Here is a 112081-nt window from a genome sequence, read left to right as displayed (position 1 = left end):
CGCGCGCGCACGGGCGACACCGGGCTTCATTGATTATCAACCGCGGCAGTTGAATACAACCTCTCGCCGTCAGCTTGTACACCCGCTCGCCCCGAGCTCGTACAGCCGTTCGCCCCCAGCTCGTGCAGCCGTTCGCCTTGAGCCTGTACAACCGTTCGCCCTGAGCTTGTCGAAGGGCACGCCAGGGCTTCGCCGAGCTCGGCCCGAACGGTATTCGGTTGCCGGGTTAAATATGGAGGTCACATTTCTCGCCTAGGGTGACGACACCGAGACTTCCTGCCCGACCGCCATGCTCCATCACGTCCCCGCAAAACTTGCGCCCCCCGCCCCGCGCTTCCATGTGACGCGCGACGATGGCCTGTACCAGCCCATTCCCTTCGCGTTCGTCACCGATCGGATGCGTCAATGCATCGAGCATGAACGACAGGTCCTGCTCGATGCCCTTTCGCCCAAAGCGCGCGCCCGGCAGGAGGAAGTCTTCCACTGCTACGACCCGCATGCGAGCCACCGTACCTACCAGAACATCCTGAGGCGCTTTCGCCTGGCGGAGAAGCAGGAGCGTGCCCCGTGGGCGAGAGACTGAATCAGCGCCGAACCAGTCGATCATTCCGTGCCTGATACCCCATACCGACCAGCCCGCGGCGGCGCGTCCACGGCGAGCTGCAGTCACAAATCGGGCAAAGAGCGGTGGGCCTCACAGAGCCATCAGCGATCACGTGCCGGATTCGTCCCTGCTCGCCCCGCTGTCCTCGGCGGACCCGCTGCCCCATCAGTCCGGCGTCGGTTCGCTTCACCTCGCTCCTAGAGACCGCACGATGACGCACCTCCTGCACCCTGCGATCTGGCTTTCCGCCCGATTCAATTTCCGCTGGAAACTGTTCGGCACCTTTCTGCTCTTCGCCATTCTGCTGAGCGCAGCGACGGCGCTTTTGGTGCTGGAGGCAAGGCATTCGATCGCTCGCATCGACCGGCAGCGCGAGGGGCTTGCGCTGCAGTTGCCGCTACTCGGCCTCGTGCGCAGCGTCCAGGATCACTACGCGGCATCGCTGGCGACGGTTCACGGCGAGGCGTCGATGGGCTCGCGCATGGCGGCGACGAGGATCGAGTTCGAGCGTGGCGCACCGCCGGTGCTCGAGCATCCGCTGGCTGGCGACCAAGGGGCGCGGATCGCCCGGCAATGGCAGGCGCTCGCCGCGACACCGCCCACGGATGCCGACGCGAGCCGGAATGCCCATGAGGCGCTCCTCGGCGATCTGTTGCGGCTGCGCGAGACCTTCGTCGATCGGAGCGGATTGAGCCTCAACGACGACGTGGGAGTTCAGGTCCTGACCGATCTTCTCAACACGCAGTTGGTGCCGCTGATCCAGAACCTCGGACAGGCACGCGACGCCGGCGTCGGCATCATCGCCCGCGGGCGGATCAGCATGTCGCAGCGCGAGGCAATGAGCATCGTTCGCGGCAGTTTCGACACCCTGCTCACGTGGATGGACCGCAGCGTGGAGAAAACTGGAGTCATCCGCCCGGAACTCAAGGGCGCACTCGCCCAGCCGTTCGCCGTGCTGAACAGCGCCACGCTGGGGGTCCAGGAATACCTGACGACGAAGCTGATCAACACTAGTGATTTCGACATTGCCCCCGCTTCCTACCACGCCAAGGGCAGCGCAGCACTCGAAGCGGGAATGGCCTTCGCCGCGCGCTTGATACCCGCGATCGACCAGTTGATGGCCGCCCGCGAGCAGGAAACCCGCAGCACGTTCCAGTCCGCACTGCTCGCATTCGCGATCGCCGTCGCATTGATCGGCTATCTGTTCGCCGGCGCCTATACGTCGATCCTGCGTTCGATCCGCGAACTTGAAGAGGCCGCTCGGGCGATGGCAGCGGGCGACCTGCGGGCCCGCGTCGTGGTACGCACGCACGACGAGATTGGTCACGTCGGCAACGGATTCAATGCGATGGCAGAGAGTTTTTCGGCGCTGATCACCAAGGTCGCCGGGGCGGCCGGCAATACCCGGTCGGCTGCGAGCGATCTCACCGACCAGGTCGCGCAGGTGACTGTGGCGTCAGCTCGCCAGAGCGAATCGGCCGCGCACTCGTCGAGTTCGGTCCAGGCGCTCGCAGTCAGCGTGCAGCAAGTCGCCATGCACGCCGAAGACACGAGCCGGATTGCCCGGCACGCGGCAGAACTTTCTGCCGACGGCCGGGCCGTCGCCGATCAGGCCGCTGCCAGCATGCAGTGCATCGTCGACGACATCGCCGCCGCCGTCGCCGCGGTGCTGGCGCTCGAGGAGCGTTCGCGCACGATCGATCGAGTGGTCCATGTGATCGCGGAGATCGCCGGACAGACAAACCTGCTCGCGCTGAACGCGGCGATCGAGGCCGCGCGGGCCGGCGAGGTCGGGCGCGGGTTCGCGGTAGTCGCCGACGAAGTGCGCAAGCTCGCGGACCGCACCGGCAGCTCGACACGCGAGATCGCCGCGACGATCCGCGAGATGCGCAACGGAATCCAGGACGTTGTCGCCGGCATCCGGCAGGGCAGCGCGCGGGTCGGCGAGAGTTCGGTGCTATTCGCGAAGGTGCTGAGCGCGCTCGACGCGATCCACGACGAAGTCACGCGCTCGGCGATGCTCGTCAGCGATATCGTTTCCGTCACCCGGGCACAGACCGACGCCAGCCACGACATCGCGTCCAGCATCGAGACCATGGCGGTGATGGCCGACGAAAATCACAGCACGGCGCGCCGAACGGCAACCGCGATCAGCGACCTGCTGCAGCTGTCGGACAGCCTGCGCATCGCGGTCGCCGGATTGCGGGTTTGAGGACTGCGGTGCGCGAGGCTCCTCGTCGCCTTCATCGCTTACAGCGATAGGGGAGCGATGTCCCATGGGGTGAGCACGATGTCCGATGCGGGTCGTGGCAGCTCGGGGGCGAGAGCCCTCCCCTGTTTGCCGCGGCGCGGCTCGATCGCCCGAAAGATCTTTATCGAGGTACATCATGCTTTCGAAATCCGACTTTCTCGTCCTGTTCGACGCGCTCCTCGAGACTCATGCGCTCGAATACGAATTCCAGCCGATTGCCGACATCGGCCGGGCGTCGGTGCTGGGCTACGAGGCGCTGATGCGCGGGCCGGTCGGTTCCGCGTTGCGCTCGCCCGACGACCTGCTGCGTGTCGCAAAAAGCGCCGGGCGCATGGCGGACCTCGAGCGCGAGGCCTGCCTCGGCGCAATCGGCGCGTTCGGGCGAGCGGGCGTGCCCGGCAAGCTGTTCCTGAACCTGTCGGGATCGATGATCGAGCACTTTGCGCGAGACCACGGACGCCAGATGCTGGACTGCGCTCAGCAGGCCGGCCTCTCTCCGGGCCGGCTCGTGCTCGAACTGACCGAGCACGAGCGCGTCGAGGATGTCGAAGGGCTGCAGGCGGCGATGAAGACGCTCGCCGCGCTCGGCGTGACGCTCGCGCTCGACGATTTCGGCGATGGCCGCTCGAGCCTGCGCTTGTGGGTGCAACTGAAGCCGCAGATCGTCAAACTCGACAAGTATTTCGTGCGGGGCCTGCAAGGTGACAGCCGCAAGATCGAGGTGATCCGCAGCCTGCTGCGGCTGGCCGAAGTACTCGCGACGCCGCTCGTTGCCGAAGGCATCGAGGATGCGGCCGAACTCGCGGTGCTGCGCGACCTTGGGTGTCATTACGCTCAGGGTTACTGCATCGGCCGGCCAAGCGCGGCGCCGGCTGCCGCATTGCCGGACGCGGTGGTGAAGGTGATGCAGTTCATGAATGCGAGTCCGATCTGCGCAGAACGCCTGGCGAAGGTGATCGCGCTGCGCGAAGCGACCGCGTAGCGCAGTTCAGGCCAAGCTTCTTCCCGCACGGAGTGGCGTTGCCGTCGCGCACCGCGCATTGAAATTCTGCCCGTCCGATGACGACGCGGTGCCGGCGCTTGAACTCGCACGGGCCATGCCTCGTCCAACGGAAGCATTTTCCTTCGCGCGGAGCCGGTCGTCGGTCGTCGGTCGTCGGTCGTCGGTCAGGCGCAGCCGGCACGAGCATCAAGAGGCGGTCCACCATGTCCGAGCCCTTCGTGTACATCGACACCCCCGAAGTTCGTGCCGGCGTTCCGTCCGCGCTCCGGTGGTGGTTCGAATCGCTTGACGAGATGCGAAGGCACGCCGGCCGAGCGCTCGACCGCATCAACCTCGGTCGGCAGGAAACCGGGTTCGAAGTTGTTTTTTCGCGACCGGCGGTGCGTTTGCGCGGCTATGGAAAGTCGCGGAACGGGAAAAGGTCGCCCGTCCTGCTGATCGTGCCGGCGCCGATCAAGCGTGCGTATATCTGGGATTTGTCGCCGGAACGAAGCGTCGTGCGCAAGGCGCTCGACCGCGGCTTCGACGTCTATCTGGTCGAATGGACCGAAACGCAGGACGACGAGGCCCGCTTCGGCCTCGAGGAATATGCGCTGGTCGCAATCGAGGAGTGCATCGAGGCGATCCGGGCCCGGTCGCAGTGCGGGCCGCTCTTCGTTGCGGGGCATTCGCTCGGCGGCACTTTCGCCGGCCTCTACAGCGCCTGTCATCCCGACCACGTCAGGGGCCTCGTGCTGATCGAGGCACCGCTTCATTTCGCCGAGGCTTCGGGGCCGTTCAAACGCATGCTCGACGCCGGGGGCCCTGCGCAGGCCGTGCTTCAGTCGTCGCGCCCCGTCCCGGGTTCGCTGATCAACCTGATGAGCCTGTGCGCATCGCCGAAGACGTTTCAGCACGAGCGCTATCTCGACTTCGTCGCGAGCCTCGGCTCGCGTGCGAACCTCGAAACCCACGTGCGCGTCGAACGCTGGACGCTGGACGAACTTCCGATGCCGCGCCGGCTGTTCGACGAAGTCCTCGAGCAGCTCTATCGCAACAACCGGTTCATGCGCGGCGAACTCAGACTCGGAAACAGGCGCCTTCACCCTCGCGACGTGAGCTCGCCGGTGTTTGTGGTTTTCGATCCGAACAGCCACATCATTCCGCCCGCGTCGCTCCTCGCGTTCTACGAGCAGGTCGGCAGCCAGAACAAGGAAGCGCTGCCCTACCCCGGAGACATCGGCGTCGCGTTGCAGCACGTCGGCGCGCTGGTCGGCGAAAACGCGCACCGCGTAATCTGGCCGCGGATTTTCGACTGGCTCGGGCGGCTCGCCGCCGAATGATCGCCGACTTCCCTCGCACCTTGTGCGCGCCGCCACCGACAACCGAGACCGACATGCAGCCCTACAGGAATCTGAGCGGCAAATCGGGAGTCGCCGCGTTCGAGATCGGCGACGATTTCGTGAAGGTGCTGTTCCGCGACAATCCCCGCGTCTACGTCTATTCGACTCCCCCGATCGCAGCCGCAAAGATCGAGCAGATGAAAGGGCTCGCGCTTGTCGGGCGCGGCCTTGCGACCTTCATCAGCCAGAACTCCGACGTCCGAGCCGGGTTTTCGTGAGGCGTCTCACCCTCTTTTTCTTCGGGCAAGGTGTTTTTGCGGCTGCGCCAAGTCGCCGATGTTGTCCGGCTCCGTCGGCACTCGGACCGCCGACCAGGATGGAGATTCCACCGGCCGCCACGCTGCCGGCCGGCGTCGTTCCTTATGGCAGTATCCGGACCGACGGTTCGCGGCTCCACTGGCGTGTTTTCGCGGCGGTGATGAAGCCGTTCATGTCCGAGACCGCGAAAATCCCGCTGTCGGCGGGGATGTTCGCTTTCTGCAGCAGCGCGCGTCCCCCGTCGTCTACCGCGATCGCTTTCAGGTGACCGAACGCGTCGTGCACGAAATCGATCGCGGACGATTCTCCGCACAGCATCTGCGCACCCGCATCGGACAGGACCACTGCGATCGCATCGAACATCACTGAAGGCATCCCGCCAAGCTGGCCGTCGGCGCTGAGCCGCGCACCGTCGGCGAGCTTCGCGCCTCCTATTTTCGGCGCGACGATCTTGACCATCGCCCCGGCGGCGAGTGCCGCTTTGCGCACCGCCTCGATCCGTGCGCCATCCGAGCCGTCCGCGACCAGTACGCCCACGACGCGACCTTCGAGCGTGTCCTTCATCTTGCCGATGATCTGCAATGGCGGCGACGGTGGCAGGTCCTGAACCGGGACGGCCGGCTGTGGCGCATCCGGCAGCTGTTCGAGCGCGAGGCCGTCGGCGACGCGACGGGCGAGATCTTCATCGATGTTGCGCAGGTGGGCGACGACCGCCTGGCGGACGTGCAGATGCTCGACCTTCGCGAGCTCGAACACCAGCGTATAGGCGATGTGAGCCTGTTCGACGGGAGTCTGGCTGCGGTAGAACTGCCGCGCCTGGCTGTAATGGTCGGCGAAGCTCTCCGCCCGGATACGCCCCTTTTCGCCGCTTTCGCTTACACGAGCATGGCGAAAGCCGAGGCTCGGCGTTTCGCGGGGCGAATCTTCGGCGAGCGAATTCGGCTCGTAATTGACGCGGCCTTTCGGCTGCATCATCTGCATCTTGGCGTCGCGCTGGTTGTTCGCGAACGGACATTTCGGCGCGTTTATCGGGATCTGATGGAAATTCGGCGACCCGAGACGCAGCAGCTGCGTATCGAGATAGGAAAAAAGCCGGCCCTGCAGCAGCGGGTCGTTCGAAAAGTCGATGCCCGGAACGACATTGGCCGGACAAAAAGCCACCTGTTCGGTCTCGGCGAAGAAATTATCCGGCCAGCGGTCGAGCACCATCCGCCCGACGACGCGCAGCGGCACGAGTTCTTCGGGAATCAGTTTCGTCGCGTCCAGGTGATCGAACGGGAATTTTTCGGCCTCGGCTTCGGTGAACAGCTGCACCGCGAATTCCCATTCGGGGAAATTGCCTTCGCGGATCGACTCGTACATGTCGCGGCGGTGAAAGTCGGGATCGGCCCCCGCGATCTTGACCGCTTCGTCCCACACCGTGGATTGCAGTCCGAGCTTCGGCCGCCAGTGAAACTTGACGAAAGTCGATTCGCCGGCTTCATTCACGAGCCGGAAACTGTGCACACCGAAGCCTTCGATCATGCGCAGCGAGCGCGGTATCGTGCGGTCCGACATGATCCACATGATCATGTGCATCGACTCCGGAGTCAGCGAAACGAAATCCCAGAAATTGTCGTGGGCAGTCGAGGCCTGCGGAAAACCGCGGTCCGGCTCCATCTTGAACGAGTGGACCACATCGGGAAACTTGATCGCGTCCTGAATGAAGAACACCGGAACATTGTTGCCCACCAGATCCCAGTTGCCTTCCTTCGTGTAGAACTTGACGGCGAAACCGCGGACGTCGCGAGGCGTGTCCACCGAGCCGGCCCCGCCGGCAACCGTCGAGAGGCGGGTGAACACCGGCGTCTTTTCCCCGACCTCGGTGAGGATTTTTGCGGTCGTGTATTGCGACAGGGACTCCGTCAGTTCGAAATATCCGTGCACTGCAGTGCCACGCGCGTGCACGACGCGCTCCGGAATCCGCTCGTGATCGAAATGCGTAATCTTTTCCCGCAGGATGAAATCTTCGAGCAGCGTCGGACCGCGCGGATTGCTCCGCAGCGAGTTCTGGTTGTCCGGAATCGGTATGCCCTGGTTTGTCGTGAGCTCGGGATGGGTCCCGCCCGCAAGCTGATGCATTTCACCCGCATTGCCCGGTTCGGCATCGCTACCGGCCGCTGCCGGTGCGGATTGCGGTTTGCCCGTTGCGCCAGCCGGCTCGTTGTTCTTCATCGTCACTCTCCTTGATGATCGGGGTCGAAGGCACGTGGAGGCTTGCATTACCTCGAGCCGGCCTTCGCGAATGGGAGCGGGCACACGGCATGCAAATCCTTTTGCAGGCCGGCCACGCCGAGCAGGACATAGCAAACGGCATTCCCCAAGGCGAGATGCACATCTCGCGAGGCGATGACGGCGCGCGACGAGAGAAAACGGCGCCCCTGCCCCGTCCGCAAGCACGGATGGATACATCGGCACGCATCCGAACGCGCGAATGAACGACGAGGCAGCGATTCTTGCTACCATCTGCGCGAGCTGGTGCGCGCGCAAGCGGCGCTGCGGATGCGCCATCCCGATCGCGACCCTGGACGGGAAAGCACATCCAAACCGATGATCCGGCAGGGTTTTCCTCGAGTCCCGAGCAACGCGGCCGGCGCCGCCTCGAACTTCTATTTATTTGTAAACAAATCTATTTGAAGGCCAACAGATCAATGCCGAACATTCAACCGTTCCTGGTGCCCGAACGGATCGAATCTGCGCGCCTCGTGCTGCGCACGTTTCATCCCGACGACTGGCCGTTCCTGCACGAACACTACTCGGACGCCGAAAGCACGCGCTTCACCTTCCGGCGCGCGCTTTCCGAAAGCGACAGCTGGTACGCGATGGCGAACATGGTCGGGCACTGGCACCTCCGAGGTTACGGCCCCTACGCGGTCGAGGAGAAAGCGACCGGCAAGGTGCTCGGAGCGGTCGGGCTGTGGTACCCGAAGGACTGGCCGGAACCCGAAATCAAATGGGCGCTGACGCGACGGTACTGGGGCAAGGGCTACGCCAGCGAGGCGGCCCGCGCCGTGCAGGCGATGGCCAGAGAGCACCTTCCGGACGTCTCGCTGATCAGCTTCATCCACGCCGAGAACGCGGCATCGATCGCGCTGGCTTTGGCCGTCGGCGCGACGTTCGAAAAGGAAATGCCGTTTCGCGGCGCGACCTGGCACATCTACCGCCACCCGCGCTGAAAGGGCGTGAGGCTGCCGGCAGCGCGGTCGACGGACGGGATCTCCTGCATCGAGGAGCGTTCGCGCCGGAGCGCCGCTCCGGCTCGGATACCGATCGGAATCAGAACAGGAAGGGCTGCTTTGGCGCGGGCACAGCAGCCGCGGCAAACACTTTCGCCTGCCGCGGTTTGAACCACACCGTGCGGCCGGGCGACAGTTCGAGATTCGCGGCGCGTTCGCGCGTCAGTTCGACTTCGATCGTCTCCGCCTCGTGCTCGAGCTCGACGCGCACGAGCGGTCCGATGCGGTGCACGTGGCTGACGACGGCTTTCATGCCGCCCGAAATCGGAGCGGCGTCGAGGTCGATGTCGTGCGGGCGCACGAACGCGATCGAGCCGGCGGCGGGCGCCTCCCCTTCCCGCTCGACTTCCGCCCAGCCGCCGTGGACGCGGTGGTGGAAAACGTTCACGTTGCCGAGGAACTGGTAGACGAACGGCGACGCCGGGCTCGAATACACTTCGTCCGGCGAGCCGATCTGCTCGATGTGGCCGCGGTTCATGACGACGACGCGGTCGGCGACTTCCAGCGCCTCTTCCTGGTCGTGCGTGACGAACACCGACGAGATGTGCATCTCGTCATGCAGCCGCCGCAGCCAGCGGCGCAGCTCCTTCCTCACTTTCGTGTCGAGCGCGCCGAAGGGCTCGTCGAGCAGCAGCACTTTCGGTTCGACTGCGAGCGCGCGCGCGAGCGCGATCCGCTGCCGCTGCCCGCCCGAGAGCTGGGACGGGTAGCGGTTCGCGAGCCAGTCGAGCTGCACGAGCTTCAGCAGGTTCATCACCCGCTCGCGGATCTCGGCTTCGGACGGGCGCGATTTGCGCGGGCGCACGCGCAGCCCGAACGCGACGTTCTCGAACACCGACATGTGGCGGAACAGCGCGTAATGCTGGAACACGAAGCCGACCTGGCGTTCGCGTGCATGCACGTGCGTCGCCTCCTCGCCGCCGAACAGTACGTTGCCGCCGTCCGGAGATTCCATGCCGGCGATGATGCGCAAGAGCGTCGTCTTGCCGCAGCCCGAGGGCCCGAGCAGTGCGACCAGCTCACCGGTCGGGATGTCGAGCGACAGGTTGTCGAGCGCGACGAAGTTGCCGAAGCGCTTGCTGATGTTGCGGATTTCGATGCTCATGGGCGTTCCGTGGCGACAGACGGGGGCAGTTCGGTTTTCTCGGGTGGCAGTTCGGCAGTCAGCATCTCGGTTTCGCGGCGCATGCGCCATTCGACGATGGTCTTCGCGACCAGCGTGACGAGGCCGAGGAAGGCGAGCACCGTCGCCGCGGCGAACGCGCCGATCTGGTTGTATTCGTTGTAGAGGATCTCGACGTGCAGCGGCAGCGTGTTGGTCTCGCCGCGGATGTGGCCGGAGACGACGCTGACCGCGCCGAACTCGCCCATCGCGCGCGCATTGGCGAGGATCACGCCGTACATCAGGCCCCACTTGATGTTCGGCAGCGTCACGCGCCAGAACATCTGCCAGCCGGAGGCGCCGAGCGACACCGCGGCCTCCTCCTCGTCGCGGCCCTGCGCCTGCATCAGCGGGATCAGCTCGCGCGCGACGAACGGGAAAGTCACGAACAGCGTCGCGAGGATCATGCCCGGCAGCGCGAAGATGATTTTGATGTCGTGTGCGGCGAGCCACGGGCCGAAGAAGCCTTGCGCGCCGAACAGGATGATGAAAATCAGGCCGGCGACGACCGGCGAGACCGCGAACGGCAGGTCGACCAGCGTCGTCAGCAGGCTCTTGCCGCGAAACTCGAATTTCGCGATCGCCCACGCGGCGGCGACGCCGAACGCGATGTTGAACGGCAGCACGAGCGCCGCGATCGTCAGCGTCAGCAGCATCGCCGAGCGCGCCTCGCCTTCCTGCAGCGCGTCCCAGTACACCTGCGCCCCTTGCGCGAACGCTTCCCAGAACACCGCGATCAGCGGCAGCACGAGGAACAGGAACAGGAAGCCGAGCGCGACCGCGGTCAGCAGCAGGCGAACCCAGCGCGGCTCGGCGGTGGCCCGCCGCGTCGTCGTCATGGCTGCCCCCCGGCGATCGCGAGTGCGCCCGAAGCATCGGCCGGGGCATCTCCGTCCCGGTTCTTCGCGTGGCGGTTCGCCGCCCACCACTGCAGCAGGTTGATCACCAGCAGCATGACGAACGAGATCACGAGCATGACGACCGCGAGCGCGGTTGCGCCGAGGATGTCGTACTGTTCGAGCTTCGAGATGATCAGGAGCGGCGTGATCTCCGAGATCAGCGGCATGTTGCCGGCGATGAAGATCACCGAACCGAATTCCCCGATCGCACGCGAGAACGCGAGCGTGAAGCCGGTCAGCCACGCGGGAAAGATTCCCGGCAGCAGCACGCGCGTGAACGTCTGCCAGCGGGTCGCACCGAGCGTCGCGGCCGCTTCCTCGACTTCCGCCTCGATATCCTCGATGACCGGCTGCAGCGTGCGTACGACGAACGGCAACGTGACGAAGATCAACGCAACGACGATGCCCAGCGGCGTGAACGCGATCTGGATGCCGAGCTTCGCGAGATGCTGGCCGATCCAGCCGTTTTCCGCGTACAGCGTCGCGAGCGTGATGCCGGCGACCGCAGTCGGCAGCGCGAACGGCAGATCGACGAGCGCGTCGATGAAGCGCTTGCCCGGGAACGGATAACGCACCAGCACCCATGCGACGATCAGGCCGAACAGCGCGTTGATCGCGGCGGCCCCGAGCGACGCCCCGAAAGTCACGCGGTAGGACGCAAGCGCGCGCTGGCTGCTCGCGGTCGTCCAGAAATCGCTCCACGACATCTGCCCGGTGAACAAGATCATGCCGGCAAGCGGGATCAGCACCAGCAGGGTCAGATACGTGAGCGTGTAACCCAGTCCGAGACGGAAACCGGGCAGGACTCCGTCGCGTTTGCTTGCGGCAGGAAACATAGGGGGCGGCGGCAGAGATGGACGGTTGAAAGCGACGCGGCCCGCGTACGCGGGCCGTCGGGCGCTCGAAACGGCGGATTCTACTTCTGAACGTAGATCTGGTCGAAGGTGCCGCCATCCTTGAAGTGGGTCGCGGCCGCCTTGCTCCAGCCGCCGAACACTTCATCGACGGTAAAAGTCTTGATCGGCGGGAACGCCGCAGCGTATTTCTTCATCACTTCCGGGTCGCGCGGGCGCAGGTAGTTCTTCGCGGCGTTCTCCTGGCCTTCCTTCGACCACAGGTATTCGAGGTAGGCGCGGGCGAGCTCGCGCGTGCCTTTCTTGTCGACGACTTTCTCGACGACCGCGACCGGGAATTCGGCGAGGATCGACAGGCTCGGATACACCACCTCGAACTCGCCGCGGCCGAACTCCTTTGCGATCAGCTCGGCTTCGGATTCGAACGTCACGAGCACGTCGCCGATCCGGCGCTGCATGAACGTCGTCGTCGCGTCGCGCCCGCCGGAGCCGAACAGCGGCGCATTCTTCAGCCAGTTGCCGACGAATTCCTGCGCAGTCTTGTCGTTGCCGCCCGGCTGCTTCAGCGCGTAGCCCCACGCGGCGAGATACGAATAACGGCCGTTGCCCGTGTTCTTGGGGTGCGGGATGATCAGCTGCATGGCACCCGGCTTCGCGATGTCGTTCCAGTCCTTGATCCCTTTCGGATTGCCCTTGCGCACGATGAACACCATCGTCGAGGTGTAGGGCGACGCGTTGTCCGGGAAGCGCTTCGCGTAGTCGGTCGCGACGAGCCCCTTCTCGGCGAGGAAGTCGACGTCGGTGGCCTGGTTCATCGTCACGACATCGGCCTCGAGGCCGTCGGCGACCGCACGCGCCTGCTTCGACGAGCCGGCATGCGATTGGCGGATTTCGACGGTCTCGCCGGTTTTCTCCTTCCAGTGCTTCTGGAAGAGCGGGTTGTAATCCTTATAGACATCGCGCGCGACGTCGTACGAAACGTTGAGGAGATTCGACTGGGCGTGCGCGCCCGTCGCGAGCGCGAGCCCGGCCGCGAGCAGCAGAGCGGAAAATTTGTTCATGAAAACTCCAGGTGCGGAACGGGAACGGCAAGGTCAGCGGCATGAACGATAGTCGAAGCAGGCCAAGGATGTCATGCACGAAATTCCCTTTCCTTATTACGAATGGAACTATAGGAAGCACGCGTCGGTGCGGCCCGTCCAGCGAATATTCCCGTCGCCGCAGTTACTCTCTGTTACAAGGAGTTTTCGATTACGAAGCGCCCGGGCAGCGGGAATCCTGGAGACGAGTAACGCATAATTTGCTCAAATGGAAAAATGACAATCCGGGCAACTGCTGAACGCCTTTTCGAGGTTGGGAAGTCACGATGTCACTTCATGCCACTGTTACCTGTCCGAGTTGCGGAAGCGCCGATTGTCGCAAGTCGAAATGGCAGTCCGAAGGCGAAAAGCAGGTGCACACGGGCACGCGTCCGTATCGGTGCCGCGCCTGCACGCATCGCTTCCATGCGCCCGAGCGCAAGCGGTCCCGCTGGCGGGACGGCGCATCGTTCGCAGTGCCGGTGTTGCTGACGGTGGCGGCGATCGCCACGGTGATCGTCGTCGGCGCCAGAACCGGTGACGAAATGCCGGCCGAGAACCTTCCGGGCGTGCCGATTCCGATCGATCCCTACACGCTGCGCGCGGCCAAGGAAGGGGATGCGGCCGCACAGCTGCGAATTGCGAAAACGCTGCTGCTCGACGCCACGAGCGACCGCTCGCAGTCGCTGGAGGCCGTTCGCTGGCTGCGGGCGGCAGCGGACAGCGAACATCCGGGAGCGATGGTGGAACTCGGAAAACTCTATCGCAGCGGCTTCGGCGTGTTGCAGGACTACGACCAGGCGGCCCGATGGATCCGCACCGCGGCAGCGCGCGGCAACGCCGACGGCATGCTCGAGCTGGGCCGGCTGTATCGCGACGGCATCGGTTTTCCGCGCGACCCGGTGCGCGCTTACGTGTGGTTCAACCGCGCCGCCGCGGCTCTCAACATAGAGGCCGTGCGCGACCGCGACGAGATCGCGCGCAGCCTCGACGCGGATGAGCTGAAGCAGGCGCAGGCGCAGTCGTCGAAAGTGGAATCCGGCGAGGTCGAAGCGATCCCCGTCAAGGAACGCAATCGTTAGCGGGCTGGCCTAGGCCTCCGGCCCGACCGTCTCATCGGCCCGAGACGCACCGGATGTTGCTGCCGACAGCATCTGCCGACGGCTTTCGGGCGTTTCCAGACTGATTCGTCCCAGCACGCCGCTGCGGTAATCGTTGAGGAAGATCTGCGAAGCTTTTTCGAGATCCGGCGCGCCACCTTTGAGCCGGCAGCCGCGCCGTGCCGCGATCGTCTCGATGAGGCCGACGCCGTCGAGCGCCTCGAGGCGTTCGGGCGCGATGCCGTAGCGCGCCGCGAGCAGCGCCGGGTAACGCTCGAGCAGCAGGTCGCCGAGGAACGTCGCGACCTCCTCGTCGATGACGGCGTTGCGTCCGATTGCGTGACTCGCGGCGAGCATGAACCCGTCGGAGTCGTGCGCGATCTTCGGCCACATCAGGCCGGGCGTGTCGGTAATCGTCATGTGCGAACCGAGGTCGAACGTCTGCTGCGACTTCGTCACCGCCGGCTCGTCGCCGACTTTCGCGACGCGGCGCTTCAAGAGCGCGTTCATCAGCGTCGATTTGCCGACGTTCGGGATGCCCATGATCATGATGCGCAGCAGCTTCGTGCCGTCGTTGCGGTGCGGCGCGAGCGCCTGGCACAGACCGGGCACGCGTGCGACGTCTCCCGGCTTTTTGCACGACAGCGCGACCGCCTTGACCCCTTCCTGGCTGTTGAAGAAATCCAGCCACGCGCGCGTAGCGAGAGGATCGGCGAGGTCGGCCTTGTTGAGCACCTTGAGGCACACGCGCTGACGGTGCCGGCGCAACTCGTGGATCATCGGATTGCTGCTCGCTTCGGGGATGCGGGCATCGAGCACCTCGATGACGACGTCGGTCAGCGCCATCGTTTCGGCCGCTTTCTTGCGCGCCGAAGTCATGTGACCGGGAAACCACTGGATCGACATCTGGAATCAAAGCCTTGGAGAAGGGCCGCATTATCGCCTCCTTCGTCGGCGGCTTGGGGCAAAATGGCGAACTTTCGAGGGAATGCGGATGAATCGTGACAAGGTGCTCGCGGCGACGCGGCAGTGGCTGGAGAAAGTGGTGATCGGACTCAACCTGTGTCCGTTCGCGAAGTCGGTGTATGTGAAGAACCAGGTGCGCATCGTCGTCAGCGACGCGCGCCACGTCGACGCGTTCCTCGAAGAGCTCGACCGCGAACTCGATTTCCTCGCCGCCGCCGATCCTGAAGAAGTCGATACGACGCTGCTCGTGCATCCGACGCTGTTCCCCGATTTCCTGGATTTCAACGAGATCGTCGGCATCGCCGAGGAAGCCGTTGCCGAGCACGAGCTCGAAGGCGTCCTGCAGGTCGCGAGCTTCCATCCGCGCTTCCGCTTCGAAGGCACGGGCGAGGACGACATCGAGAACTACACGAACCGTTCGCCGTACCCGACGTTGCATCTGCTGCGCGAGGACAGCATCGAGCGCGCGGTCGCCGCGTACCCGGATGCCGAGACGATCCCCGAGCGCAACATCGAGACGATGCACCGCCTCGGCCACGAAGGCTGGAAAGCGCTCGGCATTGCCGACGGCAGCGAGGACGACGCACCGTGAGCGAGGCACACGCAAAGGGCCGGCGTCCGGCAAGTCGCGGGCGCACGGGAAAACGGCAGCCCTCCCCGGCTCCGAGCGCCGCGCCTCCATCGCCTTCCGCGCAGCTGCCCGATATCCGGCCCGGCCAGTCGATCGAACTGCTGAAGGAACTCCACATCCTGACGCGCGACGGCAAGCTCAACCAGGACAGCCGGCGCAAGCTCAAGCAGGTCTATCACCTGTACAACTTCATCGAGCCGCTGCTCGAAGAAGTGATGAGCGCGCGCGGCGAGCTGACCCTCGCCGACCACGGCGCCGGCAAGTCGTATCTCGGCTTCATCCTCTATGACCTGTTCCTGAAAACGCGCGAAGGTGGCCAGACCGGCGGTCACATCTACGGCATCGAGACACGCGACGAACTGGTCGCGAAGTCGCGCGAACTCGCGGCGCGGCTCGACTTCGGGCGCATGAGTTTCCTGAACCTGTCGGTCGAGGACTCGATCGAGTCGCCCGAACTGCCCGAACAGATCGACATCGTCACCGCGCTGCACGCGTGCAACACCGCGACCGACGACGCGATCCGCTTCGCGCTGCAAAAGCGTGCCCGCTTCATCGTGCTCGTGCCGTGCTGCCAGGCCGAAGTCGCGGCCGCGCTGCGCCGGCACAAGAACGAGTCGTTCGGCAAGACGCCACTGTCCGAGCTCTGGCGCCACCCGATTCACACGCGCGAATTCGGCAGCCAGCTGACGAACGTGCTGCGCTGCCTGCTGCTCGAATCCCACGGCTATCAGCTCACGGTGACCGAGCTCGTCGGCTGGGAGCATTCGATGAAGAACGAGCTGATCATCGCGCGGGCGACGGGCCAGCCGCGGGGCAACGCGCAGCAGCGACTGGCGCAGATCCTCGCCGAACTGAACCTCGACGAGCTTCGCGGCCGTTTTGCGTATTGAAAAGAGAAGCGCCGAAGTGCGGCAGCAAGGCCGCCCGGCGTGCGCAATTGCTCCGGCGCGCTTGATCTCGGCAAAGTACCGCAGCCCCGCAATGGGTTAAGCTGCAGTTCCCTCACCGGTCGCCCCACATGTCCAGCTTTCCGTATCCAATCCTCGTCGCCGCGATTTTCCTGTTCGGCTGCCTTGCGGTCCTGCATATCCACCGGCGCCAGCAGGACGCCCAGCGCGACTTGCCGCAGCGCGACGAGTACCTTGCCGCGCACCGCCAGCGCACCCCCGCGTGCCTGCGCTGCGCGTCCACCGACACGCGCGAATTCGGGCTTCACGAAGGCGAGGACGCGCAGCGCATCGTCGCCTGCAAGAAATGCGACCAGCTGATGTACCGCTACCGGCGCACAGCGGCTGCGTAGAATCCCGAACGGATAGAACATTCCGCTCGGCCGGGCGTCCACTCCACGTATCCAGCGTGGAGGCATCGGCCATGGACGTCACCCCCTTGCTCGCGCGACTCGGCGTCGCGACGGACGAGCTCGAATGCGGCGAGCTGCCGGTACGCAGCCCGATCGATGCACAAATCATCGCGCGGCTTGCACCGCATACGCCTGCGCACGCCGGCGTCGCGCTCGATCGCGCGCAGCAGGCTTTTTTCGCTTGGCGCGACGTACCGCCACCGCGGCGCGGCGAAGTGGTGCGGCAGTATGGCAACCTGTTGCGCCGGCACAAGGCCGATCTCGGCGAGCTCGTGTCGATCGAAGCCGGCAAGATCCGCCAGGAAGGCCTCGGCGAAGTGCAGGAGATGATCGACATCTGCGACTTCGCCGGCGGCCTGTCCCGACAACTCCACGGCTTGACGATCGCGAGCGAGCGCCCCGGCCACCGCATGATCGAGCAGTGGCACCCGGCAGGGGTCGTCGGCGTCGTCTCGGCATTCAACTTCCCCGCCGCGGTGTGGGCGTGGAACGCGGCGCTGGCGTGGGTGTGCGGCGACAGCGTGGTGTGGAAACCGTCACCGCGAACGCCGCTCACGGCCCTCGCGTGTGCAGCGCTGTTCGATTCGCTGCGCGCGGAATTCGACGAGCTGCCGCAAGGCCTGCTCGAAGTGCTGGTCGGCGGCAACGAGCTCGCGACCCTGCTCGCCGACGACCGGCGCATCGCGGTCCTCTCGGCGACCGGTTCGACCGAGATGGGCAAGGCGCTCGCGCCGCGCGTCGCAGCCCGGCTCGGCCGCTCGATCCTCGAACTGGGCGGCAACAACGCTGCGATCGTCTGCCCGAGCGCCGACCTGACGCTTGCCGAACGCGCGATCCTGTTCGCTGCCGCCGGCACCGCCGGCCAGCGCTGCACGAGCCTGCGCCGGCTGATCGTGCATGAATCGATCGCCGATGCGCTGCGCGAGCGCCTGCGCACCGCGTGGGGACGGATCACGGTCGGCAATCCGCTCGATCCGGCGACGCTCGTCGGGCCGCTGATCGATGCCGCAGCGGGTGCAAAAATGGACCGGGCGCTTGGCCAGGCGCGAGCCGCGGGCGGCACGGTGTGCGGCGGCGAGGCGGTCAGCGTGCCGGGATGCGAGGACGCGTGCTATCGCCGCCCCGCGCTCGTCGAAATGCCGGAGCAGACTGCGCTCGTGAAAGCCGAGACTTTCGCGCCGATCCTGTATGTCCTGCGCTATCGCACGCTGGGCGAGGCGATCGCGCTGCACAACGACGTGCCGCAAGGGCTCGCGTCATCGATCTTCACGCGGGACCTGACCGAATCCGAGCGCTTCCTGTCCGCGACCGGCAGCGACTGCGGCATCGCGAACGTGAACATCGGGCCGTCGGGCGCCGAGATCGGCGGCGCGTTCGGCGGTGAAAAAGACACCGGCGGCGGCCGGGAATCCGGCTCGGATGCGTGGAAAGCCTACATGCGGCGCGCGACCTGCACGATCAACTACTCCGGCGCGCTGCCGCTGGCCCAGGGGATCCGCTTCGAGCTCGACGACTGACTATTAAACCGGCAATCGAATACATCCGTTCGCCCTGAACCCGTCGAAGGGCGGTGGCAGGGCTTCGACAAGCTCAGCCCGAACGGTATTTGGTTGCCACGTAATAACGACGCCGCGCTCCGTCACTCCTTCGCCGCCGGCGCGCGCGTGACCAGCAGCTGGTCGATGCGGTAATTGTCGATGTCGACGACCTCGAACTTGTAGTCGCGATAGCTCACCGAATCGGTCCGCTTCGGCACTTTGCGCAGCATGTACATCATGAAGCCGGCGATCGTCTCGTAATTCTCGTGGCCGACGAATTCAGTGATGCCGAGTGCCTGCATCACGTCTTCGATCGGCGTGATGCCGTCGATCAGCCACGAGCCTTCGTCACGCTTGACGATCAGCTCCTCCTGAAACGCGCTGCCGAGCTCGCCCATGACGGTATTCATGATGTCCTGCAGCGTCAGCAGGCCGACGATCAGCGCATATTCGTTGACGATCATCGCGAAGTCCTCGCGCGCGGCGCGAAAACGCTCCAGCGCCTCGAACAGCGTCAGCGTGTCGGGGATCACCAGCGCGTTGCGCACGACCGGATCGGCGCGCAGCGACAGCTTCTGCCCGGACAGGATGCGCGCGAAAATGTCCTTCGAGTCGACGTAGCCGACGACCGTGTCGATCGTGCTCTCGCACACCGGAAATTTCGCATGCGTCTGCGCGACGAGCTTGCCGCGGATGCTGTCCTCGGTCTCGTTCAGCGTGAAATAGACGATGCTCTCACGGTTCGTCATCGCCGACGGCACGGTGCGCGAATCGAGCTCGAAGACGTTCACGATCAGCTGGCGCTCCTGCTTGAGCAGCGCGCCGGTCTGCGCCCCGACGTCGACCATCGCGACGATCTCGGCGGAGGTGATGTTCTCGGTACGCACGTTCGGCAGCTTGAACAAGCGAAACAGCACATTCGCGAGGCCATCGAAGAACCACACCAGCGGCGCGAACGCGAGCACGCAGAAACGCATCGGCGCGACGACCGCGGTCGCGACACGTTCGGGCGAAGTCATGCCGAGGCGCTTGGGCACGAGATCGGAGAACAGCACGAAAAGCGAAGTGACGATGACGAACGACAAAACAAAGCTCACCGATTCGAGCATCGGCCCGTCGTAGACCACGCCGATCAGTTGCGCGACCGCCGGTGACAGCGTCGATTCGCCGACGATGCCGCCGAGGATCGCCACCGCATTCTGCCCGATCTGCACGACCGTGAAAAAATGACCCGGATTCTCCTGCAGCGCGAGCACGCGCTCGGCGACCGCATTGCCCTGCTGGGCCATCAGGCGCAACTTGATCTTGCGCGAAGCGGCGAGCGAAATTTCCGCGATCGAAAAGAACGCGCTGATCCCGATCAGCAGCGCAATGACAAGAATCTGATTCGTGACACTCACGTACTGCCCCCTCGAAGCCGCGCCGTCGCCGACCCCGTTCCCCGGCGCCGCTACGCCCCCCTTCCGGCCCGCAAAAGCGTCGCGAAAATGTCGCTTTTCCCGAAAACGCCGAGCCGTCGCGAGTTCTCGTGCCCCGTCGCGGGGCCGGAACGGCTAAGCCATTTTCCCGCGGCGATCAGAACAGCGCTTCGACCATCAGTCCTGCCGCCCAGCTGCGCCTGCGTTCCGGATCGTCGTCGTGCTGCGGCCAGAAGTGGCCGGCGCTCAGCTCGATGAACGTCCAGTCGCGGTAGATCGGTTGCCGCCAGGTCGCGCGGATGCCGTATTCCCCGACCCCCACCCGCCGGTCCGTCTCGCCGTTGACGAGCACTTCCAGTGCAGACTCGCGCAGATTCGGGTAGGCCTTGAACATCCCGAAGCTGTTCCCCCACCGCAGCCCGGAGGTCTCCTCGGAGATCGTTCCGGCCGCCTGCCAGCGGAAAGACCACGATGGCGAATAGGTATGGTCGTAATTGAGCGCGAGCGTCGAGCCAAAGCCGTCGTCCGATCGCCAGAAGATCGTCTCGCGCAGACCGAACACGTCCCGCTCGGAGAAACGCCACAACTTCTTGTAGCGCGCCTGCGCATACACGTCATCGACGCCACCGCGAAAGCCGGCGCGGAATTCGAGGAACTCGCGCAGCGCATAGCCGACGCCGGCAAAGAAGGACTGGTCGTCGCGACGGCTTTCGCTCAGCAGCTGGTGTTGACGCCTGAACGTTTCCGGCTGGTCGCTGACTTCCTCCTGCTCGTTGTCCTGGCCGATGAACAAATAGCCCAGGCGCTTGACGTTCGGCAGGTCGACGCGCACGCGAAAGCGAAAATTGTTCTCCAGGCCTTCGTCCTGTCGTGCGAGAAAGTCGAAGCGCATGCTGCCGGACACCTTGCCGCCCTCCTCGAACGGGATGTCGCCGAACCAGCCATCGACGGTGCGCGCGACCCCTTCGGTGAGCGCGCGCACACGTCGCCGTCCCTGCTCCATCACGCTCTCGTCATCCCCCGGCATTGCGGCCGGCGGGGCATGCGGGTCCTGCGTATCGACAGCCAGGGGCGGCGGCGCAGCGGGAGAATGGGCAGGATCGCCGGGCTCGGCGGCCGGCACCAGGGCGGCATATCCAATGAGCGGGAGCAGCAGGAAGCAGGGCCTCATGACGATTCTCCTTCGCATGCATTCAAAATACCACGAAGGAGCGTCGAAAGTGGAGTCCCGGTGAGAAAGTGGAGTCCCGGTGAGAAAGTGGAGTCCCGGTGAATCGGCGCGGCCGGCGGAAACCTTCCGGTTCAGCCGGACAGCGGCCGTCGCGCTCCCGGCACGGCGGCGATCCTTACGCGCCCATCCTGCGTTCCGGCTCGACGAGCACCGTCTGCCGGCCGTCGGTGATCCACACCTGGCCGTCCTGCCGGGTGCATTGCAACCGCATGCTGCGCGCGGTCAGCGCGGCGAGCGCGGGCGCCACGTCGGGAGGAAGATTCCATACCGTCAGGTTCGACTGCCGCGCGAGCTTGTCGCGAACGCCGTTCCACCAGATGTCCGCCGCCCGGCCGTAGCTGACGACGACGGTTTCGCGGGCCCGACCGCAGGCTTTGCGGATCCATTTTTCGTCGGGCTGGCCGACGTCGATCCAGCGCTCGATCGCGCCGGTCAGATCCCGCTGCCACACGTCCGGCTCGTCCTCGACGCACAGCCCCTTGCCGAATGCGAGCGCCGGATCGGCATACAGCGCGAACGCGAGGATGCGCACCATCATCCGCTCGTCGGTTTCGGACGGATGGCGCGCGATCGTGAAACCGTGATCGGCGTAGTAGTTGCGGTCCATGTCCGCAATCGTCAATTCGACTTTGAAAATCGTTGCCTTCAGCGCCATCGCCCGGACCCCGGTCAGTGCACGGGCCCGGCGGGCGGAGTGCGCCGCGCCTGTTGCCACGCGAGCACGGCCTGCGCCGAGTGGGCCATGATGCGGTCGTGCTGCGGCGCCGGCAGTGCGGCGGCAAGCGCGGCGAACAGTGCCTCGTTCATTTCCCGCGCCAGCCCGTCCGCGGCGAGGCCTTCGGCGACGCAGCGGATCTGGATATGGGCGAGCGCGTCCGCAACGAGGCGCCAGCCGAGCTCCGGCATCGCCCGGATCAACGCGAACATCATGCCTGCGAGGTGCGCGAGGATCGCTTTCGCCTGTTCGCGCTCGTCGCCGGCGATCATCGCGTGCCACAGCGCGAGGTGAATGCCGCGGCGCAATTCGATCTTGAAGTCGATCGCGTTGCCTTCGGCCGCATCGATCGCGGCGAACTGCTGGTGAAACCGCGCCTCCTGCTGCGGATCGAGGCCGGTGCGCACTGCACCGACGAGTTCGGACAGGCCGGGGATCGCCGCCAGGCCGAAAGCCTGGCTGTACGCGACGCCCCACTGGTCGAGACCGGCGACGACCAGCGCGAGGCGCAGGCTGCATGGGGCGGCGCTCTCGCCCGCGGCGCCCCAGTTGCGCAGCGCCGACGCGAGCGCTTCGACGCCCCGCACGCGCCCCTCGTCATCTTCATCGAGCGTCAGCCGGAAAGCCTGCGCGAACCCGTCCTGCGCCATTCGCGCAGCCAGTTTTTGCACTTCCGGCCGCGCGAGCGCCGCGAGCGCGTCGGCCGGAATGGGCGAGGGAGAAGCCGATGGATCGGAAGTCATGCGCATGGTCCGGGAAAAGGGCGCCATTGTGAAGCCCGCAGCTGCGTCCGGCAAATGCGCCGGGACAAGGATCGCCCGCGGACGGACACCGGGAAACGCCTTCGCCCTTGTGCGCTGCCCGATTCCTGCGAAAATGGACGGCCGCCCCTCGCCCGAAGGCCTGCCGACTCATGGCCACACCGCCGTTCGAAAGTCTCACTCCGGACCGGATCCTCGACGCGCTCGACAGCGTCGGGCTGATGCCTGACGGGCGTCTGCTCACGCTCAACAGCTACGAGAATCGCGTCTATCAGGCCGGCATCGAAGACGGCCCGATGGTGGTCGTCAAGTTCTACCGGCCGGGGCGCTGGCCGGACGAGGCGATCGGCGAGGAACACCGCTTCGTCGCCGAACTGGCCGAGCGCGAGATCCCGGTCGTCGCCCCCCTCGCGCTGCGCAACGCGACGCTGCATCATCACGCGGACCTGCGCTTCGCCGTGTTTCCGCGGGTCGGCGGGCGCGCGCCGGAGCTGTCCGATGCGGCAACGCTCGAATGGATGGGGCGCTTCCTCGGCCGCATCCACGCCGTCGGCGCGTTGGCGCCCTACCATGCGCGACCGACGCTCGACATCGCGAGTTTCGGCGAAGAACCGCGCGACTGGCTGCTCGCCCACGGTTTCATTCCCGACGACCTGCTGCCGGCGTGGCGCAGCACCGTCGAGCAGGCACTCGACGGCGTGCGACGCTGCTTCGACCGCGCAGGGGCGTTCTCCCCGATCCGGCTGCACGGCGACTGCCATGGGGGCAATGTGCTGTGGAGCGAGTCGCCGCCGACACCCGGCCCGCAGTTCGTCGACTTCGACGACAGCCGCATGGGTCCGGCGGTGCAGGACCTGTGGATGCTGCTGTCGGGCACGCGCGCGGACATGAGCCGCCAGCTCGGCGACGTGCTCGCCGGCTACGAAGACTTTCACGATTTTTCGCTGCGCGAGCTGCATCTGATCGAGGCGCTGCGCACGCTGCGCCTGATCCACTATTCGGCGTGGATCGCCCGTCGCTGGGACGATCCCGCGTTTCCCGCGGCCTTCCCGTGGTTCAACACGCAGCGCTACTGGCAGGATCGCATCCTGGAACTGCGCGAGCAGATCCCGCTGATGGACGAGCCGCCGCTCTGGTCGACATGAGAGCGACCTGAACGCACCTGCGGAGCCGCATGAAGCTCAGGCGCGGCGCAAGAACGAAGACGGCCGAGGTGCCGGAAGCGAGCGGCCCGCGCGAAAGCCGTCGAGCTTGCGGCGCAGCGCGACGGCATCCTCTGCGGTGAATCCGCTCTTGAAGTCGGTCAGCAACAGCCGCGAGCGCGTCAGCCAGTTGCCGGGTGCGTCGTCCAGCGCGCACCACGCCGTCCGCGCCACGTCCACGACATGTTGCGCCAGCCACGCCATCGCTTCGCGCTCGCGCAATCCATGCAGTTCGGCGCCGTGTTTCGGAATCATCTGCGGCGTCGCGCCGACAACACGCGGGCGGATGTCCTCAGCGAAGCGGCCGACGAGTTTCGACAGTGAAAACAGCATGCGCCAGTCCGAAGCGATGACCACGCGCGCCTCGTCATAATCACGCAGCACGGCTTCGATCAGCGGCAGGCAGCGGAAATCCTCGACTTCGCCCCAGGGATGGGTCACGCCGTCGAAGTCGAGGAAAATGTAGGATGTCTCGGTCATTGTTGTCCGATCTCGGAGGTGCCTGCGGTGGTAGCATGCTGCGTTGCGGCATTTATCGCAAGCCTCTGAATAGAAACACGCAAGAACCCGTCCGAAATCATTCGCGGTTGTCTTGCCGCAGTACACCAACTTGCTTCAATACGGAGTTTTCATGAAATCACTGGTCAATCTCGGGGGCAAGGTCGGCCTGATCACCGGCATCGCCAACGAGAAATCCATCTCCACAGGAGTGGCCGAAGCATGCGTCGAGGCGGGGGCCAAGCTGGTCGTCACGTATCAGAACGACAAGACCCGCGCATTCATCGAGCCGGTCCTCCACCGCCTCGGGATCACCGACGCGTACCTCATGGACGTCACGCATCCGGAAACCCTCGGCGAGGTGTACGAGCGCATCGACGCGACCCACGGCAGGCTCGATTTCGCCATTCACAGCATGGCTTTCGCGAAACGTGACGATCTGCACGGGCGCGTCGTCGATGCGTCGGCCGACGGTTTCGCGATGGCAATGGACGTATCGACCCATTCGTTCATCCGCCTTGCGAAAATGGTCGAACCGCTGCTGGAAAAATCCGGCGGCGGCTCGCTCGTGACGATGACCTATCTGGGCAGCGAAAAGGTCATCGCCAACTACGGCGTCATGGGACTGTGCAAGGCGGCGCTCGAGGCGGCGACGCGGTACATGGCGTACGAACTCGGGCCGAAAAGCATCCGCGTCAACGCGATCTCGCCCGGCCCGCTGATGACACGCGCGGCCTCCGGCATCGCCGGTTTCGACGGCCTGATGGCCACAGCCGTCGAGCGCTCGCCGCTGCATCGCCTCGTCACGCCGGAGGACATCGGTGCCTTGACCGCGTTTCTCGTCTCCGACGCCGCCCGACTCATCACCGGCGGCGTGCATTTCGTTGACGCCGGCTACAACATCGTCGCCTGAGGCCGGCGGCGAGGCATGATCGCTCCCGCGCGACCGCCGCTCACGCTGCCCGATCCGGTGCCGCAGCATCCACTGCTTGCCGGCAGGGCCGAAATCGGCCGCGGCGAATACAGCATCGTGCTCGATCACGAGGACGGCAAACGTGTGTACAAGATCGCCAGCTCGCCTGCGGACGTCTTCCTGCTCACCGCCGTCGACCGGCCGCGCGGCATTCATTTTCCGCTCGTCTTCGCCGACCACGGCGTGATCGGCCGCGCCGGCTCGGGTTTTCCGCTGCACCTGTTCGAAATGGAGCGCCTTTATCCATTGCGCGGCGACACGCCTGCCGCATCCCTCGCCGCACGGCTGACCGCACTCTACCGCGCCGCGTGCGCCCAACGAAGCGAGCTCGGCGCGGACATGGGCCGGCTCGCGCTCTATCATCTGGCAGTCGAAGAACCGGCGCTCGGCGCCAGCCTGGCCGGCGCGCTGAAAGCCCTGTCGGATTTCGTCGAAGCTTACGGGGTGCTGCCGGATCTTCTCAGTGACGACAACCTGATGATGCGCGACGACGGGACACTCGTGTTCTCCGACCCGGTGTTCATCGCGTGACGCGGCGGCTTGGCGCTCCGATCGGTGTCGGGCGTATCATGTGGAGCCCAGCCGCCGCGGAATTCCCACATGTCGGACTTTCACGACCAGCATCCTCCGCCGCCCGCCCGAACCGGGATCGGCATCCCGCGTACCGGAAGCTTCGATCCGGCCGCGTTCGAACGGGCCGTCAATGACCTGCTGCGCGCATGCGGCGTCGCGCCGGATGCCGTGCATACTGGAAAAACCGCGAGCCGCGTACGCGAACTCTGGCAGCGCCGGCTGCTCGGCGGCTACGACATGGACCCGGCCGAGGCGCTCGGCGACGGTTTCGACGACGATCGGACCGACATGGTGGTGATACGCGGCATCGCCGTGCACGGCGTGTGCCCGCACCATCTCGTGCCGTTTCGCGGCGTCGCGCACGTCGCCTACCTGCCCGGCGGTCGGCTGCACGGTTTCGGACGTATTGCCCGCCTCGTCGACGCGATCGGACATCGCTTCACGTACCAGGAATGGATGACGCGGGACATCGCCGATGCGCTGCTGCGGCACGGCCATGCGCGAGGCGCGGCGTGCATCGTCGAGGCCGAGCAGCTGTGCCTGCTGCTCGGCGAAGACCGCCGCGGCGACGAACGGGTCGTGACACAGGCGTTCGCCGGTGAATTCGAGACGCGCGAGCACCTGCGCGGCGAATTCCTGCACGCGATCTCGGGCCGCACCTCCGGCCGCTGAAGCGGCGAGGCGTTGCCCGGGCGGATCAGTGCAGGGGAAGCTCCGAGGCGCGTCGGGGGCCGATATCGAGCATCGTGACTTCGTTGCCGAGCAGCATCACTGAACCGCGTTGCCGGTCGTCGCCGGAGGCCGAAAACTCGAAGTCATAGACGCGCCGCAGGCGCAGCCGACCATCCCCATCGCGGGCGAGCCGGAGCGCGCTGATCGACACCGTTTCGTCGAGGAACTGCACCCCTTCGCGCCGGCACGCGCTGCGCGCCGCCTGTATGCCCAGTTCGCGCACCTTGATGCTGTCGAGCCAAAACCAGCCGAGCAGGCACAGCAGGATCAGCGCGGCGAGTTCGAAGGAGGACATGGCGGGATAGAGGCGACGGCAGCGACGCGGCGCGACGCTCAGTCGAGCATCATGCCGCGCATCATGAAGAACAGCAGCGCCGCCATCACCGCCGACGCGGGAACGGTGATCACCCAGGCAGCGGCGATGCGCATCAGCTGCGAGCGCTTCACCAGTTCCTTGCGATACACCTTGCGCAGACCCTTGCGCTCCGTCTTCGAGAAGTGGGCCGGATCGAGCTGCTGCTTGGCCTTGGCTTTCAGTTCACGCAGCATCTGGCCCTTCTCGTCGATCGGCGCGACTTCGAATCTGGCGAGGAACGCATCGATCGCGGCCTGGTCGCCTTCCGGGTGATGCGCCTTGATGTCTGCGACCATGCGCGCGTAGTTGCTCTTCAGGTACTCGCGCAGGAATCCGACGCCGAACACGCCACCGACCGCAATATGCGTCGAACTTACCGGCAGCCCGAGCTGACTCGCGATGATGACGGTGATCGTCGCCGACATCGCGATGCAGTACGCGCGCATCTGGTCGAGCTCGGTGATCTCCGAGCCCACGGTCTTGATGACTTTCGGACCGAACAGCGCGAGGCCGACCGAGATCCCGAGCGCGCCAAGCAGCATCACCCACAGCGGAATCGGCGCCGAGCGGGAAATCTCAGTCGCACCGGCGGAGAGGACGTCGACGATCGCCGCGAGCGGGCCGACCGCGTTCGCCACGTCGTTCGAGCCATGGGCGAAGCTCAACAGCGCAGCGGCAAAGATCAGCGGCGCAGTGAAAAGCCGGTTCACACTCTGCTTCGAGTTCGCAATCGACTGCGCGCGGCGGGCGACCATCGGCCGGACCAGGAACAGCACTGCAACAGCAAAGCCGAAGCCGATCAGCACGGCGGTCAGGAAATCCACCTCCCAGACCTGCTTCAATCCTTTCAGCAGCAAATAGGTGCCGAACGTCCACGCCATCAACGCGACCAGGTACGGCACCATGCGGGTGGCAGCCGTGACCATGTCGTGCTGGTACGTGATGCTGCGCTTGATCAGGTAGAGGAACGCCGCCGCGACGATTCCGCCCATCAGCGGCGAGACCACCCAGCTGACGACGATCCGGCCCACCTCGTCCCAGTTGGCAATCCCCATCCCGCTCGCCGCGATGCCGGCGCCGAGCACCGCGCCGACGATCGAGTGTGTCGTCGACACCGGCGCGCCGACTGCGGTCGCGATGTTGAGCCACAACGCGCCGGCGAGCAGCGCCGACATCATCACCCAGACGAAAGTGTCCGGATCCGGAATCCTGGCCGGGTCGATGATTCCGCTGCGTATCGTATTGACCACTTCGCCGCCGGCGATCAGCGCGCCCGCCGCCTCGAAGATCGCCGCGATCACGAGCGCGCCGCCAAGCGTCAGCGCCTTCGATCCGACTGCCGGCCCGACGTTGTTCGCGACGTCGTTGGCGCCGATGTTCATCGCCATGTAGCAGCCGACTGCGGCTGCCGCAGCGAGCATGACGCCGCCCTCGCCCTGTCCGATCATCGCCGCGTACAACATCCCCGCGACGATGAAAATCAGGCCCGTGCCGAGACGAAACAGCTCGGCCCGGCCTTTCCGGGTCGCCCGCTCGATCTCGCTGATGTGCTGAAGCTCCACGTGCTGAATTCCGTAATCAAAAAGACGGCTATTGTTTCAGAAATGCTTCCCTGCCCCAATTGCGACGCGCAGGATTTGCATCGCAAAGGTCACAGTCTGTCGTATTTATCCGAACGTCCGCGCGCCTTGTCGGCAGGATAGCGCACCGCGTTGAGCGCGAGCTTGCGCTGTGCCGCCTCGCCGAGGTCGATGTCGAGGACGTCCGCGAGCCGAACGAGATACAGCAGCACGTCCGCCAGCTCGAGCGCCACTTCGGCGCGCCGCTCTTCGGGCAGATTCGCCGACTCGTCGGCGCTGAGCCACTGGAAATGCTCGATCACCTCCCCGGCTTCCCCGGCCAGCGCCATCGCGAGGTTTTTCGGCGTATGGAAGCGCTGCCAGTCGCGCTCGGCCGCAAAAGCCCGTAGCGCGTCGCGCAGCGCAAGCAGCTGGTCGTGTTCGCTCATTCGATGTGATGCTCCAGATCGAATCCGCCTTCGCCGTCCTCTCCCAGCGCGTCCGCGAGCCACGGCATCACCGCCTCCAGCATCTGTGGCAGCACCCACGGGGGATTGATGACGTACAGTCCGCTGCCGAACATGCCGAAGCCGTCGCGCGGGGGCTTTTTCACCGCGAGGCGCACGTCGAGCCAGTTTTCGGCGCCGAGGTCGGCGAGGCGTTCGGGCAACTGGCGTGCCTCGGTACGCGCGAGCAGCGGATACCAGACCGCGTAGGTCCCGGCGGGAAAGCGCTTGATCGCATCGGCCACGGTGTCGACGACGCGGCGGTAATCCTCCTTGACTTCGTAAGGCGGGTCGATCAACACGACGACGCGGCGTGACGGCGGCGGCAGCAGGCCGCGCAATGCCGAAAAACCGTCCGCCTTGCGCACCTGGACGCGCTCGACATCGCGCGCGAACGTCTGCCCGAGCAGCGCGACATCGGCCGGATGCAGTTCGAACAGCCGCATGCGGTCCTGTTCGCGCAGCTGCGTCATCGCCAGCGCCGGCGATCCGGGATAGAAGGTCAGCCGGCGGTGCGGGTTGAACTGGGCCAGCGCGTCGAGATACGGACGCATGGCGTCCGGCAGATCGTCCCGTTGCCACAGCCGGCCGACTCCGCCGGCGAACTCGGCGTTCTTCCCTGCCTGCTCGCTGTCGAGCGCATAGCAGCCGGCGCCGGCATGCGTATCGACGTACCACCACGGTTTTTCCTTACGGTTGAAGTAGCGCAGGAGTTCGATCAGCACGAAGTGCTTGAGGACGTCGGCGTGATTGCCGGCATGAAAGGCGTGGCGGTAGCTGAGCATGAAAACGGCGCGATCTGACTGAGCGGCGAATGCTAACACCACCTGTTATCATTGCGCGCTGCCGGCCCTTGGACGACCGGCTCCGATGGAGAGTGAAGAATGGCGATATACGCCCTCGGCGAACGCGTTCCCGATTTTGGCGAAGGCTGCTGGGTTGCCGACAACGCAACGGTAATCGGCCAGGTGCATGCCGGCCGCAATGTGAGCATCTGGTACAACGTCGTGATCCGCGGCGACAACGACCCGATCGTGATCGGCGACAACACGAACATCCAGGACGGCTCGATCCTGCACAACGACGACGGCGTGCCGCTGACGATCGGCTCGAACGTGACGGTCGGCCACATGGCGATGCTGCACGGCTGCACGGTCGGCGACGGCTCGCTGATCGGCATCAACGCGGTGGTGCTCAACCATGCGGTGATCGGCAAGAACTGCATCGTCGGCGCGAATGCACTGATTCCGGAAGGCAAAGTGATTCCCGACCGCTCGCTCGTCGTCGGCTCGCCGGGGCGCATCATCCGCGAACTGTCGGACGAGGATATCGCCGGGCTGCATACGAATGCAGCAAACTACGTTGCCAATGCGCAGATGTATGCGGCCGAATCGCGCCACATCAATCCGCTGAAATCGGCGAAATAACTTCCTCATTACTACACCCGTCGCGTGCGTCGGTCTGCCGAACCCGCACGCGAGTTGCCCTCGGCGCGGGCGCCAGCAGGGCCGCCGGCGCGAAAGAACACCCTGTCCTCCCCTATAGCGAGGATACTTACAAGGGATTACACGTCGGCTCGGCAAGGGTGGAGATTGGTCTATACACTGCGCGCCTGAGCGCTTCCGCCGCTGCGCGAAATCGATGTCACTTCCATTCCATCCGATTGCGGCTACATCCATGGCACATCGCGCCACCCGACACTTTCTCGCCCTGCCACTCGCGCTCGTCGTGTTCGCCGCTTCACCTTCCGTCCACGCCGAACGAGTCCTCCCGACGGTTGACCTGTCGGCCGACGCGAGCCGGGCGGCGCTGAACGACCTGGCGATTGCGAGCCTGTATTTCGAAGCGGACGGCGCGGATCCTGCACCGCTTGCGACGCAGGTCAATGCGGTGATCGCCTCGGCTCTCGAACAGGTGCGCCTTTACTCCGCCGTCAAGGCCAGGAGTTCGGGCACGAGCACTTTTCCGGTCTATGGCAAGGAAGGCCGGAAGATCGAAGGCTGGAGGATGCGCTCCGAAATCCAGCTCGAGAGCCGCGACCTGCCGGCGCTGTCCGAGTTGCTCGGCAAGCTCCAGGGAAAGCTCGCGCTGTCCGGCCTCGCGATGCAGCCGGCGCCCGAAACACGCAGGAGCGTCGCGGACCTGGCCGCAGGCGACGCGATCCGGGCTTTCCAGGCGCGGGCCGACGCGGTCGCGGCGACGCTCGGCAAGCCGTATCGCATCCGCCACCTGTCGATCGGTTATGGCGGCGAGTCCCCGCCGGTCCGGCCGATGATGAAAACCGCCGCGTTCGCCGCAGAGGCCGCTCCCGTCGCGATCGAAGCGGGCGAAAGCGAAATTTCCGTGACGGTCAGCGGCACGATCGAACTGAGCGAGTAAGTTGAATTCCATGACGAACATCCCCCGGCGCGGCGCAGCAAACCTGAAGATCCGCGTCGCGTTGCTGATCGCATTGAGCGGTGCTACCGGCTTGCTCGCGAGCACCGCCTACACTCGCGACGCCTCGCGCGTCGTCGGCTACGCGTGTCCCGGCGGCGAGCGCTTCACCGTCGAATACCTGCGCGACCACATCCGTTTGCGCACCGGAGCGGGAATTTTCGCACTGGCCGCTGAACCGGCAGGGTCGGGCGAAAAATATTCCGACGGCCACACGGTATTTCGCCTGCAGGGAGCGGAGGCGCAGCTCGAACGCCCGGGGTGGGGAACCAGCGTCGATTGCAGGGCTCAGGATCAGCGCCTCTGAGCGCCTCCGGGGAACGGCTGAGACCGAAAATCGCGCTTTTCGGTAGACGCTCAGGCGACGCGTCGAATATCTTTCGCCAAACCGATCAGGAATTTCCGTCGTGCCCGCTCGCCCCCCGGTTCCGGCCGGCTTCCTCGCTGTCCTCGCGACCGCACTGCTCGCCGCGTGCAGCAGCCTCCCACCGGACGGACCCGGCGTGCCGCCCGGTGCAGCATCCGGGCGCGGCGACGGCAGCTATTTCTCGCTCGACGATCCGCTCCATTCGCAGGAGATGGTGATCTTCGCCCTCGGGCTGCTGGACACCGGTTACCGCTTCGGCGGGCGCAACCCGGAAGCCGGGCTCGATTGCAGCGGCATGGTGAGCTACATCGTCGAGCAGATCAGCGGCCGCCGTCTGCCGCACAACGCGGCGCAGATCGCGCAACTGACCCGCCCGATCTCCGTTTCCGCGCTGCAGGCCGGAGACCTCGTATTCTTCAACACCCGCAACCAGCGCCATTCGCACATGGGAATTTATCTCGGCGACGGCCGATTCGTTCATGCCCCGTCGAGCCGCGGACGGGTGCGCGTCGAACTGCTGGACAACCCGTATTTCAGAAGCCGCATCGACGGCGCGCGCAGGCTCGTCGCGGCAAATTGACGGGAAATCCCGGGACGCGACTGCCGGGCGTCACTCACGGCGGAGGGCGAACCCCGGAACGGAACGCGAGGAATCGGGGCGGGAAGCCTGGGCCCGGATCGATCACGGCTTGCGCGGCGTGTGCACGAAGATCTCGTCCGGTTTCGTCAGGCCGAGCTCGAAGCGCGCACGCTCCTCGATCGCTTCGTTGCCGGACTTCAGGTCGCGCACTTCCGCCTCGAGTCCTGCGTTGCGCTGCTCGAGGCGCTGGTTGGTTTCACGCTGCGCCTGCAACTGGCGGTCGACGTCCCACACGCGCAGCCAACCGCCTTTACCCAGCCAAAGCGGATACTGCAGGACGATCACCAGCACGGCGAGAACGATCACGGGCCAACGCATATTCGAAGCTCTTGCCGAAAAGCCCGCCCACGGATCCGTGCAGGCAGAGCAGCGTTATTCATCGGAGTGGAAAAAACGGGGCCGGCGGATAAGCGCCGGCCCCGGTCATGTCGATGCTGCAGCGGCCGCCGAAATGCCGGCCGCCCCGGCTTGCGCTCAGCGCACCCGCAAATTGTAGAACGCGCGGCGGCCGGGATAGCTGACGGTATCGCCGAGATCTTCCTCGATGCGCAGCAGCTGGTTGTACTTCGAGATGCGGTCCGAGCGCGACAGCGAACCGGTCTTGATCTGCATCGCGTTCAGGCCGACCGCGATGTCGGCGATCGTCGAATCCTCGGTTTCGCCCGAGCGGTGCGAGATCACTGCAGTATAGCCGGCACGCTTGGCCATCTCGACGGCGGCGAAAGTCTCGGACAGCGTGCCGATCTGGTTGATCTTGATGAGGATCGAGTTCGCGACGCCCTGGTCGATGCCCTGCTCGAGGATCTTCGTGTTCGTCACGAAAAGATCGTCGCCGACGAGCTGCAGGCGGCGGCCGAGCTTGTCGGTCAGCGTCTTCCAGCCGGTCCAGTCGTTCTCGGCCATGCCGTCCTCGATCGAGACGATCGGGAAGCGGTCGGCAAGCGTCGCGAGGTAGTCGGCGAAGCCTTCGGACGAGAGCGTCAGCCCTTCGCCGGCAAGCACGTACTGACCGTCCTTGTAGAACTCGGACGCGGCGCAGTCGAGCGCGAGCAGCACGTCGCGGCCCGGCTCGTAGCCGGCGGCGGCGATCGCGTCCTGGATCATGTTCAGCGCCTCCTCGGTGCCGCCGACGTTCGGCGCGAAGCCGCCTTCGTCGCCGACCGTCGTCGGATAGCCTTTCTTGTCGGTGAGCTTCTTCAGGTGATGGAAGATCTCGGCACCACAGCGCAGCGCTTCGCGGAAGCTCGTCATCGACACCGGCATGATCATGCATTCCTGGATGTCGAGGCTGTTGTTCGCGTGCGCGCCGCCGTTGATGACGTTCATCATCGGCACCGGCATCGCCATCGGGCCGGAACCGCCGAAATAGCGGTACAGTGGCAGACCGGCCTCTTCCGCGGCGGCCTTCGCGATCGCCATCGACACGGCGAGCGTCGCGTTCGCGCCGAGGCGCGACTTGTTCTCGGTGCCGTCGAGCTCGATCAGCGTGCGGTCGATGAAAGCCTGCTCTTCGGCGTCGAGGCCGATCAGCGTTTCGGAAATCTCGGTATTGACGTTCTCGACCGCCTGCAATACGCCTTTGCCGAGATAGCGCGCGGCATCGCCGTCGCGCAGCTCGATCGCCTCGCGCGATCCGGTCGAGGCGCCCGACGGCACCGCCGCCCGGCCCATGACGCCCGATTCGAGCAGGACATCGGCTTCCACCGTGGGGTTGCCGCGGGAATCAAGAATTTCGCGGGCAATGATATCGACAATTGCACTCATGGTTTTTCCTCTCGTTCTTGGGGAATCGAAAACTTGGGCACCGCGGGCTGCGGTGCGCGGCGAAGCTCAGCCGGCCATCTCCAGGAAACCGTGCGCTTTCACCAGCGCGTCGATTTCCTTGAGCGTCGCGAGCAGCGCTTTCATCTTCGGCAGCGGCCACGCGTTCGGGCCGTCCGACAGCGCTTTCGCCGGATCGGGGTGGCTTTCCATGAACAGGCCGGCGATGCCGACGGCGACCGCGGCGCGCGCCAGCACCGGCACGAATTCGCGCTGGCCGCCGGACGCCGTGCCCTGCCCGCCGGGCAATTGCACCGAATGCGTCGCGTCGAACACGACCGGGCAGCCGGTCTCGCGCATGATCGCGAGGCTGCGCATGTCGGACACGAGGTTGTTGTAGCCGAACGACGCACCGCGCTCGCACACCATGATCGTGTCGGCGCCGCCGTTGGCTTCGCGCGCCTTGTCGACGACGTTCTTCATGTCGCCGGGCGCGAGGAACTGCCCTTTCTTGATGTTCACCGGGCGACCGGAAGCTGCGACCGCGTGAATGAAGTCGGTCTGGCGGCACAGGAACGCCGGCGTCTGCAGCACGTCGACGGCCGCCGCGACCGCCGCGATCTCGTCGACCGCGTGCACGTCGGTGAGCACCGGGACGCCGAGCTGCTTCTTCACGTCGGCGAGAATCTCCAGGCCTTTTTCCATCCCGGTGCCGCGGTATGACTTGCCGGAGCTGCGGTTGGCCTTGTCGTACGACGACTTGTAGATGAACGGGATGCCGAGCTCGGCGCAGATTTCCTTCAGCGCGCCGGCAGTCTCGAAAGCCATGTCGCGCGATTCGATGACGCACGGCCCGGCGATCAGGAAAAACGGCTTGTCGAGGCCGACCTCGAATCCGCAAAGTTTCATTGCCACTCCTTCAGGCCGACGTCGCGGCCGCCTTGCGCGCGAGCGCCGCCTTCACGTAAGCCGTGAACAGCGGGTGCCCCTTGCGCGGGTTCGACGTGAATTCCGGATGGAACTGGCAACCGACGAACCACGGATGGTCCGGCAGCTCGATCATTTCGCACAGGTCGGTGCCCGGCGCGCGCCCCGATACGCGCAGGCCTTTCTCTTCGAGCCGGGCGAGCAGCGTGTTGTTGACTTCGTAGCGGTGGCGATGGCGTTCGACGATATCGGCAGCGCCATACACTTCGCGGGCGAGCGAGCCGTCGACGAGATGGCAGACCTGCGCGCCGAGGCGCATCGTGCCGCCGAGGTCCGACGCTTCGCTGCGTTTTTCGACCTTGCCGCTGCGATCCTGCCATTCGGTGATCAGGCCGATGACCGGGTACGGCGTGTCGCGCTCGAATTCGGTCGAATGCGCGCCGGCCATGCCGACGACGTCGCGGGCGAATTCGATCACCGCGAGCTGCATGCCGAGGCAGATGCCCAGATACGGCACCTTGTTCTCGCGTGCGAAGCGGATCGCCGCGATCTTGCCTTCGGTGCCGCGCTTGCCGAAGCCGCCCGGCACGAGGACCGCATCCATCTTCTCGAGCACCGCGCAGCCGTCGCGCTCGATGTCCTCGGAGTCGATGTAGTGGATCCTGACCTTGCTCTCGGTGTGCATGCCGGCGTGGGACACGGCTTCGATCAGCGACTTGTACGACTCGGTAAGATCGACGTATTTGCCGACGAACGCGATGTCGACGGTGTGCTTCGGGTTCTCGAGCGCGCGAAGGAGGTTTTCCCACACCGAAAGGTCGGCGGCGCGCGCGAGGATGTTCAGCTTGTGACAGACGATCTCGTCGAGCATCTGGTCGTGCAGTTGGCCCGGGATCTTGTAGATCGAGTTCGCGTCGAGGCACTCGATGACGGCTTCTGGCATGACGTTGCAGAACAGCGCGATCTTGCGCCGTTCGTCGGCAGGCACCGGGCGATCGGCGCGGCACAGCAGGATGTCGGGCTGGATGCCGATCTCGCGCAGCTCCTTGACCGAGTGCTGCGTCGGCTTGGTCTTCAGCTCGCCGGCAGTCGGGATGTACGGAATCAGCGTCAGGTGGATGAAACAGGTGCTGTTGCGGCCTTCCTCGATGCCCATCTGGCGGATCGCTTCGAGGAACGGCAGCGATTCGATGTCGCCGACCGTGCCGCCGATCTCGACGATCGCGACCTCCGCGCCTTCGGCGCCGCGCTTGATGTACTGCTTGATCTCGTCGGTGATGTGCGGGATTACCTGCACCGTCTTGCCGAGATACTCGCCGCGGCGTTCCTTCTTGATCACCGCCTCGTAGATCTGGCCAGTCGTGAAGTTGTTGCGCTTGCCCATCCGCGCGCTCGTGAAGCGCTCGTAGTGGCCCAGATCGAGGTCGGTTTCAGCCCCGTCTTCAGTGACGAAAACTTCGCCGTGCTGAAACGGGCTCATCGTGCCCGGATCGACGTTGATGTACGGATCGAGCTTGAGGTGGGTAACCTTGATGCTGCGGGATTCGAGAATGGCCCCGAGCGAGGCCGCTGCGATGCCTTTGCCCAGTGAGGACACGACACCGCCGGTTACGAAGACGTATTTGGTCATGGGAACGCTGCTGCGGGAAAGCGCGATGATAACCGAAGAGGCCGCCGCTCCGAAAGCGGGCCTGACCGGGCGCATCCGGTCTGGCCGACCGCCACTGCGTCCCGCTGTCGCGTCGTGGTCAGCGGATGAAGTCCCGGTTGATCTCGCGAAACAATGCTGTGCCGCCGCGCTGCAGCCACTCGAACGCGACCATCTCGCGCGACACGATCTCGAGGCCGTGGGCACGCATTCGCGCAAAAGCGAGGTCGCGGTCCGCGGGATTGCGCGAACCGCACGCGTCCGCGACGACGAACACCTGCTTGCCCGCCCAGCGCAGCTCGAGCGCCGTCTGCTGCACGCACACGTGCGCCTCGGTGCCGCAAACGATGACCTGCCGCCGCGCGTCCACCGCGGTCCTGCCGAGGCAGCCGTCCGCTTGCGCGGAGAAGCATTCCTTGATGACGAACTCGGCACCGCTCGCGGCCGCGGCCACCGCCGGCAGCGTGGCGCCGATTTTTGCCGGGAAATGCTCGGTCACGACGACCGGCACGCCGACGCGCGCCGCGACGCCGGCAAGCCACGCGCAGTTGCGTATCACGTGCTCCCCGTCGTGAATCGCCGGAGCGAGGCGCTCCTGGACGTCGATGACGAGAAGCGCGGAAGTGGCGGGATTCATCAGCATACGCGGTTCCTCAACTGAAATCGTACGGGCGCACGACAGGCCTGTGACGTGCGCCAGCCGGAAAACATCGCCTCACAGCCCCTCACGCAGCTTCGCCGGCAGCGGCAGGGATTTGCCGGTACGGTTGTCGACCCACACGAGCTTCGCGGAACCGGTCGCGAAAAGGCGCTCGTCGCCTTCGACGTACAGTTCATACCAGTTCATCACGCTGCTGCGTCCCGGCTCACCGGCGAAGACCTTGACGATCGCCGTCGCCGGATAATTCACCGGGATCAGGAACGTGCAGTCCGCATGAACAATGACCACGCCTTCGACTTCGGCCGGATCGACGCGGAAGTCCTTCTGCTCGATCCATTCGATCCGCGCCTGCTCGAAATAGCGGAAATACAGCGTGTTGTTCAGGTGACCGTACCGGTCGAGGTCGCCCCAGCGTACCGGGATCTTCGTCGTCAGCTGAAGCTTGCGGGTATCTTCCATGAAAACAGCGTCCTGTTGGTGGGAACCGGCAGCTAATGTAACATACGGCTCCGTATGTTTTCGACGGCTGCGAAGCGGTCCCGCGTCTGCGTCGTGTCCCGGGCGTGTATTACACTGCCGTTCGCTCGACTACAGACAACAATCGCGGACACAAATGGAGAATAGGATGGAACGCGAATCAATGGAATTCGATGTCCTGATCGTAGGCGGTGGCCCGGCAGGGCTGGCGGCGGCGATCCGGATGAAGCAGCTCGCCAGCGAGAAAGGCACGGAGCTGGCGGTATGCCTCATCGAGAAGGCTTCCGAGATCGGCGCCCACATCCTGTCGGGCGCGGTGATGGATCCGCGCGCGCTCACCGAACTGATCCCCGACTGGAAAGCGCAGGGCGCGCCGGTCACGACCCAGGTGTCTGAAGACCGCGTGATCTTCCTCAGCGAGACCGGCGGGCGCAAGGTGCCGAACAACCTGCTGCCGGCCTGTTTCCTGAACCAGGGCAACTACATTGTGCGGCTGGGCAACGTCGTCAAGTGGCTCGGCGAACAGGCCGAGGCGATGGGCGTCGAAGTCTATCCGGGCTTTGCCGGCGCGGAAATTCTTTACGACGAGCGCGGCGCGGTCAAGGGGGTGGCGACCGGCGACATGGGCGTCACGCGCGACGGCCAGCCGGGCCCGGCCTACCAGCCCGGCATGGAGCTGCACGCCAAATACACGCTGTTCGCCGAAGGCTGTCGCGGCCACCTGGGCAAGCAGCTCGAGGAAAAGTACCGCCTGCGCGACGGCGTCGATCCGCAGACCTACGGCATCGGCCTCAAGGAGCTGTGGGAAGTGCCGGCCGAGCGCCACGTGCCGGGGCTCGTCGTCCACACCGCCGGCTGGCCGATGGACAGCGCCACTTACGGCGGCGGCTTCGCCTATCACCTCGAAGACAACCTTGTTGCCGTCGGCTATGTCGTGGGCCTGAACTACACGAACCCGCATCTGGCGCCGTTCGAGGAGTTCCAGCGCTACAAGACGCACCCCGAGATCCGCAAGTTCCTCGAAGGCGGCAAGCGTCTCGCGTACGGTGCGCGCGCGCTCGCCGCGGGCGGCCTGCAGAGCCAGCCGAAGCTGGTGTTCCCGGGCGGCGCGCTCGTCGGCGACGACGCGGGTTTCCTCAACGCCGCACGCATCAAGGGCAGCCACGCCGCGATCAAGAGCGGCGCGCTCGCCGCCGAAGCGGCCTTCGGCGCGCTCGCGGCCGGGCGCAGCCGCGACGAACTGACCGCGTTCCCCGAAGCGTTCCGCGCGAGCTGGCTGTACGAGGAACTGCACCAGACGCGCAACTTCAAGCCGTACATGAAAAAAGGCCTGTGGATGGGGTCCTTGCTGTTTGGCATCGACCAGCAGCTGTTCCGTGGGCGCGCGCCGTGGACGCTGCACAACACGGCCGACCATACTGCGCTCAAGCCCGCGTCGGAATGCTACAAGATCGCCTATCCGAAGCCCGATGGCGTGCTGACTTTCGACAAGCTGTCGTCGGTGTTCCTGTCGAACACGAACCACGAGGAAGACCAGCCCTGCCACCTGCAGCTGAAGGACCCGTCGATCCCGATCGCGGTGAACCTCGCCAAGTACGACGCGCCCGAACAGCGCTACTGCCCGGCCGGCGTCTACGAGATCGTGCGCGACCCCGACGGCACCCACCCGCGCCTGCAGATCAACGCTCAGAACTGCGTGCACTGCAAGACCTGCGACATCAAGGATCCAACGCAGAACATCAACTGGGTCGTGCCGCAGGGCGGTGAAGGGCCGATCTATCAAGGGATGTGATCGAGCGGGCTTCCGTCACGATGATCAGTGACGGACGGAAGCCCTGCAATACGTCGTTCCCGGCGTGCCGCGCAGCGGGCACAGGACTTTCCGCCCTGTGCGCCGCGCATCGCACAGTTTCCGCCTCGCGGCTGGCGCTGCTATTTCTGCAAGCCGAGCGCGCGAAGCACGACGGCCTCGGCGACGACGCCCGACACCGCTTCCCGGGCGCCGCGTCCGTCGAAGAAAAGCGTTCGCGGCAGCTCGCCGCGCCATTTCGTGTCGAGCGCATACGCGAGCGCTTCCGGCGCCTCGTCTCCGTACGCAAAACGCTTCCCCGTGACGCCGGCGCGGTCGAGCGGCGCGGCGAGCCCGTCGCCAGGGGGCTCGGCCGCGACCGTGATCAGCTGCAGGCGCGGATGCGCTTTCGCGATCTGCGCGAACAGCTTGAGGTTTTTCTTGCAGTGCACACAGTCGGACGACCACAGCGCGACAATCGTCGGCCGGGCGTGGCTGGCCGGATCGGCGATCGCCGTCGCAGCGGCCCGGTCGAGCGGCACGAAGTCGTTCGCCGAACACGCCGCGGCGCTCATCCAGACGATTGCCGCCAGCAGGTTTTTCAGTCGTTTCATCGCAGCCAGTATCCTTTCGTGCCTTCGTTCCGCGTGCGCCAGAACGCGAACAGCTCGGCGCCGCGCCGGATCACCCGCGGCTGGTCGGACGCGCCGTCGGTCGCGGCGAGCGACAGGCGGCGGAACTGCCCGCCGTGGTCCTCGGACACTTCCGCGCGCAGCTGCGTCCGTTCGCCATCGAACTCCTTCCACACGATCGCGACGCGCTCGCCGCTGACATCGATATCGGCGTGAGCAGCGCGCTCCCCCCCGACGGTGCGCTGGCCCTCGACGCGCCCGTCTTTCAGGCGGCCGTAGAACACCCGCCCTTCGCCGTCCTTCTCGTTGAACCACACTGCGTGGCGCGTGCCGTCATGCGATACCGCGAGCGACGGACCGTGGTGCGGGCAGGCGTCGACACGCCAGCGGTCGAATGTCGCGCGCGCCACCGGTCCGGGCGAGCCGTCGCGGCCAAGCTTCGCCAGCGCATGGTCGCGCTCGTTCGGCTCGAACACGTGTCGCCACAGCAGCAGCGGCAAGCCGTCGATATCGGTCGCGATCGCGATGCGGCAGCACTCGCAGGAATGGTCGGCGACTTTCACTTCGCGCCGGAACGTCCGCCCGCCGTCGTCGGACACCGCCGCGTAGATCGCCGCACCGCGGTAATTGCGCTTCGAGCGCTGCGTCGCTTCCAGATCCCGCTTGTCGATCCACGCAAGCATGACCTGCCCGCTCGCGGTGACGGTCATCGTCTCGAAGCGGTGGGTGATCTCCTGCCGGTCGCGGTGAACGGTGATCGGAGCGCCGAAACTCTGACCGGCATCCGCGCGCGCAAAACGGATCTCGCCGGTGAAAGGCTTCGCCAGCGGGCGCGTCCACGACACCAGCACGCTGCCGTCCGGCGCGAACGCGATCTTCGGCCGGTTCTCGCCGTCGGCGGAAACCGCTTCCGGTTCGGCATTGACAGCTACCGGCGCATCCCAGCTCGCCCCGCCGTCGGCACTGCGCTGGAGGACGACGTGCTGCCCGTCCTTCGAAACTGCGTACAGCCTGCCGTCCGGGGCGAACGCCGCGCTCGTGCCGAGCTCCGCCTTCGCCGGCCGGGCTGCAGCGGTTTTCCGTGCCGCGTGATCGGCGTGCTGCGCGAAAGCGCCCGCTGCGCATCCCAGCGCGAGCAGTATCGCGGCGGCAAACCGGCCCACGCTGCCTTTTCGCTTCATCGTCATTCCCGAGCCCTCCTCGCCTCCGGCGCCCGCGAGCGCATGCTCTGGCGCGGTTACCGTCACCATCATCGTCACCATTTCGCCTCGACTCCCGCGATCACGGTGCGCGGCAAGCCCGGCGAGTAGGCCGGCTTGCTGCCCGTCGATAGCTGCGCGCTGTCCGCGTAGCGCCGGTCGGTGAGGTTGCTCACGCTGCCGAACAGCGAAACGGCCGGCGTCAGGGCCAGGTTGCCGCGCAGGTTGAAAAGATCGTGTCCGCCGTACTTCGCGGTATTGCTGTCGTCGAGCCAGTACGAGCCGATCCGCGTCCACTCGAGCTGCGCACGGAACGCGTCGGTCGGCGTCCAGGTCAGCCGCGCATTCGACATCAGCCGTGGCGCGCTTTGCTGTTCCTTGCCGCCGAAGTCTCCTTGCGCAGTCACCCAGTCGACGAACTCGTGCCGCGCGTACGACAGCGCGACATCCAGCCGCACGTGCCGCACGAGCGGGGCGCCGAGCCCGAGCTCGACGCCGCGGTGGCGCGTCTCGCCGGCGTTCGTCGTGATCGTCTGCGTCGTGAGCGGGTCGCGTTGGCTGACGATGTCGTCGCGCTTGGTCAGCTCGTAGAGGACGAGGTCGTACGACAGGCTCGCCACGACGCCGCGCACGCCGAGCTCGTACTGCTCGGCCTTGATCGCGTCGAGCCCGAGCGCCGACTGCGTCAACACCCGGGCAGCGTCGAGGCTGCCGGCACGCGACGGGCGGAAGAGCTGCGATTCGGACGGGGCGCGGAAAGCCTGGTTGTACGACGCGAAAAGATGCGTGTTCTCGCCGAGCGCGTACGTCGCGCCGAGTTTCGGCGTCGCTCGGCGATAGCGGACGCGGGTGTTCGCCGCCTGGCCGTAGAAGCTGCTCCCGACCTGCACGACCTCACCGGCGCCGAGCTGGTTGTCGCCGAGCTTGTTGTCAAACTCGTAGCGCATGTCGTCGTAGCGCAGGCCGGCGGTCAGCCGCAGCTGGTCGGTCGGGGAGATTTCGCCATGGACGTACGGCGAAACGCCGCGATATTCGACGTCGTAGTCGTAGATGCGCGGCCCGACCGTGTAGGCGATGAACTCGCGGCTCGCGCCGCTGCCGCGCGTCGTCGCGTCGATGCGGTTCTCGCGCCGCTCCCCCGGGCTCAGATCGAAATCGACGCCGACGATGATGCGCGCGCGCAGCGGTGCGAAGTCGCGGCGCCACTTCGCCATCAGCCCGTACGAACGGTTGCCGGTTTCAGCGATCGTCGGGTCGAAGCGCAGCGCGAAGCTCGCGAGCAGATCCATGCTGTTGTCGCGCACGTACGGCGTGATCGACAGCAGCGAGTCGGCCGTTTCGTGTTCGTAGTTCGTCGACAGGCGCAGCGCGCTGACTTTGCGGAACGCGATCGGCAGGTAATTCTTCGTCGGATCGTGCCGGTAGTCGGAACGCACGAGCGGCGAGTTCGCGCCGGTTTCCTGGTCGATCTCGGAGAAACCCAGCACGGTCTTCAGCGACGTGCTGTCGCCGATGAAGTGATCCCAGCGCAGCGTGCCGCTGTCGCGGTCGTAGCCGGTGTCCTCGCGCCAGCCGTCCGTGCGGGTCAGGTTCAGGTCCGCCCGCCAGCCGCCGTCGGCATGGCCGCTGCCGCCACCGACGAGCATCCGCCGCCAACCGTGCTCGCCCGCTTCGATCGAGCCATTCGCTTCGGTCTTCGTCGGCGGCGTGCGCGTCAGCACGTTGACGACGCCGCCGATCGCGTCCGACCCGTACAGCGCCGACGACGGCCCGCGATTGACTTCGATGCCGCCGGCTTGCGGAATGTTGATCTCGTACAGGCCGTTGTGGTTGAAGAAGCCGGTCGAGCGCGACGGAATGCCGTCTTCGAGGAACAGATACACCGGGCTCGTCGTGAACGGCTGGCGGATCGCCGTCGTGTGGCCTTCGCCGTTCGTTACGGCGACCGCGACGCCCGGCGTTTGGCTCATCACCTGTGCCGGGTGGGGGGGCTTGTCGAGCGCGATGTCCTCCCCTTCGACGACGCCGACCGAGGCTGGCGTTTCGACGAGCCGCGCCTCTTCACGCGTCGCGGTGACCGTCACCTGTTCGAGAACTGTGGCGGCGTCATCGGACGCAGCGGCGCCGCTCGCCGCGCCGATGCACGCCCCCACCAGGGCGCTGCGCCAGGTATCAATGCCCATGATCCCCCCGGCCCGCCGGGTTCAACGGCCGCACGGGCACCGCCACCTCGACCGACTCGCGCTTGCCGCTGCGGCTCTCGACGACCAGCGTCAGCGGCACCGTGTCGCCCACGCGGACGGCTTGCTTCAGGTCGAACAGCATCACGTGGTGGCCGCCGGGCTTGAGCTCGACCGCCTTGCCGGCCGGCAGCTCGACCGCGGTGACGGGACGCATCTTCATGACGTCCTTGTCCATCACCATCTCGTGTATCTCGACTTTTCCCGCCACGGGCGAGTCCGCCGAGACGAGCCGCGCATCCTGGGCCGCGGTGAGGCGCATGAACGCGCCGGTGACTTTCTGCTGCGCGACCGTCGCCCGCACCCACGGGTCATCGACCTGCACCTGGGCGAGCGCGGGGCCCGCTAGCACGGCAGAAACCAGGCTGACTGCAAGGATCTTCTTCATGATGTTCACTCCATCGATTCGCAAATCGGCCCGCAAGCCGGCATGGCACGTTCCCGCGATCGATGCGATCGGGTCGAGCGAATGCCTTGATACCGGAAGCGATTGTGTTTCGGCAGGAACGCGTCGTCCGGCTGTGCCCCGCCTCCTGCAAGCGGCGAGGAGACGGGGGCACGGCCGGGACGGCACTCACGCGCGCAGGAGCGGCGGAGCGCGGGGCTGCGCCGCTGCCCAGGCGAAGAGCGGGCGCGGCGAGTGGAGGTAAAGCGGGGGAAGGTGGTCGGAACGGCCTTTAAGCGCGAACGGCGCGGACGGCATCGCGGGAAGCACCGGCACGTCGCAGTGCGTCGCGCAGAAAGCACAACGTTCGGCGGGAAACACGTGGGCGTCGCCCTCGTCGCGCGCATCATCGACCGCGACCATTTTCATGCCGGCAACCGTGCACACCTGGATCAGGCGCTTGTCACCGTCCGCGCGCGGCACCGCGTGGCTCAGTGCCGGCGCGAGCGCACCCAGCAGGACCGCGAACAACGCGATCCAGGCAGTGAAACTGCGAGCGCTACGCTTGAAATGCATCGGCGAAAACCGGAGCGACCCGGAATGACCAAAACGGTGCGGCGATTCTAACAGCTGCAACGCACGCGCGATTGACTGCAGTCAAGCCCGGCAGCCGGCCGCAACCTACCGCCGGGGCGGGTTCACCCCAGCCAGCGCCGCGCGTTGCGGAACATCCGCAGCCACGGCGAATCCTCGCCGAGTCCCGCCGGGTACCAGCTCATCTGCACCGTCCGCGCGGTGCGTTCCGGGTGCGGCATCATGATCGTGAAGCGGCCGTCCGCGGTCGTGAAACCGGTCGATCCTTGCGGCGAACCGTTCGGGTTGAACGGATAGGTCGCGGCCGGCGCACCGTGATTGTCGATATGGCGCAGCGCCGTCACGACGCGTTCGGAGTCGGCCGCGTCGCGGAACACTGCGCGCCCTTCGCCGTGGCTGACGACGATCGGCATGCGGCTGCCGGCCATCCCTGCGAACAGGATCGACGGGCTGTCGAGCACTTCGGCCATCACGAAACGCGCCTCGAACTGCTCGCTGCGATTGCGGTGGAAAGTCGGCCAGTGCTCGGCGCCCGGGATGATCGGCGCGAGGTGCGCCATCATCTGGCAGCCGTTGCACACGCCCAGCGCGAACGTTTCGGGACGGGTGAAGAACGCTTCGAATTGCGCACGCAGCGCCGGGTTGAACAGGATCGACTTCGCCCACCCCTGCCCGGCGCCGAGCACGTCGCCGTACGAGAAACCGCCGCACGCGGCGAAGCCATGGAAGTCACTCAGCTGGTGGCGGCCGGCCTGCAGATCCGACATATGCACGTCGTACGGCGCGAAACCGGCGCGCTCGAACGCCGCCGCCATCTCGGCCTGCGAATTGACGCCCTGCTCGCGCAGGATCGCGATCTTCGGCCGAGCGCCGGTCGCGATCAGCGGCGCGGCGACGTCGTCAGCCGGATCGAAGGTCAGCGACACACTCAGCCCCGGGTTCGACGCGTCGGCGAGCGCGTCGAATTCCTCGCGCGCGCAATCCGCATCGTCGCGCAGGCGGGCGATGCGATAACTGGTTTCGGACCATGCCTGCAGCAGTTGGGCGCGCGGCGCGTTGAACACGAGTTTCGCGTTGCGCCAGAAGCGGATCTCGTCCTTGTCGTTCGGCTCGCCGAGGAAATGGTAGGCGATGCCGGCATCACGCAACGGAGCGGTGACACGCGCACGGTCGTCGCGCCGGATCTGCACCACCGCGCCGAGCTCCTCGGCGAACAGGCCGGCGAAAAGGCGGTCGTTGAGCCGGCCCTTGATCGTGTCAGGCTTCTTGTCGAGGCCGTCGACGTCGTTCATGTACGGGTCGTAGCAGACTGTGTCGAGCACGAGCGACAGCCCGCATCGGGACGCGAACGCCATCTCGCACAGCGTCGCGAAGAGGCCTCCGTCGCTGCGGTCGTGGTATGCGAGCAGGAGATCGTCGCGGCGGAACTGCCGGATCAGGCTGAAGAACCTTGTGAGCTGCGCGGCATCGACGTCAGGCGCATGCTCGGCGACCGAGCCGAACACCTGCGCGAGCGCCGAACCGCCGAGGCGATTGCGGTCGTTGCCGAGGTCGATCAGCAGCAGCTCGGTGTCGACGCCTTCGGGGAACTGGAGCTGGGGCGTGAGCGTGCGGCGGATGTCTGCGACCGGCGCGAACGCCGTGACGACGAGCGACAGCGGCGAGACGACCTGGCGGCTCGCGCCATCGTCATGCCATGAGGTCTTCATCGACAGCGAATCCTTGCCGACCGGGATCGCGAGGCCGGCCTGCTGGCAGAACAGGGACACCGCACTGACCGTGTCGAACAGCTTCGCGTCCTCGCCGCGATGCCCGGCTGCGGCCATCCAGTTCGCCGACAGCTTGACCTGGCCGATGTCGGCGATGTCCGCGGCGGCGATGTTCGTCACCGCCTCGCCGATTGCCATGCGCCCGGAAGCGGGCGCATCGAGGCACGCGACCGTCGTGCGCTCGCCCATCGCGAACGCTTCGCCCTGGTAGCCGTGGAAGCTCATCGCGGTGACCGCGACATCCGCGACCGGCACCTGCCACGGCCCCACCAACTGGTCGCGGGCGGTGAGGCCGCCGACCGAGCGGTCGCCGATCGTGATCAGAAAGTTCTTGCTCGCGACCGCCGGCAGGCGCAGCACGCGCAGGCAGGCGTCCTTGAGGTCGATGTCCGTGACGTCGAACGGCGGCACATGCACCGCGCGACGCGACACGTTGCGGGTCATCTTCGGCGGCTTGCCGAGCAGCACCTGCATTTCCATGTCGACGGGCTTGTTGCCGAAGTGGCGGTCGGCGACGGTCAGATGGCCGTCCGCGGTCGCTTCGCCCAGCACCGCGAACGGGCAGCGCTCGCGCTCGCAGATCGCGCGGAATTCGGCGAGGCTTTCGGGGGCGATCGCGAGCACGTAGCGCTCCTGCGACTCGTTGCTCCAGATCTCGCGCGGGCTCATGCCCGGTTCCTCGATATGCACTTCGCGCAGCTCGAAATGCGCGCCGAGCCCGGCCGATTCCGCCAGTTCCGGCATCGCGTTCGACAGCCCGCCGGCGCCGACGTCGTGGATCGCGAGGATCGGGTTCGCGTCGCCGCGCTGCCAGCACGCGTCGATGACTTCCTGGCAGCGGCGCTCGATCTCGGGGTTGCCGCGCTGCACCGACGCGAAGTCGAGGTCGGCCGTGTTCGTGCCGGTCGCCATGCTCGACGCCGCGCCGCCACCGAGGCCGATCAGCATGCCCGGGCCGCCGAGCTGGATCAGCAGCGTGCCGGGCGCGAACTTCACCTTGTGCGACTGCTGCGCCTGGATGCTGCCAAGGCCGCCCGCGATCATGATCGGCTTGTGGTAGCCGCGCACCTCATTCTGCACTTCCTGCTCAAACGTGCGGAAGTAGCCGGCGAGGTTCGGCCGGCCGAATTCGTTGTTGAACGCGGCGCCGCCGATCGGGCCTTCGATCATGATGTCCAGCGCCGAGGCGATGCGGTCCGGCTTGCCGTAGGGTTTTTCCCACGGCTGCGCGAATTCGGGAATGTTCAGGTTCGACACCGAGAAACCGGTCAGGCCGGCTTTCGGCTTCGAACCGCGGCCGGTCGCCCCTTCGTCGCGGATCTCGCCGCCGGCCCCGGTCGCAGCACCCGGGAACGGCGAGATCGCCGTCGGGTGGTTGTGCGTCTCGACTTTCGCGAGGATGTGCGTTTCTTCAGGCCGAAAGCGCCACTGGCCGTCGGCGTCCGCGTAGAAGCGGTCGATCGTCGCCCCTTCGATCACCGACGCGTTGTCCGAATACGCGACGACGGTGCCTTCGGGGTGCGCATTGTGCGTATCGCGGATCATGCCGAACAGCGTCTTGTGCATCGGCCGCGCGTCGACGACCCAGTCGGCGTTGAAGATCTTGTGGCGGCAATGTTCGGAGTTCGCCTGCGCGAACATCATCAGCTCGACGTCGGTCGGATTGCGCGCGATGCGGGTGAAGTTCTCGACGAGATAGTCGATTTCGTCGTCGGACAGCGCGAGCCCGAGTTCGGCGTTCGCCGCGACGAGCGCGTCGCGCCCCCCCGCGAGCACATCGACCGACATCAGCGGCTTCGGCTCGTAGTGATGGAACAGCGCTTCGGCGGCGTCGAGATTCGCCAGCACCGACTCGGTCATGCGGTCGTGCAGCAGCGGCAGCACCGCCGCGTACTGGCGATCGTCGAGCCCGTTGCGCAGCTCGAGCGAATACGACACGCCGCGCTCGATGCGCGTCACCTTGTCGAAGCCGCACTGGCGCGCGATGTCCGTCGCTTTCGACGACCACGGCGAAATCGTCCCGAGCCGCGGCACGACGACCAGCTGCGTGCCCGGCGGCAGCTGCGGCGACGCGGGCACGGCCCCGAGCAGGTCGACGAGCCGCTCGCGCTCGTCGGTTGCCAGCGGCGCGGTGAGTTCGACGAAATACCAGTACTCCGCGGCCAGCCCGTTGAGCTTCGGCAGCGCTTCGGCTGCGGAACGGGAAAGGCGCGCGAGGCGGGAGGAAGAAAGCGCCGCAGCGCCGCGCAGCTTGAGGATTTCGGCCATTTCTATCGTTGCGAAGGGAAAAGGGGGCGCGAACAGGGTTCGCCGGTCGGAAGGGCGAAATTATACCCGACGCCCGCTGGTTCGCCCGCTGCGCGTTCCCGCGCCGCGCCATGGACGCACGTATGGTGCATGGGCGGTGCCGGAGCGACACTGCGAAGCCGCTATTCCATTATTGCCGGCGGAATCCGGCGGGTGATGGCCGTGCCGGTTATTGTTCGATCGCGCGTCCCGGCAGCGAGGCTGCGACCGAGATGTCGACGACCTTCCTGTCCGCGCTGGCCTCTTCGACCTTCTCGAGTCGCCCGTCGACAACGGCGCCGCAGTCCATCTGCAGCTGCCGGTAGATGATATGTCCCGACACATGCGCGCCGTCCTGCAGTTCGAGGAAATGTTCGACTTCCAAGTCGCCCTCAATGCGGCCATTGACGACCGCGTCATGCACACGCACTCGCCCGGTGATCGTCCCCCGGTTGCTGACGACCAACAGACTGCGTTCGCCTTCCTTGCCGAGGACGTTGCCTTCGATCTTTCCGTCGACCCGCAAGCCCCCGGAAAACAGCACGTCACCGACGATTTCGAGATTGTCTGCGACCAGGCTGGAGAGCTTGGTGACCTGGATTGCCTTGTTGCGCTTGCGTCCGAACATCGCTTTCGTCCCTCGAATGGCACCTCGCCGGGCGCGCAGGAGGCTCAACGGGCCGGAGGTGCACCCTTCGTCGCCGACTTGATGAATGCCAGCTCTTCCCTGATCTGCTTGAGCTCGTCGTTCAGGCTGATTACCTGGCGTTCGAGCTCGCCCCGCGTCGCCAGTTCCACCTCGAGATCGAAGCGCGCCTTGCTCAGCGCGTCCTGCAGCTCGCGGTTGTGCTGCCGCATCGCCGACAGCGACGACTCCGACGCGAGCCGATCCTCGAAATATCGGACGCCGAGCCCGAGCATCACCACGACGACGACGACGAGCCCCCACAGGAGCACGATGCGCTTGAGCCCGTACGTCGGATCCGACGTCAGGATGTACGAGTCCCGAGTCAGATTGCGGTTGCTGTAACGACGGCGCGACGGCATCGCCCGGACTGCTCAGAACTGCGCGAGGTACGACGCCGGATCGACGATCAGACCGTCCTTCAGGACTTCGAAATGCAGGTGCGCGCCCGTCGAACGCCCGGTGGAGCCGATCGACGCGATCCTGTCTCCCGGCAACACGACCTGGCCGACTTTCACGTGGAGCTTCGACGCGTGCGCGTAGCGCGTCGCGAGGCCCCGCCGTGGTCGATCTCGACGGTCAGTCCGTAATCCGGACGGCGGCCGGCGAAGATCACCCGCCCGCCTGCGCTGGCGGAAATCTGCGTGCCCGTCGGTGCCGGAAAATCGACGCCGCTGTGAAAGGCAAGTCGACGCCGGAACGGATCACTGCGATTGCCGAACCCGGATGAAATCCCGACGCCGGCGACCGGAGAGCGGCCCGGGAACGACATGTGAGCGAGGCTGTAGCTCGTGGCGAGCCGGTCCAGCCCGGCGAGCGTCTGCGCGAGGTGCTCGACGTCGCGCTCCATTTCGGCGACTTCTGCGGCCAGCAGTCCTTCCGGCTTGCCGTCCGGCGCCGCCGCAGCTCGGGGCGGCGCCTTCAGGCCGGACGCTGGCGCCTCTGGCGCACGTGCGGGAACCGGCTGCAGCAGCGGCCCGCCGGACGGGGAACCGAGCGGGGTTTTTGCGATGCGCCCGGGTGGGGAGTCGGCGGCGACGTTTTCGGTGATCCGTGTTTCGAAATCCTTGATCGCGCCGATCCGCTCCGTCAGCGCGGCCGCCTCGGCCTGCAACTGGACCATGCGACCCGACAGTTCGCCGAAACGGCCGATCAGCAGGTCGCTTTGCGACTCGGCAGGCACCACCGGGGCGGCTTGGGGAGGATTCCGGACCTTGCCGTCCACCATGTAACCAAGCGCGAAACCGCCGGCAAGCGCCGCAAACACGATCGCGACGATGACGCCGGCAAAAACCCGGGCGCTGATCGTGTGCATCCGCGATTGTGTCAGCGTCCCGGCGGAAAGAATGACGAAAGCCATCCTTGTCCTCCTGTTCTGTCCACTCGCCGGCGCTGTTCGCACCGCGTCGCGGACGGGCTGAAAAACGAGCCCCGGCGCTTTGCATTTGCGCAAACTTTTATCGCCGGAACAAAGTTTTCGGAGTCTAGCACCAAAGCGCGGCGCAGAGGCAAGCTCGCACCCGGCCCGCTCGCCGCCGGCCCGCAGTCGGCGCCGATGCAAAAAATTCCTCCGCCGATCTTCGCCAGCTCCGAGCCGGCGCAGCGTGGATCTGCCGCGCCCGCTATCGGCTGCGCATCACCTCGGGGTGGTGCGATGCAGGCGCGTCTTGCGCACCTGCTCGCCCGGACGCGCGGCCTGGCCCGCTGGTTTCGGCAAGCCGGCGAGCGCGCACACCTCGACTTCCGGCATCTCCATCCACATGCCGCGCTTGAGCCGCGACGACAGCGTTACCGGGCCGTAGCGCACCCGCATCAACCGGCTGACGGTGAGGCCTACCGCTTCGAACATGCGCCGGACTTCGCGATTCCGGCCTTCGGAAAGGGTAACCCGGTACCAGTGGTTCGCGCCCTCGCCGCCTTCGTCGGAAATCGACGTGAATCGCGCGAGCCCGTCCTCGAGCTGGATGCCGGTCTTCAGCGATTCGATCTGTTCGTCGTTGAGCTGCCCGAGCAGGCGCACCGCGTATTCACGCTCGAGTTCGTAGCGCGGATGCATCAGGCGGTTGGCGAGCGTGCCGTCGTTCGTGAACAGGAGCAGCCCCGACGTGTTGAAGTCGAGCCGCCCGACTGCGATCCAGCGCCCCTTGCGCAGGATCGGCAGCCGCTCGAACACCGTCGGGCGCCCTTCCGGGTCCTCGCGCGAGACGATTTCGCCTTCGGGCTTGTGGTAGATCAGCACGCGTGGCGTGCGCACCGTGAAACGCAACGGAATCAGCTTGCCGTTGTATTTGACGCGGTCTCCCGGGCCGATTTTCTGGCCGAGTTCCGCAGGCAGGCCGTTGACCGAGATTCTCCCGGCAACCACCCATTCCTCGATTTCGCGGCGCGAGCCGATACCGATCTGCGCCAGCACTTTCTGCAGCCGCTCGGGTTCGGCAAGCACGCTGTTTTCCTGTTCGCCGCGCCCCCGCCTCCCGGCGCTGCGGCGCGCGGCGGCCGTGCGAGCCGCGCCCCTTCTCCGGCGCCGGCCGTCGTCGGGCGCCCGCCGGCACGCGGCGCAGGCCCTGGCGGATGCCTCGCGGCCGCGGCCGCTTCAGCGTTCTTCTTCGTCGGGGCCGCAGCGGCCGCTTCGATTTCTTTGGTGTCGACAAGATCCATGATCCTTTCAATTTCGGTTAAGGCGGGCAATTCGGTCAGGCTGCGCAGCCCGAGGTCGTCGAGAAAGCGCCGCGTGGTCGCAAACAGTGCGGGGCGGCCGGGCGTGTCGCGGTGACCGACGACGTCGATCCAGCCGCGCGATTCGAGCGTCTTGAGCACGTTCGGCGAAACGGCGACGCCGCGGACGTCCTCGATGTCGCCGCGCGTCACCGGTTGACGGTAGGCGATGATCGCCAGTGTCTCCAGCACTGCACGCGAATATCGCGGCGGCTTTTCCTGCTTCAGCCGGTCGAGAAAGACCTGGTATTCGGGCCGCGTCTGGAAGCGCCAGCCCGAAGCCACCTGCACCAGTTCCGCGCCGCGATCCGCCCAGTCGGCACGCAGGTCCTCGAGCACACGCCGGATGAAATCCGCGCCCGGATCGACGTCGAACAGCTGCCGCAGATCGCCGACCGGCAGAGGTGCCGATGCCGCGAGCAGCGCCGCCTCGACGATGCGCTTGCAGTCTTCAGGCGTCGTCGGCTGCATCGGCGAGCTTCACGTATATCGGCGCGAAAGGCTCGTTCTGCGCCACCTCCACGAGCCTTTCCTTGACCAGTTCGAGCACCGCGAGAAAACTCACGACGAGTCCCGCAGGCCCGCGCGCGGGTTCGAACAGCGTGTCGAACACGACAAACGCGCCACCGCCGAGCTTGCGCAGGATCGCGCTCATATGCTCGCGCACCGACAGTTCGTCCCGTCTCACCTGGTGATGCTGCGTCAGGCGCGCCTTCTTCATGATCTTCAGCCACGCGAGCTGAAGGTCGTGCAGGCTCACTTCGGGCAGCCGCTCGACGATCTTCTCGGCGACGAAGATGCTCACCCGCTCGTAGTCGCGCTCGGCGCGCGGCAGCAGCTCCAGCCGTGCCCCCGCCCGTTTCATCTGTTCGTAATCGAGCAGCCGGCGAACGAGTTCCGCTCGCGGGTCGCTGTCGTCGTCGGGGCCTTCGCGCTGCGGACGCGGCAACAGCAGGCGGGACTTGATCTCGAGCAGCGTCGCCGCCATCAGCAGGTAGTCCGCCGCGAGTTCGAGATTGTGTCTGCGCATCGCCTCGACGTAAACGAGATATTGCGCGGTCAGCGCTGCCATCGGGATGTCGAGGACGTTGAGATTCGATTTGCGGATCAGGTACAGCAGCAGATCGAGCGGTCCTTCGAACGCTTCGAGGAACACCTCGAGCGCGTCCGGCGGGATGTACAGGTCCTTCGGCATTTCGAGCAGCGGCTCGCCGTAAAGGCGCGCGACGGCCTCGATCTGGGCGACCGTCTCCGCGGGAAGGCGTTCGAGAGGAAGATTCATTGCGGAAGACGTCCGAAGCCGGGCGGTTCGACCGTCGCGCGGCGGCGCCAGGGCCGCCTCGCCGACCGGGCGACTCAGGAGTACGAAAGCCCCATTGCCGCGCGCACGTCGCGCATCGTCTCCTCGGCAAGCTCGCTCGCACGCTCGCAGCCCTCCGCCATGATCCGGCGCAGCAGGGCCGGATCCTCGACGTAAGGCTGCGCGCGCTCGCGCATCTGGGCCTGCTCCTGCAAGATCGCGTCGATGACCGGCTGCTTGCACTCGAGGCAGCCGATGCCCGCGCTGCGACAGCCCTCCTGCACCCACGCCCGCACGCCGTCGTCCGAATAGATCAGGTGGAACTGCCACACCGGGCACTTGTCGGGGTCGCCCGGGTCGGTGCGGCGCACGCGCGCCGGGTCGGTCTGCATCGTGCGTATCTTCTTCGAGATCGAGTCGGCCTCCTCGCGCAGGAAAATCGTGTTGCCGTAGCTCTTCGACATTTTCTGGCCGTCGAGGCCGGGCATGCGCGCCGCCTCGGTCAGCAGGGCGCCGGGTTCGACGAGGATCATCTTGCCGGTGCCTTCGAGATAACCGTGCAGCCGCTCGCGGTCAACGTGGCCGAGGCTCTTCGCGTCCTCGATCAGCACCCTGCCCTGATCACGCGCCGCATCGTCGCCTTCCTGCTGGAAACGCGTGCGCAGTTCGGCGTACAGGCGGGCGTTCTTCGCACCGAGCTTCTTCATCGCTTCCTTCGCGTTGTCCTCGAACCCCGGCTCGCGCCCGTACAGGTGGTTGAAGCGCCGCGCGATCTCGCGCGTGAACTCGACATGCGGCAGCTGGTCTTCGCCGACCGGCACCTTGTCGGCGCGGTACAGCAGGATGTCGGCCGACATCAGCAGCGGATAGCCGAGGAAGCCGTACGTCGACAGGTCCTTGTGCTCGAGCTTTTCCTGCTGATCCTTGTACGTCGGCACGCGCTCGAGCCAGCCGAGCGGGCAGAACATCGACATCAGCAGATTGAGTTCCGCGTGCGCCGGCACCTTGGACTGGATGAAGAACGTCGCCTTCTCCGGATCGACGCCGGCCGCGAGCCAGTCGACGAGCATGTCCCAGACGCTGTCCGCGATGATCTGCGGGCTGTCATAGGCGGTCGTCAGCGCGTGCCAGTCGGCGACGAAGAACAGGCACGGATATTCCGCCTGCAGCTTGACCCAGTTCTTGAGCACGCCGTGGTAATGGCCAAGATGGAGTCGCCCGGTCGGGCGCATGCCTGAAAGAACACGTTCTGCGTACATGATCGGTAATTAAAATCCAAAAAGCGTCGCAAGAAGGACCCGGAAAGCGGCCATCATCGGCCACAGCAACTGTCCGAGCACCCCGGTGAACAGCAGCACGAGAAGGATCGGAAAGCCGTACGGCTCGATCCGCGAATATTTCCACGCCAGCCGGTGCGGCAGCAGGCTCACCGCGATCCGCCCGCCGTCGAGCGGCGGAATCGGCAACAGGTTCAGCAACATCAGCACCGCGTTGATCTGCATGCCCGCGTCGGCCATCTTCATCATCGGAATCGTGTAGCCGCTGTGCGGCGTGCTCACCGCAATCTTGAACAGCACCGCCCAGCCGATCGCCATCATGAAGTTCATGAACGGTCCGGCCGCGGCGACCCACAGCATGTCCGCCTTGGGCTGGCGCAGGCGGCTGAAATCCACCGGCACCGGCTTGGCCCAGCCGAACAGCACGCCCGCACCACCGAACAGGCTGCTGAGCGTCAGGATCGCGCCCGGGACGAGGATCGTGCCGACCGGATCGATATGCTTGAACGGGTTCAGCGTGATGCGACCGGCCAGGTGCGCGGTGGGGTCGCCGAAATGTCTCGCCACGTATCCGTGCGCCGCCTCGTGGAGCGTGATCGCAAGCAGCACCGGCAGCGCCCAGATGGCAATGGTGGAGATCAGCGAATCCATGACGTCACGGTGTAAAACGAGGCATTCTAGCAGAGCGTGGTCGCGCGCCCTTCATCGCCGTGCCCGCCCTTGGGCGAAGCCCGGAACTCCGGGCGGGTGCACCGGGTAAAGCGGTCGGGGTGGGGGCGGGACCGGGCACTATGCCTCGAGACCGAACGGCGACGGGTCGCCCTTCCCCGCGCGGACGAGCGCCGGAGCGCCGGACGTCAGATCGATGATCGTCGTCACTTCCGGCCCGCAGAAACCCGCTTCGATGACGAGTTCGACCTGTTTTTCCATGCGGTCGCGGATGTCCTCCGCGTCGGTCAGCGGCAGATCCTCGCCCGGCAGCAGCAGCGTCGAAGTCAGGATCGGCTCGTCCAGTTCGGCGAGCAGCGCGGCGACCACCGGATGGTCGGGGACTCTCAGGCCGATCGTCTTGCGCTTCGGGTGCAGGACCCGCCGCGGCAGCTCTTTCGTGCCTTCGAGGATGAACGTGTAAGGCCCCGGAGTCGTCGCCTTCAGCAAGCGGTACTGCATGTTATCGACTCGCGCATAGGTCGCGATCTCCGACAGGTCGCGGCACATCAGCGTGAAATGGTGCCGCTCGTCCACCGCGCGGATCTTGCGGATGCGCTGCAGCACGCTCGCGTCACCGGTCAGGCCGCCCAGCGCGTAGGCCGAGTCGGTCGGAAACGCCACCAGGCCGCCCGATCGCATGATTTCGGCTGCCTGGCGAATCAGGCGCAGTTGAGGCTGCTCGGGATGAAGTACGAAATATTGAGCCATGGGGATTTTTCTTTTTCTTGATCTTGATTTTTTCGATTCTGATCGTCGGCGGCCGCACGGAACCCGGCCCGCCCGATTTCATTCCGACTTCGATTCGAGGAGCGACCATACCGGCACGAGATCCGGCGGCAGCGGCGAACAGCGCCCGAGATCGACCGGGCTTTCATTTTCGCCGTGGAAATCGGAAGCGCGCGACGCGAGCAGCTTGCGGCGACGCGCAACATTCGCGAACCTGAGCACTTCCGCGTCGCTATGCGCGCCGGAGACCACTTCGACCGCTTCGCCGCCGCATGCCGCGAAGCGGTCGAACAGGGTGTCGAGTTCCGCCTCGGAAAAGCGGTAGCGCGCCGGGTGGGCGAGGACCGCAATGCCGCCCGCGGCGTGGATCCAGCCCACCGCGTCTTCGAGCGTTGCCCATTCGTGCTCGACGTACCCGGGCTTGCCGCGCGCGAGATAGTGGCGGAACACCGTGCCGACGTCAGGCATCAGGCCGCTCGCGACGAGGTGGCGCGCGAAATGCGCGCGGCTCACGAGCGCGGGGTTGCGGGCGAACTTTCGCGCGCCTTCGAGCGCGCCGTGAATGCCTGCCGCTTCGAGCGCCGCGCCGATGCGCACCGCCCGCCCGTCGCGGCCGGCCCGCACTTCGGCGAGTCCGGCAAGCAGTCGGGGATGACGGTGATCGATGCCCAGGCCGACCACATGCACTGTCTCGCCGCTGAAGGAAACGGAGATCTCGACGCCCGGCACCAGCTTTATCCCGACTTCGGCCGCAGTCGCGATCGCCTCGTCGAGACCGCCGACCTCATCGTGATCGGTCAGCGCCAGCAGCGTCACGCCATTGGCCGCCGCGCGCCGCACGACCTCCGCGGGCGCGAGCCAGCCGTCGGACATCGTGGAATGGCAGTGCAGATCGGCGTTCATCGCTATCCTTTTCGGGCAGGTTCTGGTCATCGGACAGCGGCAAGTCCGCGAGGATCCGCGATGATAGCAAACAGGCTCGGCTTGCCGTTGCCAGTTCCGGTTCCAGAATGATATCGTCCGCCCGTCGCGCGGGAGAGCACTCTCTCCGAGAGTCGCCGAAGGCGTAACCCCCCAGGAATCGCTCAGGCAAAAGGACCGCCGACAGAACACAACTCTGGAGAGCGATGCGGGCCCGGAAACGTCGAAGCGTTCCCGACCGGCGCATCCACCGAAGGGGCACCCGGCAGCAGCCGGAATCTCTCAGGTACAAGGGACAGATGGGGCGACGCTCGCTTGGACGGGCCTCGCCCCGTTTTGCATTTCGACCTTCGTAACCGAACCGGTGTCACCCCAAGGAGCCTCCCGTGGCCAAACACACCCCGCTTCACGCCGTTCATGTCGCCGCCGGCGCCCGCATGGTCGATTTCGCCGGCTGGGACATGCCGGTGAATTACGGCTCGCAGATCGAGGAACACCACGCCGTGCGCCGCGACGCGGGAATGTTCGATGTCTCGCACATGCTCGGCCTCGACCTCGAAGGCCCGGACGCGACGACGTGGCTGCGCAGCCTGCTCGCAAACGACGTGGCCAAGCTGCATGAGCCGGGCAAGGCGCTGTACAGCTGCATGCTCAATCCTGACGGCGGCGTCATCGACGACCTGATCGTCTATTATTTCTCCCCGACTTCGTACCGCATCGTCGTCAATGCCGGCACGGCCGACAAGGACGTCGCGTGGATGCGCCAGCGCATCGCCGCGACCGGCGCGAACGTCACGCTTGAGAGCCGCCGCGACCTGGCGATGATCGCGGTGCAAGGGCCGAACGCACGCAACAAGACCTGGGCGGCGCTGCCCGACGTGCGCGCCGCGAGCGAAAGCCTGAAGCCGTTTTCGGCGGCCCGGGTCGGCGACCTGCTGATCGCGCGCACCGGCTATACCGGCGAGGACGGTTTCGAAATCACGCTGCCGGGCGCGCGCGCCGAAGCGGTCTGGAACGCGCTTGCCGCGGCGGGCGTCAAGCCCTGCGGGCTCGGCGCACGCGACACGCTGCGCCTCGAAGCCGGCATGAACCTGTACGGGCAGGACATGGACGAGACGGTTTCGCCGCTCGACGCCGGCCTCGCCTGGACCGTCGACCTGAAAGACGAAGCGCGCGATTTCGTCGGTCGCGCCGCGCTCGTCGCGAACCCCGCCCGCCGCACCGTGCTCGGCCTGGTCCTCGAGGACAAAGGCGTTTTGCGCGCGCACATGAAAGTATTCACCGCCGCCGGCGAAGGCGAAACCACCAGCGGCAGCTTCTCGCCGTCGCTCGAAAAATCGATCGCCTTCGCCCGCCTGCCGCTCGGCGTCGGGCCGGGCGAGGCGGTCGAAGTCGACATCCGCGGTCGTCGCCTGAAGGCGCACACGGTCAAGCTGCCGTTCGTGCGCAACGGCAAGGCGCTCGTCTGAACCCGTTCCCGTCTGAACCAATTCCCTCAAGGCACGCCATTTTCTTACGCGCTGCAAACGGCGTCGGACACTGTGTCCTGCGCCTAAAACCCTTACCCGTGGAGCCTCCCATGAGCAACGTTCCCACCAATCTGAAATACACCCGGTCCCACGAGTGGATCAGCGTCGACGCCGACGGCATCGTGGTGGTCGGCGTCACCGATCACGCCCAGGAAGCCCTCGGCGACGTGGTGTTCCTCGAACTGCCCGATGTGGGCCGCACGCTCGCCGCCGGCGAGGCCTGCGCGGTGATCGAGTCCGTCAAGGCCGCCTCCGACATCTACGCCCCGATTTCCGGGGAAGTCGTCGAATCGAACCAGGACGCGGTCGACGCGCCCGAATCGGTGAACGCCGACGCCTATGCGACCTGGCTGTTCAAGATCAAGCCGGACGGCGTGTCCGACCTCGGCAAGCTGCTCGACGCCGCCGGCTACGAAGCCGTCATCGCCAACGCCTGATCCCGCCTCAGCCGCATTCCCTCGGGGCCGCTGCGGCGGTCCCGGAACATCCAGTCGAGTCACCTGCCATGCCGAACGCCTCCCCCACCGCCGCGCTGAACGCGCCGCTCTCGCAGCTTGAACAACGCGACGCGTTCATCGGCCGCCACGTCGGTCCCAACGCGGCCGAAATCGCCACGATGCTTGCCGCCGTCGGCGCGCCCGACCTCGATACGCTGATCGACCAGACCGTGCCGCCGGCGATCCGGCTCGCTGCGCCGCTGCCGCTCGAAGGGCCGAAGCCCGAGCACGAAGCGCTCGCCGACCTGCGCGCGATCGCGGCGAAGAACGTCATCAGGAAATCGCTGATCGGCATGGGCTACTACGGCACGCACACGCCGGCAGTGATCCTGCGCAACGTCATGGAAAACCCCGGCTGGTACACCGCCTACACGCCGTACCAGGCCGAGATCGCGCAGGGCCGGCTCGAAGCGCTGCTGAACTACCAGCAGATGGTCATCGACCTGACCGGGCTCGAGCTCGCGAACGCGTCGCTGCTCGACGAGGCGACGGCGGCAGCCGAAGCGATGACGATGGCGCGGCGCGTCGCGAAGTCGAAATCGAACGTCTTCTATGTCGATGAAGCATGCTTCCCGCAGACGATCGACGTGGTGCGCACGCGCGCCGAACTGTTCGGCTTCGAGCTGAAGCTCGGTCCGGCGCAGGACGCCGCGAACGCGGACGCTTTCGGCGCCTTGCTGCAGTATCCGAACGAGCGCGGCGAAGTCGTCGACCTCAGCGGCACGATCGCCGCGCTGAAAGCGAAAGGCGCCATCGTCGCGGTCGCTTCCGACCTGATGGCGCTGGTGCTGCTGAAGTCGCCGGGTGCGATGGGCGCGGACATCGCGCTCGGCTCGGCGCAGCGCTTCGGCGTGCCGATGGGCTTCGGCGGCCCGCACGCGGCGTTCTTCGCGACGCGCGAAGCGAACGTGCGCGCAATGCCGGGGCGCATCATCGGCGTGTCGAAAGACGTGCGCGGCAAGACGGCGCTGCGCATGACGCTGCAGACGCGCGAACAGCACATCCGTCGCGAGAAGGCGAATTCCAACATCTGCACGTCGCAGGTGCTGCTCGCGAACATGGCTGGTTTCTACGCCGTCTATCACGGCCCCGAGGGACTGCGCACAATAGCGGCGCGCATCCACCGCCTTGCGGCGATCCTTGCCGAAGGCCTGCGGAGCGCGGGATTCCGCGTCCTCTCGAATGCGTTCTTCGACACCTTGCAACTCGAGACCGGCGGGCGGACCGCCGATCTGCTCGCGGCGTGCGACGCGGCGGGCTACAACCTGCGGCACACCGCCGGTGCCGTCCTCGGCCTGTCGGTCGATGAGACGACGACCGCCGACGACGTCGCGCGGCTGCTGTCGCTCTTCGGCGCCAGCACCGATGTCGTCGCGCTCGACGCGCGTGTCGCGGACGCGGGCGGGGCCATTCCCGCGGCGCTGCTGCGCGACGACGCGATCCTCGCCCACCCGGTGTTCAACACGCACCACACCGAGCACGAGATGCTGCGCTACCTGAAGAAACTTCAGAATCGCGACCTCGCGCTCGATCATTCGATGATCTCGCTCGGCTCGTGCACGATGAAGCTCAACGCGACGAGCGAAATGATGCCGGTCACGTGGCCGGAGTTCGCGAACCTGCATCCGTTCGCGCCGCGCGAGCAGGCGCAGGGCTATCTCGAGATGATCGACGGCCTCGCCGACTACCTGAAAGCGGTCACCGGTTTTGCCGCGATCTCGATGCAGCCGAACTCCGGCGCGCAGGGCGAATACGCCGGTCTCGTCGCGATCCGCCGCTACCACGACAGCCGCGGCGACACGCACCGGCGCGTGTGCCTGATCCCGAAGTCGGCGCACGGCACGAACCCGGCGACCGCGCAGATGTGCGGCATGGACGTGGTCGTCGTCGGGTGCGACGAACGCGGCAATGTGGACCTCGCCGACCTCGAGGCGAAAGTCGCCCAGCATGCCGACCGGCTCGCCGCGCTGATGATCACGTACCCGTCGACGCACGGCGTGTTCGAGGAATCGATCCGCGAGATTTGCGCGAGCGTCCATCGCCACGGCGGCCAAGTGTATATGGACGGGGCGAACCTCAACGCACAGGTCGGCCTGACTTCGCCCGCGACGATCGGCGCCGACGTCAGTCACATGAACCTGCACAAGACTTTCTGCATCCCGCACGGCGGCGGCGGACCGGGCATGGGGCCGATCGGGCTCGCCGCCCACCTCGCGCCGTTCATGGCCGACCACGTCGTCGCGGCGACCGGCGACGAGACGCGCCCGAACCGAGGCCAGGGTGCGGTCAGCGCCGCGCCGTTCGGCTCGGCGAGCATCCTGCCGATCTCGTGGATGTACATCGCGATGATGGGCGCGGCCGGGCTCAAGCACGCGACCGAAGTCGCGATCCTCAACGCGAACTACGTCGCGAACCGCCTCGCCGAGCACTACCCGGTGCTCTACACCGGCTCGCAGGGTCGCGTCGCGCACGAGTGCATCCTCGACATCCGCCCGATCAAGGCGAACACCGGCATCAGCGAAGTCGACATCGCCAAGCGGCTGATGGACTACGGCTTCCACGCACCGACGATGTCGTTCCCGGTCGCCGGCACGATCATGATCGAGCCGACCGAATCCGAGGATCTCGGCGAGCTCGATCGTTTCATCGCGGCGATGATCGCGATCCGCAACGAGATCCGCGAAGTCGAGAACGGCGCGTGGCCGGCGGAAGACAACCCGCTGAAGAACGCGCCGCACACGCAGGCGGATTTCATCGCTGCCGAGGGTGCGGAATGGAGCCGCCCGTACAGCCGCGAACAAGCGGTTTTCCCGCTGCCTTGGGTCGCCGAAAACAAGTTCTGGCCGAGCGTCAACCGCATCGACGATGTCTATGGCGACCGCAATCTTTTCTGCGCGTGCGTGCCGATGGAGGACTACGCGAGCTAGAATCGCCGTCCTTCGCCGGGAAGCCACGCCACGCCAGGCGTGGCTTTTTTTCATGCATCGGCCCGACGTTTCATTCTCGACATGCCCTACTTTCGCCCGCCGCGCTGGTCCTTCATTCCCTGGCTCGCCCTGCTGCTCGTTCACGTCGTGGCGCTGGCAGGCCTCGCCGTGCTGGTCGCCCGCCAGATGCAGCCGGTGCCGATGCATGACCTGCAGCTGGCGGACGGCGAACGGCTCAAGTGCGTGTCCTATGCGCCGTATCGCCTTCCCGGCCAGACGCCATACGACGAGACGCTGCTGATTTCGCGTGCGCAGATCGTCGCCGATCTGACCGCGCTGTCGCGCATGACCGAATGCGTGCGCCTCTATTCGGTCGCCCAGGGGCTGGAGCAGGTGCCGGAGGTTGCACGCGAACTCGGGCTCGGGGTGCTGCTCGGCGCGTGGATCAGCGCCGACCGCAAGCGCAGCGCGATCGAGCTCGACCGTGCGATCCGCATCGCCAACGACAACGCCGACGTCGTGCGCATGCTGATCGTCGGCAACGAGGTGCTGTTGCGCCGCGAGCGCACCGAAGACGAACTGCGGGAGCTGATCGCGTACGCCGGCGCCCGCACCGAAGTGCCGGTGACGTACGCGGACGTGTGGGAATTCTGGCTCAAGCATGCGAGTCTCGCGGGCGCGGTCGACCGCGTGACGGTTCACATCCTGCCGTTCTGGGAGGACGATCCGGTCGCGATCGAGCACGCCGTGACGCACGTCGCGACGGTTTTCGAAGAGGTCCGCGAACACTTCGACAAGCCGGTGATGATCGGCGAAACGGGCTGGCCGAGCGCCGGGCGCCAGCGCGAAGCGTCGCTGCCGTCGCCGGTCAATCAGGCCCGTTACATCCGCGAATTCATCCACCGCGCGCATGACAGGGGCTGGGACTACAACCTCATCGAAGCCATCGACCAGCCGTGGAAGCGCCGCCTCGAAGGCACCGTCGGCGGCTACTGGGGCGTGCTCGATGCGGACCTGGCCCCAAAGTTTCCGCTCGCCGGACCGGTCGCCGCACGCGACAGTTTCGTCGCGCCGGCACTCGGCGCCGCGCTCGGCGTGCTGCTGTGCCTCGCTGTAGCGGCCGGGGGGCGCCCACAGAGGCGCTCGCCGCTGCAACTCGCTGCCGTCGCGGCGATGGGAGCGGTGGCCGGCGCAGTCGCCGTCCTGCACTGGGAACACGCCGAGCTCGCATATCGGAACGGATTCGAATGGACGTTGCTCGGCGCCGTCTTCGCCGTCGGCATGCTCGTGCCCCTGACTCTCGCGCGCTGGTCGCCGGAAAGCGGAATACGTTCCGGCGCGTCGGCATGGAGCGCGTGGCTGCGAGGTCGCTTTGCGTCGCTCGATGCGTCGACGGGCCTCGGACTGCTGCGCGTCGTGCTGCTGTTCGCGGCCGCGGTCGGCGCATTGCTGCTGTTCGTCGATCCGCGCTACCGGGACTTCCCGTCGCTGCTGTTCATCGTGCCGGCGCTGACGCTCGGCGTCGTCGGGTGGTTCGCGAACAGCCGCCACGCGACCGAGGAGCGCCTGTGCGCAGCGGTGATCGCCGTGTCCGTCGTCGGCCGCTGGCTATCCGAGCCGCTGAACCCGCAGGCCGCCGTCTGGCTCGTCACCGGCCTTCTCCTTGCCGCACCGACCTTGCCGGCCGCCGCGCGCGAGGACCAGTAGCGACAGCAGCGCGCCGACGGCCGAGGGGTCGAAGCTGTACAGCACGAGCCCGGCCAGACCGCTGAACCACCCTCCCCACGCGAGCGGGCGATGGCGCAGCACGAAAGCCGCAACGCCACACACGAGGCTCAGCCAGCCCAGGCGCTGGTCGAGGAAGGACTGCACGAGCAGCCATTTTGTCGCGCACCGCGCTCCGACCCCTTCGCCAAGCGCCCCGCTGCAGTCGAGCGGGAAGGCGCCCGCTTCGAGCAATCCGTAGCGCACCCCAAGCACTGCTGCGAGAAGCACCGCGCTCGCGGCGACCAGCGAAATACGGCTTCGATCGTATTGACGCAAATTATTTTTCCTCAACTCCCTTTTCCCTTACAAATCAAGCATCCGCCTTCGGGCCTACTTCCTGTTGCAAATTGCACACAGGGAAACTTTGCTAAGCAACTGAAAAAACGAATAAACTTCGCGCCGCATCAGTTGCGGTCGAGCTGGTGAATTGTGTCACAAGCCCGGCCAGGATTGATTTTTGCGCTGCGTCATACCGCAATTCCGAAGCATGGCGAGGAATGACGGGCCGCGGCGATCGATCAACCCCCTGTGGGGATCCCGATTTTAATGAAATACGCCGCTTCGCTGATTTACCGTCTGATCGTAGCGTTGATTCTTGCCGGCCTGGTCGCCGGCGCCCAATACCTCGTCGCGGAGCGGTGGAACCGCGGCACCGAGTTCATCGGCGCCGGCAACAGTATTCGTGGTTATGCCTACAGCCCTTTCCAGCGTGACCAGAGCCCGCTGAAAGGGACTTATCCGACCGAAGCCGAAATCGGCGCCGACCTCGACCTGCTCGCGCAGACGGGCGAGCGCATCCGCACCTACGGCAGCACGGAAGTTCCGGCGATCGCGCGGCTGGCGGGGGATCGCCGGCTGAGCGTCACGGCCGGCGCGTGGCTGTCACCGGACCCGCAAGCCAACGAGCGCGAGATCGACGCGCTGGTCGAGTCCGCACGCCAGATGCGACACATCGAGCGCGTGATCGTCGGCAACGAAGTGCTGCTGCGCGGCGACCTGAGCGTCGCCGAGCTTTCCGCCTATCTCGACAAGACGCGCAAGGCGCTGCGACGGCTGAAAGTCCCGGTATCGACGGCCGAGCCGTGGCACGTGTGGCTGAAGAACCCGGAACTGGCGAAAAGCGTCGATTTCATCACTGTCCACCTGCTGCCCTACCACGAAGGGGTGCCGGTCGAATCCGCGGTCGAATACGTGATGATGCGCTACGACGAACTGGTGAAAGCGTTCCCGCGAAAGAAGATCGTCATCGGTGAAGTCGGCTGGCCGAGCCGCGGTCCGGTGATGAACAGTTTCGGCGCGGAGGAAACGACCTCGGTGCCGTCGGTGGAAAACGAGGCTCGGTTCATCCGCGAGTTCCTCGCCCATCCGCGCAGCCCGGCGCTCGACTACTTCATCATGGAAGCGATCGACCAGCCGTGGAAGATTCAGCTCGAAGGCTGGGCCGGTGCCTACTGGGGCATGTTCAACGCCGAGCGTCAGGCGAAGTTCCCGCTCGAAGGCCTTGTCGTGCAGGACATCCGCTGGCACGAGAAGGCGCGAATGGCCGCGCTGATCGCGCTCGTGCCGATGTTCCTGATCTGTTTCCTGCTGCGCGACTGGAGCATCCTCGGACGGCTGTGGCTCTCGGCGCTGATCCAGGCCTGTGCGGTGACGCTGGTGATCGGTGCGAACGTGCCGGCCGATTACTACCTGACGAAGCGCGACCTGGTCGGGCTGATGATGCTGATCGGCGCGACCGTGTTGACGATCGCGGTGCTGCTGTCGCACGGTTTCGAATTCGGCGAGGTGCTCTTCAAGCGACGCTGGAAGCGCCGCTTCCTGCCGCTCACGCCGCTTGCGACCGAACGCGAACCGTTCGTGTCGATCCATCTGGCCTGCTGCAACGAGCCGCCGGAGATGGTGATCGCGACGATCGACAGCCTCGCGGCTATGGAGTACGGCAATTTCGAAGTGCTGGTGCTCGACAACAACACGAAGGACGAGGCGCTGTGGAAGCCGCTCGAAGCACGCTGCGCCGAGCTCGGCCCGCGCTTCCGCTTCTTCCACCTCGACAACTGGCCGGGATTCAAGGCCGGGGCGCTGAACTTCGGCCTCAAGCAAACCGACCCGCGCGCCGAAGTCGTGGGCGTCGTCGACGCGGACTATGTCGTCTCCCCCGACTGGCTGTCCTGTCTGATTCCGCACTTCGATGCCGCCGACGTCGCCGTCGTGCAGGCGCCGCAGGCGCACCGCGACTGGGAAACCCAGCCGTTCCGCCGCATGTGCAACTGGGAGTTCGACGGCTTCTTCCGCATCGGCATGCATCACCGCAACGAGCGCAACGCGCTGATCCAGCACGGCACGATGACGCTGGTGCGCCGCCTCGCGCTCGAGGAAGTCGGTGGCTGGTCGGAATGGTGCATCTGCGAGGACACCGAACTCGGGCTGCGCCTGATCGAAAAAGGCTACGACACGCGCTACGTCGACCACGTCCTCGGCCGCGGCCTGACGCCGTCGGACTTCGCCGCGATCAAGAGCCAGCGCTTCCGCTGGGCCTTCGGCGCAATGCAGATCCTCAAGCATCACCTGCCCGCGATGCTCGGCCCGAGCCGGCTGAACCTCGCGCAACGCTACCATTTCCTCACCGGATGGTTCGCGTGGCTGGGGGATGCGCTGCAGCTCGTGTTCGTTTTCGCGAGCCTAGCGTGGACGATCGGCATGCTGTACATGCCCCAGGAGTTCGGCCTGCCGGTGTCGGCGCTGGCGCTGCCGATCCTCGCGTTCATGGCGTTCAAGGGCGGCCTCGGACCGATCCTGTACCGGCGCACGATGGATGCGCCGTGGAAGGACATCCTCGGCGCATCGATCCTGTCGGTCGGCATGGCGCACGCGATCGCCCGCGGGGTGTTCGCGGGTCTGGTCAAGCGGCGCGGGGAATTCGTGCGCACGCCGAAGGGGTGGAAGGACAAGGGGACGCTCGCATTCTTCTCGCCGATCCGCGAGGAAATCGGACTGCTCGTCGCCCTGATTCTCGGCGCCGTGGTGCTGGTGTGGTTGCGCGGCGCACAGGACCTCGAAGCGCAGCTGTGGGTCGGCATCCTCGCGTTGCAGTGCATCCCCTACCTCGCCGCGATCGCCTGTCAGGTCGCTTCGTACATGCCCGAACGCCCGGCGGCGACGATCGAGCCGGCGCCCGAAACCCGGCCTTCGGCGAGCGTCACGCCGATCACGGAAGCGAGCCCGGCGCCGATCGTCGAAGTCGAGACGATGCGCGCGCGCGGCTGAGCGGTCTCGGAACCCCCGTTACCTGTTCTCGCGACAGCGAAGGTAACGGGCCGAAGCGGTCGATTTCCGGTAACGACGGCAGCGACACCGGAAATCACTTCTCCATTTTTTTCATGCGCAGCTCCAGCCCCGCGCAAGGCGTTCCCTGCGGTGCAGCCACCGGCGGCGTCACCCACAGGATCTCGTGCGCCGCCGCAAACTGTTTGCCGAAGCGGTCGAGCGGCGCGAGTTCATCTGCAAGGCGCAGCTCCGGAGAGCGGGCGCGGAAGCCGATATTGAGCTGACGCAGCGTCGGCGCGCGCTGGGCGACCCGTTCATAGACGCCCATGTTGTTCTCGACGTGGCCGAGCCCGAGAATCACGACCACCGGTTCAAGGGGCTGTTCGGCGGCAAGCGCGGTCACTGCCATCGTCATCGTGTCGTTGCGGGCCAGCCAGGTCGCGTACAGGCGCGCCACGAGCTCGGGCGAGGCGAAGCCGCAGTGCGCCGCGTTCAGCCGCTCGTGCATCAGCTGCTGATAGGCCGGATCGATGAGCCGGCTGTCGGGAAACTGGGTGCGCTCGACGGCGTTGAGCCCTTCGATGCCGACACGGCTGATGCGGCGGCGCAGGCTCTGCGGAAGGTCGATCCCGGCGACCCGCAGCCGATGGGCGCGCGCGAATTCGAGCAGCGGACCGTAGTCGCGCCATTCGGTGCCAGTCTGCCAGCCGAGTTCGTCCCGCAGTCGTCGCACGGCGGCCTTGTCGTGCGCGGCGACCTGCGGCAGCGACACGAAGCTCATCAACTCGCTGGTCTGCGCGACGCTGACGACCTCGAACGCGAGTGCCGGACGGCGGCCGGCGGCGACGAGGTCGCTCACGACTTTCAGCTGTGCGGCGTGATGATGCGGGTTGCCGTGCTGTTCGCCGAGATAGATGACATCTGCGGCAGCGAGCCGGCTGGCGAGCGCTTCGTAATCGAGCACCGCCTCCTCACCGGCCGCATGAAGTGTTTCAGCAGGCGGCCCGCCAGCGGCGGCAACGCCGGTGGGCACGCCGCTGACGAGCGCCGCCGCAAGGACGGCCGCCCGGCAGCCCGGCCGAATCAGGTTCCGAATCATCCTCGTCCCTCCGCATCAGCCGCCTGCCGCGCCGGTGGCGCTGGTCGACCGCGCGAATCCGGCTTGTCGCGCTCCTCGCTGCGCGGGCGCACGCGTCGCGCTGCGGCAAGTCCCGCTTTCACCTTGGCACGGCATTCCACGCGCCACGGTCAGCGAATGTAACTCAACGCGATCTCGTCGCTGCGCTGCGCGCCCGCGGTCATCTCGCGACACAGTTCGAGAAAAGCCTGCATCCCCGGCGTGCGGAACTTCTGCCGATGCCACAGGAAATGGAAGCGCCGCCGCAGGTCCAGCCACGGCGTCTCGACCGGCACCAGACTGCCGCGCCGGAACGCTTCGCGCAGCGCCAGCCGCGAAATGCAGCCGACACCGAGGCCCGATTCGACGGCCCGCTTGATTGCTTCGGTATGCTCGAGTTCGAGTCGGACGTCGAATCGCCCTTCGACGTGGCGCATCGCCTGATCGAAGGTTTCGCGCGTGCCCGAACCGATCTCGCGCAAAATCCACGGCTGCTCCAGCAAGTCTTCCTCGCCGGCACCGACCCGCCCGGCGAGCGGATGCGTCGGTGCGCAGAACACCACCAGTTCATCTTCGAGCCACGGCACGACCTCGAGTTCGGCGTGCTGGCATTTGCCTTCGATCAACCCCAGATCGAGTTCGAAGCTCGCGACCTGCTGGATGATCGTGGCCGTGTTGTGAACGCCGAGACGGATGCGGCTGTCGCGGTGCCGCTGGAGAAATTCGGCGACGATCAACGTCGCGAGGTAGTTGCCGATCGTCAGCGTCGCGCCGACGTCCAGTGTTCCATAGCCGGTCTGCCCGCGCAGCAGCGCCTCGATGTCCTCGGCACGATCGAGGAACTCCACCGCGCGCGGCAGCAGCCGTTCGCCGAGCTCGTTCAAGCGGACCGACTTGCCGACGCGATCGAACAGCTGCACGTCGAACTGGCGCTCGAGCTCCGCGAGTCCGCTGCTCGCCGCCGATTGCGACATCGAAAGGGCCTCGGCAGCGCGTGAAATGCTGCCGTGGCGCGCGACGGCGACAAAGATCGCGAGCTGCCGCAAGGTGTAGCGCATATCGGAAATGCCTCTAACGAATATCTGAATTACCCGTTCAGTAGATATTACGCCCATCCTAGAATTGCAATCGACGAATCCTTCCAGCTTTCAACTCATTAAAAGGCAAGGCCATGAGCAATCTCGCTGTCGAACGCGTCCTGAGCGTCCACCACTGGAACGACTCGCTGTTCAGCTTCCGCACGACGCGCGACCGCGGCCTGCGCTTCGAGAATGGCCAGTTCGTGATGATCGGCCTCGAAGTGGACGGCCGGCCGCTGACGCGCGCGTACAGCATCGCGAGCCCGAACTACGAGGAGCATCTCGAATTCTTCAGCATCAAGGTGCCGAACGGGCCGCTGACGTCGCGGCTGCAGCACCTCAAGGAAGGCGATCCGATCGTCGTCAGCAAGAAGCCGACCGGCACGCTCGTGCTGCACGACCTGAAGCCCGGCAAGCGCCTGTACCTGCTCGCGACCGGCACCGGCCTCGCCCCGTTCCTGAGCCTGATGCAGGATCCGCATACATACGAGCGCTTCGAGCACGTCGTGCTGATCCATGGCGTGCGCACCGTTTCGGAACTCGCCTACCGCGACTTCATCACGCGGGAACTCGCGGACAACGAGTTCTTCGGCGAGGACGCGCGCAACAAGCTGATCTATTACCCGACCGTCACGCGCGAGCCGTTCGTCAACCAGGGGCGCCTGACGGACCTCATCGAAACCGGCAAGCTGTTCGACGACATCGGCCTGCCGCCGCTCGACCCGCAGCACGACCGCGTGATGATCTGCGGCAGCCCGGCGATGCTCAAGGACAGCTGCGCGATGCTCGATGCGCGCGGCTTCAGGATCTCGCGCCATATCGGCGAGCCCGGCGACTACGTGATCGAGCGCGCCTTCGTCGAGAAGTGAAGCCGGGAGGAGTAGACTTCCGCGCTTTCTCTTCCTGGAAGTCCGATGATGCCTTGCACCCCGGCAGCTGTCGCCCGTGTGTCGCGCGACAGCTGCCTCACGTCAATGGTCCGCGGTCTCGTCCCCCGCGCTTCGCCGTGCGCACCTCGCGCAGGGTCGTCGCGTAACAAGAGGGACCGACGTTGAGCCGCATAGTCGAAATCCGCATGCCGAAATATCCGGAATGCTGGGACAGCTGCGGCTCGTGCCGAACCGGCGAAGTGTTCGTACAGAGCGTGCTGGTGCGCAACGGCGAAGAAATCGGCACGGACGAGACGCTGATCGTGCTCGAAACGGGCAAGGTCGCGCTCGACATTCCCAGCCCGTATTCCGGAACCCTCATCGACGTGCGCGTCGAGGAAGGCGATCCGATCGACGAGGGTGAAATCATCGCGACGATCGAAGTGGACTGAACCCGCACGGCAAGCCCCGCACCCCCGTCTTCGGTCCGCGCGATGCGCGCGCGCCGCGCGCCCGGAAGGATAGAATTCCCGGACCGGGCTCTCGCACGGCGCAGAGCCCTTTTCCCTTCCCACGACCCGACGGAGGTGCATGCGTGTCCAGACTACTCGTTCTCACGGTGATCGGCGACGATCGCCCCGGGCTCGTCGAAGAGCTCTCGTCGGTCATTACCGCCCATCACGGCAACTGGCTCGAATCGTCGATGGCCCAGCTCGCCGGCAAGTTCGCGGGCCTGCTCAAGATCAGCGTGCCCCCCGAACACGTGCAGGCGCTCGAAACCGCGCTGGCGAAACTCTCGGCGCTGCGCGTGATGGTGGAATGTTCGATGGACAGCGCGGCCGAGGCGCCGCATCGCCATCGTCGGCTGTCGTTCAGCCTCGTCGGGCACGACCGCATCGGTATCGTTCGTGAAGTCTCGCAAGTGTTCGCGCGCCACGGCGTCAACGTCGAAAAACTCGTCACCCGCACGTCGACCGCGCCGATGTCGTCCGAGACGCTGTTCCATGCCGAAGCGGAGCTGAAGGCCGGCGAGCATGTCGATGCCGACGCGCTCAAGGCCGATCTCGAGCGACTTTCGAACGACCTGATCGCCGATATCAACCTCGACGAGCTGGTCGGCTGAACTCACCGCGTCAGTAACCGAAGCGGTTGCGCCCTTCGCTCTTGGCGCGGTACATCGCCTCGTCGGCCCGCCGCATCAACGCATCCTCGTCGGTGCCGTGGTCGGGATACAGCGCAATGCCGATGCTCGACGAGATGCTCGCCTGTTGCCCGTCGACGACGAAAGGCTGCTCCAGCGCCACGCGGATCTTCTCGGCGACCACCTCCGCGTCGTGGTCGGATTCGATCTCCGGCAGCAGCACGACGAATTCGTCGCCGCCGCGCCGCCCGAGCATGTCGCTCGAGCGGACCGCGTGCTGCATCCGGCTGACCGCATCGCGCAGCAGCTGATCGCCGGCGTGGTGGCCGAGCTCGTCGTTGACGCGCTTGAAGCGATCGAGATCGACGAACAGCAGCGCGAAGCGGTGGCCATAGCGCTTCGCCTGGTCCACCGCATGCGTCAGCTGCTCGCTGAACATCAGGCGGTTCGGAATGCCGGTCAGCACGTCGTGCGTGGCCAGGTGGGCGATGCGCCGCTCGACGTCCTTGCGCTCGGTGATGTCGAGCAGCACGACGATCGCGCCCCTCAACCCGCCTTCGGCGTGGGTGAGCGGCGCGTCGGACACCAAAGCGCTCAGGAGCTGCCCGTCGCCGCGCACGAGATCCGTCTCGTAGCGTCTGCCCTGCCCCCTGGCCAGTCGCGCGAGGATCTCTTCGCGCGTCTCGGCCTTGCCGCCTCGCCATAACTCGTCGAGCGGCCGGCCAAGCAATTCCGCTTCGCTGCGTCCGAGGATCTCCGCGAGGCTGGGGTTCACGAAAGTCAGGCGAAATTCCTCATCGGTAGCCGCAATCCCCTCCTGCGCCACGTTCACGAGCGTGCTGTACCGGCGTTCGCTGTGCAGCAGCGACGCCGTCATGCCCGCGAGCGCTCTCGCACGCTCGCGGGTCAGCGCGAAAAACCATGTCGTCATGACGAACAGCAACCCGACCATGCCGATCGCAGCCAGTTCGGCACCCCGCACATCGAACCGCGACGCATAACCCGGCAGCGCCTCGAGCCTCACCAGCCACGTGCGACCAGCCAGCGTGAGGTGCTTGACGCTCGCGAATTCGGGCTGCTCGCCGGCAACGCGGCCCGGATGGCTGTCATACAGCAGGGATTTCGGGCGTTCATTCTGGTCGAAGACCCTCAGGCGCACGCCTTCCGAATGGGGTCCGAGCATGCCCTGCATCAGATTCGTCATGCGGAACGGCATATATACCCAGCCGTGCAGCGCCCGCCGCCGCTCGTCTTCGCTCGCGGTCGGCATGCCTCTCACGAACACCGGCGTGTAGATCAGCACGCCCGCCTGGACGTCGGCGGTCGTTTCCTGGACCAGGGTGGTCTTGCCCGACATCGCAGCGCTGCCGGTGCGCAGCGCGCGGTCCATCGCCTCGCGGCGCACCGGTTCGGAGTACATGTCGTAGCCCAGGGCGCGCTGGTTGCGCCAGTCGAGCGGCTCGAGCATGACGATGCTCGAATAGCCGCCGCGCGGCCCTTCCGGCCACACACGATAGCCGTCGAACCCTTCGGCGTGCAGCGCGTCGATGTGGCGTTCGAGCTCTCCGGGCTCCAGCCAGAGCGCGAAGCCGAGACCCTGAACGCCAGGAATTTCCTTTCCCAGCTTCAGCGAGCCGACGTATTCATGCCATGTCCGGCGATCGACCGTGTCCATCACCTCGAACAGGCTGCGCCCGCCGTGCAACACGAGGCGGTATGCGAGAAACCGTTCGTGGATGCGCACCGCGATTTCCCCGGCTTCGGACTCGAACTGGCCGGCGATGTCGCGCTGATATTCTTCGGATTGCTGTACCCACACGACCCACGTCGCGAGCGTCACGAGCGCCGCGGCGAGCAGCGTCATCGTCAGAATCCGGCCGGGACGGCGCCCCGGCCAGCTTCCACCGGCACTCCCGATGCTACGGTCCTCGGCCATGCGTGCGCCTCGTTGTGTTCGCGACCGGTTCACGCCCCGGCAGAAGGGACCAGGAGTTCGACACCGCCGCTTCTGCTTCGTCGCGAGGTGGGGCACGGTGGTTCCGGAGGAGCAACGCGATACAGCCTTGCGGTATCCTTCATGGTCTTACCATTCCTGTTTACCCAGACTCCACAGCCCATGGCCCAATATGTAATGTCGATGCTCCGTGTGAGCATTGAGAAGTGGCGCAGTTACGCCGTTTCATCAGATTTAGGTGCAAATTCGGTGTAAGGCACTGCCGTTACACCATCGCCCGCTATCCTCAGATCATGTGCTCGATCACTTTCAACCAATGAAGACGATCAGAGTTTACGCCTGCCGGCAGTTCGACGTGACCATGCAGAAGTGGTCGACGAGCCGGTACAAATACACGCTCGATGAGATTGCGTCATTCCCCCACGCCGAGCCGGTCATGGATGACTGGGAAGACGTCGATCGGCCGGACGACGACGATCTGCGCCAGAACTCTACGGGTGGGCTGATGCGCGGTTTGGGAGATCGGGGGCGGTAGCCGCTGCCGTTCCTTTCCGGCTTCCTCGCCACCGGTCTCGCCGGCGAAGAATTCGTAGCGCAGGGTCAGGCCCTGCTTGCAGTGTCCTCCAGCACTTTGAGCACGATTTCGCGCTCGATGGTGTCGAGTCTTGCTTCCAGCGCTGCCGGGGTTTGGGATGGCCGGGCGGGGTCTTGCAGGTAGCGGATCATGTGGCCGGCTCTCGCGTGGCCGTGGCGGGCGGCTTTGGCGATCCAGGCGGTACCGGTTTGTTCGTTCGGTGCCGTGCCGGTGCCGCTGATGCAGCAGCGGCCGAGCCAGTGCATTCCTTCGGGGTAGAACTGCGCGGCGGAGGCCTGTAGCCAGCGCACTGCCTCGGCGGGTTGCTCCTGGGCGAGGAACAGCAATGCGAGGTCGCACTGCGCCTCCGGGTTACCGCCGTCGGCTTCGAGGATCAACGCCCGGTCGTCGGGCTCGAGCTGCAGGGGCGACAGCGGCAGGAGATCGTCCACGCCGACGCGGGTCTGTTCTCCCGGCTCGCCGGCCTGCTCGGCATGCAGCACGCCGTCGGCGATGCGCCGCCACAGAGTGCGCTTGCTCAGGCCGGTGAGCGAAACTGCAGTGTTTAGGCTGATGAAAGGCATGGGATGTCCGGCGGGGAATGCTGGTGCGCGTAGTTTAATGGGGGAGCGCGCCGAGCGCCCGGGTTTGTGCCTGGCACAGGGGGGTGTGCCAAATGGGGTGGATTGGCACACCCCCCTGTGCCAAACGCAGGCCAATCGACAGGTCAGCGGCGCGAGTGCCAGTGATTATCTGATGGCATGGTCATTGCATAGAGAGGGTCAGTGGCACCGGAGCAAGCGATCTGGTGTCCGAGTCCAACCATAAGGGAGTTGTTATGAAAAAGGCACAACAAGGTTTTACGCTAATCGAACTGATGATCGTCGTCGCGATCATCGGCATTCTGGCTGCGGTCGCGTTGCCGGCGTATCAAGACTATACGATTCGGACTAAGGTTAGCGAGGGCTTCACCTTGGCAGGCGGCGCGAAGACTGCCGTCGCTGAAACTGCTTCATCGCTTGGAGGTCTCGCTGACATTACCGCAACTAACACCGGATTTACCTTTCCGGCTGCCGGCACTCGTTACGTGGACTCCATCGCGATCGGAGCGGGCACCGGTATAATCACTGTAACGATGGGTGGTACGGAAGGTACGGGCGCAACGGTGGAACCGGCGTTTACCTTGACGCCGACGCAAGCTACTCCGGAAGACCCCATCACTTGGGCGTGCGCATCCACTGCCGGCGAGGCCAAGCACCTTCCAGCTGATTGCCGCTAAAGATCGACGGCCAGTTTAATCAGGCATCTCGCTTCTTCAACGAAAAGACCGCTTAGGCGGTCTTTTCGTTTTTGCCTTGGAACTGCTGCGGTCTATGCGTACTCGGCAAAGCCGTTACACCTCCTGATCCACCCCCACCAACGCCGGCGCCGGCCCTTCGACGACCCCGCCCCGCACATACACATGCTCCCCCACCGCCGCTTCGCCACGCGCGCGGATCGTTGCGCCGTCGACGAGCTGCACGGTGACGCCGTCTTCGGTGATGGCGGTGACCTGGCCGGCGTCGAGCGGTTGGCCGGGGATGAGGCGCAGGAGGCGTTTATACGGGTTCATGTTCGTGGGTCTCGAGGCGGATGGTTTGCCACAGTTCGGGGAAGCGCTGCTCAAGCTGGACGCCGCGCGTGAGGCCGATGCGGGGGGTGCCGGATTCGGTGTAGCGCACCAGCTTGCCGGGCTGGATGATGCCGGTCTCAGGCAGCACGGGCAGGCGCAGCGTGATGTGCGCCTGGCGGCCGGTGTCGCCGAGGGCGGCGCGGCCGCGCTGCAGGGTCATCTCGGGTGCGGTGGCGAGCGGGTCGACGATCGTGGGCGCGCTGCGGTCGGCGGCTGTGCCGGCGCGGCGGATGCGGTCGCGGCGGCCGGCGGCGGCGCCGCTGATCCAGACGGCGTTGTAGTCGGGCTTGTCCTGCCATTCGATCCCTTCGACTTCGCAGACGTCTTCGGGCAGGTCGATGTCGGGCGTCTCGCCGGGCCAGTTCCACGGGGCGACCGGGTAGCGCGGCAGGATGATCAGTGTCTGGTCGGTGTTGTGGGCCTGGACGTAGGCGCCGGCGGACTCGGCAATGCGGGTCGCGGCGTCGATGTAGGTGCCGGTGTGGCTCCAGCTGCCTGCAGGCACGAGCCAGTCGGTGACGCGCCAGTCGAGCGCCCAGCCGATCGGGACGTTATTGACGGTCAGCGCGTCGCTGAGGAGCTGCTGCGCGGTGCGGGCTTCGGTGTTGTAGCGCGTGGCGACGGGCGAGTGCGGGTCGGCGAGCCACGCGGCGCGCCCTCGCCCGCTGACTTTCAGCCACGCTTCGCCAAAGCGCCGATCGCGCGCGATGCGCTCGACGACGAGGCGCAGCGGCGTGCCGTTGAGGGTCGCGACGAGCTCGACGTGGTCGCCGAGCGCGGGCGAGCGCACGAGCGGCATCAGATCCGCATGCAGGCTCGCGGACCAGCCCCAGCCCCAGGAGTCGGTGTCGAGCGAGGCATTGAAATCCTGCACGTCGACGGGCTCGCCGGTGTCGGCGCGCACGAGCGAGAAACTGTTGATCACGACATAGCACTCCTGGATGGGGATGACGACGGGGCCGGCGCCGGGCGTGCTGCCACAGACCCAGCCGAACAGCAGATCGGCGCTTGCCGGGAACGGCTGGCAGAACAGCAGATGCGGGTCGGCCGCGAACGGCGGCGGCGGCGGTTCGACGGGCGGGACGACGACGTAACGCCCCGGCGGCGGACGGCGGGCGTCCTGGTGCTCGGTCGCGAGCCAGCGCCCGGCGATGAGCGCAGGGCCGTGCGTCGTGTGTTGCCATGCGCCGCTCGCGCGCGCGGCAGCAAAGCGAGTCGCGGCGCTGCCGCGCAGGCGCAGCGCGTCCTGGTGCTGCGCCGAGCGGTGGAGGCGCAGGCCGGTGGCCTCACGATGGCGCGCGAGGATGGGGCGGCGGGCGTGGATCGCGTCCTGCTGCGGGGCAGCACGCTGCGCGCGGACCGGGCTCGCGTCGGCATGACGGGACGTCGTCGCGGTGCGCGCCTGCCCGGCGTCGCGATGGCGCAATGCGGCGTGCTGCCCGGCCGCGGCGCCGTCCTCGTGTCGTACGGCTACGCCGACGGCGAGCAGCGCGGCCTGGTCATGCGGTGCGCGCACGGCGGGAGTCGGCGCGCGCTCGGCTGGGCTGTGCGGCGCGACGACGTGGTGCGCGAGCGGCCGTTCGGTGCGGCTGTCCCATTGCGCGGCCGCGCGCAGCTGCAGCGCCGGCAGCGGCACGGCCAGCGTGATCCGTCGCACCCGCGCGACGCGGGCGGCGAGCCGCAGCGGCGGCAGGCCGACGGCAAGCGTCGCGGTGACGAGCGCGGGCGCGGGGGGATCATCGCCGGTGCCGCCGAACAGCAGGTTCGCGTTCGTCGGCGGCGGGGCGTCGAAGACGAGATCGGCGGGCGACCGGGGGGCGGCTGCGGCCGTCGCGCCGAACAGCAGCTTGCCGTCCGCGGGCGGCGGATCGGCGAACAGCAGCTCGGGCGAGGCCACCGCGCTCATCAATAGAAAATGCCGCTGACGATGCGCACGTAGCCGCCGGCATAGACGGTGAGCGCGTCGACTTCGATCGGGGCGCCCGAACCGGCCTCGCCGACCGCGCAGCGGAGGTGCTCGGCGCCGGCGCCGTCGACGATCCGCGCCCAGGCGATCGTGCCGGTCGTCGTCACCTGCGCCTCGGGCGCGGGCTCGACGGTGAGCGCGAGCACGGCCAGCGGCGCGGGCGTGATGCCGAGATCCGGCGCGGGGTCGCCAACGGTGCCGAGCGGGTTGGCGAGCTGGACGGCGACGAGGTGCGGCTCGGCCGGAGTGTCGCCGAATACCGAGGTCGCAGTCGCGGCGTAGAACAGGACGGCGGCGCTCGGGGCGACGGCGTTCAGCACGGCCGCGGTGCCCTCGAGGCGGCCAGCGGCGAGGGCGGCGGAGATTTCGACCGTCACGGCAGCGGCTCCGCGAACACGGGCGCCGCAATCACGGCGTTGTGTTCGCCGGTGTGGTCAAACGAGCAGACCGCGAAGGCGACGCCGAGCGAAACCCCGGAGAATTCGTATTCGCCCGTTGCCGGGTCGCTCCACGTTTCGAGCGCGGCCGGGGCAGCGTTGTCGAGCGCGTCGTTCAGCATCAAACGCACGCGACGGGCAATGGGAACGTTCGGCTCGCCTTTCTTGCGCACGGTACCGGCCACCCGTCCGGGACCAATCGGGAGGCTCGCGGGTGGGGGGACGGGGCCGACGAGGCGGACGCGGCGGTCAAGGGTCGGCGGGCCGTACCGTCCATGACGCACCCTGAACGGCATCGGCGAAAGCATCGGAATTTCGTCGCTCACGCCTGCTTACCTCCACGGGCCGGTGATGTCGAAAAACGCGCCCGCACCGTACTCCGCTGAAGATACTGCAAAGGAAAGCGCGGCGAACACGACGGCGCGACCGTCCATCCCCGCGGCGTTCTCGAAAACGCTCCGATCCTGGAATGTAGCCGCAGGGTGCAGCGTGTCGTACATCCCCGGCCATAATCCGCGGAGCCCGCGGCCCGAGAGAACCATGCAGGGGGCGAGGTACAAACCCCCGTCTGCCGGGTTCGGGAACACCATCCCGCAGCCGAACCCAATAGCGAATGCGTAAGCGGAGCTTTGGTACGCTTTAGCTGGGGCGGCTGAGATGCAACAGGCCGGCGGCGATGTGTTCAAGCCCGCGACGTCCCGGGAAAGATATCGGCATACCGGCGCGTTACTGTCTGACGTTTGCTCCCACGGGCTTGAAGTGGGGTGACTATCGGTGTCGTAGTTGATAGCCAAGTTGTAGACTTGAGTTCGGGCAAAGGCATTTTTGACGCCCGGCTTTTCGGAAGAAGTTGTCCCTCCGGCGGTTTGCCGGCCACCGATCGCGCAGGAGTACAAATCGCCCTGCTTGTAGCTGGCGACATCCCCGAAAAAGAAGACTTCCCCGCGAGAACCCGCCGTCGTATTGTCCACCGGAATGAAATAGAACGCGCGATCGTCCCCGATCAGCATCCAGCGGCGCGCGGTGCCGTCCAGCATGTTGCTCTTGCGAAGAACGATCCCGTCCGCGCGCTGCGTCGGGAATGGGAACTGCGACGTGTAGCTGTCGAGCGTCGCCATTTCCTCGCAACCGAACGTATAGGCTTCGCGCGCTCCCGCCGCCCCGGGCGCGTTGTCGTTGACGCGCAAATAGAAACCGGACGATCCGGGCACAATCTGCCGGTAGGCGGCCATGTTTCCCGCCGAGAACGCTTTTTCGAAGCCGAGCGGCGCGAGCTTTACGGTGATCGTCCCGGTCGCGGTGCCATCCGCCACGCCGTCCACGTCGAACGTGAAGCTGTTCGCCGTCGCCGACGTGATGCGCTGCTCGCCATTCAGGGCGGCCGGCGTCGCGCCGTCGATTTTCACGACCGAGCGCAGCGGGAAAAGGTGCCCGAGCGCGACGGTGCCGGTCGCTACGCCCCCCGCCACCGTGAGGGTGTCGAGCGTGACGAGGCCCCACCCGTCCACGAGGCAGGCGTCGAGCAGCGTAATCGCCGCGCCGGCGGTCCCTGAAAGGACTGGGGCGCCGGGCATGTCGGAATGGAAAAACTTCACTGCGGTTGAGGTTGCCACGAAGTACTCCTATCAAATCCGATCGACGTCGCCGCGCGCGAGGATCTCCCACGCGTCGTCGATCACGGTGGTGGCGCCCTGCTGCACGGTGAGCACGGCCCAGATGGGCGGCTGGGCGCCGACGGTGTTGAGGCGGATGACGTTGCCCGCGCTCCAGCCGATGCCGAAGCCCAGGGCGTCGAGGCGAAAGTACGGCGCGCCGGCGGCCGGGTTCAGCGGCGCGACGTCGCTCGAGGTCGGGCCGGTATAGATGACGCCGACGTGCTCGCCGATGACTTCGATGCTGGTGGTGTTGGTCCAGCGGATGACCCAGCGCTCGGTGATCGCGCCGGCGTTGGTGACGTCGGGCGGGTACTGCGCGTCGTTGTAGCTGGCGGTCGCGGCGCTGCCGGTGAGGCTGTCGGACCAGCTGCCGTCCCACGTCTGCTGGTCGAAGAAGTGGCTGACGCGGGCGCGCTGATCGCCGAGCATCAGCGCGGACGAGACCGTCGATCCGACCGGGAATTGATGCGTGAGCGGGCGGGTGAAGGTGATGTCGCCGGAGATCTGCACGTCGGAGACGCGCACCATGTCCTCGACGCGACCGGTGATCGTGACGGGCTGGGGCCAGCCGGTGGGGTCAGTGATCGTGACGGTGCCGGCGTCGAGATCGGCGGACCAGCCGGGGCCGATGCCGAGGCCGTCGAGCCCGACGATGCGCACGCGCGACAGGCGCTCGACGCCGAGGTTGATGACCTGCGCGGCGGTGACGGTCTGCGGCGCGAGCGGGATGTCGCGGCCGAAGACCGCGAATTCGCCGGGGCGGAAGACGGGGACGCGGCCGTCGGAAGGCAGGCGCACCGGGTCGAGGCCCAAGAGCGTCGCGTCGAGCGGCAGATAGCTGTAGGCGACCGCGTTGTAACGGATCGTGCCGGGGTCGACGGGCTCGGTGAATTCGAGCGTGACGATGCCGTATTCGTAATTGACGGTGCCGCCGATGCCGGTGCCGGCAATGACGCCGTCACCGTCGCTGGTGGCGCTGAGCGCGTCGCCGTCGGCGCTGGTCGCGGCGACATAGAGTGAGGACGGGCGCAGCGGCGCGGAGGCGGCGCGGAAAGTCGCGGCGACGGCAGTCCATTGACCGTAGCGCGTGAGGCAGGCGAGCACCGACACGGCGGCGGGCGTGTTGTCGGTCCAGTACGTGAGCGTCGCGCGGCCGGTCGTGTAGTCGATGCTGCCCGCGGCGATCGCGGCGCCGGTCGCGCTGTCGGGGTTTGCGTACAAGGTGCCGGCGCGGTCGATGTAGATCGAGCCGGCGACCGACAGCACGACGGAGCCGGCGACGACGGCGTCGGCGACGGTCGTCGTGAGGTCGAGCGTTAGGCCGGCGGTGCCCGGGGCGATGGTTTCGGCGGTGACGGCCTGCGGGTCGAAGGCGGCGGTGTCGCGTTCGACGGCGATGTCGGCGACGCCGGTGATCGTCAGCGACGGGGTTGTGACGGTCCAATGGTAGTAACTGGTGTATTCGCTGCGGGTTGCACCGATCGGGCCGGTGATCGTGACGACGCCGGTGGCGGCGTCGAACGTGCCGACCGGCTGATCAACCCACGCGTACGACGTGCTGCTCTTGCTGTAGCGGAGTCTGCTGGAGGCATAAACGCGCACCTGCCCGCCGCTGGTGATGTATGCAGGCGCCGCGAGCTGCACGTCGGCACCCGATAGCACGAACGTCATCGAGCCGCCGTTCCTGAACGGCGCGGTGCCGGGCACGGTGAATTGCCCGCCCGAAATCGTCGCGGTCGTGCCGCTCAGGAGGTCCGCGCCGTCGCGCCAGGTATAGGCGTTGGCGACGTTCGCCGCGGCGTCGGGGGGCGCGGTGAAATCGAGCGTGACGTCGCCGGTCGCGTAGTTGATCGTGCCGGTGATGCCGGTGCCGGTGATGTTGCCGTTCTGGTCCGCGTCGGTTGCGGTGCGCGTCGTGCCCGCGACGGGGTAGCTGATCGCGAGCGTGCCGGGCACGACGGGCGCCTGTGCGAGCGTGTAATCGAGGCGCAGCGCGCTCGACGCGGCGGCGGTGGCACCGGCGCGGATCGCGTAGTGCGCGGGCGACGCCCACGAGACGAGGACGGCCGTGCCGGCGTCGGGCAGCGCGCCGGTCGTGAGGTTCAGCGTGCCGGTGACGTAGCTGACGGTGCCGGAGCCGTAGCTCGATGCGGTGCCGGTGAGCTGGCCCGCACCGTTGTCGCGCAGCGCGTACCAGCGCCCCTGCGCCATGTACGCGAACTCGACCGAGCCGGGCGCGGGCAGCGGCGCGAGCGGCACGACCCAGACGTACGAGCGATTTTCGGCGGTGACGGCGACGTGCTTCGTGTGCGCCTGCTGCGCGGCCGCGGCGGCGGGCCGGTAGCTGACGCTCGCGGTGCCGGACGCGGTCGGGGCGGTCGCGTTGAGCGCGATCTCGCCGGTCGCGTAGTTGATCGTGCCGACCTCGCTGCTGCCCAGCCGCACCCGGCCTGCGCCGTCGTCGGTCAGCGTGGTGCCGCCGAGCGCGAGCGACAGGCTACCGGGGAAGCAGCCCGAGCGCAGCACGAAGCGCCCGGACGGCGCGATCGCGCCGGCAATGCTGTAACTGGTCGCGGCAGCGGCGGCCGGCATCATCGGGATGCGGTCGCCCGCCATCGGCAGATCGACGAGCGGGACTTCGGTCTGCGCGCTCGGCACGAGGCGCGTGAACACGCTGTCGAGTGTTGCCGCGAGGTCGCCGATGTTCGCCGCGGCCGTGAGCTGGGCGGCGCCGTAGTAGCGCGCGGCGTCGGCGACGGTGGTGTCTCGGATCTTCGTGCCGTTGGTGGCGCGGGTGTAGAGGCGGTTCGGCGGCGAGCCGGTCAGGTCCTGGCGCAGCGCATCGGAAAGCTCGGCGGTGACGACCAAGGCCGGATAGTCGACGACGGTGCCGCCGCTGCTGTACGAAAACGTCTGCTCGACGGACGACACGTTGATGATGCGTATGTACTGGCGCTTTTCGGCGGGCTGGCCTTCGTCCTGAACGAGACACAGCGTGCGGCCGATCGGCGGCAGTTCCGTGCCGGGACGCTGGAAAATCTGGATGCTGCGCTGGCCGGCGATGTGGTTTTCGAGCAGGTAGCCGGACCACTCGGGGCCGGCGAACAAGTACGCCTCGACGCGGTTCGCGGCATCCGCGCGGCGGTCGAAATAGTCGCCGGTCGAGAACAGCGAGACGGAGACGTTCGGGTCGGCCGGGGGCTTCGCGACGACGATGTTCGCGCCGAGCAGCTGATCCGTGTCGGGCGTGTCGACGGACAGGAAGAGCTTGCGGAGGCGCACCCGGCCGCCGGCGCGGTCGGCTTCGGAGATGTCGGGGAAGATCTCGTTACTCGCGCCGTCGCGAATGATCATCGCGGTCGCGCGACCGCCGCCCTCGGGCACGTCGTCCATCACCTGCGAGGCGCGGAACTGGATGTTTTCGGAGAGGATGGGCATGCGTTACTCGCGCAGTTACTCAGATAGGGTCGTGAATCGGAGTGTGGCCAGCACCCAGTCGGCGGGCAGCGGGTCGGCGTAGTGGACGAGCGGGCGGGCTTCGAACGGGCCGCCGTCGTGGTGGCGGAAAACGACGAGGTGCGGCGTGCCGCGCAGCGTGAGCGTCATGCGCTGGCCGGGGGTGTCGGCCCAGGCTTGCAGCTGCGCCATGTCGGCGCGGGTCATCCAGCCGGAGCGCTCGTCTTCGTTCTGCAGCGTGATCGGGCGGCCGGCGAGGCGTTGGGCGGTCTGGATGATGAGCGCGCCGGTGAGGCTGCGGCTCACAGACTGTTCGGTCGCGGCCCAGGTGTATTCGTCGCTCCACTGCAGGTCGGGGTCGAGGGCGAGCACGGTCGCGCCGACGGTGAGGGTGATCGTCATCGGGCGGACCTCGCCATGTCTTGCTCGAGCTGCTGGAGCATCGAGACCAGCGCCTGTGCGTCGGCGGCGCCGGCGGTATTGATGGTGCGGCGGGTGTTGCCGACGTTGACCGACACTTCATAGCGGGTGACGGTCTCGGGTGCGGCGGCCGGAGCGACGGCGGCGCGCTGGGGCGCCGGGCCGTAGCTGCTGCCCTGCCGTTCCTTGCGCATCTGCTCGGCGTCGACAGCTTCGGTCATACGTCCCAGCACCTTCGACACCCAGTCGGCACCGCTGACGGTCTTGCGCTCCATCGAGCGGCCGAGCTCGAGATAGAGCTGCTCGATTTCCTTGCGGAACGTGAGGCCACCGATTTGTTCGGCCCGGGCGTAGAGGGCGAGGAAGGGGCTGCTGTAGGACTTGCCGTCGCTGCCGCCGCCGGACGGCGGGTCGATGAGGTTGCCGTTCTCGTCCCACACGCCTTTGAGGCCGCTCGCCTCGCGCTTGATCATGCCGATTTTGCTGGCGACTTCTTCGGCTTTCTGGCGGAGGTGGTCCAGCGCGTTGGCGCCGTTGTCCATGCCGCGCACAATGGCCTTGCCGGTTTCGTCGGCTTCGATGCGGAGCTTGTACATTGCCGCTTCGGACTTGAGGGCTTCGTTCGCGACGCCGCCGTTCGCTTCGATCGCTTTTGCCGCATACGCGGCGAACGCGGCCTGGATGTCGCGCGCGGTCGCGGTGCCGCTGTTGCGGATGATGTCGAAATCACGCCTGGCATTCGCGGCGGCGGTTTCGAGGGCGGCTTGGCTCGTCACCCCCAAGCGGCTGAAGGCGGCCTCGACCTGCTGGGAGGCCGCTGCCGCGTCGGTGCCGAGGTCGCGCAGCTGCGGCGCAGCGGTGGCCGCAGCGCTGCCGGCCTTGGTGACTTCACCCGCGACAAACTGCGCGCCGTTGCCGAGGGCATCGAGCTGGTCGGCGCTCAAAGTCGCCTGCTCGCCGACCGTCTTGACCGCGGCGCCGGCGGCGCTCACTGCCGGCACGGCTTCGGCGGCCGAACTCGTGAGGGTCTTCCAGCCGTTCGCGGCTGTCTCGGCGCCAACGGCCGCGGCGCTGAACGCTTCGGTGCTCTTGCGCGCGAATTCGTCGGAGACGGCGTAGGCGGCCTGCGCTTCGGCCCGCATCGACGCGGCGGCCTGCGCGAATCCGTCTGACAGGCTGCCGAAGGTGATCTTCGATATTCCGTCGGAGATCAGCGCGAGATCGGCGAGGAACGCGGACGCGAGCCACGAGGCGCCTTCGCCGACCTTGTAGATCGCGGCGAGGACGGTGTTCAGGCCGGTGCTCATGACGCCATACGCAGTCTGCAACACGCCGCCGGCGGTCGTCGCGTGGTTGCCGATCGCGGTGAAGACTTCGCCGGCGCGCGCCGCGAACGCCTGCAGGTTCGCGGCGAGCTGGGTGAAATCGACTTTGGCGAAGAACTCGGCGGCCCACTTGCCGGCGGATTCGAACGCGGCCTTGATCGCGTTGCCGAACGCGGTCGCGGTGCCGTCGGTGACGAAGCCGCGCAGGCGCTCGGCGATCGCGTTGATCTGCCCCTTGAGGATGTCGAGCACCGGCGTGCCGAGCTTGATGAGCAGCGCATCCCAGGCGCTGCCGAAGCCTTTCGCGGCGCCGTCGAGGTTGTCGCTCATCACCGCGGCGAAGCTCTTGGCGCTGCCGGCGGATTCATCGAGCTTGGCTTTGAGCGCGTCGAGCGAGCCGATGCCCTGGTTCAACAGCGCGCGCAGCGCCGGGCCCGCTTCCTGGCCGACGGCGTTGATCGCCGCTTGCCCGGCCGGTCCGGCGGCGGCGAGCTGGCGCAGCGCCTGGTCGAAATCGTTCGTGATGATGCCGGCGGCGGCGAGCTCCTGGCGGAACTTCGAGGCCGGGTCGGAGAACTGCGCGAGGATGCTGTTCAACGCGGTGCCGGCGCGGGAGGCGTCGATGCCGGCGTCGGCGAACTTGCCGATGATCGCGACGGTCTGCTCGAGGCTCAACCCGAGGCTGTTCGCGAGCGGCGCGGCATAGCTGAGCGCCTGGGCGAGGCCGTCGACGGAGGTGTTCGAGGCGTTCGCGCCCATCGCCAATACGTCGGCGACGCGGCCCGCCTCGCTGAACGACAGGCCCATGCCGGCGACGGCCTTGCTGATGTAGTCGCTGGCGGTGCCCAGCTCGATGCCGCCCGCTGCGGCGAGGTCGAGCACGGCGGGCAAGGTCTTGACGGCGTCGGTCGCCGACAGCCCGGCTTTGGCGAGGTTTTCCAGTGCGCCGGCGGCTTCGACGCTGCTGTACTTGGTGGTGGCGCCGGCGGATTCGGCCGCTGCGCGCAGCGCGTCGAGCTCGCCGCCGGACGCGCCGGCGGCAGCCTGCACGGCGGACATCGCGGATTCGAATTCGCGCGCCGCGCCGACCGCGTCGCCGAAGAGCTTCGCGCTGAAGTACGTCGCGATGGCGGCCCCGACCGCAGCGACTTTGGTCTGCAGCGACGTGAAGACGCTCGACGCTTCGTCGCGGGCGCCGATGATGAGCTGGACTACTTTGTTCGCCATGGCCTGCCTGTGGGGGAGCCGGCCCGCTGCCTCCGCAGCGGGCTTTACGGGACGGGGTTACGCCGCGTCGCGCAGTTCGACGGTGAAGGGCTCGGTCTTGCCGACCGGAGTCTTCATGCGACCGGTCAGCGGCAGCTCGGCAAATTCGCTGGACAGGAAGTCGAAGGCGGCATCGGGGCTGATGATCCCCTCATGTACCGTGACAATGCAGGGCAGCTTGTCGGCAAAGTTGATGCCGTCGAGCACGAAACGGCCGCGGACTTCACTTTGCGTGGCGCCGCTAATGAGCGCGCCGGAGATCGCGCTGTAGGCGCCGAACACCTTGAGGGTAGCGCCGGCGGTGATACCGGCCCCATCCTTGACGCGCAGCCAGCCCAGACGCCAGTTGACGTCGTAATGCGTGCCCAGCGCGTACGTGGTGTCGCCGGCGGCATTCTTGACAGTGAAGCCCTCCTCCTGCCAGTTCTGGTGCGGGAGTTCCACCCAGCCGCCGAGGTCCGCGACGACCTCGAGGGCCGATCCTTCCGCGATCGTGCCCGCGGAGGTATTGATGATGGACTGGGTGCCCATCAGCGCGAGCGTGAGGCCTTCGCGATCGACCTCGCCGAAGGTCACCGCGAAGTCTGCTGGCTGGGGCAGTGGCACCGATTCGATAACCTGTCCGTACGTGTTGCGACCCTTGCTCGCCTTTTCCTTGATTTCGACGTTCGGCTTGCACTCCATCTTCTCGACTTCGTACGGGCCGTACATCGACATGAGTGCGCCGGTGAGCGGGTTGTAGCGCTGAACGTAGAGGTCTCCTGCGCCGAGGAATCCGCGTGCTGCCATAGTGTGTGCTCCTGTGACGATCCGCGCCGGGCGCGGTGAGGTGTACGGGTGATGTCAGGTGTACTTTCGGGCTTATGCAGACCGGCCGCCTGTGGCCGGATTTCGTCGGCCAGGCGCGCGCCGATCAGGGGGCACGCAGGTTTTCGACGTAGTCGACTTCGATTTCGACGACTGCGGAGACTTGCGCGAGGCCGTCCTCGCGGGCGCCGATGCTGCGCCCGGCGTAGCGGATTTCGCGGGCGAGGCCGGCGAGGTTCGCGGGCTCGGCGAAGAGCGCCCGCTTGAGGTCGGCGATGATCGCGTGGGCGGCGTCGTTGGGGTTGTTCGGGTCGCACGCGGCGTGGCCTTCGACGAGCAGCGGCAGGGTGAGCTTGACTTCGTGCCGGGCGCCGGCGTTGAGCAGGCGGTCTTCGCCTTCGACGAGGACGCAGCACGGCAGCGCATGGTGGTCGAGCCGGAGCCTGCCGCGGAACACGCGGGCGCCGATGTCGGTGAGGTAGCCGCCGGCGACGGTGATGCCGGCCAGGCGTGCGGTGACGGCGCGCGCGAGCTCGTCGGCGCGGCTGACGGGGTTTGCGGGGATGGTCATCGGTTCATTGCCTTGTCGACTTCGTGCTGGATCTGGCGCAGCAGCGCGGCTTCGAGTTCGGTCTCGATGGTCGGCACGAGGGCTTCGGCAACACCGTTGAAGAGCTGGTCGACGGACGGGCCGTACAGGTGCTTGATGTCGCGGCGCGCCGGGCCGGTGCGAATGAAGACGCCCATGCCGTTGCCACCGCCGACGTTGCCGGCGCGCAGCGGCATGAGAAACGCGCCGCGCATTTTCTTTCTGCCCCCGCCCTTCTTGACCCCTACCGAGATGCCGGCCTGTTTGCGGCCTGCGGGGATGCCGCGCAGGGTGTCGCCGCTCCCGCCGGACGCGGCGCGCGTCAGCTGGGATGCGCCATAGGTCGCAAGCCGCGTAGGACGCTGGCGGGCGCTGATCGTGGCGCCCGGTTTGGCGAGCGTGGCACTTTGCAGCGTCATGCGTTCACGCACGTAGGTGGCGGAAAGGCGCACCTGGCTGGTGATCGCGCGGCGCGCGCGGGTCATCGTCTTGGCTGCGACGCGGTTGATGGCGCGGGTTTGGGCGACCGCAATGGTCTTGCCCGCGTCGTCGAGCCCGCGCGCGATGTGGCGCATTTCGCGCAGGCTGCTTGCGGCGATTTCGATTTTCACGGGGCGGCCTTGCGCACGACGCACTCGACGGTGATGCCGTCGCCGCGCAGGATGCTGTCGATGATCCAGGCGGTGGCGCCGACCGTGAGGGCGTCGCCGGTACGCGGCGCAGTGGCGGCCATCAGCGTCGCGGTGGTGACGAGCTGCGCGACCTGGCCGTATTCGCCGATGATCTCGACACCTTCGCTGATGATGGCGACGACAGGCTCGCCGGCACGCAAAACCGCCTCGTCGCCGAAATGGGCGCCGAGGCGGGTTGCGGCGCGGGAGAAGGCTGCGCCGGTGCGGCTCATCAGTTGGTGGTGAGTTTGATGACTGCGCGCGGACGCGTGCAGATGTTCAGCGGGTTGGACTGCGCTTCGAGCTTGATACCACGCCCGCCTTCGGTTTCCCACTGCTTGGCGTACATCGGCTGGCCGAGGGTGCCGGCGGTTTCGACATAGTCGGCGGGGGCGAAAGCGGTGACGAAGAGATCCTGCACGCCTTCGGGCACGGCGAACGCTTCGGCGTCGGCGACCTTGACCGCGCTGGTGCCGCGGTAGCGCTCGAACACGATGCCGCCGAATTCGATTTCCTGCCGCGGGTCACCGCGCAGCGAGCCGGCCATCTGCGTGTTGAGATAGGTGTCGCGCACGAACGGGTGGTCGATGAGCTTGGACCAGAACGTCTTGCCGCAGAACGCCCGCACGCCGGAGAACGACAGGCCGCCGAGCGCGTCTTCGACCTTCTCGAGCACGTTCCCGCACAGCACGCGGACCTTGGTGTCGGCGGTGCCGAGCGCCATCGCTTCGGTTTGCTGCGACACGCCGAACTCGGTGAAAAGGCTGACGGCGTTGCCGGCGGCGTCGTAGTAGTTGCCCATGATCGCGGCGAGGCGGTGCGATTCGATCGTGTATTCGATCGTCGAGCGCATGGCGGCCAGACGCTGGGCGAGCAGCCGCGCGAGGGTCTCGACTTCCGATTCGCTGCCGAAGGCGCGGATGCCCGTGATTTCGTCGGCGCCGACGATGTCGTCCTGCTTGATCGACGGAATTTTGAAGCTCTTGACGGTGCGGCTACCGTGCTGCGCCGGGTTGGCCGGGGCGCCACGCTGGGACACCGGCAGCAGCGCGAGCACGCCGTCGTATTGCTCGATGAACGTGGTGAGGGTGTTCACCGGCTTGGCGACGAACAGACCGGACGCGCCGATGCGGCCGGGTTGGTACGGGACTGCCTGGATGGCAGAGGTGAGCGACGCGAGGGAAAACGCGTCGTTTTCGAAAACATTCAAACCGGGCATGCTGGAATCTCCTTATCGAACAATGACGCCGGCAGCGGCCAGGTCGGTGATGCCGGCAGCGTCGATGCCGGTGAGGTGGACTTCAGCGACTTCGGCGTCGCGGACGATGACGATGGCGGGCGTGTCGGCAGCGGTGGCGTCGACGGCGGCGTACAGCACCGCGGCGGCAGTGCCGAGGCCGGTGGTGGTGTCGAGGTCGTCGTAGGCGTCGTACTTGCCGGAGGCGGTGACGATGCCGAGCACGGTGCCGGCGGCCAGCGCGCCGGCACCGGAGACGACGGTGACCGCTTCGCGGCTGCGGGTGCCGGAGGCCTCCGAGATGAGGAATTCGCCCGTTTGCCGGGCTTCGGTGTAGGTTGCCATGTCGCGTTACTCCTTGGTCTGGCGAGGGGGGAAGATCTTGTTCCACACGGCGGCGCCGCCGGGCGCGGCCGCGTTGCCGGGGTGGGCCGGCAGATGGTTGCTGGTGTGCGTGGCTTCGTCGGCTTCGGCGAGCGCGTCGCAGAGGGCCTGGCGCGATTCGGCCAGCGTCTTGCGGGAGCGGATGAGACCCGCGGCGAGCGCGGGCTGCTTGGCGAACGCGCACAGGTCGCGAATCTCGCGGGCCTGTTCGATCGCGGCGCGCGCCTGGTCGGCGGTGGCGATCTGGTCGTCGAGCAGCCACGCGGCGACGTGGTCGCCGAGACCGTGGGCGACGGCTATGGTGTTGATCTGGGTCGCGAGTGTCACGTGGGCCGGGTCAGGGTTTCCGGCGGCGGCGGCCGGGTCGCCAGATGCGGGATCACCTCCTTCGTCTGCGGTCGATTCAATCTGCTGGATCTTCGCGAGCACCGCGGCGGGGATGCCGAGGGCGCAGGCGAAAGCGTGGGCGGCGGCGGACTTCTTGCCGATCGCCTCGACGGTGTCGCAGAAGCCGTGCTCGAGCGCTTCGGCGGCCGTCATGTAGGTGTCTTCGTCGAGCAGCGCGCGGATCTCGTCGGCGCTCTTGCCAGTGCGCGCAACGTAGGTTTCGAGCAGCGCGGCTTCGAAGGCTTCGAGGTCGTCCGCGGCCTTGCGCAGATCCTTGGCCGTGCCGGCGGCGTAGTTCCACGGGTTGTGGATCATCATCACGGTGTTGGCCGGCATGATGATCTCGTCGCCGGCCATCGCGATGATCGAGCCCGAGGACATGGCGACGCCGTCGACCCGGACGGTGACGCGGGCGGCGTGGGCGCGCAGGAAGTTGAAGATGGCGAGCGCATGATCGACTTCGCCGCCGCGGCTGTTGATGCGGACGGTGAGTTCCTTGACGTCGCCGAGCGCTTCGACCTGGGCGATGAAGTCGCGGTCATTGACGCCCCATTCGCCGATGTAGCCACGAATGGCGACTTCGGCGGGAGCTTCGGCAGTCGCAGCGGCGACGGTGAACCAGCTTTTCGGCATGGCCGGATTCCTTGAATTACGGTTTTACGAATGGTGCGGCGAGCGGCGATGTGGCGCCTGTGGGCGGATTTCGGCGCGGGGCTCAGTCGGCCTGCTTGAACACGCCGGTGGCGTTGTAGAGGCTGACGACGGCGGCGACGGTGCGCTCGAGCGCGGGCCACAGTTGTTCGAAAGCGACGGTGGCGCCGGTGACGGTGCTGTAGGCGGCTTCGATGGTCTGGCGCAGCAGCGCGAGCTTGGCGGCGCCGTTGCCACCGGCAGGCAGCGCGTCTTCGATGGCGCGGACGACTTCGAGGATCAGCGGCAGCAGCGAGAGGATGAGCTTGAGAGTCTGCAGGGCTTGCATGGGGGTGGCTCCTAGTGGGTGCAGACGAGAGTCAGCATCGCGCCGTCAAGGCTCGATACGAGGGTCGTCGGGTCGGTCAATGAGATCGGGGAATGGGGGTCGAACAGCGGGTGGATGCCGGGGTGGCAGGCCCACTTTGGTGCTGGTGGCGGTGGTGGCCCATGCGTTGAACAGGCCGACGACAGCAGCAATGCCGCCAACAATCGCAGCGATGTCGTCATTGCTGATGTCCATCGGGTAGAGGACGAGCGCCGCGCCGAGCAGGCCGACAAGCGCGTTGATCAGGTTTTGCCGGCGCTTCCAGACGGCGGGGTCGGCGAGGCTGGCGCCGTGGCGCAGCGCGGCGAATGCGGCGGCGAGCTTGTGCATCACGCGCCCCACCAGAAGCGGAACAGCATGCGCTGCCACGCGCAGGCGATGCGGAGATTGCTGGACGTGACCGACTCGACCGCCTCATGCCAGCGGCACGACTGGGATACGGCCGGCTTGACGGGAAACGGGATGACTTTGGCGAGCATGTCTAGGTCTCCTGCAGGTTTGCGGCGATGCGCCGGGCCCAGCCGCGGCCGAAGACGGGCCAGGTCGGCAAGCCGGCGAGGAAGCGCAGCCGGTGCGCGTTGAAGCGGGCGACGGCGGTGCCGGGGTCGGCGCGGCGGGCGCAGGCGATGGTTTTTGCGCCGATGATGCCGTCGGGGTGGGCGCCGACGGCGCGTTGCAGCCACAGCGCGGCCTGCGCGGTGCCTGAATTGACTGCCGCATCGAATACATGCATGCGCAGCCAGCCGGGCAGCTGGTCGCATTGGCAGGCGTCCCAGTACGAGGCGCGATAGATGATCCGGGCGAATTCAGCGGGCAGCTCGCGCATCAGGCCGTGGTAGCCGTGGGCGCGGGCGACGCGCTCGGTGATGCCCCATCGCGTGGCGCCGCCGGTGTCTGCCGCGTGGTCGCTGAAACCGCCTTCGTGGCTGAGGACGCGGGCGAAAGCTTCGTCAAACGTCATGTCTCGAGATCCTTTATGCGCTGTTCGCCGATGCGGGTCGCCCAGGCGCGCACGGTGTCGGCGCCGAGCAGGCCGATGGCGCCGCCGGCGAACGTGCTGTAGTCGCCTTGGATGCCGAGCGCTTCGGCGAGCGAGGCGATGCTCAGGGCGATGGCGCCGCACAGCGTGCATTCGAGCAGCCGCCGCACGATCGACGGTTCGCGACCGTCGTACATCACGCGGATCAGGGCGACGGCGGCGCCGACGATCGCGGCGCGGATCGGGTCGGGGAGTGCGTCCCACAGCGCGGCCCACAGGCTGAGGTATTTGTCAGGCATCGGCGGGGCCCGGCGGGGTGAGCTTGAGGCGGGTTTCGCGGGCGCGATCTTCGGCGCGTTCGGCGTCGACCTCCTCCGGGTCGTCGCCGCGCTCGGTGATGATCTGGCTGCGGGATTTGAAGCCCGCTTCCTTCTCCATCTTCTTGGCCTGAACGTCCTGCGTGGGGTGGATGTAGGCCCAGCCGTGCGGCGCCCAGGTGACGTTGCGGGCTTCGCGCGCTTCGTCCGGGGTGAGCACGCCGGAAAGGCCTGCGGCGGCGGCCCAGGCGTCGCGCACCGGCGCGCAGAGCATGGGGATGAGGATCTGCCACTGGCGTTGTTCGCAGTGCCGCCGGAATTCGTTGATGACGACGCGCAGGGTGCGGTCTGATACGTCGCGGATGTCGCCGGTGAGGAGCTCGTAGGGCGTGCCCTGCCCGGCCGAAACACCCAAGTGTTGCTGCCGCATGAATTCGCCGTAGTTGGCGCCGGCGTCCGGGGGATCGCTGAACTTGGGTTCCTCGCCGGGAGCGAGTTCCATGCTGATGCCCGGCTCGAGCGCGGCGAGCGGCGCGCCGCTGGTGTCGTACTGGATCGCGGTGCCGGTGACCGGGTCGATGGCGGCATCGGTGCTGCCGCTGGCCGGGCGGGTGATCAGCAGCGTGAAGAGGTTGGCAAGTTTTTGGCGCTCGAGCACGGCGTCGTCGAAGTCCATGACGCCGCGCAGCTTGGCGAGGATCGGCGCGAACTCGGAGACACCGCGCAGCTGGCCGGGGCGCAGCGGCTCGAAGAGATGGCGGACGCTGGCGGCGTCGACGCGAGCGAGGTCGGTGAGGCTGATCGAGCCGGAGAAGGTGTCGCCGGGGTGTTCGCGGTGCATCCAGTAGGCGACGCGGCGCCCGATGCGGTCGAACTCGATGCCGGAGCGGATGCGGTTGCCGTTGGGGAGGTCCTGGTCGAGCATCGGGACCATGTCGGATTCGAGGAGCTGGATCTGCAGCGGGACCGGCAGGCCGTCCTCGAGCCGGCGCGGGCGCAGGCGGATGAAGACTTCGCCGGAGACGACCCAGCTGCGGGTGGCGAGGGTCTGCAGGCCGTAGAAGTCGAGGATGCCGTCGGCGTCGGCGAGGTTGGCCCAGTCGTCCCACAGCGCAACGAGGCGCGCCTTAAGGGCGGCATCTTTGGTGCGCGGGCGCGGGAGGATGCCGACGCCGACGAGGTTGGTCGTCCAGACGCGCGCGCCGGAGGCGCCGGCCCATTCGTTGCGGCTGGCATCGCGGCTGCGGTTGCGGATCGTCGGCAGGCCGGTGATGGCGCGGTTCGGGCCGCTGCTCGGCGCCGACCAGCCGCGCATGCGGCGACCGTGGCCGGCGGCGTCGTAGCGAGCCTGGACGGTGAGCGCGGCGCCCTGCCCGGCCGTGGCCGGGACGACGCGGCGGGGACTGTTGCGCTTGCCGTTGCGCTTGGCCATCAGTCGAAGCCTCGGCCGGCGTGGTAGAGCTTGGTGATGCGCGGACGGACGCGGCCGGACTCGGTCGCGAGTTGCTGCAGGGCGTCGTCGCGGGCGATCTTCAGCTCGGCGACGGAGCGGTATTCGACGGTCTTGCCGTCAGCAAAGCGCACCATCCGCTCGCCCTGGCGAATGGCGGCGTTGAGAGCGTCGATGTCGGATTGGGTGACGGGCATGGCGCAACCTGTGAAGGATTGCGCCAAGGATCGCGCGCGCGGGCACGGGGTGCCTGTGGGTGGATTTCAGCTATGCAGGGCGACAGCGGCAGGCGGGAGCGAGTGCTAGAGTGGGTGAAAGGACTCGCGCCGGAGGAGACCATGGAAACCGAGAGTCGGCAGTCATTCGTCCGCTCCATTCTCGCGAAGGTTTCGCTCGGAGTTGCAGCGGCGATTCCAGTGGCAACTTTCGTAAGCGGCGGAGCATCGCTATCGGAACAGAATCTTGAGCCAGGCTCCTGCATCGTCCGGCACGAGTTTGAGCTCCTCGGGATCGTTGCGGCCAAGTTCGATTCGTATGACCGGGAGTGCGGCGAAGCTCAGGCGGTCTTGGCCATCATGAACGCAGGCACCGGCGACCCTCGCGACATAGGGATGATCGCCGTTGCGATCGAAGCATGGAGTCGGAAGCATCCCCGCATCGCCGAATTGGTCGAGGATATCAGGGGGCAGATAACGGCGGGAGAGGTCCCTCGCCCACTCACCCCCGTTAAGCCGGAGCAAATGGACCGCTGATCGAAGCACAGCGGGTAAAGTCCGACGGTAATACTAGCACTACGAACGGCTACTCCAGAACTTACAAGGCGGCGACGGCGGGCACGATGCTCGCAGAGGGCGCGGGGAGAAAGTGCGCAGCAGGTGACCGCGCCTTTTCTTTGCGCTCCGGCGCCAACCGCAATCTCGCAGCCTCTTTCGGTTGAATTCCAGCGCGCACTGTGCGGGCGACGCCGTGCAATGCTCCCGCGTTGTCGATATTTTTTACAGTCGCAGATGATTTGTTACCGTACCCCTATCGGCTACTCTTGTAACAGTTTGAATAATATGTGATATATATAACCGCACAACATCCAGGCTCATTTTTTGATAACGAAAACGTCATTATCTTCTTGTCGGTATTTATATGCACAACGTGCTTTTGGTCGGCGCTGCATCCCTGTTAATAATCGGCCATGATGCCGCGTCCGCAGCTCTGTTCGACCGAGGCGGCGGGCTCATTTATGACAGCGTGTTGAATGTCACTTGGTTGCAAGACGCGAACTACGCAAAAACGTCTGGGTATGACTCTGACGGAAGAATGACATGGAGCGAGGCGACGAATTGGGTATCTGGGCTTCAATTTTATGATGAGAAACGAAAAGTTTACTATGATGATTGGCGGTTGCCGACTGCCGGGCCGGTAAATGGCGACACGTACGTTTATAGTTGGAGTTATGACGGTTCTAGTGACTGGGGGTATAACATCGCCGCGCCGGGTTCCGTCTACGCCGGGAGCACGACAAATGAAATGGCTCATCTGTTTTACATTTCCTTGGGTAACCAGGGACTCTGCGACGCCGCGACTTCCACCCGTAGCACTTGCCAACAGCTAGAAAGTGGCTGGGGTACGGACAGCCCCGGACCCTTTATCAACATTCAAGCGGATCTCGCAGACAGTTACTATTGGACAGGCACTCGCGGAAACCCTGATTTTTCCGAGCTCACTTGATTTTAGTTTTTACCATGGTGGACAAGGGAGCCATTACACCGGCAGTGATTTGTACAGGCCGGTTTCCTATCTTTCGGCATGGGCTATCCGTGACGGTGATATCCTTGCGGTACCGTCGCCCAGCACCATTGTGTTGTTGGCCGCCGGACTCCTAGGATTGATCATCCGGAGACGCTAGCGTTCGGCAGCGAGATGACCGCGATCGGCCGTGGCGGTCAAAATAGCCGCCCTCCCCTGACGACCGTAGGCAAGGGGAATGCGCCGGCGCTTGATGCATCCCGACGATGAGCTCGTCACCTCATCAGATAGCCCGATCGCGCTACGCGCCGCGAGGCGACTACCGCACGGGGCAAAGGCGCAGGGGCCGGCGCCGACGAAGCGCGCATACCAGTGAGCTCACTTGCGCTGCCTTGCGCGGTCTCGCATTCCATCACCGGTTCCGCCGGGGCCTCCTCCGCTTCTTGGTTAGCGATAGGCTCCGCCTTGATTTCCTCGGGCGGAAGCGGGGCGGACAACGTGCGCTCCAGTAGATCAGCCTGGTGCAGCCGCTGTTCGCATTCCGCCCACCGAGGCTCACCCCACCGATTGACACCGAGCCGCACGCCGGCGGCGTAGGCATAGACGAGGGTGTCCCACGCTTCGTTGCGCACGCCGGGGACAGGCACCCAGCGGCGATAGACCACGCCGTTCTGGAAGCGCTTGACGAGCTTTTCGGAAGCGAGCTGCTCGAAGTACTCGTCGGGCAGCCAGTCGCCGAAGTGGATGAAGTTCTTGCCCGGCGTTTCGAGGCGCAGCCGGGCGGAGAGCGTGTTCTTGATCTGGCTGACGCCGATGACCCAAAGCAGGTCGCCGTTCTTGACACGCTTGCCGCCCTGGTCGACTTCGCGGGCGCTCGGCGGTGGCATGATCGGCGCGTCGAAGGGCTTGGCGCCCTTGATGGCGAACACCATGCGGCCGGCCTTGCCGCGGCAGAACTTGTGGACTTCGTTGGTGGTGTGGCCGTCGGAGGCGTCGATCGCGCACGCGGCGATGCGCATCTCGGCGCCGTTCTGGTAGCGCAGCGGCGTCTGCAGCCAGGTGTCGAGATCCTGCCAGACCTGCGCTTGCAGCGGGTCGCCCCAGATGATGTGGTAGTCGACGACCCAGGCTTCCTCGTGCCGGCCGATCGCGAGCGTGTGGCATTCGAGGCGGTTGTGCTGGACGTCGACGCCGGCGGTGAGGATGAGGCCGCCGTACGGGACCATACGGTGGTCGTAGCGCTCGGCGCGGGCTTTGATCGCGGAGACGGTGGCGCGCTCGCCCTGCTGCTCGTAGGCTTCGCCGAGGTCCATGTTCGTGACTTTCTTGAGCAGGGTGTCGTCGCCGCGCGCGGCGAGCGCGAGGGCCTGCTCCCAGTCGGCTGCGATGTCGCTCCAGCTGCGCCAGCCGATCGGCGAGTAGAGGCCGGGACAGTGGTAGCCGCGGGTGCGCGGGCGCTTGCTGACGGCGGTCGGCCGCCATTCGACGCGCTCGAGCATCCAAGTCTTGTGGTGCTCTTCGATCTCGGCGCCGCAGTCCTGGCAGACGAGGCGCGCTTGTTCCGGGTGGCCGGTCGGCCAGCGGATGTTCTCCCAGCGGATGTGGTCCATGTGGCCGCAGTGCGGGCACGGGACGAAGGCGCGGCGCTGATCGGTCTCGTCGTAGTCGACCATGATGCGGCTCTCGTCCTTGTTGCCGGGGGTCGAGAGCTTGAAGATCTTGCGGTTGCGCTTGAACGTGTCGGTGCGCTTGACGGCCATCCCGATCGGGTCGCCCTGGCCATCGACGTCGCGCGGGTAGCGATCGATCTCATCGAGGACGAGGTAGCGGATCGCGCGGGACTGCAGCCCCTGCGCGGAGTTGGCGCCGGTAACGGCGAGGAATCCGCCGGGGAAGCGCTTGTGCTTGACGGTGTTGCCGCCGTCGCGGCTCTTGGCTTCAGCGACGCGGCGCTTGAGGATCGGCGTGTATTCGATGAGCGGGTTGATGCGCTCGCGCACGTAGTCTTTCGCGGCATCGACGGTCGGCTGCACCATCATCGAACGGCCGGGCGCGATGTGCATCACGTAGCCGAGGAAGTTGTTCGCGGTCTCGGAGCCGGAAATCTGGCCGCCCTTCACGAGGACGACTTCGTCGATGTCGGAGCCCGGGGAGAGGTCGCGCATGATGTCGCGCATGAAGGGCGTGCGCGACAGGCGGAATTTGCCGGGCTCGGCGCTATCGGGCGGGAGGTAGCGGTATTGCTCGGCCCATTCGTCGACGTCGATGTCCGGATCGGGCATCAGGCCGGCGCACCAGGCGGCGCCGACGGCGGCGCAGGCGGACGGATGGGCCATCAGAGGGCGAGCTCCTCTTGCGCGGGTTCGTCGTCGCCATCCTCGAGCTCGGCGCCGAGCTGGCCCGCGGCGTCGGCGGCGGATTCGAGTGCCTGGCGAATCTCGTCGGCCAGCAGTCGCCCGCACTCGCCGGGGTCGGTGCAGACCGCGAGCGTGTCCTGCAGCCGCGGCGGGATCGCCATCATCGCGTCGCGGATCTGGCGCGCCATCTCGAACTGCGTCTTGTGGACTCCGTCAGCATCGAGGAGGCGCGACTCCTGCTCGGCATTCGCAAGGCGGCGCTTCAGCAGGTCTTCGACAACGACGTAGAACTGGGCCTCGTCGAAGTTTCGGGGGATCGCGTGGCGGATCGCCTCGAGGGCCTGACCGGCGGGGAGTCCCCCGAGGTCGGCCGGCGGCAGGGTCGGAATGCCGGCAGGCAGGGACGACGCAGTATCGCCCGACGTGGCGGGTTCGCTCTTGCGGCGCTGGCCCTTGCCGCGCTGGCTCTGCAGCTTGTTGATCTTCTCGCGCAGCACCACGTCCGCGTAGTCCGGATCGATCTTGCCTTCGATCGCCACCAGCTTGCCGCTGCGGATGTGGTAATCGACGGTCGTGTGAGCGAGGCCGCGGGACTTCGCGTAACCCCGGACGGACATCAATTCCTTGGCTGCCATGTTCGAATCGTTGCCTTGTTCAGTGTTGTGTTCAGGAAACTGTTAGAACCGCTCAAACCCTAGAAACTAGCGAGATTTCGGGGCTCTACGTCCCCGCGTGGGGCGGTGGTCACAGGGGCCCCCGGCCGTCCGTCGCGGTCGTCGATCGGCAGCTCGAACTGGTCGGCGCGGCGCTGCTCGACCTCGGGCACCTGCGGCCAGCCTTTGCGACGCAGGATCATCGGCAGCACCCCCATACGCTCCGCACGACGACGGATCGAGCGAACGTTCGACGTCGTCATGCGAAACCGGTTGGCGACGTAGCGCTCGCTGTATCCATCACTGAGCAGCGTCGTGACTTCGCGGTTGCGCCGGGCTCGCATGTAGATGTCGCCGGCCGGAAGATCGATCGTCTGCCCGCCGAACACCGCGACCAGTTCGGCGAACGCATCGCGCCCGAGCAGTTGCGCGATGACATGGTTCGGGTGCGCGATATCCGGCACGTACAGCGACCGCCCGCCGAGCCATCCCGACATCTCACACGTCGCCTCGAAGCCGATCACTTCACAGATCTGTTGCAGCATGCTCTTCACCGCTTTCCCCTTGTTCGCATCCATTCGCGATTCAGCGCCCGGACCGACGCCTCGTCGTGCCATTCACCTGCCTCTTGCGCCCGGAACTTCGCATGCTCCGCCTGAAGTTCCGCCAGCCGGCGCCCTGCCCTTTGCCGCAGCCAAGCCGCGCCCGCGACGAGCCCTTCGTTGTTGCCGGAAGCCAGATGCGCCTTCACGATCGCACTCACCTCCCCGATCTCCTCCATGCTCCACCCTTCCCGCTCCAGCGCCGGACTCACGAACCGAAGATCGGCCCGCATCGCGTCCAGAATTGCCGGGTCAAACATCCGTCCAACCCATGAAAACAAGGTTGGACGGCGAGGTTGGACGGCTGAAACCCTTATGGCTGCTGCCTTTGTCCAACCGTCCAACCTTGTCCAAGGGAATTTGAAAGACCTCAGGAGAAAAAACCGACACCGCGCACACGCGTATACGCGCACGCGGGCGCACACGTCGCGCGGCTGGGCTGGACGAGGTCGGACGGTTGGACGAAGCCAGTAACGGCGCGGCTTTGAGCCGTCCAACCTCGCCGTCCAACCTTGTTTTCATAGGTTGGACGGATGCGCCCTCACACGCAGCGACAAGCCCCCGCCCTTTTCCGGACGCGATCCCCTCGAGGAAGCGCGCCGATCCCTGGGCGACAGGGCCAGCTTGCATGTGACGACGATGGGAATCAGAACGCGACCGGGTCATACTCATCCCCAAACGTCGCTCCTACCCCTTGAATGGCTTGCGCTGGGCGCGCCGCTGTTGCGGCCGGCTGCGCCTCCTCCACGGTCTCCGCAGGCCGGACATAGACCCAGTCGCGCCGCCCGGTGCTCTGCCGGCGCTTGCCCCAGTGCAACCGCTGCATCAGGTTGCCGACCCGCGTCGCGGCACTGCGGTTGTTGTCGATCTTGTCGACATCCACCCCGAGCGCCTTCGTCAGCAGCTCGTAGCTCGTGAATTCGTTCTGCTCGCCGATCACGCGCTCCGGCGCGTACAGGTAATCCTGCAGCGGCATCAGCCACGGATCGACGATCTCGCGGGCCTCCTGCTCCGGGCGGATCCAGTCCGCCTCCTGCTCGCGCGTCGGGCGCCACTGGAAGCCCTTGCGGTACAGCAGCAACGCCTCGGCGAACAACTGATCGCGCCACTCGGCGAGCTTGTCTAGATCGATGCGCCCGCGGCAGCGGATCGGCCAGAAGCGCCGGTTACCCGTCGTGTCCTTCAGGTACTCCCCCTGGTTCGTCGTGCCCGCGAACGCCACCTGGCGCGGCCGCTCGATGATCCGGCGCGCGTAGGGCTCGCGGTACCGGTCGCGCTGCGTCGTCACGAACGCCTTCACCGCCGTCGTCTCCGACCGGTTAAAGGAGTCCATCTCGCCGATCTCGTACAGCCACACGCCGTCGAGCTGCATGTAGGCATCCTTGTCGCCGATGCGCAGCTGCGTGTCCGCGAACCACTGCCCGCCGAGGATGCGCAGCGCGGTCGACTTCCCCTTGCCCTGCACGCCCTCGAAGATCGGCATGTAGTCCCACTTGCACCCCGGCTCCATCACCCGAGCGATCATCCCGATCAGGAACAGCCGGCCGACCAGGCGCAGGTAATTCACGTTCTCGGCCGAGGCGCCCATGCAATCCTCGAGCCAGAAATCCACGCGCCCGATGCCGTCCCATTCCGGCAGCGCGGCCAGGTATTCCGCGATCGGATGGAACTTCGCTCGGGCTGCGGCCATGCCCACGCCCGTGGTGATCGTGCCTTCTCCCTTCACCAGGAAGCGCACCTGCTGGGCCATCCACAGCCCGAGCTCCATATCGTCCTCGCCGGTCCATTCCCCCGGCTCTCCGCCCGTCGGCGTGCGCCGCCGCTTCACCACGCGGCGAGCGAAATCGTCCCATGCGATGATGCCGGCCCACGCCGGATGCTGTGTCAGCAGCAGGAACACGTTCTCCCGGCAGTCCTCGAGCACCCCGCGCGATTTCCACAGCATCCCGCTCATCCATTCCGGAGTGCCCGCGCCAGCCGCAGGAGGGGTAGAAGCCCCTTCGGCGCCGACGGGTGCAGCCTCGGGTGTCTGCGCCGCCGGCAGGCGCTGGTTGCGCATGAACGCCTTCAGCGCCTCCGCATCCATCCCCTCGGCGATCGCGTCCGCGATGTCCCACCCGCCCGGCTTCTCGCCCGGGGCGGGGATCGTCACGATGCGCGCCTTGCACCCGAGCCCCGCGAGAATCCCCGCGATCTGCTCGGCTGTCTTCACGCCCGGCTGCTCCGCCTCGGGGAGCAGCGGCTTCGACTTCGGATCGACGCCTGTCGCGACTTCCGCCTTTGTCGTTTTCTCGCGCTGCGCATCGCAGTCCGGCCAAACGATCACACTGCGGCCCGCGAGCGGCGACCAATCCACCTTGCGCACCGCCTTGCCGCCGCCGGGCCAGCTCACGACGACGAGCTCCGGCAGCAGATCCACCGGCAGCACCGGCGCATCCGCGCACTTTTCGCCCTCGACGATCAGCACCGGCGCCGCGGGCTTGGCTGCGAGCCGATCCAGCCCGTACAACGGCCGCGGCTCGCTCCACTGCATCCAGCGCCAGTCGCACTTGCCGCTCGTCGCGTGTCGCGCCCACACCAGCGGCAGCACTTCCTTGCCGCCGTCGGACGTCACGAAGCGATACACGAAGCCGAGCACGGCGCCGGCCCCATCGCAATAGGTCCAGACGCGCTCCGGCAACCCGCGGTGCGGGTGCGCCTTCGGCCGCTCCGGCGCATCGGCTGGGGCCGGCGTCATCGGCTCCCACATCACCTCGCGCGGCTTCTTGTCCTCGGCGGGGGCCGACGGCTTCGCGGAGGGCGCCGACCCCTTGAAGGGCTGGCGCGCGCGCCGGTCGTCTGCGTCGACAATGCCGAGGCGGTCCGCCAGCGCCTTCGCCGCCTCGAGCTGGTTATCGTTCGTGAAGAGGTACGCGTAGAGGCTGACCGGATCACCGCCCCCGTCGTCGGTCGCGAAGTCCCGCCACACGCCCTTGACGACGTTGATCGAGAACGACCCCTCTCGGTTGTCCGACCGCCGGGGGTTCGTGCTCTTGTACTCGGGCCCGACGCGATGCCCTTCCGGCAACCACTCGCGCAGCAGGCTCTCGAAGCTGCTCAGCGCAGCGCGGTTGATCGCAGCGAAATCCATGCGGCCGCCTCAGCGCGCCCCTGCGACGAGCGCGTGCAGCGGCTTGCACTCCGGCTCGCGCACCTGGCTCTCAACCTCCTTCACGAACGCGTGCACCGCGCGGATCACCCGGTTACCGGCCACCCTCAGCGCTGCCATCTCGTCGAGTGTGATGAGTCCGTCGCCGCGCGCCTCAGTGTACTCACGGGCCAGATCGCCGAAGCGATGCATCATTTCCAGCTGCGCCTGCAGCAGATCCGCTTCGCCTGCTTCGCCGGCCGGCAGCGGCACGAACAGCCCGCCGAAGACCGCGCACTTTGCCTCGATGTAGCCCGTCGCGCCGGTCTTTTCCAGCACCGCCGCGCCCATCGCGTCCGCTTCGTGGTCGGTCACGTCGTAGTTCGGCATCGAGTCGCTGAACTTGTTGTGCAGCACACCCGGGCTGCGCCCGATCAGGCGCGCCAGCGCGGCAATGCCACCCGGATAGTGCTTGGCATCCGCATGCAGCGCCAGAACGGGGTCCGCGCGTTCGAAAGTTGCGTGAGTCATATTGTTATTCCCTCAGTCCGCTGCAACAACCCGCCTACCTACACTCGCCCCAGCACCAAAAAGAACGCCGGGCAGCACGGGCCGCCCGGCGCCAAACAGCGAACAGGGCTGAGGGAGGTAGAACGATGAAACTGGCGGCACGCCCCATGCGGATAGAATCGCAATTCCACTCACTCATCATCACCCCAGGAGCGCACCATGAAACTCAAAACCATCTCGCTCGACGGCCTGAAGGCTCAGCTCGAGTGGATGAAAGATCTGCCCGACGACACCCAAATCACCTTCGGCCAGGGCAACCTCTCCTTCGTCCGCGCAAAGACCCGGCTGTACCGCGCAGACGATCGAACGCCCGCCATCGTCAACATCGAATTCGAAGAACTGTACGAAATCACTCACGACTTCGATTCCGAGCGCTGATCCTCCGAGCGGCTCAGGCGCGGCACCCCGCCCTCGATCCACTCTTTCAGCATCCTGCAAGTTGCGGCCGACGACTTGACTGCCCGGTAGCACTCCATCGGCGCGCCGTTCGGGGCGAAGATGGACAGTTGGTAGCCTGCCGCGACGACCTCGATCACGGCGGAACACCCCGTCCTGTCGTATTCGTCGCCGCAGTACGAAGTCATGTCCGATGCTGGCATCACCGCTTTCATTTATGCACTCCCGTCCCGGCGATCCACCGCCCGCCGATCAGCGACCCGCTGCTCGCCCCGCACGCGCCGGTCACCATCGCGGCGTTCCACCGCGCGGCGATCGTCGTGCACGGGCTCGACATAGGTTCGCTCGGCGACATCAACCGGGGTTGGCACGAAGGCGGGGAGCGTGGTTTCGCTTTCCACGTCGCCAGTCCCGCGCAGATACCCCCAATCGACGTCGGGGCGGAGTTCTTCGCAGCGGACGGCGCCGGCGGTGGCACGCTCGATGGCCGGGCAGCGCTCGGCGGGGATCGGTCGAACGCCAGTACCCCACTGGCTGACCGTGGCGGGCGTCACGCCAAGCACCCGGGCGAGGGCCGCCTGTCCGCCGACGAATTCGCACGCAGAGAGAATCGGTTTCTTGTCCATGCGATAAGTGTAAGGCTGCGCCTAATGTTTAGCAATAGGAATTGCCTAAGCACTAAAACCCGAGAAAGATTAGGCGATGCTTAAAGGAAAAGACTTCGGCGCAGCGATTGACCGCGCGATCCAACTCAAACTTGACTCCGGCCGCGCGAAGTCCAAGGCGGAGATCGCCAGGCACTTCCAAGTTCGCCCACCGTCTCTATCCGACTGGGTGAAAAAAGGGTCAGTTGCGAAAGACAAGCTCCCAGAAGTTTGGCGCTACTTTTCTGATGTAGTAGGCCCCGAGCACTGGGGTATGACGCCGGACGAGTGGCCCTCTGGCTTGTCACCCCTGCCGGAAGCCGCTCGCCGAAGATCGAGCCCAGCAGATCCATCGCATCCCGAAGAGGCAAACATCTGCGCCGGACCGGACCGTAAGGGCAAAGTGCCGCTAATCTCGTGGGTGCGTGCAGGTGAGTTCGCTCATGCCGCTGATCTTCTGCCGGTCGGCGAGGCCTATGAATGGGTGGAGACCGGCGTGAACGTGCAGCCCCACACTTTTGCGCTGCGCGTCCAGGGCGACTCGATGGAGCCGGAATTCGTCGCCGGCACGATCATCGTGATCGAGCCGCAAATGGTCGCCGAGCCCGGCGACTACGTCATCGCCCGCAACGGCGACAACGAGGCCACTTTCAAGCAGCTCGTGCGCGACGGGGCGGACCTGTACCTCAAGCCGCTGAACCCCCGCTATCCGATCAAGCCGCTGGGCGCCACGGCGATCATCGGCGTGGTTCGAGAGGCCGTGAAGCGCTACCGCTGATCAGGTGATTCACAGCCCCCCTTCACTACCTTCTCGACATATTCCGATATCCTATACGCCACGGCCGCGGGTCATGGGAGGTTCGCGGCCACATGGGAGGAATACTCTGATGGCAGAAGAAAAGAAAAGCGGGCTGTGTAAAGCCTGCGGTAAGCGCACCGTCGTGTTTCGCAAGGGCACCAACCATGTCCTGCACCTCATCCTGACCATCCTCACGGCCGGGGTTTGGCTCATCGTCTGGTTCGGCGTCAGCGTCAAGTTCGGCGGCTGGCGCTGCACCGAATGCGGCTCAACCGGCGTCAAGCAGGTTTCCTGAGTGCGTCTCGATGCCCTTCTTGCCGTCTTCGCGCTGTTGAGCGCCCCCGCTCTCGGGCAAGACGTGGTGAGCTGTCGAGTGGTCAGCATCGCCGACGGCGACACTTTGATCTGCCTCACGGCCGCGAAGGAGCAGATAAAAGTCCGCCTGGCCGAGATCGACGCCCCGGAGAAGCGACAGGCCTTCGGGGAGCGGTCGAAGCAGTCGCTCGCCGAGCTGTGCCACAAGCGACAGGCCCAGGTGCGCGTCGTCGATCGGGACCGCTATGGCCGCACCGTCGGACGAGTGATCTGCGCCGGGATCGACGCAAACATTGTGCAGGTGCGCCGCGGCATGGCGTGGGTGTATGACCGCTACGCCCGGGATCCGGTCCTGCCGCGGCTGCAGGCGAATGCGAAGGCCACCCGCACGGGGTTGTGGGCGGATGCCGAGCCGGTTGCGCCGTGGGAGTGGCGCAAGGGCGCGGCGACATCCTCGAAGGGCTCGGACGTCAGGACCGCGTCGTTGACCGCTCCGGCCGCCGCGCAACCGATAGCCCGCGGGCTCACGTGTGGAAGCAAGCGGACGTGCGGTCAGATGTCGACCTGCGCCGAGGCGCGCTTTCACCTGGCGCAGTGCGGCGTGAGCGGGCTTGACCGGAATCACGACGGGGTCCCGTGCGAGGCGCTTTGTAGGTGATCGAGCCGGTCGCGCCGTGGGAGTGGCGGAAGCGTTAAGTGATTATTTTCACAGGAAATCGGAACTCCCCCCACTTACCCACAGGTTATCCCCCGCCAATTTTTCTTATCCACATACGATTCACTCTGAACGGTGATAAATTCACTGTGTCCAACCCAAGCCGCATCTGCGGCTTTTTCTTCGATCATCCGGCCACGGGGCCAGTATGCCAAGCGAGCGGGACTCAGAGCTTCTTCAGCAGATCGTCAGACGGATCGAGTCCGGCGAGGTGCAGTTGCGCAGTTTGTTGATCGAGGTCGGCCGGGAAGTTCTAGACGTTGCCGAAAACCTCAAAACAGGGGCTATAGCTCCCGAAGCTGCTGCGGAGGCGCTGGTATTGACGGCAGGAAAGATCGTGGACGCGGTGCAGCCTAGTGCACCCAAGCCGGCAGACTTTGACGATGAGTGATATTCCTGACTTGAATGAGCTTCGACGAAAACTCGAGGCTGCAACACCTCAGTGGAAGTCGAATCGCAATGGCAACGGAGGAAACGGAGGTCCGCCTATGACTGACTACGTGACCCATGCGGAATTCGGTACGGCAATGGATCGGATCGAGGGGCGGTTTGCGCACCTCGACCACCAGTTCGGCGAACTCCGCGAGGAAGTTCGCGGTGCTCGACGTAGCACTTGGCAGGCTGCAGCAGGTGTTGTCGGCGTGATGGTGGCGATCACAGCTCTCGTCCTTGCTGCGATCGACACAGGCCGAGAAAGCGCCGCCCGGGAGTTTTCTGCTGCCGCCGTGCGTCTCGAGGCGGCTGTAAAGTCCGCCCCGCCCGTGGCTCAACCCCCGATCATCATAAACGTCCCCCCCTCTCCTGCGGCCGCGCCTTTGCCGCAGTGATTCACTTGAGGCCCAACGAAAGCCCGCCTCGCGCGGGCTTTTTTTCGTCTTGTGCTTGTTTGTGCGAGCGTTTATGATTTTTGCTTGCAAAAAGGAAAAAGAATGAACACCGAACTGACTGGAAAAGCTAAGGGTGGAGCCGCCCGCCAAGCATCAATGACTGCGGCGCAACGCAGCGAGGCTGCGAGGAATGCTGCGCGAGCAAAGGCAGAGATTGCGAAGCTGCCGCGAGCGACTCACGGGTCGGCGGACCACCCCCTCAAGCTCGGAACGCTAGAAATCCCTTGCTACGTACTCGAAGACGGCCGGAGAGTCTTGTCGCTCGGGGGGATGGTTAAGGCTCTCGGCATGTCGATCGGCAGCGCGGGCGGCGGCGAGGGTGATCGACTCTATAGTTTCGCCACCGGGAAAGCGATTTCTCCTTTTATTTCCAGCGACTTACTCAGCAGGATGAGCGCTCCCATCCGCTTTCAGGCGCCGACTGGCGGCAGTGCGGCGTCCGGCTATGAAGCAACCATTCTTCCTGACCTCTGCGATGCAGTTCTAGAGGCTAGGAAGTCCGGGTCCTTGCGCCATCAACAAGTGCATATTGCGCATCAGTGCGAAATTTTGGTCAGGGCGCTAGCGCGCGTCGGCATCATCGCGCTGATCGACGAGGCGACAGGGTTCCAAAAGGACAGAGCCAAGGACGCCCTAGCCAAGATTCTTGAAGCCTACGTCGCCAAGGAGTTGCAGCCGTGGGTCAAGACGTTCGACGCCGACTACTACGAGGAGATGTTTCGGTTGCGCGGACTCCCCTACCCGCCCGACAACCCGAACTTCCGTCCGCAATACTTCGGAAAGCTCACCAATGACGTGGTTTATCGGCGCCTCGCGCCGGGCGTGCTCGATGCACTCAAACAGGAAAGCGGCAAGGCAGAGCGCAAAGGGAAGCTTCACCAGCATCTGACGGCTGGGTACGGCCGACAGCATTTGCTCAAGCATCTCGGGTCGGTTGTAGCGGCCATGAAACTCTCCGACGACTGGCAGGACTTCATGACGAAACTCAACCGACTTGCGCCTCGCTACGGCGATACACTCTCGCTGGACCTGGACGAAGCCGACCGCTGAGCAGCCTTATGCAGTCAACGCAGCCCGCCTCGAGCGGGCTTTTTTACGCCCGTATCATTAGGCAAAGCCTATTGACACGTTATTAGGCCACGCCTAATATTCCTCTCACGCCTCGCCCGAGGCTTTGGAGACCACGATGCAAACGCCAGCACCCACCGTAACAATCAACCCCTCCCGCATTCCCGGCTGCCCGACGATCGTCCTGGTTGCCCCGCAAGGCTGCGGCAAAACGCTCTTCTCGAAGGTGCTCGCGATGAAGCTCGGTTGCTCTTACGTCATCGAGGACGGCGAGATCAACGGCGTTCCCGTGAGCATAGCCGACCACGTTCCCCACGACGGTGGCCTGGTGCTCGGCAGGCACGGCGAGCGCGGCGGCGATCTCACCATCACCGCCCACACCGAAGCAGGGTTCCACGCGCTGCTCCGGGCTTTGCGCATCCCCCTGACCCATCGTCTGCCCTACTCCACCGAATCGGCCCCTGGGCCGGGGCCGGAGTTCGAGTGGGACGCCGACCTGTCGAACCGGAGCGGCTCATGAACATCGCTTTGACCGCAGCCCTCAACCGCCGCCGCGCCCTCGAACGCAAGCGCGCCCGCCTTGCCGAGATGCGCGACAACGCCGCCGCGCTCCTCGGCGCCCAGGCCGACGTCGTCGCCCGCCTCGAAGCCCGTGCGCCGACCTCCCGCGACATCGCCCGCGCCATCGAGCGCCGCGCCAAAGCCGGCCTCCTCAACCCCGGAGCCCGCGCATGAACGCGATCCCTGCGCCCCTGGTCGAGGCCGACGACGGCCGCGTGCCGGTCACCGTCTGGCTCACGCCCGCCCAGGCGGCCCGCCTCGAGCTGGTCGTCGCTGCGTTCCGCGAGCACGACCACTGGACCGACAACAACGACATCGTCGACAGCATCTTCCACGCCGGCCTCGATGCCGCCGAAGCGCGCATCAACCATCCCGAATCGGAGCAACCCGCATGAACGCCAGAATGACCGCCCAGCCGCCCGAATCCCTCGCGCTGCGCATTGCCCGCCACCTCGACGCCGCGCCCGAATCGCCACTGAAAGCCATCGCAAAAGCCGTCGGCGAGGCCGACTACCCGGGCACCGTCGTCAAGTGCCTCAACGCGATGCGTACCGACGGCGACGTCGAGTGCGAGCGCAAGAAAGGCGAGCTGCTGTACTGGCTGGCAAAGCCGCTCGCCGCGATCGTCGGCGCCATCGAGCCCCCCGCCGCGCCGCTCGCCTGCGACCTACCCCCCGATATCCGCATCGGCACGCGCGCCGCGCAGATCTGGCGCGCCCTCACCAGCCCCATGACCGCCCGCCAGATCGCCACCGCGACGCAATGCGCCGCCGGCCAGATCGACCCCGTGCTCAGCGCGATGGCGAAAGCCGGCCAGCTGGCGCGCGAAGCCGGGCCGGACGGGAAGTTTCTGTACAGCCGACCGACTCCGAAGCTCATCCCCGTAGCAGAACCCGTCGACTTCGCCCGCGACCCGGAGCTGCAGTACCTCGCGCCGGAGGACTGCGACATGCCGCCGGCCGACCCGGCCGCGCTGGCGAGCGCAAATCGGATGCTGAGCGAGCGGCTTGATGGCGTTGCGCACGTCCTGCGCGGCTGCGGCCTTCCGGCGCTGACCGACGTGACCGGCAGCGAGGATCTGCAGCCGCACGCAGCGGCGCTGGCCGGCGCCTACCAGATGGCCGGGGCGCAGCGCGACGCGTGGCGTGAACTCGCCGACCGCTACGGCTGCGACACGCCCACCGAGCTGGTCGACCGAATCGCCGCCATCGAGCAAAAGCGCGTCGACACGACCGCCGAGCTCACCCGCGCGATGCAGGACCTCGACGCCATCCGCGAACTGCTCGCGCCCCTCACCACGACGATCGACGGCAACGACCTGACCGAGCGCGAGCTCGCCGCCAACATCGCCGCCCTCGTCGGCAAATTGCAGCACCTGCTCGACGCCGGCCGCCACGAGACCGAGGCTCTGCGCACCGAAGTCGAGCGCCTGCGCTTTTCCACCACCTGCTTTGTCGAGTCATTCGAGCCCGAAGACCCCCCCGACGCTCTCGACGCCGCTCAAGGCTACCTGATTAAAGCCCCAAAGCGCCGTCCGCGCTTCGTCAGCAAATTCGAGGCCGCGATTACCGCAGCCAAAGCCGCAGCCAGCAACGGCAGCGGCCGCGGCGAGGTGTTCGCGCTCATCCATGTGGGCACCGCCAAGCGTGGCGCCGTCTGGCAGGCTGTCTGACATGCTGCCCCTCTCCATCGGCGACCAGGCTGCGGCGCTCGCGCGCGACTGGCAGCACTGGACCACGCACAGCGACGCCGCCCGCCGTCGCGCCGCGATGCACACGCGCCTGTCGCGCGCCAACGCCGCCCGCCGCACCGGCCTGCTCGAAACGCTGATCAGCATCCTCGCCACGCGCCCGGCCCTGTGGTGGACGTGCAGCGACCTCGTCGAGCCGCTCGCAGCACGCGGCCTGCCGCGCACCGCCACGCAGATCGGCAAATGCCTGAGCACCGCAGCAGCAGCCGGCCAGGTGCGCAAGCGCGTGCGCGATGACCGGCGCGTGACGTACGGGGCACCGCAGCGGGAGACGGCAGCGTGAGGCCCCACTACACCGACCGCGCAGGCATGAACCGCGCCTACCGCGCCCGCGTCATCTTCGCCCCCTACTACCGGCTCCTCAACGAGTTGCAGACCGGCGAAGTGACCGCACTCGATGACGCGCCCGCGATGGAATGGGAAGGCGAGTACGAGCTCGCCGCCCCGGTGCTGCACGGCTTCGTCGCCATCTGGGAGCGCATCCAGCGCGATCGCCCCTGCGGCATTGACCTCGCCGCACTCACGCACCTGGCGACGCAGCTCGAACCCGGCGCACCGCTCACCGAGCGCGACCTGCTGCGCGCCCGCGAAAGCCTCGACGCCTGCCTGCGCGCCTACAAACGCCTGCCGCTCACGCTGATCGCCCGCCACGCGAACACCGAAGAGATGGCGATCAAGCTGCACGCCCTCGTCGGCAACCTCGACCAACACCCCACCGCGCCGGCCGTCCGATGAGCACCTATGACGAGGAACCGAACCCAAAACCCCCCACCCGCTGCGCCGAAGCAATGCGCGGCGGGCAATAGGAGCAACTGCACCGTGAAGACCTTTTCCTTCGGCCCGAACATCCGCGGTGAAGATGTTACGAGGCGCGAACTCACGTCGCCGACGGGAGCGCTGGCATGAACGCGATCGACCTCTTCGCTGGGGCGGGCGGATTCAGCACCGGCGCCGTGATGGCCGGCTGCCGCGTCCTGTATGCGGCGAACCACTGGCCCGCCGCCGTGCAAGTGCACGCCAACAATCATCCGGATACGCTCCATGTGTGCGAAGACCTGCAGCAGGCCGACTGGACGCAGGTCCCGGCGCATGACCTGATGCTGGCCTCGCCCGCATGCCAAGGTCACAGCCGCGCCCGCGGCAAGGAGCGCCCGCACCACGACGCGCAGCGCTCGACGGCATGGGCAGTCGTGTCGGCGGTCGAATGCCACCGGCCCGCCTTCGCCGTGGTTGAAAACGTGCTCGAGTACGCGAAGTGGACGCTATTCCCGGCGTGGTGCTCGGCGATGCATGCGCTTGGCTACGCGCTCGCCCCGCACGCCATCGACGCCGCAGACCACGGCGTACCGCAGCACCGTCGCAGACTGTTCATTGTTGCCAGCCGCACCAAGCATCCGATCGAACTGCGGCTGCCGAAGCGCGAGCACGTCGGCGCCGCGACGATCATCGACTTCGCGGCGGGTAACTGGTCGCCCATCGTCAGGCCGGGCCGCTCGCCAGCGACGCTCGCCCGAATCGCCGCCGGCCGCGCCGATCATGGCGACCGTTTCATGACCGCTTACTACAGCAACGAGCGCGGCGGCCGGAGCCTGTCCCGCCCGGTTGGAACGATCACCACTCGCGACCGATGGGCCGTCATCGACGGCGACCGCATGCGGATGCTCAACGTCGACGAGTGCCGGCGTGCGATGGGCTTCCCCGACGACTACCAGCTGCCGGCGCGTCAGAAGGATGCTCTCCACATGCTCGGCAATGCCGTCGTGCCGACCGTTGCGCGAGACATCATCAATGCGATTCGGGAGGCAGCATGAAGCACGGCACCTGCATCCACTACACGGGCATGAACACGGGCGCCGACTACAAGACGCGCTGCTGCGCCGCCGGCATCAACTACTTCGAGGCCTTCAACGGTCGGCAGAGCGGAATCTTCCTGCGCATGCCGTGCGTCGAGGCTATCGAGAAACCCGAAGGACGGCCCGGAACGCGCTTGCGGCCCGGCGAGAAAACGGTACTCGTGCCGGTCGATCGCCGCGGCGAGGCGGCGCTCCCCTGCGCCCTTCGACAGGAGCCCACGGCCGAACAAGTCGAGCAGGATCGGATCGAATCCGAGGC

General features: G+C 66.4%; 116 protein-coding genes, 5 pseudogenes and 1 riboswitch (1 of these 122 running past the window's edge). Of the genes and pseudogenes, 48 read left to right on the top strand and 73 right to left on the bottom strand.

From position 1 onward, the window contains the following. Positions 1 to 226: 226 nt before the first annotated feature. Complete coding sequence (locus PA01_13230) at positions 227 to 607, bottom strand: hypothetical protein (GenBank protein ID KON79482.1); 381 nt, start codon at positions 605 to 607, stop codon at positions 227 to 229. Positions 608 to 815: 208 nt separating this feature from the next. Between PA01_13230 and PA01_13225 the strand changes: the two genes are divergently transcribed. The 4 genes from PA01_13225 (at position 816) to PA01_13210 (ending at position 5458) form a co-directional block, all read left to right on the top strand. Further along, a complete protein-coding gene (locus PA01_13225) occupies positions 816 to 2816 on the top strand; it encodes a methyl-accepting chemotaxis protein (GenBank protein KON79481.1) in 2001 nt (666 codons plus the stop codon). A 175-nt stretch (positions 2817 to 2991) separates the two neighbouring features. Beyond that, entirely contained in the window at positions 2992 to 3837 is an 846-nt protein-coding gene (locus PA01_13220; protein ID KAI5912320.1) for an EAL domain-containing protein, read from the top strand. A 224-nt stretch (positions 3838 to 4061) separates the two neighbouring features. Further along, a complete protein-coding gene (locus PA01_13215; protein ID KON80339.2) occupies positions 4062 to 5180 on the top strand; it encodes an alpha/beta fold hydrolase in 1119 nt (372 codons plus the stop codon). Positions 5181 to 5233: 53 nt separating this feature from the next. Further along, positions 5234 to 5458 carry a hypothetical protein gene (locus PA01_13210; GenBank protein KON79480.1) on the top strand — a complete coding sequence of 75 codons (225 nt, stop codon included), beginning with the start codon at positions 5234 to 5236 and terminating at the stop codon, positions 5456 to 5458. A gap of 142 nt (positions 5459 to 5600) precedes the next feature. Here the strand turns inward: PA01_13210 and PA01_13205 are convergent, their stop codons facing one another. After that, entirely contained in the window at positions 5601 to 7712 is a 2112-nt protein-coding gene (locus tag PA01_13205; protein ID KON79479.1) for a catalase, read from the bottom strand. 476 nt (positions 7713 to 8188) lie between these two features. Here PA01_13205 and PA01_13200 point away from each other — a divergent pair, with 476 nt between their 5' ends. Then, positions 8189 to 8713 carry a GNAT family N-acetyltransferase gene (locus PA01_13200; GenBank protein KON79478.1) on the top strand — a complete coding sequence of 175 codons (525 nt, stop codon included), beginning with the start codon at positions 8189 to 8191 and terminating at the stop codon, positions 8711 to 8713. Positions 8714 to 8813: 100 nt separating this feature from the next. Here the strand turns inward: PA01_13200 and PA01_13195 are convergent, their stop codons facing one another. The 4 genes from PA01_13195 to PA01_13180 all read right to left on the bottom strand — a co-directional run bounded on the left by PA01_13195 (position 8814) and on the right by PA01_13180 (position 12749). Next, the gene (locus PA01_13195) at positions 8814 to 9878 is read right to left on the bottom strand and encodes a sulfate ABC transporter ATP-binding protein (GenBank protein KON79477.1); all 1065 of its coding nucleotides are present in this window, start codon (positions 9876 to 9878) and stop codon (positions 8814 to 8816) included. Then, a complete protein-coding gene (gene cysW / locus PA01_13190) occupies positions 9875 to 10774 on the bottom strand; it encodes a sulfate ABC transporter permease subunit CysW (GenBank protein KON79476.1) in 900 nt (299 codons plus the stop codon). Before cysW ends, PA01_13195 begins: the two co-directional genes overlap by 4 nt. Continuing rightward, positions 10771 to 11670 (bottom strand): sulfate ABC transporter permease subunit CysT, encoded by a 900-nt coding sequence (gene cysT / locus PA01_13185; GenBank protein KON79475.1) that lies wholly within the window; start codon positions 11668 to 11670, stop codon positions 10771 to 10773. The genes cysW and cysT overlap by 4 nt, the downstream gene beginning before the upstream one ends. A gap of 80 nt (positions 11671 to 11750) precedes the next feature. Further along, positions 11751 to 12749, bottom strand: coding sequence for a sulfate ABC transporter substrate-binding protein (locus tag PA01_13180; protein KON79474.1), 999 nt, complete (start codon positions 12747 to 12749; stop codon positions 11751 to 11753). 392 nt (positions 12750 to 13141) lie between these two features. Here PA01_13180 and PA01_13175 point away from each other — a divergent pair, with 392 nt between their 5' ends. Beyond that, positions 13142 to 13849, top strand: coding sequence for a sel1 repeat family protein (locus PA01_13175; protein ID KON79473.2), 708 nt, complete (start codon positions 13142 to 13144; stop codon positions 13847 to 13849). Between the two features lie 9 nt (positions 13850 to 13858). On the opposite strand, the gene ylqF is transcribed toward PA01_13175, so the two are convergent. After that, a complete protein-coding gene (ylqF, locus tag PA01_13170; protein ID KON79472.1) occupies positions 13859 to 14773 on the bottom strand; it encodes a ribosome biogenesis GTPase YlqF in 915 nt (304 codons plus the stop codon). A gap of 88 nt (positions 14774 to 14861) precedes the next feature. Between ylqF and PA01_13165 the strand changes: the two genes are divergently transcribed. The 4 genes from PA01_13165 to PA01_13150 all read left to right on the top strand — a co-directional run bounded on the left by PA01_13165 (position 14862) and on the right by PA01_13150 (position 18341). Beyond that, positions 14862 to 15425, top strand: a complete 564-nt coding sequence (locus PA01_13165; GenBank protein KON79471.1) for a DUF1415 domain-containing protein — start codon at positions 14862 to 14864, stop codon at positions 15423 to 15425. Between the two features lie 104 nt (positions 15426 to 15529). After that, on the top strand, positions 15530 to 16354 hold the full coding sequence (locus tag PA01_13160) for an SAM-dependent methyltransferase (protein ID KON80338.1): 825 nt from the start codon (positions 15530 to 15532) through the stop codon (positions 16352 to 16354). 128 nt (positions 16355 to 16482) lie between these two features. After that, entirely contained in the window at positions 16483 to 16764 is a 282-nt protein-coding gene (locus tag PA01_13155) for a hypothetical protein (GenBank protein KON79470.1), read from the top strand. Positions 16765 to 16835: 71 nt separating this feature from the next. Beyond that, positions 16836 to 18341, top strand: a complete 1506-nt coding sequence (locus tag PA01_13150) for an aldehyde dehydrogenase family protein (GenBank protein ID KON79469.1) — start codon at positions 16836 to 16838, stop codon at positions 18339 to 18341. A 122-nt stretch (positions 18342 to 18463) separates the two neighbouring features. Here the strand turns inward: PA01_13150 and PA01_13145 are convergent, their stop codons facing one another. From PA01_13145 to PA01_13130, 4 genes are all read right to left on the bottom strand, one after another. After that, the gene (locus tag PA01_13145; protein ID KON79468.1) at positions 18464 to 19762 is read right to left on the bottom strand and encodes a hemolysin family protein; all 1299 of its coding nucleotides are present in this window, start codon (positions 19760 to 19762) and stop codon (positions 18464 to 18466) included. A gap of 175 nt (positions 19763 to 19937) precedes the next feature. Next, positions 19938 to 20951 (bottom strand): hypothetical protein, encoded by a 1014-nt coding sequence (locus PA01_13140; protein ID KON80337.2) that lies wholly within the window; start codon positions 20949 to 20951, stop codon positions 19938 to 19940. A 175-nt stretch (positions 20952 to 21126) separates the two neighbouring features. Next, positions 21127 to 21666 carry a YaeQ family protein gene (locus tag PA01_13135; GenBank protein ID KON79467.1) on the bottom strand — a complete coding sequence of 180 codons (540 nt, stop codon included), beginning with the start codon at positions 21664 to 21666 and terminating at the stop codon, positions 21127 to 21129. A gap of 14 nt (positions 21667 to 21680) precedes the next feature. Next, complete coding sequence (locus PA01_13130) at positions 21681 to 22469, bottom strand: hypothetical protein (GenBank protein KON79466.1); 789 nt, start codon at positions 22467 to 22469, stop codon at positions 21681 to 21683. A gap of 170 nt (positions 22470 to 22639) precedes the next feature. Between PA01_13130 and PA01_13125 the strand changes: the two genes are divergently transcribed. Next, positions 22640 to 23632: a serine/threonine protein kinase gene (locus PA01_13125; protein KON79465.1), complete on the top strand. Its 993-nt coding sequence runs from the start codon at positions 22640 to 22642 to the stop codon at positions 23630 to 23632. Positions 23633 to 23668: 36 nt separating this feature from the next. Here PA01_13125 and PA01_13120 read toward each other — a convergent pair whose 3' ends face one another. Then, on the bottom strand, positions 23669 to 24169 hold the full coding sequence (locus PA01_13120; protein ID KON79464.1) for an HAD domain-containing protein: 501 nt from the start codon (positions 24167 to 24169) through the stop codon (positions 23669 to 23671). A 151-nt stretch (positions 24170 to 24320) separates the two neighbouring features. Here PA01_13120 and fabI point away from each other — a divergent pair, with 151 nt between their 5' ends. The 3 genes from fabI (at position 24321) to folE (ending at position 26405) form a co-directional block, all read left to right on the top strand. Further along, positions 24321 to 25100, top strand: coding sequence for an enoyl-ACP reductase FabI (gene fabI / locus PA01_13115; protein KON79463.1), 780 nt, complete (start codon positions 24321 to 24323; stop codon positions 25098 to 25100). Positions 25101 to 25115: 15 nt separating this feature from the next. Further along, positions 25116 to 25691: a hypothetical protein gene (locus PA01_13110; protein KON79462.1), complete on the top strand. Its 576-nt coding sequence runs from the start codon at positions 25116 to 25118 to the stop codon at positions 25689 to 25691. Positions 25692 to 25760: 69 nt separating this feature from the next. Further along, complete coding sequence (folE, locus tag PA01_13105) at positions 25761 to 26405, top strand: GTP cyclohydrolase I FolE (GenBank protein KON79461.1); 645 nt, start codon at positions 25761 to 25763, stop codon at positions 26403 to 26405. A 25-nt stretch (positions 26406 to 26430) separates the two neighbouring features. On the opposite strand, the gene PA01_13100 is transcribed toward folE, so the two are convergent. The 4 genes from PA01_13100 to rlmJ all read right to left on the bottom strand — a co-directional run bounded on the left by PA01_13100 (position 26431) and on the right by rlmJ (position 29670). After that, positions 26431 to 26760: a DUF3301 domain-containing protein gene (locus tag PA01_13100; GenBank protein ID KON79460.1), complete on the bottom strand. Its 330-nt coding sequence runs from the start codon at positions 26758 to 26760 to the stop codon at positions 26431 to 26433. Positions 26761 to 26798: 38 nt separating this feature from the next. Then, on the bottom strand, positions 26799 to 28382 hold the full coding sequence (locus PA01_13095) for an inorganic phosphate transporter (GenBank protein KON79459.1): 1584 nt from the start codon (positions 28380 to 28382) through the stop codon (positions 26799 to 26801). 89 nt (positions 28383 to 28471) lie between these two features. Further along, the gene (locus PA01_13090) at positions 28472 to 28828 is read right to left on the bottom strand and encodes a nucleotide pyrophosphohydrolase (GenBank protein ID KON79458.1); all 357 of its coding nucleotides are present in this window, start codon (positions 28826 to 28828) and stop codon (positions 28472 to 28474) included. After that, a complete protein-coding gene (rlmJ, locus tag PA01_13085) occupies positions 28825 to 29670 on the bottom strand; it encodes a 23S rRNA (adenine(2030)-N(6))-methyltransferase RlmJ (protein KON79457.1) in 846 nt (281 codons plus the stop codon). The genes PA01_13090 and rlmJ overlap by 4 nt, the downstream gene beginning before the upstream one ends. Positions 29671 to 29769: 99 nt before the next feature. Between rlmJ and PA01_13080 the strand changes: the two genes are divergently transcribed. From PA01_13080 to PA01_13065, 4 genes are all read left to right on the top strand, one after another. Then, positions 29770 to 30312 (top strand): gamma carbonic anhydrase family protein, encoded by a 543-nt coding sequence (locus PA01_13080; GenBank protein ID KON79456.1) that lies wholly within the window; start codon positions 29770 to 29772, stop codon positions 30310 to 30312. A gap of 250 nt (positions 30313 to 30562) precedes the next feature. Further along, positions 30563 to 31264: an SIMPL domain-containing protein gene (locus tag PA01_13075; GenBank protein KON79455.1), complete on the top strand. Its 702-nt coding sequence runs from the start codon at positions 30563 to 30565 to the stop codon at positions 31262 to 31264. Between the two features lie 10 nt (positions 31265 to 31274). Beyond that, a complete protein-coding gene (locus PA01_13070) occupies positions 31275 to 31628 on the top strand; it encodes an MliC family protein (protein ID KON79454.1) in 354 nt (117 codons plus the stop codon). Positions 31629 to 31728: 100 nt separating this feature from the next. Next, entirely contained in the window at positions 31729 to 32268 is a 540-nt protein-coding gene (locus PA01_13065; GenBank protein KON79453.2) for a C40 family peptidase, read from the top strand. A 102-nt stretch (positions 32269 to 32370) separates the two neighbouring features. On the opposite strand, the gene ftsB is transcribed toward PA01_13065, so the two are convergent. From ftsB to PA01_13035, 6 genes are all read right to left on the bottom strand, one after another. Beyond that, positions 32371 to 32646 (bottom strand): cell division protein FtsB, encoded by a 276-nt coding sequence (gene ftsB / locus PA01_13060; protein ID KON79452.1) that lies wholly within the window; start codon positions 32644 to 32646, stop codon positions 32371 to 32373. A 156-nt stretch (positions 32647 to 32802) separates the two neighbouring features. After that, entirely contained in the window at positions 32803 to 34092 is a 1290-nt protein-coding gene (gene eno, locus PA01_13055; GenBank protein ID KON79451.1) for a phosphopyruvate hydratase, read from the bottom strand. A gap of 66 nt (positions 34093 to 34158) precedes the next feature. After that, entirely contained in the window at positions 34159 to 34998 is an 840-nt protein-coding gene (kdsA, locus tag PA01_13050) for a 3-deoxy-8-phosphooctulonate synthase (protein KON79450.1), read from the bottom strand. A gap of 10 nt (positions 34999 to 35008) precedes the next feature. Beyond that, positions 35009 to 36646, bottom strand: a complete 1638-nt coding sequence (locus PA01_13045; protein ID KON79449.1) for a CTP synthase — start codon at positions 36644 to 36646, stop codon at positions 35009 to 35011. Positions 36647 to 36764: 118 nt separating this feature from the next. Further along, positions 36765 to 37307 (bottom strand): isochorismatase family protein, encoded by a 543-nt coding sequence (locus tag PA01_13040; protein KON79448.1) that lies wholly within the window; start codon positions 37305 to 37307, stop codon positions 36765 to 36767. 72 nt (positions 37308 to 37379) lie between these two features. Then, the gene (locus tag PA01_13035; protein ID KON79447.1) at positions 37380 to 37784 is read right to left on the bottom strand and encodes an acyl-CoA thioesterase; all 405 of its coding nucleotides are present in this window, start codon (positions 37782 to 37784) and stop codon (positions 37380 to 37382) included. A 166-nt stretch (positions 37785 to 37950) separates the two neighbouring features. Between PA01_13035 and PA01_13030 the strand changes: the two genes are divergently transcribed. Next, positions 37951 to 39594 (top strand): electron transfer flavoprotein-ubiquinone oxidoreductase, encoded by a 1644-nt coding sequence (locus PA01_13030; GenBank protein KON79446.1) that lies wholly within the window; start codon positions 37951 to 37953, stop codon positions 39592 to 39594. 140 nt (positions 39595 to 39734) lie between these two features. Here the strand turns inward: PA01_13030 and PA01_13025 are convergent, their stop codons facing one another. The 16 genes and pseudogenes from PA01_13025 to PA01_12950 form a co-directional block, all read right to left on the bottom strand. Beyond that, positions 39735 to 40205 (bottom strand): hypothetical protein, encoded by a 471-nt coding sequence (locus PA01_13025; GenBank protein KON79445.1) that lies wholly within the window; start codon positions 40203 to 40205, stop codon positions 39735 to 39737. Further along, positions 40202 to 41410 (bottom strand): glycoside hydrolase, encoded by a 1209-nt coding sequence (locus tag PA01_13020; protein KON80336.2) that lies wholly within the window; start codon positions 41408 to 41410, stop codon positions 40202 to 40204. The genes PA01_13025 and PA01_13020 overlap by 4 nt, the downstream gene beginning before the upstream one ends. A 68-nt stretch (positions 41411 to 41478) precedes the next feature. Continuing rightward, the gene (locus PA01_13015) at positions 41479 to 43605 is read right to left on the bottom strand and encodes a TonB-dependent receptor (protein KON79444.1); all 2127 of its coding nucleotides are present in this window, start codon (positions 43603 to 43605) and stop codon (positions 41479 to 41481) included. Beyond that, positions 43595 to 44050, bottom strand: a complete 456-nt coding sequence (locus PA01_13010) for a copper chaperone PCu(A)C (GenBank protein KON80335.2) — start codon at positions 44048 to 44050, stop codon at positions 43595 to 43597. The genes PA01_13015 and PA01_13010 overlap by 11 nt, the downstream gene beginning before the upstream one ends. Positions 44051 to 44236: 186 nt before the next feature. After that, positions 44237 to 44623, bottom strand: a complete 387-nt coding sequence (locus PA01_13005) for a DUF2946 domain-containing protein (GenBank protein ID KON79443.1) — start codon at positions 44621 to 44623, stop codon at positions 44237 to 44239. A gap of 122 nt (positions 44624 to 44745) precedes the next feature. Then, positions 44746 to 48678 (bottom strand): phosphoribosylformylglycinamidine synthase, encoded by a 3933-nt coding sequence (gene purL / locus PA01_13000; protein KON79442.1) that lies wholly within the window; start codon positions 48676 to 48678, stop codon positions 44746 to 44748. A gap of 208 nt (positions 48679 to 48886) precedes the next feature. Then, positions 48887 to 49324, bottom strand: coding sequence for a polymer-forming cytoskeletal protein (locus PA01_12995; GenBank protein ID KON79441.1), 438 nt, complete (start codon positions 49322 to 49324; stop codon positions 48887 to 48889). Between the two features lie 44 nt (positions 49325 to 49368). Further along, on the bottom strand, positions 49369 to 49743 hold the full coding sequence (locus tag PA01_12990) for a hypothetical protein (protein KON79440.1): 375 nt from the start codon (positions 49741 to 49743) through the stop codon (positions 49369 to 49371). A 12-nt stretch (positions 49744 to 49755) separates the two neighbouring features. Next, a pseudogene (locus PA01_18990) lies at positions 49756 to 50153 on the bottom strand (M23 family metallopeptidase). Positions 50154 to 51017: 864 nt separating this feature from the next. Continuing rightward, on the bottom strand, positions 51018 to 51794 hold the full coding sequence (locus PA01_12980; GenBank protein ID KAI5912374.1) for a ribosomal large subunit pseudouridine synthase B: 777 nt from the start codon (positions 51792 to 51794) through the stop codon (positions 51018 to 51020). A 230-nt stretch (positions 51795 to 52024) separates the two neighbouring features. Further along, positions 52025 to 52567: pseudogene (gene scpB, locus PA01_12975) on the bottom strand (SMC-Scp complex subunit ScpB). Then, a complete protein-coding gene (locus PA01_12970) occupies positions 52548 to 53378 on the bottom strand; it encodes a segregation/condensation protein A (GenBank protein KON79439.1) in 831 nt (276 codons plus the stop codon). The pseudogene scpB and the gene PA01_12970 overlap by 20 nt, the downstream one beginning before the upstream one ends. A gap of 74 nt (positions 53379 to 53452) precedes the next feature. Then, on the bottom strand, positions 53453 to 54655 hold the full coding sequence (locus PA01_12965; protein KON79438.1) for a tryptophan--tRNA ligase: 1203 nt from the start codon (positions 54653 to 54655) through the stop codon (positions 53453 to 53455). Between the two features lie 9 nt (positions 54656 to 54664). Continuing rightward, entirely contained in the window at positions 54665 to 55324 is a 660-nt protein-coding gene (locus PA01_12960) for a site-2 protease family protein (protein KON79437.1), read from the bottom strand. 138 nt (positions 55325 to 55462) lie between these two features. Continuing rightward, positions 55463 to 56092 (bottom strand): L-threonylcarbamoyladenylate synthase, encoded by a 630-nt coding sequence (locus tag PA01_12955; protein ID KON79436.1) that lies wholly within the window; start codon positions 56090 to 56092, stop codon positions 55463 to 55465. Positions 56093 to 56170: 78 nt separating this feature from the next. Beyond that, complete coding sequence (locus PA01_12950; protein KON79435.2) at positions 56171 to 57013, bottom strand: PHP domain-containing protein; 843 nt, start codon at positions 57011 to 57013, stop codon at positions 56171 to 56173. Between the two features lie 119 nt (positions 57014 to 57132). Further along, a riboswitch (glycine riboswitch) is annotated at positions 57133 to 57220 on the top strand. Positions 57221 to 57417: 197 nt separating this feature from the next. Here PA01_12950 and gcvT point away from each other — a divergent pair. The 4 genes from gcvT (at position 57418) to PA01_12930 (ending at position 63691) form a co-directional block, all read left to right on the top strand. Further along, positions 57418 to 58500, top strand: a complete 1083-nt coding sequence (gcvT, locus tag PA01_12945; protein KON80334.2) for a glycine cleavage system aminomethyltransferase GcvT — start codon at positions 57418 to 57420, stop codon at positions 58498 to 58500. A gap of 110 nt (positions 58501 to 58610) precedes the next feature. Further along, a complete protein-coding gene (gcvH, locus tag PA01_12940; protein ID KON79434.1) occupies positions 58611 to 58997 on the top strand; it encodes a glycine cleavage system protein GcvH in 387 nt (128 codons plus the stop codon). Between the two features lie 68 nt (positions 58998 to 59065). Further along, positions 59066 to 61984 carry an aminomethyl-transferring glycine dehydrogenase gene (gene gcvP, locus PA01_12935; protein ID KON79433.1) on the top strand — a complete coding sequence of 973 codons (2919 nt, stop codon included), beginning with the start codon at positions 59066 to 59068 and terminating at the stop codon, positions 61982 to 61984. Between the two features lie 81 nt (positions 61985 to 62065). Continuing rightward, positions 62066 to 63691, top strand: coding sequence for a beta-1,6-glucan synthase (locus tag PA01_12930; protein ID KON80333.2), 1626 nt, complete (start codon positions 62066 to 62068; stop codon positions 63689 to 63691). Here PA01_12930 and PA01_12925 read toward each other — a convergent pair. After that, complete coding sequence (locus PA01_12925) at positions 63593 to 64027, bottom strand: hypothetical protein (protein KON79432.1); 435 nt, start codon at positions 64025 to 64027, stop codon at positions 63593 to 63595. The genes PA01_12930 and PA01_12925 overlap by 99 nt on opposite strands. Positions 64028 to 64297: 270 nt before the next feature. On the opposite strand from PA01_12925, the gene PA01_12920 reads away from it, so the two are divergent. Next, complete coding sequence (locus PA01_12920; protein ID KON79431.1) at positions 64298 to 67015, top strand: glycosyltransferase; 2718 nt, start codon at positions 64298 to 64300, stop codon at positions 67013 to 67015. Positions 67016 to 67109: 94 nt separating this feature from the next. Here PA01_12920 and PA01_12915 read toward each other — a convergent pair whose 3' ends face one another. Together PA01_12915 and PA01_12910 are read right to left on the bottom strand one after the other, a co-directional pair. Then, positions 67110 to 68114, bottom strand: coding sequence for a ChaN family lipoprotein (locus PA01_12915; GenBank protein ID KON79430.1), 1005 nt, complete (start codon positions 68112 to 68114; stop codon positions 67110 to 67112). Between the two features lie 149 nt (positions 68115 to 68263). Further along, positions 68264 to 69190 carry a LysR family transcriptional regulator gene (locus PA01_12910; GenBank protein ID KON79429.1) on the bottom strand — a complete coding sequence of 309 codons (927 nt, stop codon included), beginning with the start codon at positions 69188 to 69190 and terminating at the stop codon, positions 68264 to 68266. 113 nt (positions 69191 to 69303) lie between these two features. On the opposite strand from PA01_12910, the gene PA01_12905 reads away from it, so the two are divergent. The 3 genes from PA01_12905 to PA01_12895 all read left to right on the top strand — a co-directional run bounded on the left by PA01_12905 (position 69304) and on the right by PA01_12895 (position 71203). After that, on the top strand, positions 69304 to 70080 hold the full coding sequence (locus PA01_12905; GenBank protein ID KON79428.1) for a ferredoxin--NADP reductase: 777 nt from the start codon (positions 69304 to 69306) through the stop codon (positions 70078 to 70080). A gap of 182 nt (positions 70081 to 70262) precedes the next feature. After that, positions 70263 to 70532, top strand: coding sequence for a dihydrolipoamide acyltransferase (locus PA01_12900; GenBank protein KON79427.1), 270 nt, complete (start codon positions 70263 to 70265; stop codon positions 70530 to 70532). A 143-nt stretch (positions 70533 to 70675) separates the two neighbouring features. Then, positions 70676 to 71203 carry an ACT domain-containing protein gene (locus PA01_12895; GenBank protein KON79426.1) on the top strand — a complete coding sequence of 176 codons (528 nt, stop codon included), beginning with the start codon at positions 70676 to 70678 and terminating at the stop codon, positions 71201 to 71203. Positions 71204 to 71213: 10 nt separating this feature from the next. Here the strand turns inward: PA01_12895 and PA01_12890 are convergent, their stop codons facing one another. Beyond that, positions 71214 to 73157 carry a CHASE domain-containing protein gene (locus tag PA01_12890; protein ID KON79425.1) on the bottom strand — a complete coding sequence of 648 codons (1944 nt, stop codon included), beginning with the start codon at positions 73155 to 73157 and terminating at the stop codon, positions 71214 to 71216. Between the two features lie 334 nt (positions 73158 to 73491). On the opposite strand from PA01_12890, the gene PA01_12885 reads away from it, so the two are divergent. Then, complete coding sequence (locus PA01_12885) at positions 73492 to 73710, top strand: hypothetical protein (GenBank protein KON79424.1); 219 nt, start codon at positions 73492 to 73494, stop codon at positions 73708 to 73710. Positions 73711 to 73775: 65 nt separating this feature from the next. Here PA01_12885 and PA01_12880 read toward each other — a convergent pair whose 3' ends face one another. After that, positions 73776 to 74333, bottom strand: a complete 558-nt coding sequence (locus PA01_12880) for a hypothetical protein (GenBank protein ID KON79423.1) — start codon at positions 74331 to 74333, stop codon at positions 73776 to 73778. A gap of 254 nt (positions 74334 to 74587) precedes the next feature. Here PA01_12880 and PA01_18985 point away from each other — a divergent pair. Together PA01_18985 and PA01_12875 are read left to right on the top strand one after the other, a co-directional pair. After that, positions 74588 to 74710, top strand: a pseudogene (locus PA01_18985) (prepilin-type N-terminal cleavage/methylation domain-containing protein). Beyond that, positions 74693 to 75028, top strand: coding sequence for a pilin (locus tag PA01_12875; protein KON79422.2), 336 nt, complete (start codon positions 74693 to 74695; stop codon positions 75026 to 75028). Before PA01_18985 ends, PA01_12875 begins: the two are co-directional and overlap by 18 nt. Positions 75029 to 75142: 114 nt before the next feature. Here PA01_12875 and PA01_12870 read toward each other — a convergent pair whose 3' ends face one another. From PA01_12870 to PA01_12770, 22 genes are all read right to left on the bottom strand, one after another. Next, positions 75143 to 75361 (bottom strand): hypothetical protein, encoded by a 219-nt coding sequence (locus PA01_12870; GenBank protein ID KON79421.1) that lies wholly within the window; start codon positions 75359 to 75361, stop codon positions 75143 to 75145. Next, on the bottom strand, positions 75348 to 77327 hold the full coding sequence (locus PA01_12865) for a hypothetical protein (GenBank protein ID KAI5912319.1): 1980 nt from the start codon (positions 77325 to 77327) through the stop codon (positions 75348 to 75350). The genes PA01_12870 and PA01_12865 overlap by 14 nt, the downstream gene beginning before the upstream one ends. After that, a complete protein-coding gene (locus tag PA01_12860; GenBank protein ID KON79420.1) occupies positions 77327 to 77764 on the bottom strand; it encodes a hypothetical protein in 438 nt (145 codons plus the stop codon). Before PA01_12860 ends, PA01_12865 begins: the two co-directional genes overlap by 1 nt. Beyond that, positions 77761 to 78150 carry a hypothetical protein gene (locus PA01_12855; protein ID KAI5912318.1) on the bottom strand — a complete coding sequence of 130 codons (390 nt, stop codon included), beginning with the start codon at positions 78148 to 78150 and terminating at the stop codon, positions 77761 to 77763. Before PA01_12855 ends, PA01_12860 begins: the two co-directional genes overlap by 4 nt. Before the next feature lie 6 nt (positions 78151 to 78156). Then, positions 78157 to 79437 carry a hypothetical protein gene (locus PA01_18980; GenBank protein ID KAI5912317.1) on the bottom strand — a complete coding sequence of 427 codons (1281 nt, stop codon included), beginning with the start codon at positions 79435 to 79437 and terminating at the stop codon, positions 78157 to 78159. 12 nt (positions 79438 to 79449) lie between these two features. Further along, positions 79450 to 82917: a hypothetical protein gene (locus PA01_12845; GenBank protein KON79419.1), complete on the bottom strand. Its 3468-nt coding sequence runs from the start codon at positions 82915 to 82917 to the stop codon at positions 79450 to 79452. Between the two features lie 15 nt (positions 82918 to 82932). Then, a complete protein-coding gene (locus tag PA01_12840) occupies positions 82933 to 83337 on the bottom strand; it encodes a hypothetical protein (GenBank protein KON79418.1) in 405 nt (134 codons plus the stop codon). Beyond that, the gene (locus PA01_12835; protein KAI5912316.1) at positions 83334 to 85907 is read right to left on the bottom strand and encodes a phage tail tape measure protein; all 2574 of its coding nucleotides are present in this window, start codon (positions 85905 to 85907) and stop codon (positions 83334 to 83336) included. The genes PA01_12840 and PA01_12835 overlap by 4 nt, the downstream gene beginning before the upstream one ends. Before the next feature lie 57 nt (positions 85908 to 85964). Beyond that, on the bottom strand, positions 85965 to 86735 hold the full coding sequence (locus PA01_12830) for a hypothetical protein (protein ID KON79417.1): 771 nt from the start codon (positions 86733 to 86735) through the stop codon (positions 85965 to 85967). Between the two features lie 124 nt (positions 86736 to 86859). Continuing rightward, positions 86860 to 87324, bottom strand: a complete 465-nt coding sequence (locus PA01_12825; protein KON79416.1) for a hypothetical protein — start codon at positions 87322 to 87324, stop codon at positions 86860 to 86862. Further along, a complete protein-coding gene (locus PA01_12820; GenBank protein KAI5912315.1) occupies positions 87321 to 87917 on the bottom strand; it encodes a phage tail protein in 597 nt (198 codons plus the stop codon). Before PA01_12820 ends, PA01_12825 begins: the two co-directional genes overlap by 4 nt. A gap of 32 nt (positions 87918 to 87949) precedes the next feature. Then, a complete protein-coding gene (locus PA01_12815; protein KON79415.1) occupies positions 87950 to 88246 on the bottom strand; it encodes a hypothetical protein in 297 nt (98 codons plus the stop codon). Further along, the gene (locus PA01_12810; protein ID KON79414.1) at positions 88246 to 89232 is read right to left on the bottom strand and encodes a major capsid protein; all 987 of its coding nucleotides are present in this window, start codon (positions 89230 to 89232) and stop codon (positions 88246 to 88248) included. The genes PA01_12815 and PA01_12810 overlap by 1 nt, the downstream gene beginning before the upstream one ends. A gap of 12 nt (positions 89233 to 89244) precedes the next feature. Continuing rightward, the gene (locus PA01_12805) at positions 89245 to 89595 is read right to left on the bottom strand and encodes a head decoration protein (protein KON79413.1); all 351 of its coding nucleotides are present in this window, start codon (positions 89593 to 89595) and stop codon (positions 89245 to 89247) included. Positions 89596 to 89601: 6 nt separating this feature from the next. After that, entirely contained in the window at positions 89602 to 90654 is a 1053-nt protein-coding gene (locus PA01_18975) for a Clp protease ClpP (protein ID KAI5912314.1), read from the bottom strand. Between the two features lie 82 nt (positions 90655 to 90736). After that, a complete protein-coding gene (locus PA01_12795; protein KON79412.1) occupies positions 90737 to 91000 on the bottom strand; it encodes a hypothetical protein in 264 nt (87 codons plus the stop codon). A gap of 45 nt (positions 91001 to 91045) precedes the next feature. Further along, a complete protein-coding gene (locus PA01_12790; protein KON79411.1) occupies positions 91046 to 91369 on the bottom strand; it encodes a hypothetical protein in 324 nt (107 codons plus the stop codon). Next, positions 91369 to 91518 (bottom strand): hypothetical protein, encoded by a 150-nt coding sequence (locus PA01_18970; protein ID KAI5912313.1) that lies wholly within the window; start codon positions 91516 to 91518, stop codon positions 91369 to 91371. The genes PA01_12790 and PA01_18970 overlap by 1 nt, the downstream gene beginning before the upstream one ends. Positions 91519 to 91520: 2 nt before the next feature. Next, on the bottom strand, positions 91521 to 92000 hold the full coding sequence (locus PA01_12785) for a glycoside hydrolase family 108 protein (protein KON79410.1): 480 nt from the start codon (positions 91998 to 92000) through the stop codon (positions 91521 to 91523). After that, positions 91997 to 92317 carry a phage holin, lambda family gene (locus PA01_12780; protein KON79409.1) on the bottom strand — a complete coding sequence of 107 codons (321 nt, stop codon included), beginning with the start codon at positions 92315 to 92317 and terminating at the stop codon, positions 91997 to 91999. Before PA01_12780 ends, PA01_12785 begins: the two co-directional genes overlap by 4 nt. Further along, entirely contained in the window at positions 92310 to 93767 is a 1458-nt protein-coding gene (locus tag PA01_12775; protein ID KON79408.1) for a phage portal protein, read from the bottom strand. Before PA01_12775 ends, PA01_12780 begins: the two co-directional genes overlap by 8 nt. Next, positions 93767 to 93982, bottom strand: a complete 216-nt coding sequence (locus PA01_12770) for a hypothetical protein (GenBank protein ID KON79407.1) — start codon at positions 93980 to 93982, stop codon at positions 93767 to 93769. Before PA01_12770 ends, PA01_12775 begins: the two co-directional genes overlap by 1 nt. A 141-nt stretch (positions 93983 to 94123) precedes the next feature. Between PA01_12770 and PA01_12765 the strand changes: the two genes are divergently transcribed. Both PA01_12765 and PA01_18965 read left to right on the top strand, forming a co-directional pair. Continuing rightward, positions 94124 to 94537, top strand: a complete 414-nt coding sequence (locus PA01_12765; protein ID KON79406.2) for a hypothetical protein — start codon at positions 94124 to 94126, stop codon at positions 94535 to 94537. A gap of 385 nt (positions 94538 to 94922) precedes the next feature. Further along, positions 94923 to 95507: a DUF1566 domain-containing protein gene (locus PA01_18965; protein ID KAI5912312.1), complete on the top strand. Its 585-nt coding sequence runs from the start codon at positions 94923 to 94925 to the stop codon at positions 95505 to 95507. A 293-nt stretch (positions 95508 to 95800) separates the two neighbouring features. On the opposite strand, the gene PA01_12760 is transcribed toward PA01_18965, so the two are convergent. From PA01_12760 to PA01_12735, 6 genes are all read right to left on the bottom strand, one after another. Then, on the bottom strand, positions 95801 to 97861 hold the full coding sequence (locus PA01_12760) for a phage terminase large subunit family protein (protein KAI5912311.1): 2061 nt from the start codon (positions 97859 to 97861) through the stop codon (positions 95801 to 95803). Beyond that, positions 97861 to 98517, bottom strand: coding sequence for a hypothetical protein (locus tag PA01_12755; GenBank protein KON79405.1), 657 nt, complete (start codon positions 98515 to 98517; stop codon positions 97861 to 97863). Before PA01_12755 ends, PA01_12760 begins: the two co-directional genes overlap by 1 nt. 59 nt (positions 98518 to 98576) lie before the next feature. Then, positions 98577 to 99113, bottom strand: a complete 537-nt coding sequence (locus tag PA01_12750) for a hypothetical protein (protein ID KON79404.1) — start codon at positions 99111 to 99113, stop codon at positions 98577 to 98579. Next, positions 99086 to 99397 (bottom strand): hypothetical protein, encoded by a 312-nt coding sequence (locus tag PA01_12745; protein ID KON79403.2) that lies wholly within the window; start codon positions 99395 to 99397, stop codon positions 99086 to 99088. The genes PA01_12750 and PA01_12745 overlap by 28 nt, the downstream gene beginning before the upstream one ends. A gap of 386 nt (positions 99398 to 99783) precedes the next feature. Beyond that, positions 99784 to 102267 carry a hypothetical protein gene (locus PA01_18960; protein ID KAI5912310.1) on the bottom strand — a complete coding sequence of 828 codons (2484 nt, stop codon included), beginning with the start codon at positions 102265 to 102267 and terminating at the stop codon, positions 99784 to 99786. A 9-nt stretch (positions 102268 to 102276) separates the two neighbouring features. Then, complete coding sequence (locus PA01_12735) at positions 102277 to 102795, bottom strand: hypothetical protein (protein KON79402.1); 519 nt, start codon at positions 102793 to 102795, stop codon at positions 102277 to 102279. Positions 102796 to 102993: 198 nt separating this feature from the next. Here PA01_12735 and PA01_12730 point away from each other — a divergent pair, with 198 nt between their 5' ends. Then, on the top strand, positions 102994 to 103212 hold the full coding sequence (locus PA01_12730) for a hypothetical protein (protein KON79401.1): 219 nt from the start codon (positions 102994 to 102996) through the stop codon (positions 103210 to 103212). Here the strand turns inward: PA01_12730 and PA01_12725 are convergent. Continuing rightward, a complete protein-coding gene (locus PA01_12725) occupies positions 103188 to 103445 on the bottom strand; it encodes a hypothetical protein (protein KON79400.1) in 258 nt (85 codons plus the stop codon). The genes PA01_12730 and PA01_12725 overlap by 25 nt on opposite strands. A gap of 198 nt (positions 103446 to 103643) precedes the next feature. Next, positions 103644 to 103856: pseudogene (locus PA01_12720) on the bottom strand (helix-turn-helix domain-containing protein). A 76-nt stretch (positions 103857 to 103932) separates the two neighbouring features. On the opposite strand from PA01_12720, the pseudogene PA01_18955 reads away from it, so the two are divergent. The 15 genes and pseudogenes from PA01_18955 to PA01_12650 all read left to right on the top strand — a co-directional run. After that, a pseudogene (locus tag PA01_18955) lies at positions 103933 to 104169 on the top strand (hypothetical protein). Then, positions 104149 to 104652: a S24 family peptidase gene (locus PA01_12715; GenBank protein ID KON80332.2), complete on the top strand. Its 504-nt coding sequence runs from the start codon at positions 104149 to 104151 to the stop codon at positions 104650 to 104652. The pseudogene PA01_18955 and the gene PA01_12715 overlap by 21 nt, the downstream one beginning before the upstream one ends. A gap of 109 nt (positions 104653 to 104761) precedes the next feature. Then, complete coding sequence (locus PA01_12710; GenBank protein KON79399.1) at positions 104762 to 104968, top strand: hypothetical protein; 207 nt, start codon at positions 104762 to 104764, stop codon at positions 104966 to 104968. Continuing rightward, positions 104969 to 105646 carry a thermonuclease family protein gene (locus tag PA01_12705; protein KON79398.1) on the top strand — a complete coding sequence of 226 codons (678 nt, stop codon included), beginning with the start codon at positions 104969 to 104971 and terminating at the stop codon, positions 105644 to 105646. A gap of 205 nt (positions 105647 to 105851) precedes the next feature. After that, positions 105852 to 106094, top strand: coding sequence for a hypothetical protein (locus PA01_12700; GenBank protein KON79397.1), 243 nt, complete (start codon positions 105852 to 105854; stop codon positions 106092 to 106094). Positions 106095 to 106191: 97 nt separating this feature from the next. Next, positions 106192 to 106530, top strand: coding sequence for a preprotein translocase subunit SecE (locus PA01_12695; protein KON79396.1), 339 nt, complete (start codon positions 106192 to 106194; stop codon positions 106528 to 106530). A 102-nt stretch (positions 106531 to 106632) separates the two neighbouring features. Next, complete coding sequence (locus tag PA01_12690; protein ID KON79395.1) at positions 106633 to 107640, top strand: P63C domain-containing protein; 1008 nt, start codon at positions 106633 to 106635, stop codon at positions 107638 to 107640. Positions 107641 to 107776: 136 nt separating this feature from the next. Then, a complete protein-coding gene (locus PA01_12685) occupies positions 107777 to 108178 on the top strand; it encodes an ATP-binding protein (protein ID KON79394.1) in 402 nt (133 codons plus the stop codon). Then, positions 108175 to 108393 (top strand): hypothetical protein, encoded by a 219-nt coding sequence (locus PA01_12680; GenBank protein ID KON79393.1) that lies wholly within the window; start codon positions 108175 to 108177, stop codon positions 108391 to 108393. The genes PA01_12685 and PA01_12680 overlap by 4 nt, the downstream gene beginning before the upstream one ends. Next, a complete protein-coding gene (locus tag PA01_12675) occupies positions 108390 to 108614 on the top strand; it encodes a hypothetical protein (protein ID KON79392.1) in 225 nt (74 codons plus the stop codon). Before PA01_12680 ends, PA01_12675 begins: the two co-directional genes overlap by 4 nt. Further along, positions 108611 to 109891 carry a hypothetical protein gene (locus PA01_12670; GenBank protein ID KON79391.2) on the top strand — a complete coding sequence of 427 codons (1281 nt, stop codon included), beginning with the start codon at positions 108611 to 108613 and terminating at the stop codon, positions 109889 to 109891. Before PA01_12675 ends, PA01_12670 begins: the two co-directional genes overlap by 4 nt. Before the next feature lies 1 nt (position 109892). After that, positions 109893 to 110252 carry a hypothetical protein gene (locus PA01_12665; GenBank protein ID KON79390.1) on the top strand — a complete coding sequence of 120 codons (360 nt, stop codon included), beginning with the start codon at positions 109893 to 109895 and terminating at the stop codon, positions 110250 to 110252. After that, a complete protein-coding gene (locus PA01_12660) occupies positions 110249 to 110704 on the top strand; it encodes a hypothetical protein (GenBank protein KON79389.2) in 456 nt (151 codons plus the stop codon). Before PA01_12665 ends, PA01_12660 begins: the two co-directional genes overlap by 4 nt. A 167-nt stretch (positions 110705 to 110871) precedes the next feature. Next, positions 110872 to 111780: a DNA cytosine methyltransferase gene (locus tag PA01_12655; GenBank protein KON79388.1), complete on the top strand. Its 909-nt coding sequence runs from the start codon at positions 110872 to 110874 to the stop codon at positions 111778 to 111780. Then, positions 111777 to 112081, top strand: partial view of a hypothetical protein gene (locus PA01_12650; GenBank protein ID KON79387.1) — the 5' portion only. The gene runs 193 nt beyond the window's last position; 305 of the gene's 498 nt are visible here — the first part of the coding sequence; its start codon is at positions 111777 to 111779; its stop codon lies off the right edge, out of view. Before PA01_12655 ends, PA01_12650 begins: the two co-directional genes overlap by 4 nt.

It is taken from the genome of Azoarcus sp. PA01 (genome assembly GCA_001274695.2).
Lineage (GTDB): Bacteria > Pseudomonadota > Gammaproteobacteria > Burkholderiales > Rhodocyclaceae > Aromatoleum.
This window is presented reverse-complemented; position numbering and strand designations above follow the sequence as displayed.

Excerpts from the sequence above, each read along its gene's own strand:
- PA01_13230 (KON79482.1), bottom strand. The coding sequence starts at position 607 with ATGATCGACTGGTTCGGCGCTGATTCAGTCTCTCGCCCACGGGGCACG.
- PA01_13225 (KON79481.1), top strand. The coding sequence starts at position 816 with ATGACGCACCTCCTGCACCCTGCGATCTGGCTTTCCGCCCGATTCAAT.
- PA01_13220 (KAI5912320.1), top strand. The coding sequence starts at position 2,992 with ATGCTTTCGAAATCCGACTTTCTCGTCCTGTTCGACGCGCTCCTCGAG.
- PA01_13215 (KON80339.2), top strand. The coding sequence starts at position 4,062 with ATGTCCGAGCCCTTCGTGTACATCGACACCCCCGAAGTTCGTGCCGGC.
- PA01_13210 (KON79480.1), top strand. The coding sequence starts at position 5,234 with ATGCAGCCCTACAGGAATCTGAGCGGCAAATCGGGAGTCGCCGCGTTC.
- PA01_13205 (KON79479.1), bottom strand. The coding sequence starts at position 7,712 with ATGAAGAACAACGAGCCGGCTGGCGCAACGGGCAAACCGCAATCCGCA.
- PA01_13200 (KON79478.1), top strand. The coding sequence starts at position 8,189 with ATGCCGAACATTCAACCGTTCCTGGTGCCCGAACGGATCGAATCTGCG.
- PA01_13195 (KON79477.1), bottom strand. The coding sequence starts at position 9,878 with ATGAGCATCGAAATCCGCAACATCAGCAAGCGCTTCGGCAACTTCGTC.
- cysW (KON79476.1), bottom strand. The coding sequence starts at position 10,774 with ATGACGACGACGCGGCGGGCCACCGCCGAGCCGCGCTGGGTTCGCCTG.
- cysT (KON79475.1), bottom strand. The coding sequence starts at position 11,670 with ATGTTTCCTGCCGCAAGCAAACGCGACGGAGTCCTGCCCGGTTTCCGT.
- PA01_13180 (KON79474.1), bottom strand. The coding sequence starts at position 12,749 with ATGAACAAATTTTCCGCTCTGCTGCTCGCGGCCGGGCTCGCGCTCGCG.
- ylqF (KON79472.1), bottom strand. The coding sequence starts at position 14,773 with ATGTCGATCCAGTGGTTTCCCGGTCACATGACTTCGGCGCGCAAGAAA.
- PA01_13165 (KON79471.1), top strand. The coding sequence starts at position 14,862 with ATGAATCGTGACAAGGTGCTCGCGGCGACGCGGCAGTGGCTGGAGAAA.
- PA01_13155 (KON79470.1), top strand. The coding sequence starts at position 16,483 with ATGTCCAGCTTTCCGTATCCAATCCTCGTCGCCGCGATTTTCCTGTTC.
- PA01_13150 (KON79469.1), top strand. The coding sequence starts at position 16,836 with ATGGACGTCACCCCCTTGCTCGCGCGACTCGGCGTCGCGACGGACGAG.
- PA01_13140 (KON80337.2), bottom strand. The coding sequence starts at position 20,951 with ATGAGGCCCTGCTTCCTGCTGCTCCCGCTCATTGGATATGCCGCCCTG.
- PA01_13135 (KON79467.1), bottom strand. The coding sequence starts at position 21,666 with ATGGCGCTGAAGGCAACGATTTTCAAAGTCGAATTGACGATTGCGGAC.
- PA01_13130 (KON79466.1), bottom strand. The coding sequence starts at position 22,469 with ATGACTTCCGATCCATCGGCTTCTCCCTCGCCCATTCCGGCCGACGCG.
- PA01_13125 (KON79465.1), top strand. The coding sequence starts at position 22,640 with ATGGCCACACCGCCGTTCGAAAGTCTCACTCCGGACCGGATCCTCGAC.
- PA01_13120 (KON79464.1), bottom strand. The coding sequence starts at position 24,169 with ATGACCGAGACATCCTACATTTTCCTCGACTTCGACGGCGTGACCCAT.
- fabI (KON79463.1), top strand. The coding sequence starts at position 24,321 with ATGAAATCACTGGTCAATCTCGGGGGCAAGGTCGGCCTGATCACCGGC.
- PA01_13110 (KON79462.1), top strand. The coding sequence starts at position 25,116 with ATGATCGCTCCCGCGCGACCGCCGCTCACGCTGCCCGATCCGGTGCCG.
- folE (KON79461.1), top strand. The coding sequence starts at position 25,761 with ATGTCGGACTTTCACGACCAGCATCCTCCGCCGCCCGCCCGAACCGGG.
- PA01_13100 (KON79460.1), bottom strand. The coding sequence starts at position 26,760 with ATGTCCTCCTTCGAACTCGCCGCGCTGATCCTGCTGTGCCTGCTCGGC.
- PA01_13090 (KON79458.1), bottom strand. The coding sequence starts at position 28,828 with ATGAGCGAACACGACCAGCTGCTTGCGCTGCGCGACGCGCTACGGGCT.
- rlmJ (KON79457.1), bottom strand. The coding sequence starts at position 29,670 with ATGCTCAGCTACCGCCACGCCTTTCATGCCGGCAATCACGCCGACGTC.
- PA01_13080 (KON79456.1), top strand. The coding sequence starts at position 29,770 with ATGGCGATATACGCCCTCGGCGAACGCGTTCCCGATTTTGGCGAAGGC.
- PA01_13075 (KON79455.1), top strand. The coding sequence starts at position 30,563 with ATGGCACATCGCGCCACCCGACACTTTCTCGCCCTGCCACTCGCGCTC.
- PA01_13070 (KON79454.1), top strand. The coding sequence starts at position 31,275 with ATGACGAACATCCCCCGGCGCGGCGCAGCAAACCTGAAGATCCGCGTC.
- ftsB (KON79452.1), bottom strand. The coding sequence starts at position 32,646 with ATGCGTTGGCCCGTGATCGTTCTCGCCGTGCTGGTGATCGTCCTGCAG.
- eno (KON79451.1), bottom strand. The coding sequence starts at position 34,092 with ATGAGTGCAATTGTCGATATCATTGCCCGCGAAATTCTTGATTCCCGC.
- kdsA (KON79450.1), bottom strand. The coding sequence starts at position 34,998 with ATGAAACTTTGCGGATTCGAGGTCGGCCTCGACAAGCCGTTTTTCCTG.
- PA01_13045 (KON79449.1), bottom strand. The coding sequence starts at position 36,646 with ATGACCAAATACGTCTTCGTAACCGGCGGTGTCGTGTCCTCACTGGGC.
- PA01_13040 (KON79448.1), bottom strand. The coding sequence starts at position 37,307 with ATGCTGATGAATCCCGCCACTTCCGCGCTTCTCGTCATCGACGTCCAG.
- PA01_13035 (KON79447.1), bottom strand. The coding sequence starts at position 37,784 with ATGGAAGATACCCGCAAGCTTCAGCTGACGACGAAGATCCCGGTACGC.
- PA01_13030 (KON79446.1), top strand. The coding sequence starts at position 37,951 with ATGGAACGCGAATCAATGGAATTCGATGTCCTGATCGTAGGCGGTGGC.
- PA01_13025 (KON79445.1), bottom strand. The coding sequence starts at position 40,205 with ATGAAACGACTGAAAAACCTGCTGGCGGCAATCGTCTGGATGAGCGCC.
- PA01_13020 (KON80336.2), bottom strand. The coding sequence starts at position 41,410 with ATGACGATGAAGCGAAAAGGCAGCGTGGGCCGGTTTGCCGCCGCGATA.
- PA01_13015 (KON79444.1), bottom strand. The coding sequence starts at position 43,605 with ATGGGCATTGATACCTGGCGCAGCGCCCTGGTGGGGGCGTGCATCGGC.
- PA01_13010 (KON80335.2), bottom strand. The coding sequence starts at position 44,050 with ATGAAGAAGATCCTTGCAGTCAGCCTGGTTTCTGCCGTGCTAGCGGGC.
- PA01_13005 (KON79443.1), bottom strand. The coding sequence starts at position 44,623 with ATGCATTTCAAGCGTAGCGCTCGCAGTTTCACTGCCTGGATCGCGTTG.
- purL (KON79442.1), bottom strand. The coding sequence starts at position 48,678 with ATGGCCGAAATCCTCAAGCTGCGCGGCGCTGCGGCGCTTTCTTCCTCC.
- PA01_12995 (KON79441.1), bottom strand. The coding sequence starts at position 49,324 with ATGTTCGGACGCAAGCGCAACAAGGCAATCCAGGTCACCAAGCTCTCC.
- PA01_12990 (KON79440.1), bottom strand. The coding sequence starts at position 49,743 with ATGCCGTCGCGCCGTCGTTACAGCAACCGCAATCTGACTCGGGACTCG.
- PA01_12970 (KON79439.1), bottom strand. The coding sequence starts at position 53,378 with ATGAATCTTCCTCTCGAACGCCTTCCCGCGGAGACGGTCGCCCAGATC.
- PA01_12965 (KON79438.1), bottom strand. The coding sequence starts at position 54,655 with ATGTACGCAGAACGTGTTCTTTCAGGCATGCGCCCGACCGGGCGACTC.
- PA01_12960 (KON79437.1), bottom strand. The coding sequence starts at position 55,324 with ATGGATTCGCTGATCTCCACCATTGCCATCTGGGCGCTGCCGGTGCTG.
- PA01_12955 (KON79436.1), bottom strand. The coding sequence starts at position 56,092 with ATGGCTCAATATTTCGTACTTCATCCCGAGCAGCCTCAACTGCGCCTG.
- PA01_12950 (KON79435.2), bottom strand. The coding sequence starts at position 57,013 with ATGAACGCCGATCTGCACTGCCATTCCACGATGTCCGACGGCTGGCTC.
- gcvH (KON79434.1), top strand. The coding sequence starts at position 58,611 with ATGAGCAACGTTCCCACCAATCTGAAATACACCCGGTCCCACGAGTGG.
- gcvP (KON79433.1), top strand. The coding sequence starts at position 59,066 with ATGCCGAACGCCTCCCCCACCGCCGCGCTGAACGCGCCGCTCTCGCAG.
- PA01_12930 (KON80333.2), top strand. The coding sequence starts at position 62,066 with ATGCCCTACTTTCGCCCGCCGCGCTGGTCCTTCATTCCCTGGCTCGCC.
- PA01_12920 (KON79431.1), top strand. The coding sequence starts at position 64,298 with ATGAAATACGCCGCTTCGCTGATTTACCGTCTGATCGTAGCGTTGATT.
- PA01_12915 (KON79430.1), bottom strand. The coding sequence starts at position 68,114 with ATGATTCGGAACCTGATTCGGCCGGGCTGCCGGGCGGCCGTCCTTGCG.
- PA01_12910 (KON79429.1), bottom strand. The coding sequence starts at position 69,190 with ATGCGCTACACCTTGCGGCAGCTCGCGATCTTTGTCGCCGTCGCGCGC.
- PA01_12905 (KON79428.1), top strand. The coding sequence starts at position 69,304 with ATGAGCAATCTCGCTGTCGAACGCGTCCTGAGCGTCCACCACTGGAAC.
- PA01_12890 (KON79425.1), bottom strand. The coding sequence starts at position 73,157 with ATGGCCGAGGACCGTAGCATCGGGAGTGCCGGTGGAAGCTGGCCGGGG.
- PA01_12885 (KON79424.1), top strand. The coding sequence starts at position 73,492 with ATGAAGACGATCAGAGTTTACGCCTGCCGGCAGTTCGACGTGACCATG.
- PA01_12880 (KON79423.1), bottom strand. The coding sequence starts at position 74,333 with ATGCCTTTCATCAGCCTAAACACTGCAGTTTCGCTCACCGGCCTGAGC.
- PA01_12870 (KON79421.1), bottom strand. The coding sequence starts at position 75,361 with ATGAACCCGTATAAACGCCTCCTGCGCCTCATCCCCGGCCAACCGCTC.
- PA01_12865 (KAI5912319.1), bottom strand. The coding sequence starts at position 77,327 with ATGAGCGCGGTGGCCTCGCCCGAGCTGCTGTTCGCCGATCCGCCGCCC.
- PA01_12845 (KON79419.1), bottom strand. The coding sequence starts at position 82,917 with ATGCCCATCCTCTCCGAAAACATCCAGTTCCGCGCCTCGCAGGTGATG.
- PA01_12840 (KON79418.1), bottom strand. The coding sequence starts at position 83,337 with ATGACGATCACCCTCACCGTCGGCGCGACCGTGCTCGCCCTCGACCCC.
- PA01_12835 (KAI5912316.1), bottom strand. The coding sequence starts at position 85,907 with ATGGCGAACAAAGTAGTCCAGCTCATCATCGGCGCCCGCGACGAAGCG.
- PA01_12830 (KON79417.1), bottom strand. The coding sequence starts at position 86,735 with ATGGCAGCACGCGGATTCCTCGGCGCAGGAGACCTCTACGTTCAGCGC.
- PA01_12825 (KON79416.1), bottom strand. The coding sequence starts at position 87,324 with ATGACCATCCCCGCAAACCCCGTCAGCCGCGCCGACGAGCTCGCGCGC.
- PA01_12820 (KAI5912315.1), bottom strand. The coding sequence starts at position 87,917 with ATGCGCCACATCGCGCGCGGGCTCGACGACGCGGGCAAGACCATTGCG.
- PA01_12815 (KON79415.1), bottom strand. The coding sequence starts at position 88,246 with ATGAGCCGCACCGGCGCAGCCTTCTCCCGCGCCGCAACCCGCCTCGGC.
- PA01_12810 (KON79414.1), bottom strand. The coding sequence starts at position 89,232 with ATGCCCGGTTTGAATGTTTTCGAAAACGACGCGTTTTCCCTCGCGTCG.
- PA01_12805 (KON79413.1), bottom strand. The coding sequence starts at position 89,595 with ATGGCAACCTACACCGAAGCCCGGCAAACGGGCGAATTCCTCATCTCG.
- PA01_18975 (KAI5912314.1), bottom strand. The coding sequence starts at position 90,654 with ATGCCGAAAAGCTGGTTCACCGTCGCCGCTGCGACTGCCGAAGCTCCC.
- PA01_12795 (KON79412.1), bottom strand. The coding sequence starts at position 91,000 with ATGCAAGCCCTGCAGACTCTCAAGCTCATCCTCTCGCTGCTGCCGCTG.
- PA01_12790 (KON79411.1), bottom strand. The coding sequence starts at position 91,369 with ATGCACAAGCTCGCCGCCGCATTCGCCGCGCTGCGCCACGGCGCCAGC.
- PA01_18970 (KAI5912313.1), bottom strand. The coding sequence starts at position 91,518 with ATGCTCGCCAAAGTCATCCCGTTTCCCGTCAAGCCGGCCGTATCCCAG.
- PA01_12785 (KON79410.1), bottom strand. The coding sequence starts at position 92,000 with ATGACGTTTGACGAAGCTTTCGCCCGCGTCCTCAGCCACGAAGGCGGT.
- PA01_12780 (KON79409.1), bottom strand. The coding sequence starts at position 92,317 with ATGCCTGACAAATACCTCAGCCTGTGGGCCGCGCTGTGGGACGCACTC.
- PA01_12775 (KON79408.1), bottom strand. The coding sequence starts at position 93,767 with ATGGCCAAGCGCAACGGCAAGCGCAACAGTCCCCGCCGCGTCGTCCCG.
- PA01_12770 (KON79407.1), bottom strand. The coding sequence starts at position 93,982 with ATGCCCGTCACCCAATCCGACATCGACGCTCTCAACGCCGCCATTCGC.
- PA01_12765 (KON79406.2), top strand. The coding sequence starts at position 94,124 with ATGGAAACCGAGAGTCGGCAGTCATTCGTCCGCTCCATTCTCGCGAAG.
- PA01_18965 (KAI5912312.1), top strand. The coding sequence starts at position 94,923 with ATGCACAACGTGCTTTTGGTCGGCGCTGCATCCCTGTTAATAATCGGC.
- PA01_12760 (KAI5912311.1), bottom strand. The coding sequence starts at position 97,861 with ATGGCCCATCCGTCCGCCTGCGCCGCCGTCGGCGCCGCCTGGTGCGCC.
- PA01_12755 (KON79405.1), bottom strand. The coding sequence starts at position 98,517 with ATGGCAGCCAAGGAATTGATGTCCGTCCGGGGTTACGCGAAGTCCCGC.
- PA01_12750 (KON79404.1), bottom strand. The coding sequence starts at position 99,113 with ATGGATGCGAACAAGGGGAAAGCGGTGAAGAGCATGCTGCAACAGATC.
- PA01_12745 (KON79403.2), bottom strand. The coding sequence starts at position 99,397 with ATGTTTGACCCGGCAATTCTGGACGCGATGCGGGCCGATCTTCGGTTC.
- PA01_18960 (KAI5912310.1), bottom strand. The coding sequence starts at position 102,267 with ATGGATTTCGCTGCGATCAACCGCGCTGCGCTGAGCAGCTTCGAGAGC.
- PA01_12735 (KON79402.1), bottom strand. The coding sequence starts at position 102,795 with ATGACTCACGCAACTTTCGAACGCGCGGACCCCGTTCTGGCGCTGCAT.
- PA01_12730 (KON79401.1), top strand. The coding sequence starts at position 102,994 with ATGAAACTCAAAACCATCTCGCTCGACGGCCTGAAGGCTCAGCTCGAG.
- PA01_12725 (KON79400.1), bottom strand. The coding sequence starts at position 103,445 with ATGAAAGCGGTGATGCCAGCATCGGACATGACTTCGTACTGCGGCGAC.
- PA01_12715 (KON80332.2), top strand. The coding sequence starts at position 104,149 with ATGACGCCGGACGAGTGGCCCTCTGGCTTGTCACCCCTGCCGGAAGCC.
- PA01_12710 (KON79399.1), top strand. The coding sequence starts at position 104,762 with ATGGCAGAAGAAAAGAAAAGCGGGCTGTGTAAAGCCTGCGGTAAGCGC.
- PA01_12700 (KON79397.1), top strand. The coding sequence starts at position 105,852 with ATGCCAAGCGAGCGGGACTCAGAGCTTCTTCAGCAGATCGTCAGACGG.
- PA01_12695 (KON79396.1), top strand. The coding sequence starts at position 106,192 with ATGACTGACTACGTGACCCATGCGGAATTCGGTACGGCAATGGATCGG.
- PA01_12690 (KON79395.1), top strand. The coding sequence starts at position 106,633 with ATGAACACCGAACTGACTGGAAAAGCTAAGGGTGGAGCCGCCCGCCAA.
- PA01_12685 (KON79394.1), top strand. The coding sequence starts at position 107,777 with ATGCAAACGCCAGCACCCACCGTAACAATCAACCCCTCCCGCATTCCC.
- PA01_12680 (KON79393.1), top strand. The coding sequence starts at position 108,175 with ATGAACATCGCTTTGACCGCAGCCCTCAACCGCCGCCGCGCCCTCGAA.
- PA01_12675 (KON79392.1), top strand. The coding sequence starts at position 108,390 with ATGAACGCGATCCCTGCGCCCCTGGTCGAGGCCGACGACGGCCGCGTG.
- PA01_12670 (KON79391.2), top strand. The coding sequence starts at position 108,611 with ATGAACGCCAGAATGACCGCCCAGCCGCCCGAATCCCTCGCGCTGCGC.
- PA01_12665 (KON79390.1), top strand. The coding sequence starts at position 109,893 with ATGCTGCCCCTCTCCATCGGCGACCAGGCTGCGGCGCTCGCGCGCGAC.
- PA01_12655 (KON79388.1), top strand. The coding sequence starts at position 110,872 with ATGAACGCGATCGACCTCTTCGCTGGGGCGGGCGGATTCAGCACCGGC.